The sequence below is a fragment of the Caldicellulosiruptor bescii DSM 6725 genome (assembly GCF_000022325.1).
Classification (GTDB): Bacteria; Bacillota; Thermoanaerobacteria; order Caldicellulosiruptorales; family Caldicellulosiruptoraceae; genus Caldicellulosiruptor; species Caldicellulosiruptor bescii.
This window is the reverse complement of the sequence record NC_012034.1, coordinates 452,501-567,843: the sequence shown is the minus strand read 5'-3', so window position 1 is coordinate 567,843 and position 115,343 is coordinate 452,501. Positions and strand designations below refer to the sequence as shown.

The 115,343-nt window shown below is 33.9% G+C and carries 93 protein-coding genes, 1 tRNA gene, 2 rRNA genes, 1 other RNA gene and 7 pseudogenes (2 of these 104 running past the window's edge); 37 read left to right on the top strand and 67 right to left on the bottom strand.

Annotated features, from left to right (window positions below):
- The 3 genes from ATHE_RS02465 to ATHE_RS02455 form a co-directional block, all read left to right on the top strand.
- On the top strand, window positions 1-1,291 hold the 3' portion of the coding sequence (locus ATHE_RS02465; protein ID WP_015907086.1) for a hypothetical protein. Its footprint begins 257 nt before the window's first position; 1,291 of the gene's 1,548 nt are visible here — the last part of the coding sequence; the start codon falls outside the window, past its left edge; its stop codon occupies window positions 1,289-1,291.
- A 110-nt stretch (window positions 1,292-1,401) separates the two neighbouring features.
- Entirely contained in the window at window positions 1,402-2,013 is a 612-nt protein-coding gene (locus tag ATHE_RS02460; RefSeq protein WP_013431064.1) for a hypothetical protein, read from the top strand.
- A 260-nt stretch (window positions 2,014-2,273) separates the two neighbouring features.
- Window positions 2,274-2,909, top strand: a complete 636-nt coding sequence (locus ATHE_RS02455; RefSeq protein ID WP_015907085.1) for a hypothetical protein — start codon at window positions 2,274-2,276, stop codon at window positions 2,907-2,909.
- A 221-nt stretch (window positions 2,910-3,130) separates the two neighbouring features.
- On the opposite strand, the pseudogene ATHE_RS02450 reads toward ATHE_RS02455, so the two are convergent.
- A pseudogene (locus tag ATHE_RS02450) lies at window positions 3,131-3,670 on the bottom strand (2-isopropylmalate synthase); the annotation flags it as partial.
- A gap of 175 nt (window positions 3,671-3,845) precedes the next feature.
- A pseudogene (locus ATHE_RS02445) lies at window positions 3,846-4,115 on the bottom strand (amidohydrolase family protein); the annotation flags it as partial.
- Window positions 4,116-4,569: 454 nt separating this feature from the next.
- On the opposite strand from ATHE_RS02445, the gene ATHE_RS14915 reads away from it, so the two are divergent.
- The 10 genes and pseudogenes from ATHE_RS14915 (at window position 4,570) to ATHE_RS14205 (ending at window position 12,117) form a co-directional block, all read left to right on the top strand.
- Window positions 4,570-5,556: a hypothetical protein gene (locus ATHE_RS14915; protein ID WP_231503249.1), complete on the top strand. Its 987-nt coding sequence runs from the start codon at window positions 4,570-4,572 to the stop codon at window positions 5,554-5,556.
- A gap of 20 nt (window positions 5,557-5,576) precedes the next feature.
- Complete coding sequence (locus ATHE_RS02430; protein WP_015907083.1) at window positions 5,577-6,296, top strand: hypothetical protein; 720 nt, start codon at window positions 5,577-5,579, stop codon at window positions 6,294-6,296.
- Window positions 6,297-6,563: 267 nt separating this feature from the next.
- Window positions 6,564-6,959, top strand: a complete 396-nt coding sequence (locus ATHE_RS14910) for a hypothetical protein (protein ID WP_232421999.1) — start codon at window positions 6,564-6,566, stop codon at window positions 6,957-6,959.
- A gap of 11 nt (window positions 6,960-6,970) precedes the next feature.
- Window positions 6,971-7,729, top strand: coding sequence for a hypothetical protein (locus ATHE_RS02420; protein WP_015907082.1), 759 nt, complete (start codon window positions 6,971-6,973; stop codon window positions 7,727-7,729).
- A gap of 272 nt (window positions 7,730-8,001) precedes the next feature.
- Entirely contained in the window at window positions 8,002-8,319 is a 318-nt protein-coding gene (locus tag ATHE_RS02415) for a hypothetical protein (protein WP_231503246.1), read from the top strand.
- A gap of 80 nt (window positions 8,320-8,399) precedes the next feature.
- Window positions 8,400-9,008 carry a hypothetical protein gene (locus ATHE_RS02410; protein WP_049760238.1) on the top strand — a complete coding sequence of 203 codons (609 nt, stop codon included), beginning with the start codon at window positions 8,400-8,402 and terminating at the stop codon, window positions 9,006-9,008.
- A gap of 25 nt (window positions 9,009-9,033) precedes the next feature.
- A complete protein-coding gene (locus ATHE_RS14905) occupies window positions 9,034-9,447 on the top strand; it encodes a hypothetical protein (RefSeq protein ID WP_232421998.1) in 414 nt (137 codons plus the stop codon).
- 495 nt (window positions 9,448-9,942) lie between these two features.
- Window positions 9,943-10,602 carry a hypothetical protein gene (locus ATHE_RS02400; protein WP_015907079.1) on the top strand — a complete coding sequence of 220 codons (660 nt, stop codon included), beginning with the start codon at window positions 9,943-9,945 and terminating at the stop codon, window positions 10,600-10,602.
- A gap of 11 nt (window positions 10,603-10,613) precedes the next feature.
- Window positions 10,614-10,766, top strand: coding sequence for a hypothetical protein (locus ATHE_RS14595; RefSeq protein WP_015907078.1), 153 nt, complete (start codon window positions 10,614-10,616; stop codon window positions 10,764-10,766).
- Between the two features lie 125 nt (window positions 10,767-10,891).
- A pseudogene (locus ATHE_RS14205) lies at window positions 10,892-12,117 on the top strand (IS256 family transposase).
- A 317-nt stretch (window positions 12,118-12,434) separates the two neighbouring features.
- On the opposite strand, the gene ATHE_RS02385 reads toward ATHE_RS14205, so the two are convergent.
- From ATHE_RS02385 to ATHE_RS02365, 5 genes and pseudogenes are all read right to left on the bottom strand, one after another.
- Window positions 12,435-13,109 carry a hypothetical protein gene (locus ATHE_RS02385; protein WP_015907077.1) on the bottom strand — a complete coding sequence of 225 codons (675 nt, stop codon included), beginning with the start codon at window positions 13,107-13,109 and terminating at the stop codon, window positions 12,435-12,437.
- Window positions 13,109-14,224 carry a hypothetical protein gene (locus tag ATHE_RS02380; RefSeq protein WP_015907076.1) on the bottom strand — a complete coding sequence of 372 codons (1,116 nt, stop codon included), beginning with the start codon at window positions 14,222-14,224 and terminating at the stop codon, window positions 13,109-13,111. Before ATHE_RS02380 ends, ATHE_RS02385 begins: the two co-directional genes overlap by 1 nt.
- 124 nt (window positions 14,225-14,348) lie before the next feature.
- Window positions 14,349-15,731 (bottom strand): hypothetical protein, encoded by a 1,383-nt coding sequence (locus tag ATHE_RS02375; protein WP_015907075.1) that lies wholly within the window; start codon window positions 15,729-15,731, stop codon window positions 14,349-14,351.
- Window positions 15,732-15,964: 233 nt separating this feature from the next.
- Window positions 15,965-16,886: pseudogene (locus tag ATHE_RS02370) on the bottom strand (transposase).
- On the bottom strand, window positions 16,855-17,961 hold the full coding sequence (locus ATHE_RS02365; protein ID WP_015907074.1) for an IS481-like element ISCbe2 family transposase: 1,107 nt from the start codon (window positions 17,959-17,961) through the stop codon (window positions 16,855-16,857). Before ATHE_RS02365 ends, ATHE_RS02370 begins: the two are co-directional and overlap by 32 nt.
- Before the next feature lie 397 nt (window positions 17,962-18,358).
- Here ATHE_RS02365 and ATHE_RS02360 point away from each other — a divergent pair, with 397 nt between their 5' ends.
- Both ATHE_RS02360 and ATHE_RS02355 read left to right on the top strand, forming a co-directional pair.
- Window positions 18,359-19,150 carry a hypothetical protein gene (locus tag ATHE_RS02360; protein WP_015907073.1) on the top strand — a complete coding sequence of 264 codons (792 nt, stop codon included), beginning with the start codon at window positions 18,359-18,361 and terminating at the stop codon, window positions 19,148-19,150.
- Between the two features lie 155 nt (window positions 19,151-19,305).
- Complete coding sequence (locus tag ATHE_RS02355; RefSeq protein WP_015907072.1) at window positions 19,306-19,800, top strand: ferritin family protein; 495 nt, start codon at window positions 19,306-19,308, stop codon at window positions 19,798-19,800.
- Window positions 19,801-19,896: 96 nt separating this feature from the next.
- Here the strand turns inward: ATHE_RS02355 and ATHE_RS02350 are convergent, their stop codons facing one another.
- Together ATHE_RS02350 and ATHE_RS15200 are read right to left on the bottom strand one after the other, a co-directional pair.
- Window positions 19,897-20,883, bottom strand: coding sequence for a hypothetical protein (locus ATHE_RS02350; RefSeq protein WP_015907071.1), 987 nt, complete (start codon window positions 20,881-20,883; stop codon window positions 19,897-19,899).
- A 285-nt stretch (window positions 20,884-21,168) separates the two neighbouring features.
- On the bottom strand, window positions 21,169-21,534 hold the full coding sequence (locus ATHE_RS15200) for a hypothetical protein (protein ID WP_015907070.1): 366 nt from the start codon (window positions 21,532-21,534) through the stop codon (window positions 21,169-21,171).
- Window positions 21,535-21,996: 462 nt separating this feature from the next.
- Here ATHE_RS15200 and ATHE_RS02340 point away from each other — a divergent pair, with 462 nt between their 5' ends.
- Window positions 21,997-23,382 (top strand): aspartate ammonia-lyase, encoded by a 1,386-nt coding sequence (locus ATHE_RS02340; protein ID WP_015907069.1) that lies wholly within the window; start codon window positions 21,997-21,999, stop codon window positions 23,380-23,382.
- Between the two features lie 27 nt (window positions 23,383-23,409).
- Window positions 23,410-24,621, top strand: a complete 1,212-nt coding sequence (gene hydF, locus ATHE_RS02335) for a [FeFe] hydrogenase H-cluster maturation GTPase HydF (RefSeq protein WP_015907068.1) — start codon at window positions 23,410-23,412, stop codon at window positions 24,619-24,621.
- 46 nt (window positions 24,622-24,667) lie between these two features.
- Here hydF and ATHE_RS02330 read toward each other — a convergent pair whose 3' ends face one another.
- From ATHE_RS02330 to ATHE_RS02310, 4 genes are all read right to left on the bottom strand, one after another.
- Window positions 24,668-25,402 carry an SIMPL domain-containing protein gene (locus ATHE_RS02330; RefSeq protein WP_015907067.1) on the bottom strand — a complete coding sequence of 245 codons (735 nt, stop codon included), beginning with the start codon at window positions 25,400-25,402 and terminating at the stop codon, window positions 24,668-24,670.
- Between the two features lie 588 nt (window positions 25,403-25,990).
- Window positions 25,991-26,560 (bottom strand): hypothetical protein, encoded by a 570-nt coding sequence (locus ATHE_RS02320; protein WP_015907065.1) that lies wholly within the window; start codon window positions 26,558-26,560, stop codon window positions 25,991-25,993.
- Between the two features lie 125 nt (window positions 26,561-26,685).
- On the bottom strand, window positions 26,686-27,504 hold the full coding sequence (locus ATHE_RS02315; protein ID WP_015907064.1) for a GNAT family N-acetyltransferase: 819 nt from the start codon (window positions 27,502-27,504) through the stop codon (window positions 26,686-26,688).
- A 48-nt stretch (window positions 27,505-27,552) separates the two neighbouring features.
- Window positions 27,553-29,742, bottom strand: a complete 2,190-nt coding sequence (locus ATHE_RS02310; RefSeq protein ID WP_015907063.1) for an alpha-galactosidase — start codon at window positions 29,740-29,742, stop codon at window positions 27,553-27,555.
- A 206-nt stretch (window positions 29,743-29,948) separates the two neighbouring features.
- On the opposite strand from ATHE_RS02310, the gene cas6 reads away from it, so the two are divergent.
- From cas6 to ssrA, 6 genes are all read left to right on the top strand, one after another.
- Entirely contained in the window at window positions 29,949-30,701 is a 753-nt protein-coding gene (gene cas6 / locus ATHE_RS02305) for a CRISPR-associated endoribonuclease Cas6 (protein ID WP_015907062.1), read from the top strand.
- 21 nt (window positions 30,702-30,722) lie between these two features.
- A complete protein-coding gene (locus ATHE_RS02300; protein WP_015907061.1) occupies window positions 30,723-32,489 on the top strand; it encodes an ABC transporter ATP-binding protein in 1,767 nt (588 codons plus the stop codon).
- Window positions 32,486-33,508, top strand: coding sequence for an aldo/keto reductase (locus ATHE_RS02295; RefSeq protein ID WP_015907060.1), 1,023 nt, complete (start codon window positions 32,486-32,488; stop codon window positions 33,506-33,508). Before ATHE_RS02300 ends, ATHE_RS02295 begins: the two co-directional genes overlap by 4 nt.
- Before the next feature lie 185 nt (window positions 33,509-33,693).
- Complete coding sequence (locus tag ATHE_RS02290; RefSeq protein WP_015907059.1) at window positions 33,694-37,113, top strand: SNF2-related protein; 3,420 nt, start codon at window positions 33,694-33,696, stop codon at window positions 37,111-37,113.
- Window positions 37,114-37,226: 113 nt separating this feature from the next.
- Window positions 37,227-37,703 (top strand): SsrA-binding protein SmpB, encoded by a 477-nt coding sequence (gene smpB / locus ATHE_RS02285; RefSeq protein ID WP_015907058.1) that lies wholly within the window; start codon window positions 37,227-37,229, stop codon window positions 37,701-37,703.
- Window positions 37,704-38,070, top strand: a transfer-messenger RNA (tmRNA) gene (gene ssrA / locus ATHE_RS14200).
- A gap of 230 nt (window positions 38,071-38,300) precedes the next feature.
- Here ssrA and ATHE_RS02280 read toward each other — a convergent pair.
- Both ATHE_RS02280 and ATHE_RS02275 read right to left on the bottom strand, forming a co-directional pair.
- Window positions 38,301-39,647 (bottom strand): sugar transferase, encoded by a 1,347-nt coding sequence (locus ATHE_RS02280; protein ID WP_015907057.1) that lies wholly within the window; start codon window positions 39,645-39,647, stop codon window positions 38,301-38,303.
- Between the two features lie 16 nt (window positions 39,648-39,663).
- On the bottom strand, window positions 39,664-40,887 hold the full coding sequence (locus ATHE_RS02275; protein ID WP_015907056.1) for a glycosyltransferase family 4 protein: 1,224 nt from the start codon (window positions 40,885-40,887) through the stop codon (window positions 39,664-39,666).
- A gap of 257 nt (window positions 40,888-41,144) precedes the next feature.
- Here ATHE_RS02275 and ATHE_RS02270 point away from each other — a divergent pair, with 257 nt between their 5' ends.
- The 3 genes from ATHE_RS02270 to ATHE_RS02260 all read left to right on the top strand — a co-directional run bounded on the left by ATHE_RS02270 (window position 41,145) and on the right by ATHE_RS02260 (window position 47,575).
- A complete protein-coding gene (locus ATHE_RS02270; RefSeq protein ID WP_015907055.1) occupies window positions 41,145-43,580 on the top strand; it encodes a GH36-type glycosyl hydrolase domain-containing protein in 2,436 nt (811 codons plus the stop codon).
- Window positions 43,581-43,605: 25 nt separating this feature from the next.
- Window positions 43,606-45,978: a GH36-type glycosyl hydrolase domain-containing protein gene (locus ATHE_RS02265; RefSeq protein ID WP_015907054.1), complete on the top strand. Its 2,373-nt coding sequence runs from the start codon at window positions 43,606-43,608 to the stop codon at window positions 45,976-45,978.
- Window positions 45,979-46,216: 238 nt separating this feature from the next.
- Window positions 46,217-47,575 (top strand): GH1 family beta-glucosidase, encoded by a 1,359-nt coding sequence (locus ATHE_RS02260; RefSeq protein WP_015907053.1) that lies wholly within the window; start codon window positions 46,217-46,219, stop codon window positions 47,573-47,575.
- A 31-nt stretch (window positions 47,576-47,606) separates the two neighbouring features.
- Here the strand turns inward: ATHE_RS02260 and ATHE_RS02255 are convergent, their stop codons facing one another.
- Genes ATHE_RS02255 through rlmD form a run of 3 tightly spaced genes read right to left on the bottom strand, consistent with a single transcriptional unit; the run spans window position 47,607 to window position 49,862 of the window.
- On the bottom strand, window positions 47,607-48,089 hold the full coding sequence (locus ATHE_RS02255) for a methylated-DNA--[protein]-cysteine S-methyltransferase (RefSeq protein WP_015907052.1): 483 nt from the start codon (window positions 48,087-48,089) through the stop codon (window positions 47,607-47,609).
- A 19-nt stretch (window positions 48,090-48,108) separates the two neighbouring features.
- Complete coding sequence (locus tag ATHE_RS02250; protein ID WP_015907051.1) at window positions 48,109-48,492, bottom strand: YkvA family protein; 384 nt, start codon at window positions 48,490-48,492, stop codon at window positions 48,109-48,111.
- 14 nt (window positions 48,493-48,506) lie between these two features.
- Complete coding sequence (rlmD, locus tag ATHE_RS02245) at window positions 48,507-49,862, bottom strand: 23S rRNA (uracil(1939)-C(5))-methyltransferase RlmD (RefSeq protein ID WP_015907050.1); 1,356 nt, start codon at window positions 49,860-49,862, stop codon at window positions 48,507-48,509.
- A 163-nt stretch (window positions 49,863-50,025) separates the two neighbouring features.
- Here rlmD and ATHE_RS02240 point away from each other — a divergent pair, with 163 nt between their 5' ends.
- Window positions 50,026-51,291: a hypothetical protein gene (locus ATHE_RS02240; RefSeq protein WP_015907049.1), complete on the top strand. Its 1,266-nt coding sequence runs from the start codon at window positions 50,026-50,028 to the stop codon at window positions 51,289-51,291.
- A gap of 61 nt (window positions 51,292-51,352) precedes the next feature.
- Here ATHE_RS02240 and ATHE_RS02235 read toward each other — a convergent pair whose 3' ends face one another.
- The 5 genes from ATHE_RS02235 to ATHE_RS02215 all read right to left on the bottom strand — a co-directional run bounded on the left by ATHE_RS02235 (window position 51,353) and on the right by ATHE_RS02215 (window position 55,428).
- The gene (locus ATHE_RS02235; protein WP_015907048.1) at window positions 51,353-51,769 is read right to left on the bottom strand and encodes a bacteriohemerythrin; all 417 of its coding nucleotides are present in this window, start codon (window positions 51,767-51,769) and stop codon (window positions 51,353-51,355) included.
- Window positions 51,770-51,838: 69 nt separating this feature from the next.
- Window positions 51,839-53,233, bottom strand: a complete 1,395-nt coding sequence (locus ATHE_RS02230; protein WP_015907047.1) for a glycosyltransferase family 2 protein — start codon at window positions 53,231-53,233, stop codon at window positions 51,839-51,841.
- Window positions 53,221-54,453 (bottom strand): HEAT repeat domain-containing protein, encoded by a 1,233-nt coding sequence (locus ATHE_RS02225; RefSeq protein ID WP_015907046.1) that lies wholly within the window; start codon window positions 54,451-54,453, stop codon window positions 53,221-53,223. Before ATHE_RS02225 ends, ATHE_RS02230 begins: the two co-directional genes overlap by 13 nt.
- Complete coding sequence (locus ATHE_RS02220) at window positions 54,443-55,204, bottom strand: response regulator (RefSeq protein WP_015907045.1); 762 nt, start codon at window positions 55,202-55,204, stop codon at window positions 54,443-54,445. The genes ATHE_RS02225 and ATHE_RS02220 overlap by 11 nt, the downstream gene beginning before the upstream one ends.
- A 136-nt stretch (window positions 55,205-55,340) precedes the next feature.
- Window positions 55,341-55,428: transfer RNA gene (locus ATHE_RS02215), tRNA-Leu, on the bottom strand.
- Window positions 55,429-55,655: 227 nt separating this feature from the next.
- Between ATHE_RS02215 and ATHE_RS02210 the strand changes: the two genes are divergently transcribed.
- The gene (locus ATHE_RS02210; RefSeq protein ID WP_015907044.1) at window positions 55,656-56,801 is read left to right on the top strand and encodes a DUF58 domain-containing protein; all 1,146 of its coding nucleotides are present in this window, start codon (window positions 55,656-55,658) and stop codon (window positions 56,799-56,801) included.
- 74 nt (window positions 56,802-56,875) lie between these two features.
- Here ATHE_RS02210 and pulA read toward each other — a convergent pair whose 3' ends face one another.
- Window positions 56,876-59,353 carry a type I pullulanase gene (pulA, locus tag ATHE_RS02205; RefSeq protein ID WP_015907043.1) on the bottom strand — a complete coding sequence of 826 codons (2,478 nt, stop codon included), beginning with the start codon at window positions 59,351-59,353 and terminating at the stop codon, window positions 56,876-56,878.
- A 187-nt stretch (window positions 59,354-59,540) separates the two neighbouring features.
- Between pulA and ATHE_RS02200 the strand changes: the two genes are divergently transcribed.
- Window positions 59,541-61,190, top strand: coding sequence for a putative bifunctional diguanylate cyclase/phosphodiesterase (locus ATHE_RS02200; RefSeq protein WP_015907042.1), 1,650 nt, complete (start codon window positions 59,541-59,543; stop codon window positions 61,188-61,190).
- Window positions 61,191-61,203: 13 nt separating this feature from the next.
- Here the strand turns inward: ATHE_RS02200 and rimI are convergent, their stop codons facing one another.
- The 14 genes from rimI to ATHE_RS02130 all read right to left on the bottom strand — a co-directional run bounded on the left by rimI (window position 61,204) and on the right by ATHE_RS02130 (window position 74,115).
- Window positions 61,204-61,647: a ribosomal protein S18-alanine N-acetyltransferase gene (rimI, locus tag ATHE_RS02195; RefSeq protein WP_015907041.1), complete on the bottom strand. Its 444-nt coding sequence runs from the start codon at window positions 61,645-61,647 to the stop codon at window positions 61,204-61,206.
- On the bottom strand, window positions 61,644-62,309 hold the full coding sequence (gene tsaB, locus ATHE_RS02190; protein WP_015907040.1) for a tRNA (adenosine(37)-N6)-threonylcarbamoyltransferase complex dimerization subunit type 1 TsaB: 666 nt from the start codon (window positions 62,307-62,309) through the stop codon (window positions 61,644-61,646). Before tsaB ends, rimI begins: the two co-directional genes overlap by 4 nt.
- Complete coding sequence (gene tsaE, locus ATHE_RS02185) at window positions 62,290-62,763, bottom strand: tRNA (adenosine(37)-N6)-threonylcarbamoyltransferase complex ATPase subunit type 1 TsaE (RefSeq protein WP_015907039.1); 474 nt, start codon at window positions 62,761-62,763, stop codon at window positions 62,290-62,292. The genes tsaB and tsaE overlap by 20 nt, the downstream gene beginning before the upstream one ends.
- Before the next feature lie 21 nt (window positions 62,764-62,784).
- Window positions 62,785-63,951, bottom strand: coding sequence for an amidohydrolase (locus ATHE_RS02180; protein WP_015907038.1), 1,167 nt, complete (start codon window positions 63,949-63,951; stop codon window positions 62,785-62,787).
- 35 nt (window positions 63,952-63,986) lie between these two features.
- Window positions 63,987-65,426: a TMEM106 family protein gene (locus ATHE_RS02175; protein ID WP_015907037.1), complete on the bottom strand. Its 1,440-nt coding sequence runs from the start codon at window positions 65,424-65,426 to the stop codon at window positions 63,987-63,989.
- Window positions 65,427-65,487: 61 nt separating this feature from the next.
- A complete protein-coding gene (gene folE2 / locus ATHE_RS02170; RefSeq protein ID WP_015907036.1) occupies window positions 65,488-66,258 on the bottom strand; it encodes a GTP cyclohydrolase FolE2 in 771 nt (256 codons plus the stop codon).
- Window positions 66,255-66,617: a 6-carboxytetrahydropterin synthase QueD gene (queD, locus tag ATHE_RS02165; RefSeq protein ID WP_015907035.1), complete on the bottom strand. Its 363-nt coding sequence runs from the start codon at window positions 66,615-66,617 to the stop codon at window positions 66,255-66,257. The genes folE2 and queD overlap by 4 nt, the downstream gene beginning before the upstream one ends.
- Before the next feature lie 86 nt (window positions 66,618-66,703).
- Window positions 66,704-66,958 carry a hypothetical protein gene (locus tag ATHE_RS02160; RefSeq protein WP_015907034.1) on the bottom strand — a complete coding sequence of 85 codons (255 nt, stop codon included), beginning with the start codon at window positions 66,956-66,958 and terminating at the stop codon, window positions 66,704-66,706.
- A gap of 90 nt (window positions 66,959-67,048) precedes the next feature.
- Window positions 67,049-70,522, bottom strand: a complete 3,474-nt coding sequence (locus ATHE_RS02155) for an Ig-like domain-containing protein (RefSeq protein ID WP_015907033.1) — start codon at window positions 70,520-70,522, stop codon at window positions 67,049-67,051.
- Between the two features lie 159 nt (window positions 70,523-70,681).
- Window positions 70,682-71,452 carry a SigB/SigF/SigG family RNA polymerase sigma factor gene (locus tag ATHE_RS02150; protein ID WP_015907032.1) on the bottom strand — a complete coding sequence of 257 codons (771 nt, stop codon included), beginning with the start codon at window positions 71,450-71,452 and terminating at the stop codon, window positions 70,682-70,684.
- A gap of 4 nt (window positions 71,453-71,456) precedes the next feature.
- Window positions 71,457-71,813: an ATP-binding protein gene (locus ATHE_RS02145; RefSeq protein WP_015907031.1), complete on the bottom strand. Its 357-nt coding sequence runs from the start codon at window positions 71,811-71,813 to the stop codon at window positions 71,457-71,459.
- A 17-nt stretch (window positions 71,814-71,830) separates the two neighbouring features.
- Window positions 71,831-72,139 (bottom strand): STAS domain-containing protein, encoded by a 309-nt coding sequence (locus ATHE_RS02140; protein WP_013431110.1) that lies wholly within the window; start codon window positions 72,137-72,139, stop codon window positions 71,831-71,833.
- 52 nt (window positions 72,140-72,191) lie between these two features.
- Window positions 72,192-73,586: a hypothetical protein gene (locus ATHE_RS02135; RefSeq protein WP_231503242.1), complete on the bottom strand. Its 1,395-nt coding sequence runs from the start codon at window positions 73,584-73,586 to the stop codon at window positions 72,192-72,194.
- On the bottom strand, window positions 73,573-74,115 hold the full coding sequence (locus ATHE_RS02130) for a sigma-70 family RNA polymerase sigma factor (protein ID WP_015907029.1): 543 nt from the start codon (window positions 74,113-74,115) through the stop codon (window positions 73,573-73,575). Before ATHE_RS02130 ends, ATHE_RS02135 begins: the two co-directional genes overlap by 14 nt.
- A 160-nt stretch (window positions 74,116-74,275) precedes the next feature.
- On the opposite strand from ATHE_RS02130, the gene ATHE_RS02125 reads away from it, so the two are divergent.
- Window positions 74,276-74,902: a manganese efflux pump gene (locus ATHE_RS02125; protein WP_015907028.1), complete on the top strand. Its 627-nt coding sequence runs from the start codon at window positions 74,276-74,278 to the stop codon at window positions 74,900-74,902.
- 61 nt (window positions 74,903-74,963) lie between these two features.
- Here ATHE_RS02125 and pepV read toward each other — a convergent pair whose 3' ends face one another.
- Genes pepV through zapA form a run of 8 tightly spaced genes read right to left on the bottom strand, consistent with a single transcriptional unit; the run spans window position 74,964 to window position 84,403 of the window.
- On the bottom strand, window positions 74,964-76,355 hold the full coding sequence (gene pepV, locus ATHE_RS02120) for a dipeptidase PepV (RefSeq protein ID WP_015907027.1): 1,392 nt from the start codon (window positions 76,353-76,355) through the stop codon (window positions 74,964-74,966).
- Complete coding sequence (locus ATHE_RS02115) at window positions 76,348-77,109, bottom strand: N-acetylmuramoyl-L-alanine amidase (protein WP_015907026.1); 762 nt, start codon at window positions 77,107-77,109, stop codon at window positions 76,348-76,350. The genes pepV and ATHE_RS02115 overlap by 8 nt, the downstream gene beginning before the upstream one ends.
- A gap of 14 nt (window positions 77,110-77,123) precedes the next feature.
- Window positions 77,124-77,813 (bottom strand): TVP38/TMEM64 family protein, encoded by a 690-nt coding sequence (locus tag ATHE_RS02110; RefSeq protein WP_015907025.1) that lies wholly within the window; start codon window positions 77,811-77,813, stop codon window positions 77,124-77,126.
- Window positions 77,806-79,623 (bottom strand): ASKHA domain-containing protein, encoded by a 1,818-nt coding sequence (locus ATHE_RS02105; protein WP_015907024.1) that lies wholly within the window; start codon window positions 79,621-79,623, stop codon window positions 77,806-77,808. The genes ATHE_RS02110 and ATHE_RS02105 overlap by 8 nt, the downstream gene beginning before the upstream one ends.
- Window positions 79,624-79,634: 11 nt before the next feature.
- Window positions 79,635-80,747, bottom strand: a complete 1,113-nt coding sequence (ytvI, locus tag ATHE_RS02100; RefSeq protein WP_041727319.1) for a sporulation integral membrane protein YtvI — start codon at window positions 80,745-80,747, stop codon at window positions 79,635-79,637.
- Complete coding sequence (locus ATHE_RS02095; RefSeq protein WP_015907022.1) at window positions 80,747-83,050, bottom strand: peptidase U32 family protein; 2,304 nt, start codon at window positions 83,048-83,050, stop codon at window positions 80,747-80,749. The genes ytvI and ATHE_RS02095 overlap by 1 nt, the downstream gene beginning before the upstream one ends.
- 23 nt (window positions 83,051-83,073) lie before the next feature.
- Entirely contained in the window at window positions 83,074-83,943 is an 870-nt protein-coding gene (locus tag ATHE_RS02090) for an alkaline phosphatase family protein (RefSeq protein WP_041727032.1), read from the bottom strand.
- Complete coding sequence (gene zapA / locus ATHE_RS02085) at window positions 83,930-84,403, bottom strand: cell division protein ZapA (protein WP_015907020.1); 474 nt, start codon at window positions 84,401-84,403, stop codon at window positions 83,930-83,932. The genes ATHE_RS02090 and zapA overlap by 14 nt, the downstream gene beginning before the upstream one ends.
- An 807-nt stretch (window positions 84,404-85,210) precedes the next feature.
- Here zapA and ATHE_RS02080 point away from each other — a divergent pair.
- Entirely contained in the window at window positions 85,211-86,437 is a 1,227-nt protein-coding gene (locus tag ATHE_RS02080) for a glycosyltransferase (protein ID WP_015907019.1), read from the top strand.
- Between the two features lie 155 nt (window positions 86,438-86,592).
- Window positions 86,593-87,579 (top strand): aldo/keto reductase, encoded by a 987-nt coding sequence (locus tag ATHE_RS02075; RefSeq protein ID WP_015907018.1) that lies wholly within the window; start codon window positions 86,593-86,595, stop codon window positions 87,577-87,579.
- A 128-nt stretch (window positions 87,580-87,707) separates the two neighbouring features.
- Here the strand turns inward: ATHE_RS02075 and ATHE_RS02070 are convergent, their stop codons facing one another.
- The 6 genes from ATHE_RS02070 to ATHE_RS02045 all read right to left on the bottom strand — a co-directional run bounded on the left by ATHE_RS02070 (window position 87,708) and on the right by ATHE_RS02045 (window position 90,670).
- Window positions 87,708-88,049 carry a hypothetical protein gene (locus tag ATHE_RS02070; protein WP_232421997.1) on the bottom strand — a complete coding sequence of 114 codons (342 nt, stop codon included), beginning with the start codon at window positions 88,047-88,049 and terminating at the stop codon, window positions 87,708-87,710.
- Window positions 88,050-88,114: 65 nt separating this feature from the next.
- A complete protein-coding gene (locus ATHE_RS02065) occupies window positions 88,115-88,366 on the bottom strand; it encodes a hypothetical protein (RefSeq protein WP_015907016.1) in 252 nt (83 codons plus the stop codon).
- A gap of 85 nt (window positions 88,367-88,451) precedes the next feature.
- Window positions 88,452-88,784 (bottom strand): hypothetical protein, encoded by a 333-nt coding sequence (locus ATHE_RS02060; RefSeq protein WP_015907015.1) that lies wholly within the window; start codon window positions 88,782-88,784, stop codon window positions 88,452-88,454.
- A 139-nt stretch (window positions 88,785-88,923) separates the two neighbouring features.
- On the bottom strand, window positions 88,924-89,478 hold the full coding sequence (locus tag ATHE_RS02055) for a rubrerythrin family protein (RefSeq protein WP_013431128.1): 555 nt from the start codon (window positions 89,476-89,478) through the stop codon (window positions 88,924-88,926).
- Window positions 89,479-89,505: 27 nt separating this feature from the next.
- On the bottom strand, window positions 89,506-90,324 hold the full coding sequence (locus tag ATHE_RS02050) for a family 1 encapsulin nanocompartment shell protein (RefSeq protein ID WP_231503240.1): 819 nt from the start codon (window positions 90,322-90,324) through the stop codon (window positions 89,506-89,508).
- The gene (locus ATHE_RS02045) at window positions 90,302-90,670 is read right to left on the bottom strand and encodes a ferritin family protein (RefSeq protein ID WP_015907013.1); all 369 of its coding nucleotides are present in this window, start codon (window positions 90,668-90,670) and stop codon (window positions 90,302-90,304) included. Before ATHE_RS02045 ends, ATHE_RS02050 begins: the two co-directional genes overlap by 23 nt.
- A 202-nt stretch (window positions 90,671-90,872) precedes the next feature.
- Between ATHE_RS02045 and ATHE_RS02040 the strand changes: the two genes are divergently transcribed.
- Both ATHE_RS02040 and ATHE_RS14195 read left to right on the top strand, forming a co-directional pair.
- Window positions 90,873-91,664 (top strand): glycoside hydrolase family 65 protein, encoded by a 792-nt coding sequence (locus ATHE_RS02040; RefSeq protein ID WP_015907012.1) that lies wholly within the window; start codon window positions 90,873-90,875, stop codon window positions 91,662-91,664.
- A gap of 143 nt (window positions 91,665-91,807) precedes the next feature.
- A pseudogene (locus tag ATHE_RS14195) lies at window positions 91,808-93,033 on the top strand (IS256 family transposase).
- A gap of 359 nt (window positions 93,034-93,392) precedes the next feature.
- Here ATHE_RS14195 and ATHE_RS02025 read toward each other — a convergent pair.
- The 3 genes from ATHE_RS02025 to ATHE_RS02015 form a co-directional block, all read right to left on the bottom strand.
- Complete coding sequence (locus ATHE_RS02025; protein ID WP_015907011.1) at window positions 93,393-94,067, bottom strand: hypothetical protein; 675 nt, start codon at window positions 94,065-94,067, stop codon at window positions 93,393-93,395.
- The gene (locus ATHE_RS02020) at window positions 94,067-95,182 is read right to left on the bottom strand and encodes a tetratricopeptide repeat protein (protein ID WP_015907010.1); all 1,116 of its coding nucleotides are present in this window, start codon (window positions 95,180-95,182) and stop codon (window positions 94,067-94,069) included. The genes ATHE_RS02025 and ATHE_RS02020 overlap by 1 nt, the downstream gene beginning before the upstream one ends.
- 124 nt (window positions 95,183-95,306) lie before the next feature.
- The gene (locus tag ATHE_RS02015; RefSeq protein ID WP_015907009.1) at window positions 95,307-96,689 is read right to left on the bottom strand and encodes a hypothetical protein; all 1,383 of its coding nucleotides are present in this window, start codon (window positions 96,687-96,689) and stop codon (window positions 95,307-95,309) included.
- 305 nt (window positions 96,690-96,994) lie between these two features.
- Here ATHE_RS02015 and ATHE_RS15430 point away from each other — a divergent pair.
- Window positions 96,995-97,157: pseudogene (locus tag ATHE_RS15430) on the top strand (ISNCY family transposase); the annotation flags it as partial.
- 267 nt (window positions 97,158-97,424) lie between these two features.
- Here the strand turns inward: ATHE_RS15430 and ATHE_RS02010 are convergent.
- The 4 genes from ATHE_RS02010 to ATHE_RS01995 form a co-directional block, all read right to left on the bottom strand.
- On the bottom strand, window positions 97,425-98,159 hold the full coding sequence (locus tag ATHE_RS02010) for a hypothetical protein (RefSeq protein WP_256861319.1): 735 nt from the start codon (window positions 98,157-98,159) through the stop codon (window positions 97,425-97,427).
- Between the two features lie 183 nt (window positions 98,160-98,342).
- Window positions 98,343-98,675, bottom strand: a complete 333-nt coding sequence (locus ATHE_RS14900) for a hypothetical protein (RefSeq protein ID WP_232421996.1) — start codon at window positions 98,673-98,675, stop codon at window positions 98,343-98,345.
- A 187-nt stretch (window positions 98,676-98,862) separates the two neighbouring features.
- Window positions 98,863-99,582: a hypothetical protein gene (locus ATHE_RS02000; RefSeq protein ID WP_015907005.1), complete on the bottom strand. Its 720-nt coding sequence runs from the start codon at window positions 99,580-99,582 to the stop codon at window positions 98,863-98,865.
- A 21-nt stretch (window positions 99,583-99,603) separates the two neighbouring features.
- On the bottom strand, window positions 99,604-100,482 hold the full coding sequence (locus ATHE_RS01995) for a nucleotidyltransferase domain-containing protein (RefSeq protein WP_231503239.1): 879 nt from the start codon (window positions 100,480-100,482) through the stop codon (window positions 99,604-99,606).
- Window positions 100,483-100,633: 151 nt separating this feature from the next.
- Between ATHE_RS01995 and ATHE_RS01990 the strand changes: the two are divergent.
- Window positions 100,634-101,865: pseudogene (locus tag ATHE_RS01990) on the top strand (IS256 family transposase).
- A gap of 603 nt (window positions 101,866-102,468) precedes the next feature.
- The gene (locus ATHE_RS01985; protein ID WP_015907002.1) at window positions 102,469-104,814 is read left to right on the top strand and encodes a glycoside hydrolase family 65 protein; all 2,346 of its coding nucleotides are present in this window, start codon (window positions 102,469-102,471) and stop codon (window positions 104,812-104,814) included.
- A 71-nt stretch (window positions 104,815-104,885) separates the two neighbouring features.
- On the opposite strand, the gene ATHE_RS01980 is transcribed toward ATHE_RS01985, so the two are convergent.
- From ATHE_RS01980 to ATHE_RS01945, 8 genes are all read right to left on the bottom strand, one after another.
- A complete protein-coding gene (locus ATHE_RS01980) occupies window positions 104,886-105,905 on the bottom strand; it encodes a LacI family DNA-binding transcriptional regulator (RefSeq protein WP_015907001.1) in 1,020 nt (339 codons plus the stop codon).
- A 90-nt stretch (window positions 105,906-105,995) separates the two neighbouring features.
- Window positions 105,996-106,829 carry a carbohydrate ABC transporter permease gene (locus tag ATHE_RS01975; protein ID WP_015907000.1) on the bottom strand — a complete coding sequence of 278 codons (834 nt, stop codon included), beginning with the start codon at window positions 106,827-106,829 and terminating at the stop codon, window positions 105,996-105,998.
- A 43-nt stretch (window positions 106,830-106,872) separates the two neighbouring features.
- Window positions 106,873-107,760, bottom strand: a complete 888-nt coding sequence (locus ATHE_RS01970; protein WP_015906999.1) for a carbohydrate ABC transporter permease — start codon at window positions 107,758-107,760, stop codon at window positions 106,873-106,875.
- A gap of 99 nt (window positions 107,761-107,859) precedes the next feature.
- Window positions 107,860-109,086, bottom strand: coding sequence for an ABC transporter substrate-binding protein (locus ATHE_RS01965; RefSeq protein ID WP_015906998.1), 1,227 nt, complete (start codon window positions 109,084-109,086; stop codon window positions 107,860-107,862).
- 233 nt (window positions 109,087-109,319) lie between these two features.
- Window positions 109,320-111,587, bottom strand: coding sequence for a glycoside hydrolase family 65 protein (locus ATHE_RS01960; protein ID WP_015906997.1), 2,268 nt, complete (start codon window positions 111,585-111,587; stop codon window positions 109,320-109,322).
- Window positions 111,588-111,600: 13 nt separating this feature from the next.
- Complete coding sequence (locus tag ATHE_RS01955) at window positions 111,601-112,272, bottom strand: HAD family hydrolase (protein ID WP_015906996.1); 672 nt, start codon at window positions 112,270-112,272, stop codon at window positions 111,601-111,603.
- Between the two features lie 434 nt (window positions 112,273-112,706).
- Window positions 112,707-112,823: ribosomal RNA gene (gene rrf / locus ATHE_RS01950) — 5S ribosomal RNA — on the bottom strand.
- A gap of 73 nt (window positions 112,824-112,896) precedes the next feature.
- Window positions 112,897-115,343, bottom strand: a 23S ribosomal RNA gene (locus ATHE_RS01945); it runs 524 nt beyond the window's last position.

Sequence of the window (115,343 nt, the reverse complement as noted above, 5' to 3'; positions counted from 1 at the left end):
AGAAAATAAAAATATGCAAAACTTAATTCAAGCAACTGGAAAAATATATTATTCTCAAAACATGATGTTGAAGAAAACAAGATCTCTAACAGTATTATTTAACAATGAAGGAGATTACAAAATATTATCATTTATACTTGAAAATAACGCCAATGAAGGACTTCTTCTTCCTGTAAATAGAAAACTTAAAAATAAAACTGTGGCTAAAATAGCAGTATTGTGCATAAACACAAATGATATTTTCTACTTTGAAGATGTTTTCCCCAGTATAAATAAATTATCAAGCTTATATACTGTTGCTAAAGAGCCAGCTGAAACTTATAATAAAGATGAAATTGATAAATCAGGTATAGAAATTGGCAAAACAAACATTGACGAAGCTGACAAAGTAGGTTTTTCTGAAAATTGGTTTATGCCTTTTATCGCAAACAGTAATACTTCCCAGCTTGAAGAAACCAAAGATGTTAGCCATAAGGAATCTCAAATTGTTAGTCTCACAACAACGTCTCCAGTACCTGGTGTTCCCGTGAGTGATTTTACTACTCTTGGCAAGAAGTTATTTACAGCTGATAACGCTTATGGTTACTACAAAAACACTGTAGAGTGGCCAGTAGGAAGCGGCAATAGACTTACAACTTTACTAAAATGGGGATATACAGTTAATCCACCTTCAGATACTAGAAACAACACAGCTGTAAATGGTGGTATTCAGTTAAGTATCGAAACCGAAGCCCAGTATATTTATCTTTCATATAACGGTTCAATTCAATTATTTGATAATAGTGCCAATTTAAGAGTAAGAAATGCATATATTCAAGTAGGTATTGGAACAGGAAATACCGATATAATGTATAGAATTAGTAGAGAGGAACAACTTTATGTTACTAATATAAATTTTGATATAGTTGCAGCAGTGGGATTATTACCTTTTGCTCAAAATTATACCAATGCAGTTGATTTTTTTAGATCAATCATATCACGAGATGAAGTATTAGCCCCTACTTACTTGTATCCTATGTCAGTAAAAGAGCAAGAAAAGCAAAAAGGAAATACTGTTAGGGCTTTCAAGCTTAGTGCACTATCAAACTCATATTTAAATACAGAAGGTCACCGCTTGCTTTTAATGTATGATGTTTGTGTGCCAACTGACAGAACAAAAGTTTTAGGGAGTCGTACACTTTATAATAAATTTTATTTTGAAATATATTCACGTCATCCTGTTTGGTTAACATATAGTGTATTGGAAGCAACTGTAGACAAAACAATTACAAAAAATTATTATATTCAATAATGCTAAAGCATAACCATCTAAATATGAATGCGCTGCATAAGCTTTGAATTATGCAGTGCATTAATATACTTTTTTTATTTATGGAGGTATATTGAGAGAGGAGGAAATTCATGAAGAGAAAAATCATTTATATCCATATTGTTTTCTTGGTTATAATAGCATTAATTTTATCTATTTTTTATAAAAATTACTCAGTAAAAAGAACATATTTTGTTAGAGCTTTGGAGAATATGAAATCGATAGTCTCTTCTGAAATACGAGAAACCACGTGGTTTACAAATAATATAATATATAATTTTGATAAATACGGTTTTTCTATGGAAAATGTATTGTTTTTAAAATCTAAAGTAGAATTTGTTTCTTATATTATAGAGGCACTTAAGTATATAGACATCGATTCTTTGGAGATACTTGATTATAATGCAAAATTAAATTCAATGTATTGGACATTTTTACAATATGGTAGATTTTTGAGTAAAGTTATTGAGTATATTAAAGATGGAGGCAAGCCTTTTAATTTATTTGACAACAATGATAACAAGTTTTTAATAAAAACTAAAAAAGATATATATAACGAGTTTTTATTATATCACGACCTTTTTTCAAAATTAGACTTACACGTAACAAAGTCTTCTACAGGTACTGAGTTATTTAATAAGATTATTAAAACCTGGGATATTGAAAAGGCAAACAAAATAGTATACCCTTCTGAAAGAAATTAAAAATAAATCTTAGCTTGTGATAGCTTATGAAAAAAAAAGATTAACTACATTAGGGTTGATATGTTTATGAAAATAACAGGCAGCAAAAGCTATTATATTAAATAAAACTAAAATATTTGCATTTGACTGTCTTAAAAGTTATTGGGACTGTCCCTTCATTACAATAAATATAAAGTTTTTAATTAGTATCACATAAATTTTTTAAAACTTTGTTTTTAAGACAACCCCAAGTACTTTTTATTTTTGGGGGGAAATCCTTAATGAATAAAAAACTTATTTACAAACTTGCTTTCTTATCAATTATTTTAGCCTTGATTTTGGCAGTAATTTGCTGGAATTACTTTAATATCAAAGAGAGATTTGCTAACTCAAGTAAAGCCGCTAAATATGAATTTTTCTGTTCAATAAAAGATACTTACTTTAATGCTTTATATTTCATGGAAAATTTGAAAAAAAATAAATTGACTTTTTCTCAGGAGTTTTTATATCTAAGAGATAGCTTGACCAGTAGCGCACGTCTTTTAGTAATATTACGTAACACAAATCCCAGATATAGAAAATATGAATCAAAGCTCCCATCTATTTTTTATACGGTTAATGATATTAACTTGTTAATAGGACAAATATATTTTAATCTCTCAGAAGGTAAACCTATTACTACAAATGATAGCAATAAACTTAAATTTTTAACAAACGAAGATATTTACAATATGCTATCAAATTATTGCAGCTTGATAAAAAACATAATATCTGAAAACGGAAAGATTATAGAAAGTGATAAAGCTTTATATGACCCCGACAAGTATTTTGATAAAATGCTCGAAAAGTGGGACATAAAAAAAGCAGAGTTGTTATTTCACAAAGGCTTAAAAGCTGATATAACTGATTGGCCTTGAATTAGTTCACCTTTAGTTTAATTTTTACCCCTCCTAAAAAGTAAATTTCATCGCATATCCCCTTTCATTTGATTGAGCTATTTGTCTTTGATAATAAATATAGATATTGTTTAATCGTCAAGACTAACCTGGTAGAAAAATGGAAACAGACAAGAAAGATACAAAAATAAAAAGCCAGTCCAACTTTTTAGGACTGGCTTTTTTCAAATGCTTGAGAAAAATTATTTTACTCTGCTTCCATGCATTTTGAAAAGCTCTGGCATGACTTCTCGGACAACCATTTCAAGCTCATCGTCACCAATAACAGTTGTTCTTCCATTTTCGTACTCCCTGTCAACCCACTCTTTAATTTTAGCAACTCTCGGGTCGCGCTTGTCAATCTTCTTGTCACCTTCAAGCCTAAAATATGTGTTAATCCATGCAGCGATACCTGCAAGCCCAGAGTATGCATCAACTGCAATGACAATTGACCTGTTTAAAATCTTCTTTGTATCAAAGATGTTGTAGATTTCCTCATCCTTTAAAATACAGTTAGCATGAATCCCTGCTCTTGTTGCATTAAACGCTCTGCCAACAAACGGCGTTCTTGGTGGAATCTCATAGTCAAGCTCTTTTTCAAAGTAATCTGCAATCTCAGTAATTACCTCAAGCCTCATATTCTTTGTTGTACCTCTAAGCTGAGCATATTCAATTACCATAGCCTCAAGCGGAGTATTACCAGTCCTCTCACCAATACCCAAGAGTGAACAGTCGAATGCAGAAGATGAAAATTTATTAAGATGAAAATTATTTATATCCATATTGTTTCTATGGTTATAGTAGACTTGATTTTATCTGTTTTCCACTAAAAAATTATTCAATAAAAAGACGCAATGATTTAACATATTATATTGTTAATTTTCAAGATCATTTTTGAATACAATCTATTTTCGTGCCAAACTCAGGATGAACTGTGCCAAAACAAATTATGTCCTTGTTTTCTTCCATTACCGACAAGGTCAATCTGTTAATTGTCTTTGTTTGCTGTGGTCTTGTTGCAATGGGCAGAACCACGCACATGTCAATTCCAGCTTTTTTAGCAGAGTCTTTCAGACCTGACAGACTGCCGTTGTGATAATATGGCATACCAGAATTTTGTGAGAGCTTTGACATTGCTCTTGGTGCAAGTTCATCTGGAAAACAGTGGGTGTGAAAGTCTATAATCATACTCTCCTACTCTCCTTTTTTCTTTTCTAAATTTTTCATTTGATTACTGTAAGTATTTTTCATTTTCAGGTGGCTGGAGCATAAAATTTTTTAAAACTTATCTCTTAGTTTTAATATTTTACCATAGTTTCCTTATTAGTTATTAACAAAATTTCTTTTTGCCTTCATCTAAAACTTTATTTAAAATGCTAATTGTTTTTTTTTTTTTTTTGCTAATATGAATGTAAATAATTAACTTGAGTGGTGACAACAGTTTGCACAGTATTAAAAATTTAATATGATCTTTTAATGTCATTATTATTTCATTTAATTGTTTTTTTGTATATAAAATTTTTCACTTATTATCACTTTTTGTTTAAAATCACTATTGTTTTTACCTGTATTTTTCAATATACTTTTGTATCATAATTCCATAATAAACAAAAAACAAATGAAAATAGGGGTTATGAGGAAAATGAAAAGTATTGTATTAACTTCTAATAATCTTAATTTGAATCTTAAAAATAGCTCTTGCCTTCAAAACCCGTCAGCCCAAAAAAGTACTGCAGAGCAAATTTCAAAAAGTTATCTCTCACCTTCAAAACAAAATACAGCCCAAAACAACTCTAAAATTTCGCCTGCCTATGTTTATGAAAAAGGTTTTCCTGCTGATGAGTTCTATGGTAAAATAGTTTACGAAAGACCTCAAAGCAAAATCCATGTATCTCAACAACAAGAAAATTCAATAAAAGCTCTGAGTAATAATGCGACAAATAGCACATCTAAAAAAATAATCGGAGCTTCAACTATTCCATCTGTTTTTAGAAAATTAGAAAATCTTACAAATGATATTAGGGAGAAAATTTCAGATTCATTGAAGAAAACTGAAATAAATGCTATAAGAACAGAACTGAAAGTAGGGTTAGAAGCTTTGAGGACAGTAAAAGGTAATGAGTTGAAATATGCAATAAACTTTTTAGAGCATGCTTTGCAAGATAAGCCTTCTGATATGATAATTACAAATGAAAAAAGTGAATTGTCTAAAAAAATAAAGAAGAACATAGATTATAAAAAAGCAAGTGAAAAGGTTATTTTAGTGGCTGGAGGATTACTTCCTACAATGAAAGTTGGGGAAGAATATGATAAAAACAAAAAAGAATTTTCCGTAACATTTTCTAAAGAACATGATTTGGACCTCTATTTAGCAATAAACAATGCAAATCTATACTTTAAAAAGGAGAATGAAGATACTATAAGCATATGGCTTCAAGATACATATAATTTTGACAATGCTACTTTGAAAGAGAATTCAATAGAGTTGATAGATGACTGGTTAAAGGGTAAATTAACCTTTGGTAAATGGCTTAATGAGTTTGGACAAGATTTAGAGAAAAATCATATTGTTAACGAGTATGAAATTAAAATTAAAATAGAAACAGTTAAGATATTAATACCTCAATAGAAAAAAGGTGGTATAATCTAATGGTAATTAAAATTTTTAAATTTATTTTAATAATTGTTATAGGAGTTATACTATTTTTTACTTTCTCAGTCGGTATATTGCTATTTTTACTTCACTTAAATCCCGATCCACCAAAGTATGTAAAAAACCGTGCTGAGTGGATTAGGTTGTATAAGATATTTGATACAGAGTTTCCTGAGCCGATAAAAGAAGAAAAAATCGTTAGATGTGAATTTCTGTTCTTTGACTTGCTAATTTTTGATGAAAAAGACAAACCCAAATTAGAAAAGCTAACAAAAAACTGGGTTTATGTTAAAGATAGCAAAATACCAGAAAACATATACAGTAAAATACAAAATGACCCGGACAATGTATCTGGTAAGGTAAAAGAAAATATTGAAACTATTATATGGTATGCTAAACTTTTTTCCTTAGGGAAACACAGACTCCCTGACGAGTGGAAACCACTTTTTTTTGATATTGATGGAAAACGTGTATATGAAAATAAAGGTGCAATCTTGAATGAAAAATTAGCTCAGAATATGCTCATAGAAATGAAAGAGGAATATAAGTTTTATAGATATTACAAAGCAACAAAGGCTGGAACAAAAGAACTTTCTCTTTATTTTATATATATTCCAAAAACCAATCATTTATATGTATTAAATGATGGTTACTACACTGAAAGGATAGACTATATTAAAGATAATTTACAAGAGTTACAAAATAAAAATAAATGAACTATGTTCTTTAAAGTTTGTTGAAAACAAAGAGTTAAAAGGATGTTAAAAAATAAGGAAAAAAATATCTGTGTTTCTATCAATTTTTGTTGTAATAACAATTATTGCAATGGGAATGTTTTTAATCTTTAAAGATGATCTTTTTGTTTTTAGAAATAACAAGCCTATTTATACAAAAGGTGAGCCAGTTTTGGTAGAATTAAAATTTGGATCTACAAAGGGAGAATTGATAAAAAAATTAGGAAATCCCAAAAAAGTTAAGAAAGAATGGTGGGTGCTTATGGTGATTATGGAGAATATTGTTACTATGATTGGGGAAACCTTTGGTTAGCACCAGGTGTTAAAAAGAATTCATTTTATATAATATACGCAGTGATTAACAAGAGAGGAATAAAAGGACCGAGAGGAATTGAAGTTGGAGATAGTTATAAAAGAGTGCTAAATAAATTTAGATATAGTCCAGAAAAAATTGGTGGCAAAAAATATCTATACTATATCAAGCCAAAAACAAAAGATGATATCACACAATTTGGTTGCATAACCTATAATGAAAAAGGTGAAATTGACAGCATTTATTACCAAGACAGTCCCTATTATGGAATTGAATTTAAAATATCAAAAGGTAGAGTAAAGCAAATTGTGGCATATTATCATGATAATTAGAGGTGAAATCTTTGAAAGCCAGAAAAAGAATTATTGTACTAATACCAATCATGATTTTAATTTTGCAAAGCACCCTTGTTTTAAGCAATGATAAAAATGAAAAAATTGAAAAAGGCTATTACGATTACAGCGGCAAAAAAGGAAGTAAAGATATAATAATGAGCATATATATTAACAACTCAAAAATTATAGGACTCTGCGCTTTTAAAGGAGTTAAAGAGCATATAAAAGTAGAAGGAAAATTGAAAAACGGAAAAATAACATTAATCGAATATAACAAAAAAGGCCAAATTGCAGGAACTTTTTATGGTGACTTGATAACAATAGATACAGTTGAAGGAACTTGGAGTAATGGCAAAATTAAAATGCCTTTTAAATTGAAGCTTGTTAACATAATTTATACGGATTATGGGAAAAGATATAACTTTGTTGGTTTCCCAGACGAAGAAGTAGTAAAATTCGCTACTAACATTCAAAAATATTTAATAAAAAACGACAAAGAAACACTTGCAAAACTGATAATATATCCTATAAATGTTAAAATTGATAGTAAAAAGAAAACCATAAGAAATGAAAAAGAGTTTATCAATAATTTTGACAAGATATTTAATGGCAATTTAAAAAAAGCAATTATCAATGCTGACCCTTTGTTTATGTTTGTAAATCAGTACGGAGCCATGTTGGGAGAAAATGGATATAATATCTGGTTTACAGGAGTACAAAAGAAGGACAAAAAGTACTACTTGTTGATTTATACTATTAATAACTGATTATATTTTAGATTTGGAATTGAGCTACATCAATTTTTATTAATTGAACTCCTTAAGATGTAGCTCTTTTTATTTGATTTATAAAACACCCGCAAGAATTAAAGTGCCTTCTCAAAAAACATATATTGTCTATTTTTTATATATACATTTTTAACTCATTGTTGCTTTTTTGTTTAAAATCACTATTGTTTTTACCTGTATTTTTCAATATACTTTTGCATTATAATTCCATGATAAACAAAAAGCAGATGAAAATAGGGGTTATGAGGAAAATGAAAAGTATTGTATTAACTTCTAATAATCTTAATTTGACTCTTAAAAATAGCTCTTGCCTTCAAAACCCGTCAGCCCAAAAAAGTACTGCAGAGCAAATTTCAAAAAGCTATCTCTCACCTTCAAAACAAAATACAGCCCAAAACAACTCTAAAATTTCGCCTGCCTATGTTTATGAAAAAGGTTTTCCTGCTGATGAGTTCTATGGTAAAATAGTTTACGAAAGACCTCAAAGCAAAATCCATGTACCTCAGCAACAAGAAAATTCAATAAAAGCTATGAGTAATAATGCGACAAATAGCACATCTAAAAAATAATCGGAGCTTCAACTATTCCATCTGTTTTTAGAAAATTAGAAAATCTTACAAATGATATTAGGGAGAAAATTTCAGATTCATTGAAGAAAACTGAAATAAATGCTATAAGAACAGAACTGAAAGTAGGGTTAGAAGCTTTGAGGACAGTAAAAGGTAATGAGTTGAAATATGCAATAAACTTTTTAGAGCATGCTTTGCAAGATAAGCCTTCTGATATAATAATTACAAATGAAAAAAGTGAATTGTCTAAAAAAATAAAGAAGAATGTAGATTATAAAACAGCCAGGAAGCATATTATTTCTGTAGCTGAAGAATTACTCCCTACAATGAAAGTCGGAGAGATAATAGGACTAAGTAAAAACGAAAAAAATAGAAATAAATATGAATTTCCTGTAACATTTCGTAAAAATCATGATTTAGACCTCTATTTAGCAATAAACAACGCTAACCTGTATTTTAAAAAAGAGAGTGAAAATATCATAAGTATATGGCTTCACGATACTTATAACTTTGATAACCATATTAAAAAACAAAGTTCAATAGAACAAATACCGGACTTAATAAAAGGAAAAATGAGCTTTGGGGAATGGTTAAATGAATTTGGAGAAGATTTGCAGAATATTGGGGTTGTCAAATCATATGAAATTTTTATCAAAATAGAAACAGTTAATGTCAACGTTCTTTTATAAATAAAGAAGGGAGTAATACCATGTGGTGGTAGGCAAAAAAATTTTGAGAGGATGCTTAATAATTGTTTTATTGGTCATAGTGTTTTTAGTTTTTATTATTGGTTCAACAGCATTTTTGATTTATGTTGTTCCTCACAAACCAATAAAGCGTGTGAAAAGCCGTGCTGAGTGGATTAGATTGTATAAGATATTTGATACAGAGTTTCCTGAACCAATAAAAGAAGAGAAAATAGTAAAATGTGAAGGCCAATTTCTTGACCTATTAATTTTTGACAAAAAAGCTAAACCTGAATTAGAAAAGCTAACTTCAAATTGGCTTTATGTAAAAGATAATAAAAAGCTATATGATTTAGATATAAAAAAGCGATACGAAATTGAAGCAGTTTTAGGTACTGTAGAAGAGTTATCTTTAGGAAAAAAAATCTTCCTGAAGAGTTAAAACCGTGGTTTTTCAGTGAAAATGGAGAAGAATATGATAGTTCAATTTTGAATGAGAAATTAGCTCAAAATATGCTTTCTGAAATGAAAGAAGGATATAAATTTTTTAGATACGAAAGATACAGGAAAGACGGAATAGGACGTGTACTCTCTCTTTATTTTTTTTATATACCAACGAAAAATCATTTATATGTATATAATGATGATTACTACTGGGAGCAAATTGAGTATATTGAAAGAGATAATAGAGAATGTGGAATTAAATGAGAATGGCGAATAAGAAATTTTTCATCTCTAAAATTGATACTATTAATAAGTGATTATATTTTTGATTTGGAAGCGAGCTACATCGATTTTTATTAATTAAACCCCTTTAAGATGCAGCTCGTTTAATTGATTTATAAAACAAATATCCGCAAATGAAAATAGAGGGCTGTGTAGAAGCAATTTAATAAATCAATGGATGTACTAAGATTAAAACCAAAGAGTGAAAAGGATGTTAAAAAATGGTGAAAAAATATCTGTTCTTTTAACAATTTTTGTTATAATAACAATTATTGCTATGGGAATGTTTTTAATCTTTAAAGATGATCTTTTTGTTTTTAGAAATAACAAACCTATTTATACAAGAAACGAACCGGTTTTGGCAGAATTAAAATTTGGATCTACAAAGGGAGAATTAATGAAAAAATTAGGAAATCCCAAAAAGGTTAAGAAAGAATGGTGGGGTGCTTATGGTGATTATGTAGAATTTTGTTACTATGATTGGGGTACTATTTGGTTAGCACCCGGTAATGAAAGTGATTTGAGTAAATATATAATATATGCAGAAATTAACAAAAAAGGAATAAAAGGACCCAGAGGAATTGAAGTTGGAGACAGTTATAAAAAAGTGTTGAATAAATTTAGGTATAGCCCAGAAAAAATTGGCGATAACAAATTTTTATACTGTGTCATTTCAAAAACAAAAGATAATGGTTTAAAAAAAATTCAGCCCACCAAGTTTGACGGTATAGAGCAATTTGGTGGCATTGTTTATAATAAGAAAGGAGAGGTTGAAAGCATTTATTATCAAGATACTCTTTATTACGGAATTGAATTTAAAATATCAAAAGGCAGAGTAAAGCAAATTGTGGCATATCATCATGACAATTAAAGGTGAAGTCTTTGAAAGCTGAAAAAATTATTGTTCTAATCTTAGGCATGTTTTTAATTTTGCCTAATACAATTGTTTTAAGCAATAATAAGATTGAAAAAGGCTATTACGATTACAGTGGCAAAAAAGGAAGTAAAGATATAACTTGGTTTACAGGAGTATAAACGATGGCTAAAAAGTCCTGCTTGTTGATTCAGAGACTATAAATAATTTTGTGTAAAGTATAAGAACCTCCTTCTTGGTAAGAATCAGAATATAACAAAAATATCCAAGAAGGAGGTTTTTTGTTATGGAGAATGTTTTAACAAAAGAGCAGCTCTTAGAGTTTATAAGAAAAAATAATATTCAGAGCGTAAGTGATATTTACGAAAGTTTAAAAGACCTGTTCAAAGATGTACTTCAAAACTTTTTAGAAGCAGAAATTGAAGAAACTCTGGGTTATGAAAAATATGATATTAAAAACAAACAAACTACTAACTCTCGAAACGGATATACTCAGAAAACCGTAAAAACAAAATTTGGAGAGATGGAAATTGATATTCCAAGAGACAGAGAAGGTGAATTTGAACCTAAGATAATTCCCAAATATAAAAGAGATATCTCTGAAATTGAAGATAAAATAATAGCTTTATATTCCAGAGGGATGACAACAAGAGATATTCATGAACAAATAAAAGATATCTATGGTATTGAAGTATCTGCTGAGATGGTAAGCAAAATTACAGAAAAAATAGTACCATAGAATAAGAGAATGGCAAAATAGACCATTGGAAAAGATATATCCGTTTATTTTCATGGACGCGATCCACTACAAGATAAAAGATGAGGGTAAAATTGTGAATAAAGCTACCTATGTTGTTTTAGGGATTAACATTGAGGGATATAAGGATGTTTTAGGAATATGGATAGGAGAAAGTGAAAGTTCTAAATTCTGGCAAGGTCGATTGAATGATTTAAAGACAAGAGGAGTAGAAGAAGTCCTGCTGTTTTGTGTTGATGGTCTTACTGGTTTGAAAGAAGCAATAGAAGCAGTGTTCCCAAAGAGTGATATTCAAAGATGTATAATCCACCAGTTGAGAAATTCATTTAAGTATGTTTCGTATAGACACATAAAAGAATTTTCAAAAGATTTCAAGAGAATATACCAGGCAACAAATGAAGAAGAGGCATTTGAGAATTTTTGTCAAATAAAAGAGAAATGGGGGAAACAATATCCTTATGCATTTAGAAGCTGGGAAAGCAACTGGGAAATGCTGACCTCGTTTTTTAAGTTTCCCCCAGAGATTAGAAGAATAAATTTATACAACAAACATTATAGAAGGTGTTCACAGACAGTTTAGGAAAGTTACAAAGTCAAAATCAGTATTTCCAAATGATATAGCTTTAGAAAAGATGCTTTATCTTGCAACAAAAAATGTTGTAAGAAAGTGGACACGAAGGTACAGAAATTGGGATGTAATATTAAATCAGCTTTTGATAATGTATCCTGAGCGTTTGAGAGAGTATATAAAGTAGATAGCAATCACCAGTTCGCATTTTAAACTGCTTCCATGGAAGCAGTTTAAAACAATAAATCAAAAACAGAGTATCATAACCCAGTATTAAATTTTGTCCACGATTTTAAAAATTTATGCATAAAAATTTTTAAAATGGTAATACTAAAAAATAGAAAGTAGACAAGTTTATCCTAAGATTATTTATAGACCCAAGTTAAGAATTTATGCATAATGTCATACACCACCACATAAAAGTTTGTAGTAATACCTTCTTAATTATTTCACTATTTGAACTATGTTGTCTGTAATACGTAAGGTAAAGACTACTTTTTAGCTTTATACGTTTGTTTTTAATATACCTGATTCTATGCCATATACACTTGGAGTTATCACAAAATAGTCTTCCAAGATGTACAATCCATCAATAAAAAACTTTACTTTCCACTTACCTGTAGGCATTTCATCGCTTATCTGTATGTAATGCCACTCAGTTATGTTGTCCATTCCCTCATCATCACTCCAAACAATACCACTGCTTTGAACAAAAAATTCCCCATTAGGCTTATACCAAAGTATACTGCTTTGATGAAAACCCAAAACATCTTTATACTCAATCCTCACACATACCTTCTCGTCTTTCCTTGAAAAAGCTCTTTTATAAATTAACTTCCCACTTTCAACTGTATCATTGCAAAAGCTAAAGTCTTTAACATATATACTTGATTCAAAATCATATGTTAAGATTTCTCCGTTGGCATTTATAGCTATGCAGGAAAATATCTGCCCGTCTTCTGTTGGCAGTGTAAACGGTGCTGCCCAGTCTATCAGCCTTATATTGTCGTCAATCACAAAAATGTATCTATAAATATCAGAAGGATTCAAATCCAGCTCACACACAAAACTATCATCTCCTCTTGTCATCGGAATGTATTTTTTTCCTGTCTTCTCTGATATGATTTCTAAATAAACTCTCTCTGCTTCTAAAAATGTGCATTCAAACCTGTACTTCATTATTTCCAACCCCTCTTTGCTATCTCTTTATCACTTCTAAGTACATTTGTAGTCATACACTTTTTTCTGTTTTCCTCAACCCATCTTTTCCACATAACCTCAAGTTCTTTTTTCTCTTTCTCACTTAGCTTAAACTCTTTTACCAACCTCTGAAAAAATGGAAATGGATAAAGTTGTATATTACTCTTCCCAAAACCTATCAACGCTTTCTTGCCTTTTTCAATATCTCCTACCTTTCGATAATAGTAAATCCCTAAATACTCTGGATCTTCTTTCTTCATAATCTCTTCTGCCTCTTTATATTTGCCATCAATTAGTTTGTTAAGAAATTCTAACATTTTTAATTGAAACTTATAATTTTTAAAATAATCTTTGTATTTTGGATAATTCTTTTTCCAGATGCTGTACACCTCTCTTAATTTATCCTTCATACCTAATTCATAATAACAGTCTCCTGAATATGATAATAGTTCAATATATCTTTTTAAAAATTTATTTTCATTATCTTCCTTATAAAGTCCCAAGAACTTTTCTATGTATTCAAGTGCTTTCTTGTAATTTCCATATGCTTCCAAATATATTTCTGCAAGACTATAGTATGCCATAGTATTAAAGTACCACGTGTCTCTTATATTCATAGAGTCATTTATCTTTAAGGATTTTTCTAACCAGTTGACGGATTCTTTCATTCTTTCTATTTCTCCAAGTTTCCAACTCCTCTGAGTAACAGCAATAGATTTTGCATAATATGCCATTTTTCTCATCAATCTCGATGTTCTATTATCTATACTTTTCAAAGCAAGGTCTGCATAATACTCCTCCATCATCGGATTATCAATCTGGTGAGCTATCTCCACAAGTCGATAATAACCGTTTATTTTTTCATCAGAAGTTTTAGCATTTTTAACAATCCATTTAGCAAGAGCTGCAGCGTTATTATACTCCCCTCTATCTTGCATGCTTGTTATTACATCATGTGTATCACTAATTGACAAAGTGTTCATTATAACTTTGTCATCTACAATGATATATCTGTTTGAAAAAAATTTAAAACCAAAATAAACCAGTATTAAACCTATCAATCCAATTATCAGCCACTTCCTGCTTTTCCTCATCCTTTTCAACTCTCATTCCCCTTCCTACTACAAACTCTTTTACCGGGTATATTTTATCAAAAAGCAATTACTCTCTTCAATACAAAGCACACAGAGCTCTTTGCAAAGCTCTGTGTGCAAAAACTTAATGACCAAAAGCTGGTTTTGCTACTTTTGTCGTAACATCAAATACTTTTTTAAGTTTTCCTAAATTATTAGATACTTTGGCTGCCTTCGCTAATTTATCTAATCCTTTGGTACCTGCTATACTAACCCCTACTTCAAACAGTGCTTCCCCTACCATTTCTCCTCTTTTGTAATCATCACCATTTACAAATTCTTCCTTTGCCTTAGCAATAGATTGCTCTACATATTTTAATGCTACCTGCGGATGTTTAATTAATTCTCTTGCTCCTTCTGCGATTTGCTTTGGATGAGTTACAACATCAACTAAACTCTTTACAGTATTTACAGCCCCTTTGATAACTCCAACAGCAACTCCTATCTTAAACTTTGTATCATTTGGTACTGCGAGCCATACACCCTGCATAGTGGTCTTTATCTTATTAAAAGTTTTCTCATCAATGCTTAACCCTATGCTTTGTTCGGAAGTTATCTTACCTGTTGATAAAGAATGAGTTACCTTAGCTAAATTTATTTCAGCTTTTCCATTGCTCTTTACTGCTCCCCCAACTGTTACATTAACTTCCTGATTATGTGTCTTCAAAAGCACCAGTTTTGTTCCACCTGCAATCTCAGCACCCCTTTTGTTAACTGTTACATTACTTACAATCTCAGTTTTATCATTAACTTTCATACTCGTGCTATTCTCAAAACTCTTGCTAATTTTTCTCTTCTCTAATTCCAAATTCAATTTACCAGAATTGCTGTGCTCAACAAAACCAGAAGCCTTCTCTGTATTTGCTTTGTACTGAGAAGATTTTTCAACTCCCACTTCTCCACTTACTGAAGATGTAAATTTTAGATACATTTTGTTGCCTGCTACATTCAAGGTTATTTTTTTCTCTTTTATAGTTTTATTCCCTACAACAGAAATACTATTTGTTGTTGTAACATCTACAGCTTTTTTCAAACCTTCTTTAATATCCTTTGCAACAGTCTCTAATTTTTCCCCAGTTGATTTTACTACTGAAGAAATTTTGTGCTCTACTGTTTTAACTGTGTTATTCAAATTTGAAACTGTAGATTTTACAAAATTGTTGACTTTGTTCTGAATACTTTTTGTAGTGTCACTAATATCTTTTTTGATATTTGAAAAAATACCCAAAATCCCTCCACTATTTCGTGTATTCGAACCATGAGTTTTACTGCTGGTAGAAGCTTTTTGCAAAGAAGTGTTTGAAAGTGTAACTTTGTATGCAGCAGTAGACTGCACAGAAGGTTTATCAGGCACAATCCAACCTGTTGAAAGCGTTTGTGCAGAAACACTATGATTGGAACTATTGACCTTAATATTGTTGTGAGTATTCTTAATCAGGTTATAATTCGTAATAATTTTATTACTCATACCCCTCACTCCTCGTTTCTTAATTTTTGTTTGATTATATCCCAAAAAAAAAAAAAAACAATATATAATATTGATGAATTTTTTCATATATTTGTTACTAAATTTGTTTAATATGTAAAATATAATCAATAAACTCTAATTTATAAAACATACCTGTAAGAATTAACTGGTCTTTATTTTATTCTTATAAGTTGTTGAATAAATAATTATACCATTAATGTTATTATATAGGATTACAAATTATTCCACGTGTATTTAAAAGAAAATTTACAGTTTTCAATTTTTTGAATATAGACCTCTATCAAATAAGTAATCATTATTCCCCTCTACATGCCTCTTATACGTTCTAAAACCTCTTAACCTTACTTGTTCTAAATTGTATTCTCCTTTTAATTTCCCAAATAATCTTTCAATTTTTGTCCTTTGCTTATACAACCTTTGCCCTTCTTCACTTCCTAAAAATTCTATATTCTTTATCCTCAAAATATTTTTTACATTACCGAAATCCTTACTATTTCTCTTATTTACCGCCGCTACAAACTTTATCTCAAGTTTATCTGCCACCTCAAACCACTTTACACAATCATAACCTGCATCCGCTAATATCACTTCAAGCCAAATATCTTAGATCAATACAAAAGTTCTACTACTCTACTGTCATGGACATTTGCACGTGTCAACCACCATACTATAGGTATAACCTCATCTCCAATTGTTGCTATTACATGTAATTTATACCCATTGAAAAAACCTAAACTAATACATACTCCTACTTCTGCCTCTTTGTCACCCCTCGAGCTTCTCAAAGGGGTAGAATCTATAGCACAAATTTTTGTCTGTGGATCTATTCTTCTTGCTAAAATTCTTGCTATTTCTTCTATATATTCTTCTTCAATTATCTTGGCCCATTTCGAAAAATATGAAATGTCAAAAGCTCTTCTCTATCCCTATAGCTTTTTTAAATTCTTCATCTTCGTTTATCTTGTATTCTAATTCCCTGAAGCTGTTTATCTTGTTTTTGACTTTGTAAACAAAACAAGCTATTATATGGCTTAACTTAAACTTCTTTGGTTTTTTACTTCTGCTGCTTTTTATCTTTAATCCCAGAGCTTTTATTACTTTCTCAATTGTCATAAGGGCACGTGGTGAAGACATATTTACCACCTAATTTATTACAGAATAGAGAATAAAAAGTTCCTACTTTCTTTAATAAGTCTTCAAGAAGTAAAGTAGGGAACTGAAACACATGGGAGGAGACCAGAGTTTTAGAATCTATGAATTTTTCAAATGGTGTCCTCCCATTCATACCTTTACCATTATGAGGTCTAAAAAAGTTCCACGTATCCTGCCACCTTTGAGCTCGTTGAATAAAGTCATCTTTGTTTTTACATCTTTCGGCATGAATCATTAAAAAATATTCGTCATCTGCTCTATGTGAATTTTCAATTACCCCCATAAGATGTTTTGCTCTTGGTGGAATAGGATTTAGTTCTACACCCAAAATAGAAAACATCTCATTCCACTCCTTTAGCTTTCTTTCACTTCCTCCGCAAAATTCTTCTCCATTGTCCAATCGGATTTTTATTGGGTTTCTTACATTATGCGTTCTTAGCCATAAAGCCACCAAGGATATAAACATAAAGCCAAAAGCAGATGAAAGTTCATAGGAGTAGGCTGTAAATCTTGCTCTTGTTGCAATGTCTATCATGTTCCACTCATAGCAAGGTAAATTGTGTTTTTTCATATGTTCATATACCTCTTCAGGAAGACTGTCTTTATCTAAAAGATGTTTTGTATCAAGTTGAAATTCAGAAAATGGAATGAGGGCTTCATAATCGTACAAACTTCTTTCACCCTTTTTTGTCTTTCTTGATTTTCTTGGTATAGCATTTCTTTTGAGAATAGACTTTATTGTATTTTCGCTTATTTTAATACCATATTTTCTGAGCAGGTAAAGAGACAAACGTCTGTATCTGAAGCCAGTTCTTTTAGATTCCTCGATAATGAGATTTTCAAGTTCAGTAGAAAGTTTTCTGGGGCAAGTTTTAGGTTTTCTTGATTTATCCTCAAGGGGACCATATATTGCTCTTCTGACAGTATGTCTTGATACACCTAATATTTTAGCAGTTCTTGATACGTTTTTGTTATTATTTTCAAACACTTTTCGGATTAATTCCCTTGCTTTTTCGGGAGATATTTTTCTCATTTCATGATATGATATAATATTCATAGTAGGCTGTCCTCCCATCCTGGTAGTTTTTTGATTTTTCTTTTGAATGGGAGATTACACTTTTTAATTATATCAAACAGGATGGAGGCAGCCTCAATTCTTTTTATGAGTTTCTCCTCACTATTTTCGCACATTCTTTCGCTGTGGTAAATATCTCTACACCTATTCGAGCTCAATTGTCATAAGTATCTTTAAAAATTTTTGATTTTGTGTTTTAATAAAATTAGTCATTGCCATCCTCCTTTGTTATGTGTTTTTTGTCTTCTCTTCCTATAATTTTACCTCAAGGAGGATGGCTTTTTATATATCTATTTATTATCTTTTATGTTAATTTCTTTTATTCAACAACCTAAATAAGTATTAATTAAAATTTGTTAATGTAGAAAGGATGATAGCAATGAATAGAAAAAACAAATTATTAATTTCTCTTTTCTTGATATTTTTTCTTTTGTTATCAGTAGTAGGCATAAAATTCTATTTTTTGAAAAATAATGCTTCTTTAACTAATTCAAATCTTGCATACGCAAATATTGAAACAAATAAAAATAGGAGTGAACAAACTCAAAATTTATTAGATAAAAACCTCAAAGAAAGTTTTGATATTCTTTTAAAAACAGAAAATGTCAGACTAAATTACAATATTCCTTCTGAAATTTCAACTCTTGATTATGAAAAATACTTCTCAGATGAAAAGGCCAAATATCTCTACAAGTTTATAAAGGATTACTTTTATAGTATTTATACAGATATGTACATCAAGCTTGATTTTGAAACAAAGCAAAAATTCAAAAAGGGTTATGAAGAATACTTAAAAGAAAATCAAAATAACATATTTAATATAGGAAAATATGCTCAATATAAAATTGATAAAGTTGCTATTTACTATTATGAAAAATTCCTTAAAGATTTAATTAAAAAACCTTATGATTGGCAAAATATTTGGAAAGAATTTCGAACAATAGCCATTGAACATAAAGCAAGAAAAGATATTTATAAGATTGATCCTGATTTTAAAAAGAGCTTTCTTTTATTAACTCCTGAAGGTAAGGAATTAGCAAAGCAAAATAATATAACAGAGGAGCAGATAGAAAAAGAAAGAGATGAATATCAAAAATTGTTAGAAGAAAAGAAGAAAGAAGTAGCAAAAGAAGTTGATGAATGGGCAAAACGAAATGGAATTATCGAATAATTTAAAAACGAACACAAAATACTTTTTTGGGGCTGCTATGTTTATGAAATAATAGGCAGCCCTATTTTTATGGACTTATTTTAAAGTTTTTAATACAAACCTTTTGGGTATAAATATTCCTGAGAACAAAATTTTATAAAAGGAGAGAACTTGTGATGAGTAAAAAGATTGAAAACATATTAAAATTTGGAATGAAGATGGAGAAAAATGCGCAAGACTTTTATTCTTTTTACGCAAATAGCCTGCAGGATGAAAATCTAAAGAAACTTTTTGAAGAGTTTGTAAAGATTGAGCAAGAACATTACAAGTATCTTGAGAATATTCTAAAAAGTCTGGGCAGCCAAGAACCACCAATTTCAATTTCATGGGTTGTAGATGACCAGAACAAAATGGTAGACCCGCATATACTTGCCGACAACTCAAAAATCTTGGAGACAGATTTTTCAGACCTTACAATATTGCGGCTTGCATATCTGATTGAGAGCGACTTTGCCGCATTTTACAAACACGCTGCTGAAAAGGTTGAAGATGGCAATGTAAAAGGTTTGCTTCTACATCTTGCCAAGTGGGAAGAGGAACATGAGAAATTCTTTAAAGATCAGTACCATAGCCTTATGAAAAAAGAGTGGGAAGAAATTGATTTGTTCTAAAAAAGACCTACAAAAAAGCAGTAAGGGAGCAGTCTTTATTCTATTTTTCAGACAGCTCCCTTTAAATATTTGTTTGAATTATTTTTGAACATAGTTTCATTTCTGTATATTTCTAACATGTTTGTAAAATAGATGCTGGTAAGAAAATTTCCACTTTGAGCATATAACAACAATAGCAGTTAGAATTAGCAAGTATATAGCAATCATAACATTCTGAGCTCTCTCTTTTTTGGCAGCAATAAAGTATAATGTTTTTGATGGGTCTTCACCACCTATCATTATCTTTTCAGGAGCTTCCCTCATCAATCTACTTCTTTCTTCTATAGCGTTTAAAATTTGAACTGGTATTTTATTTAATGCATCTTTTATTATGCCAAAATCCCATATATGATTTTCGTAACCTTTTGCACCAGCACACCACCAATTTCCATCACCTGATACTGCGTATAATGTCATTTCTTCAATATTGACAATTTTTACATCACTTTTCATGCCCCGTTGTACCAAATATTTTTCCAAATTATTTACTGCATTACCCAATGAATCATTCCCAAACACTCCAGTATTCACTATATAATTGTTCATTTTACTATCCCACTCGATAAGAAGATATCCAACAGGTATATTATCGTAATATACAATTCTTGCCCATCCATTGTCTACAAATTCAGTATTAAAAACATCTTTCCAAGAGTTAAATCTCAAATTTTTAACTTTTTCTTTTACCTCATCTCTTACAATATGATATGGGCGCCCATTTTCAGCTATCTTAACTTCAGTTGGAATATGAAATACCCTGTAATATTCATACTCTTTGCTCAACTTGAATTTTTCAATGTCATACGGTCCATTGATATTTGTTATTTCATTTAACGATTGCAGCGTAGGTGAGTCTTTTATATAATTTTTAATAAGAGTACTGATATAAAGCTTGAGCCATGACTCGGCTAAATACTGCCTTCTGAGTATATTAATTTCATCATTGTGTTCGATTGAATAGCCTGCTCCAGTAGCTGAAAATGTCGTAAAGAAAAGCAACAAAAAGGTCATTACAAAACCAATATATACCTTATTCTTTTTCATTCTATTTCACCCCCCTGTTATATCAATATGGTTTAAATACTCTTATCGCATCTATGTAATCCTGGTAATTGTCATTATCCCTCAACTCAGAATCAGGAATACTAACTATTCTACCCACAGCTGGATCCATAACCATAATATAATTTTGTAGATATCCATTTGCGTCAAAATATTGCCATATACCATTTAAAACAACAAAATGACTTTGACTTACTGTTGCTGTAATTTCTAATCCTATTGGACTTTTAAAATTTACAATTTGCTTTGCAATTTGCCTATATGAAATTATCCAGCCCTTACTGGTATCATGCGTGAAGAACCAACACCATAATAGCTCAGTGCTCTTTGTATATCATAAAGAGATGCAGGTTTATTTACATAGCTTCCATAAATATATTTCACTATATCCCACTGTGTTGCTTCTTCCCCAAAACCTAAATAGTTTTTGCAATAGTAAAGTATTGACTCGCTCCCTGCTGCCCAGCACCAATTTGAATATGTCTGACTTACCTTTTTAACTGGAAGTTCAACATACGTAACTGTATTTTCTGCAAACGCATCACTAAGGTTCAGTAAGAGTAATGTAAAAAACACAATAGCACTAATCACGATTCTTTTGTACCTTCCCTTTTTTAGTAATTTTTTGACCATATCTTCTCACCCTTTCGTTTTTTAATTCTATTTCATTTAAGAACCTTTAATTATAATTTATAACTGCTATTTTTAATTTCAATTCACAATATTGTTTTTTTTGCAATATTTTGCACTCAATCTTGCATTATTTTGTCTTGCCAAAGATGAAAATTTACCCTGGGCTGTTTTCTGTTTTTAAATTAAACCAATTACTATATTTTTTGCACTCTAATTACACACTAACAAAACAAACATAAATCCAAAGGGAAAAGTCACCTTAAATGACTATTGTAAACTGATTCAAAGTTACCATTATTGGACATAAAAACCTCTCGCAAAGCTTTAAAATTCCGCAATTAAAGAAAGTACTTTTAAAATCGTGTCTTTTTCACCTGAATTTTTATCGATATGATATAATATTTGATGTTGATTAATATAGGACAATTTTAAAATACATTTAATCAGGAGAGATATACAGCAATGTCAAGAATAGAAAAAGATTTCTTGGGCAGTATTGAGCTTTCTGACCTTGAGCTTTATGGAATTCACACAAAACGCGCTTTTGCTAATTTCAATGTTTCTGGAAAGAGCGTTGACAAAGATTTAATAAAATCGCTTGTCATGGTCAAAAAAGCGTGCGCAATTGCAAATTATGAAGTTGGTCTTTTGGATGAAAAAATTAAAGATGCTATTGTCTTTGCATGTGACGAAATTCTGGCAGGAAAATATGATGACCAGTTCATTGTAGACAGATTCCAGGGCGGTGCGGGAACATCTACAAATATGAATGTAAACGAAGTTATTGCAAACGTAGCCTTAATTCACATTGGAAGAAAACCGGGTGAGTATGACATAATTCATCCAATCAACCATGTTAATATGTCACAGTCAACAAACGATGTGTACCCTACAGCCTTGCGAATTGCCACTATATGGAATGTAAGAGAACTTTCAGAAGAATGTGCAGAGCTTCAAAAAAGCCTTCAGAAAAAAGAGCATGAATTTGAAGATGTAATCAAGGCAGGAAGAACACAGCTGCAGGATGCCCTGCCTGTAACACTTGGTCAGGAGTTTGGTGCATATGCCCAAGCTATCTCACGCGACAGATGGAGACTATACAAGGTTGAAGAGCGGCTAAGAGTGGTCAATCTTGGTGCAACTGCTGTTGGCACAGGAGTAAACGCACCTTTGAAATACATTTTTAAGGTGATAGAAATATTAAGAACTTTAACCAAAATCGGCTTGGCTCGTTCAGACTATCTTATGGACGCAACACAGAACGCAGACGTTTTTGTTGAATGCTCTGGGCTTTTGAAAGCATTAGCAGTAAATCTCTCAAAAATTGCAAATGATCTTCGTCTTCTTTCCTCTGGCCCAAACACGGGCTTTAATGAGATAAACCTGCCAGCTGTTCAGGCAGGTTCAAGTATTATGCCAGGAAAGGTAAATCCTGTTATACCAGAGCTTATAAACACAGTAGCTTTTCAGGTGATGGCAAATGACTTTGCGATAACTTTAGCAGCACAAGCTGGTCAGCTTGAGCTGAATGCTTTTTTACCTCTGATAGCAAACAATCTTCTTGAAAGTCTTAAAATTCTCAAAAACGGTATTAAAATTTTCAGGCAGCAGTGTATAGATGGTATAACAGCAAACAAAGAAAAATGTTTAGAGTATGCAAAAAAGACTCCTGCTATTGCAGCAAGCTTAATTGACAGGATTGGATATGACAAGGCAGCAGAAATTGCAAAAAAGGCTATTCTTGAGAACAAACAGATAATTGATGTTGTCAAAGAGCTAAATATTATGGATGAAAAAGAAGCACAAGAGCTTTTGAATCCTTTTGAGTTTATAAAGTTTAAAGAATGAAATCTTACAGAAAGGACTGACTTTAAGATGAACACGACACCGCGCAGTGAAAGGCTTCACATAGCTATATTTGGAAAGCGAAACGCTGGTAAGTCAAGCTTAATCAATGCCATCACAAACCAGCCAATTGCGATTGTGTCTGACATGCCAGGAACTACTACCGACCCTGTATACAAATCAATGGAAATCTTGCCGCTCGGGCCTGTTGTTTTGATTGACACAGCAGGAATTGACGATGAAGGCATACTTGGCAAGCTCAGGATTGAAAAGACACTGGAGGTTTTGAACAAAACAGATATTGCTATTTTAGTGGTATCTGACATTGATGATTTCACGTATGAAAAACAGCTTGTAAAACTATTTGATGAGAAAAAAGTGCCAAGAATTGGTGTTTTGAATAAAATTGACAAAGACCCAAATTACAAAGAAAAACTTTCTTTTTTGCAGTCAAGTTTGGGAATGCCATTTTTAGCTGTGTCATGTGCCACTTTAAAAGGCATTGATGAGCTAAAAAATGCACTTTCAAAGCTTGTTCCAGATGTTGGTGAGGATTTGCGAATAGTAGGAGATTTGATAAACCCAGGCGACTTTGCAGTTTTAGTTGTGCCAATTGACAAAGCTGCCCCAAAAGGAAGATTGATTTTGCCTCAGCAGCAGACAATAAGAGATATTCTGGATTCTGATGCAATTGCAATTGTGACAAAGGAATACGAGCTTAAAGAAACTATCGAAAATCTTGGTAAAAAACCTGCAATTGTAATCACAGACTCACAAGCTTTTTTAAAGGTTGACGCAGACACCCCACCTGATATTCCTCTTACTTCATTTTCAATTTTGTTTGCAAGATACAAAGGGGATTTGGTGGAGTTTGTTGAGGGAGTCAGGAAAATTAAAGATTTAAAACCTGGAGATACAGTTTTGATTGCCGAGGCATGTACACACCACAGGCAATCAGATGATATTGGAACTGTTAAAATTCCAAGGTGGCTCCGCCAGATAGCTGGATTTGATATAAACTTTGAGTGGGTATCAGGCTACAATTATCCAAAAGACCTCACAAAGTATAAGCTTATAATCCACTGTGGTGGGTGTATGATAACACGAAGAGAGATGCTATTTAGAGTAGAACTTGCTAAAAAACAGGGTGTGCCAATAACAAACTATGGTCTAATGATTGCATATGTCCATGGAATCTTGCCAAGAGCATTAAAACCGTTTGGGATTGAGTTTGAATATTAAAACCCCTTCCAACTTTCTTAGGAAACTGGAAGGGGCTTTTTGCCACTTATTTTATTATAAACTCACAGTTCACAACAGCAGTTATTTCTTTATCTATTGATGTTGTATCATTTATTCCATAGTCACTAACTTCAGTTGAATAAAGCGGAGTTATCTGAAAAACACCCATAGAAGCAGATTTTAATCTTTCAACGCTACTTCCTGTGCTCTTTGCAATCTGTTTTGCTCTTCTTACAGCATCTTCTGTCGCTAAAGAAAGCATTTGAATTTTCAAATCTGCAAGCTTTGTGTAATAATACTGAGGTGGCATAGACTCAAACTGAACACCGGAGTTTATAAGCTCTGTTGACTTTCGAGAAAGATCTGTAATCTTGTCTACATCTTTTGATGTAATTTGAATGCTTTGCGAAAGCTTGTAGCTATCAACTTTTGTTGAATATATTCCATTTGGAAGCATCTCGTATATTGTTTGAGTTGAAATTGAAGAAAATATTAAATCTTTTTCTGATAAACCTTTTGAAAGGAAATAGGTTTTCACTTTCTTTTGACTTTCTTCAAGAAGTCTGTAAGCTTCTTTTAAATCTTTTGCCACAACAGTGTACATCCCTGTCCACTTGACAAGGTCAGAGCGAAGCTGTTTTTTTGCAGAGCCTGTTACTGTAATGACCTTTCTTTCTGCCCTTAAATTTATAAGCCCGTTTGATAAAAAGTAAGAAGAGATTGTAAAAGAAATCCCTATAATTAAAGCAACCAGAACATAGGTAACATTTTTATTATTCAAAATTTTAACCTCCATTTTTTTACTTTATTACATTATATCATTAAATTCCTGAGGCTACAATCAAAATTTTATAAAAATAAAAGTAACTATCTGCTCGATTATTTTTTTTCTGCTTCAAAATAACCAATTAGTGTAACAATAATGCCTATAAATTTAAATGTTTTTACTATAAATCGCAAAAATTCTGCTGGGCTATAACCAATTAACGTTACTTCGTAAGCAATTCCAAATAGAATAATTGCAATTCCTAACAGCATAATTCCTATAATCTTTCATTTTTAACCTCCATTAAAACAAAAATTTGAGCTTATATTTGGCAACTCCAATGTAAAAATAAAATTTTTCAATTGTAGCAGCAGATTTTATAGCTAAGTCAATATAAATTTTTTGTAAAGAGGTTATTGAAGAAAATATTACCAACGATACATAAAACAAAAAAGTTGTTTATTCCATTTATAAGCAAAAGATAAATCATGTTTTACAAACTTGACCGAGAAGTTGCTCAAATGAAATGTAATTAATATCCAACCAGTTTTTTGCTCTGAAAACCTTTTACATATTGTTTCTTTTTTTATATAAAAAAGTTTTTCAAGTATTAACATGGAGCATATAAAGTATCCCTTTTTTTGTATCGTAGATTGCCAAATAAAAATCATATGAATTAAGGTTGATAAGAGTTTTAGTATCGAGGTTTTCATAATCTATAAACCTTGCTGTGATAACCGACTTGTCACCAATTGCTTTCCAAAATCCCTCAGAAATTTTAGGAAGACCAACTTCTTTTACAAAGCCTCCAAATCCTGTAACATTGCCAGAAAAATCTTTAACTTCTCCGCCATATATTAGTGCTTGATATGCTTGACTTAAAGGGAGTTTTTTCCAGCTTTTTTGTTTTTTGATGTATGAAACAAAACTTTTCATACCTTTGGGAGTAAAAACAAATTTGTAAAGTTTCATACCATCATTGTGAAAACCACCATAATCGTCATATATTTTTTCTGAAACTGTACCTCTTGGAAGTCTTATGTTAAAATTTTCTTCGAATTCTTTTACACCGCTGTCTTGTGAAAATAAAAGACTAAACAAAAAAATTGTAAATAAGATAGGCGCTAAGATTAAGCTTAAAAAAACTACTGAAAAGAGAACAAATTTTTTCATGGTTTGCTCACCATTTTTATTTTGCTATATTATATCACTAAATCCATACAACTACAACCAAAAATTTAAAAAATAAGAACCACCTGCCTATTCCCAGGTGGTTAAGATTGACTAAAACAAATACTTTACAATCCCAATGTTACCCACGTGCCAATCTGCTGAAAACCAATTTTTCTGTATATATTGGCAGCTTTTGGATTGTCACAAAACAAGCAAAGCGATTTTCCTTCTTTTATCAAATCACTGCAAAGTCTTTTCATGCACATAGTAGCATATCCTCTTGAACGATACTCGTGCATTGTGCAAACACTTAAAACCATTGCCATGTCTGCAATTTCTGCACCTGTTCGTGCTGATGATACAACCATTCCATCTTCTTCAATATAATATATTCTACTTCTTTCCATCAAAACATCCTGTCTTAGCTGTTCAAACGTTGAGGGATTTAAAAATTCTTCTATAGACTGATATAGGTATACTATCAGTTCAAGCTTGTCAAGGTTTTCTTCTAAATTGTCCTTATTTATTACCCTGACCTTTTCAAATTCTTCCTGAGAAAGTTCTAATTTATTCTTATCTACACTGCTGTCAAGCTTCATAAAAAGCTGCTCTCTTTTATTAAGCACATTCAGTGCTTTCAAAAACGGCATAATAACATCCTTTTTACCAGAAAAAACTTTGCACTTTGTTGTAAGTATTATGTTGCAAAATGAGTCAATGTCCCAGCTGTCAGAATTTGAATAGAAGATCAAATCTCTGCGATAGCGAAGAAGAACTGCTTTTAAATTCCCAGAGATAACGTCAAATTCTCCCCAAACCTCAACAACTGGTGAGTCAAAACCAAAACTTAAAATATCGCCGATTATAAAAATATTCCACTCTTTTTCCTTTCGGACAAAATCCATAAGGGTTTTAAAATCAGCATTTGAAAGTTTCCTTATCATAGAACCACACTTTCCTGCTTTTTTACAATTATACTACCAAATCTAAATCTAATCAACTGCTTTTAAAATCCACATATGAGAATTAAAATCACCCCACATCTGAGGAATCATAAGCCCTATGTTCATAAGCTCATCGCCAAACCTTGTTTTTTGCTCACCTTCAATTAAATAGCTCTTGCTGGGGTCAAGACCATCTAATTTTAACCTTTTGATTGGTGGGTTTGGCTGCCTTAAAATTTCAACATAGAATACAACTGCCTCTTTCTTATCCTCTGTCACATACATCCATGCAGCGCTATTTCCCTCAAATGGAGAAATTAATCTGTACAAATCTCCTTCAAATACTATATGCCATATTCTCTTATAAAGCTCAATTTGTCTCTTAATCTCTTCTTTGTCCTCTTGAGATAGCTTTGTTAAATCAAGTTCATATCCAAAACAGCCTGAAAGCGCTACAACCCCTCTTGTCTTCATTGGTGTTATCCTGCCAACCTGATGGTTTGGCACAATTGATACATGCGCACCCATAGTTGATGCAGGATAAACTATGCTTGTTCCAAACTGGATTTTAAGCCTTTCGATTGCGTCTGTGTCATCACTCGTCCAAATTTGAGGCATGTAATACAAAATTCCCGGATCAAACCTTCCACCACCGCCAGAACATCCTTCAAACAAAATATGTGGAAACTCCATTGTCAGCTCTTCCATCATTTGATAAAGTCCCAGAACATATCTGTGGAAGACCTCTTTTTGTCTCTCTGGTGGGAGCTCAAGCGAACCTATCTCTGTTAAGGGCCTGTTCATGTCCCACTTGATATATTCAATTGGAGCTGCTTTTAGAATCTCTTTCATCATCCTTAAAATTTCTTTTCTAACATCTTCTCTTGTGATGTCCAAAACGTACTGGTTTCTGCATTGTGTCAACGTTCTTCCTCGTACCTGTATGCACCAATCAGGATGCTTTCTGTAAAGTTCGCTATCAGGCGAAACCATCTCAGGCTCAAACCACAGTCCAAATTTGAGCCCCATTTCATTTAACTTTTTCCCAAGCCCGTCCAAACCGTTTGGAAGCTTTCTTCTGTCAACAAACCAGTCTCCAAGTGAGCTTGTATCATCGTCTCTTTTACCAAACCAACCATCATCTAAAACAAACAGCTCAATCCCAAGATCTTTTGCCTCTTTTGCCAAAGAAAGAAGTTTTTCTTCATTGAAATTGAAATATGTAGCCTCCCAGTTGTTAATCAGAATTGGTCTTCTTTTATCCCGATATGCTCCTCTGCAAAGTCTTTTTCTGTAAAGCTTGTGGTATGTGCGAGACATTCCTCCTAAGCCCTCATTAGAGTAAACCATCACAACCTCTGGTGTCTGAAAACTGCTTTGCGGCTCTAAAACCCATGTAAACTCAAATGGATTTATTCCCATAGTGACTCTTACAAGATTGTACTGGTCTTTTTCCACAATTGCAGCAAAGTTTCCACTATAGACAAGAGAAAAGCCATACACATCGCCATGTTTTTCGGTTGCATCCTTTGACAAAAGTGCTATAAATGGGTTGTGCTGATGTGAGCTTTCGCCTCTTGCACTTTCAATTACCTGGGTTCCGTGAATAAGTGGAGTTCTCTCGATGTATCTTTCTCTTGCCCATGAACCCCAAAGATGCAAAAGTTCAAAATCCCCTTCTGGAAAGTCAACACACGCGCTCATTGCACGAAGGATTTTGAGAGTTTGTTTTCCTAAGTTCTCAAACCTTACGCTTCTTGTTATTGCATCATAATCTTTGTAGGCTGTATAAATCAATGTGACTTTCAAATCAATCAAATCATCATAAAGCTCTATCTCCAGTGTCTGGGCTTCATCAGGTGACTCAACATATGTTGTTGGAAGACCTTCAAGTTTGGGCTTTCCATCATAGATTCTGTGAGTTTTGTAAACTAAGTTTGTAATGCGAGAGCCGTCTTCCTGTTCTATCTGATATGCAGGGTGTCTGAAATCTGAATTTCCATATGCAGGGTATTCTAAAAGCATTGTATCAAATGAGTATGTTTTGTCATTTGGGTCAGGTGTTGCACCAAATGCTCTTCCTCCTGTCACATCAAAATCTGTCCACTCAAATTCTTTAATTTTTTTCCCCCAATAAACATGGGACAAAAACTTTCCTTTGAAAAGCTTTATCACATAGCTTGTGTTCTTTGCTTCTATGAAAAACATATTTGTTTGTGGGTTAAAGGTTATTGGCATCTTTTAAGCCTCCTTCTTTTTAAGCTGGTTCTTTTAAAATTTATAATATCATCAAGAGAGATGTTTTGCTATATTCACTTAAAAAAATTAAATAAACACTAAAATTTTGATATGTCTTTTCAAAAGCTGCCGTGCAAATTCTTGATTTTCCTGATAAAATATTTTTATGGAAAACAAAACTTCATTTTAAGGAAAGGGAGCGAAATATGAGAATAAAAGTAGACTTTGAATCCCAAAAGCCAATAGAACTTCCTATTCATTACAACTACTTTGTCCAGTCCATGATATACAATACTATTGATGATAAAATCTATGCAACATTTTTACATGATAAGGGATATGAGGTTGATTTGAAAAACTTTAAATTGTTTTCATTTTCTCGCTTAGAAGGACCATTTAAAATTGTGGGAAATGATTCAAACAAAAAGATAATTTTTGACAAAAAAGTTTCACTTATAATCTCTTCACCTGTTGAGGATTTTATAACAAAGTTTTCAACTGGGCTTTTAAAAAAAGACCAAATTTATCTAAAAGATAATATACTATATGTGACATCTGCAAACATGCTTAAAAGACCAAAATTTTCAAGTTTCCATAAAATAAAAATGTTATCTCCTATGTGCGCATACAAAACAATCAGAAACGAAAATTCAGAATACAAGCACTTTTTTACTCCTTTTGATGATGAGTTTTATAACCTCATTTCTCAAAACCTGATGAAAAAATGCAAGCTTTTAATAAAAGACTTTGACGAAAAAAGCTTTAGATTTGATTTAAAACCACTGAAGGTTGAAGAAAAATCACACTTTAAACCCATGCTTTTTAAAAAGACGCCCATAAAAGGCTGGCTTGGTTTTTATACAATTGAAACTGACCCAATAATAATGGAGGTAGCATATTACTGCGGACTTGGTTCAAAAAATTCTCAGGGATTTGGACTTTTCGAAATCATTGAGTAAGTTTTTTAAGGAGATGATTGTATGGGGTATTTGATAAAGCTTGTGAAGATGGCAAGACCATACTGGAAATATCTTGTTGTCTCTGGTATATCCATGCTTGCAATCACAGCACTAAACCTTCTTGGTCCGTGGCTTGTGAGGGATTTGACAGGAATAATTACAAATATTAGCAAGTATCCAAATGCAAAAAGAATGATAATCAACATCTCTCTTATATTGATTTTATCTTACATTTTAAGGATTGTATTTCAGTTTTTAAATAGTTATCTCTCACATTATGCAGCATGGCACTTTGTAGCAGATATCAGAACTATGGTATATGACAAACTTCAACAGCTTTCCTTCAAATATTTTGTTGATAAGCAGACAGGTCAGCTTATGTCAAGAGTTGTAAACGATACTGCAAACTTCGAAGTTTTGATTGCACATGCTGTTCCAGACCTATTAACAAATGGTCTTATAATCCTTGGTGTTGCGTGTATCCTTTTTATCATAAACCCTGTTCTTGCTGCGCTATCTTTAATTCCTATACCATTTTTGATCTTGAGCGGCACAGTCTTTGCCAAAAAGATTTTGCCAAATTTCAGAGAAGCTCAAAAAGCCTTAGCAGATTTAAATGCTGACTTGCAAGACAATCTCTCAGGTATCCGTGAAATACAGATTTTTAACAAGCAGGAAAAAGAGCTTTTAAAAATAAAAGAAAAAATTTACAGGCACATTAACGCACTTTTGAGTGCGCTCAAACTCTCAGCAGTATTTCGTCCAACTGTAAGTTTTCTAAGCTCTGTTGGAACAGTGATAGTAGTTTCTGTTGGTGGACTTATGGCTTTGAGAGGAAAAGTGCCCATCCAAGATATTGTGGGATTCATTTTGTATCTTAGCATGTTCTATCAACCAGTAACTGCGCTATCACAGGTTATTGAAAATGTTCAGCAGGCTTTAGCAGGTGCTGAAAGGGTATTTGAAATTCTTGAAACAGAGTCACAAATCAAAGAAAAAGAAAATGCCATTGAACTTAAAAATGTTAAAGGAAAAATCACATTTGAAAATGTATCATTTTCATATAATCCTGACATTCAAGTTCTGAAGAATATCTCATTTGAAATTCTACCAGGACAAATGGTTGCATTTGTTGGCCCAACAGGTGTTGGAAAGACAACAATTATGTATCTTTTAAATCGCTTTTATGACCCAGATTCAGGTACAATCAAGATTGATGATATTGATATAAAGGATGTTACATTGAAATCTCTGCATGATAATATCAGTATGGTAATGCAGGATGTGTTTTTGTTCAATGGAACAGTTGCTCAAAATATTGGATATGGAAAAGAAAATGCTACCATGGATGAAATAATTCAAGCAGCAAAAATTGCCTGTGCTCACGACTTTATCCAAAATCTGCCCCAGGGTTACGACACAGTAATCGGTGAAAGAGGGGTAAAGCTTTCTGGAGGTCAGAAGCAGCGCTTGGCAATTGCAAGAGCTGTTTTGAAAAATGCACCGATATTAATCTTAGATGAAGCAACTTCTTCTGTTGATACAGAAACAGAAAAAGAAATTCAAGAAGCCATAAACAACTTAGCAGGTACAAGGACAATTCTAATCATTGCCCACCGGTTATCTACTGTAAAAAAGGCAGATAAGATTATAGTTTTGAAAGATGGCGAAATTGTGGAAATAGGCACACATGAAGAACTTTTTGCTAAAAAAGGACTTTATTATCATTTGTGTTCTGTGCAGTTAATTGATGAAAACAATAGCTTGATAAGGGGGAATATATTATGAAGTACAGGAGACTTGGAAGAACAAATATTGAAATATTTCCAATAGCATTTGGTGGCATTCCTATTCAAAGAATTGACGAGGAGTCTGCTATCAAGGTAATTCGACGAGCTATAGAGCTTGGAATTAATTTAATTGACACTGCAAGAGCTTATACAGATAGTGAAATAAAAATCGGAAAAGCTCTAAAAGGAATTACCAAAAAAATTTATTTAGCATCTAAATCACAAAATAGAACAAAAGAAGGAATTTTGAAGGATATTGAAATAAGCCTTAAAAATCTTGGTGTTGAACAAATTGATATTTATCAGCTACATGGTGTTAATGATATAGATACATTCAATAGGGTTTTTGCTGAAGATGGAGCTTACTGGGGACTGGTTGAGGCAAAGGAAAAAGGACTTATTAGATTTATCGGCGCTTCAAGCCACAGTACAGAAATTCTTGAAAAGTTAATAAATACAGATAAATTTGATGTGATCCAACTTTGCTATAATATAATAGAAACAGATGTAGAAGACAAAGTTTTCCCATTAGCACTCCAAAAAGATATTGGAATAATTGCAATGAAGCCAGTTGGTGGTGGTGTTATCCCAAATGCTGCACTATCTTTAAAATACGTCTTGCAAAAAGAATTTGTTGTACCCGACCCTGGAATAGAAACTATTGAGGAATTAGAACAAAACGTAAATGTAGCAATGAACCTTAGCCCTTTGACTGATGATGAAATGAAAAAAATAGAAAGGATACGAAAAGAGCTCGGCAAAGAATTTTGCAGAAGATGCAATTATTGTCAGCCATGTCCTCAGCAAATTCCTATTTGGGTAATACTCCATGCAGATTCAGCAATGAAAAGGCTGCCTTTTAATACTCTAAAGTCTGGCTGGTTTTATGATGCATATCAAAAAGCAAAAAATTGCATTAAATGTGGAGTTTGCGTAACAAGATGCCCCTATAATTTACCAATACCTGATATGATTGAGAAAAAGCTTGAGATTATTCGAGTAACAATTGGCGATTAATCTAATCTTCAAGCCTCTTCTCTTTAAAATTTAAGAGATGATACTCTTTGTCTTAGATTAAATAGCTAAAAATTTATAGAAAATTTTTGCTTATTGAATGTTCTTCATTTTTTGATAAAATCAATATGAATGAAAATTCCTGCATAAAATTTACTTACTAAAAGGGATAAAGGATGTGAAATACAATGTCAATAGAGCTTAATTATCAAACAATTGTAAAGTTTTTAGCAGATAGTCAACTTGCTCAACTTGCAAAAAATAGAAAAGCTTTTGAAAAGGGAATATCTCTTGCTCGAAAAATACAAAAAGAAGACATTCAATATGATCAAGAAGAAAATGCAATATTCGGCAAAGTAGAAGATGGTAAAAATGAATATTGGGTTTTTGTTGATTTTGATTTGCCTTCATATATGACTCAGGACTTTTTTGGTAATATCAAAATTGAAAATATAATCATAAGTGCTGCATGTACATGTAGTTTGGAAAATATTGATTTAGAATCTGAAGAAGATATTGATATAGAAGATTTAGTTCTGTTCGATGATTTTTGTCGGCATATAATTGCTGTGTTAAAAAGTTTTGCCGATGGTAAATATATTCTCAATAGCCTAAATAAAATGCAAGAAACTTTGCTTCAAATGTTAGAACAAAAATTAAATGAGGCTATTGAGAAGGAAAGAAAACAAAATTCCCGGATTTATCAATTTTTTGCAAGCAATTTTGAAGAAAATTATATAAAGTTTTCACTTGATAATTTATCTATAAAATCTCCTAACATATTTTTAGAAAAATACTTCGGATATTCTACTAATGATTTAGTAACTTTAAAATTAAAAGTAAAAACTTTAGATTTAAAAAGAGACTATGTGGTTTCAAATATACCAGAATTTTTAAAAGCATACGAACAAAAACAACCATTTCAGTTTGGTAAGAATTTTGTGTACAATCCTACTTATCATTTTTTTGGTGAAAAAGACAAAAAATTTTTGAATGCGCTATTGAAATATTTGAACTTTTTAGATTTAGAAACAGAAAAAAATACTATTTACCTACCTGTAAAGATAGCAAATGAAATAATCGAAATCCTTGACAATGAAGAAATTTTTATATCTTTTGATTATTTTGTGGCAAATTATTATGATGCTCAAAAAGTAAAAGTTGATCTTTGCACTAAAGTAAAACCAAAGATTTTATTTAAACTTGAAGACAATCAGGTAAGACTTTATAGTGATTTAATAGACACTGCCAACAAAAAATTTTTATATAGCGATGGTAGTTATTTTGTCTCAGGTGACACTTTATATAAGCTTTCGCCAGAGCAAAAGATATTTTCTTCAATTATCAAAAAAATGGCTGAAGCAAATAGAGTATTTAACTTTTTCAAAGTTGAATACGTTAAATTTTTTACCCTCAATAAAGAAGACTTTTGTGAGTTCATGAACAAATATTATTTATTTTTAAATGAGCACTTTGAATTAGAAATTGACCCAGACCTCAAAAAATTAATATTAGAAGATTATATTATTAAACCCAAACTATACTTAGAATTTGAAAATGAAAGGTTTGTCGCAAGAATCAGTGGAATGAATGAAATATTTGATATAATATCAAAAACAAAGAAAGTTCCATTGTTTGATTATTTTGGTTTGTTTGAGATACAAAGTATTTTATTTGCTTATGGGTTTAATGAGATAGAGTCTGACCAAGAATTCTGTTATGAATGTGTTGACCCTGATTTGTTTATGGAATTTTTAGCAGAAGGTATTCCACAAATCCAAAATATAACCGATGTTTATTATTCAGAAGATTTTAAGAAGCTTAAAATAAAGAAAGATGTAAAAATTATTCCCTGCTTAAAATATTCAAAACACTCAATTGACTTCTGGCTTGAAAGTGATGATCTTGATAGCTCAGAGCTTAAAAATATTCTTGATGCAATCAAGAAAAAGAAAAAGTATTACAAACTCAAAGATGGCTCAATTTTAATTTTAGAAAGTCCAAATATAAAAAGATTTGTTTCATTTATAGAATCTGCATCCGATATTGGCCAGGTTGTAAAAGAAAAAGCTGAGCTTTCTTTACAAGAAGCAGTGGCTGTAACAAAACTTTTAGAAGAAAGCGAAATTCAGGCAAATGGAGTTGAAAGTATAAAAAATATTGTTGAAAAGATAGAAAATATTAGGGAAATTGATATTGAAATTCCAGTTGAGCTTCAAGATGTGTTAAGAGATTATCAGAAACTTGGAATAAAATGGTTATCTTCTCTATTTGAAAATGAACTTGGTGGAATTTTAGCTGATGATATGGGGCTTGGAAAAACTCTGCAGGTACTTGGCTTTATTCTTGCAAATAAACAAAAAATTAAAAAGCCAGTATTAGCCATTGTACCAACATCACTTATTTATAACTGGAAACAAGAGATTGAAAAATTTGCGCCAGGTCTGAAAACTTTAATTATTGACTCAACACCTGCAAAGCGCAAAAAAGCTATAGAAAAAATACCAGAGTATGATATTGTAATTACATCATATGCACTTTTGAGAAAAGATATAGAACTTTATAAGGATATCAATTTTAGTGTTTGTATCTTAGATGAAGCACAGTACATAAAAAATCCTCATTCGCAAATAAAGCTGGCTGTAAAAGAAATCTGGGCAGACACTAAATTTGCATTGACTGGTACACCAATTGAAAATAATCTCATTGAACTGTGGTCAATCTTTGATTTTATACTTCCTGGATATTTAGGTGGAGCTGAGAAATTTGTTGAGCGTTTTGCAATGCCAATTTATAGCGGAAACAATGATGTGTTGGAAAAATTGAAAAAGCTGATAAAACCGTTTGTTTTAAGAAGAGTAAAACAAGATGTATTAAATGAACTTCCTGAGCTAATAGAAACAAATATCCAAGTTGCAATGAGCCCTGAACAGGAAAAAATTTATAAGCAATTTTTGGTCTCAGCCAAAAAGGAGATTGAAAAAGAGATAGATTCAGTTGGGTTTGAAAAAAGCCAAATAAAAATATTTTCCCTATTAACAAGGCTAAGACAAATTTGCTGTCATCCAAAGCTTGTATTTGAAGATTACAAAGGAAGCTCTGGTAAGATGGAAGCACTGAAAGAAATTTTACAAGACAGCTTAGAAAGTGGGCACAGAGTAATTATATATTCTCAGTGGACTTCAATGTTATCTATTATCAAAAAAATGCTTGACAAGGAAAAAATTTTATACTTTTATTTAGACGGTGCAACAAAAGCTGAAGACAGAGTTGAAATGGTGAACAGGTTCAACAGTGGAGAGAGAAATGTCTTCTTACTTTCTCTAAAAGCTGGTGGATTTGGGCTCAATATTACTGGTGCAGACGTTGTTATTCACTTTGATGCATGGTGGAACCCTGCAGTTGAAAACCAGGCAACAGCAAGAGCACACAGGCTGGGTCAGAAAAATGTTGTTCAGTCATTTAAGATTATAGCCAAAAATTCAATAGAAGAAAAAATACTTGCTTTGCAGCAAAAAAAGAAAGACTTATTCGATAGCTTAATCGAAGCAAGTGAATATTTTATATCAAAACTCACAAAAGACGAAATAATGGATCTTTTGGAATGATGAGATGTAGAACAAATGTAAAGCATATTGGGGATTGACAAAAATTTGTTTCTATTATATAATAAAAGTTTGCAGAGAATAATTGTTTGGAATCAATTGCAGGAGTTGATTAGATGTCTGAAAAGAATAAACAGAATGACATAAAAGTCATAGCAACAAACCGCAAAGCTTATCATGACTACTTCATCGAAGAGACAATCGAAGCAGGAATTGAGCTAAAAGGCACAGAAGTAAAGTCGGTGCGCCTTGGTCATGTTAATCTCAAAGACAGTTTTGCCAGGGTTGAAAATGGAGAGGTCTTTCTCTACAACATGCATATAAGTCCATATGAAAAAGGCAACATCTTTAACGTTGACCCAATGAGAGATAGAAAATTACTCTTGCACAAACATGAAATCAACAGGCTTGCGGGTTATGTTCAGCAAAAAGGTTACACTTTAATCCCATTGAAGATTTACATCAAAAGAGGTAAAATAAAAGTAGAGCTTGCAGTTGCAAAGGGTAAAAAACTGTACGACAAGCGTGAGGCAATAGCAAAAAGAGACGCTGAGCTTGAGATAAGAAAGAAGATGAAAGAGTATTTAAGATGAGGGGGCGTGTTTTGGAATTCGACGGGGGCAGTCGGATTCCAAATAGCGGGTAGTGGTTTTCTCGGAACCACTATAAAAAACCGAGAAGAAAAATAACTGCAGACAAAGCAGAACTCGCTTTAGCTGCGTAAATAAGCAGCTAACGTCCGCCGGAGGTACCCACGGCCTCCGAGCCGGGCGCCAACCCACGTGGGGCACCGAAAGTAAGGTCGCCTGAGCCTTACTTTTGGGACCAATCTCAGGCTGGGGAAGAAAAAGCCTGTCAGTGGGCGTTTTCTTCCCGAGAGCTTAAGTACACTGACTGCACCCGGAGAAGTTTGGGGTTCGATGCCTTCGGACGGGGGTTCAAATCCCCCCGCCTCCACCAAAATAAGACAATTAGAAAATTACTATAAGAGAGGCAGATAATGAATAAAAATCTTAGTTGTTGACATACTAAATTAAAATAAGAACACGATAGATTATAAGATTATAAAGAAAAGCCAGAGCAGTCGGCAGTGCATTACCCAATTGGTAGTGCCAAATATGCCGATTGCTCATTTTTATTGGGATTTTTCCATAAAGCAGAAAGCTGTCTCACAAAATCGAAAAGCAGCCCTATCCTTTTTGGTTTTTTACCCCCTCAGCTGCCTCTTTGGTAAAAATTGTTTTTAAGGTCAACAGTAAAATTTTGATGTCTAAAAATACAGAGTAATTCTTTATATATATCAAATCAAGCCTGAGCTTGTCTTCAGGGCTTGTTGCATATTTGCCATAAACCTGGGCAAGTCCTGTGAGCCCTGCCTTTACATTATGACGAAGCGAATACTCAGGATAGAGTTTTTTAAACTGCTCAACAAAATAAGGACGCTCTGGTCTTGGTCCTATAAAACTCATTTCACCTTTTAAAATATTTATCAGCTGCGGAAGCTCATCAAGCCTTGTTGCGCGCAAAAACCTTCCAACCCTTGTTATTCTGGGGTCGTTTTCGGTTGCCAGAACAGGACCTGTCATCTTTTCTGCATCTTTTACCATTGTTCTGAACTTTAAAACATAAAACTCTCTCTCTCCTTCTGTGACCCTTTTTTGCTTGTAAATTACTGGCCCCTCTGAGTCAATTTTTATGGCAATTGCAATCAAGATCATTATAGGAAAAGAAATAACCAGCGCAACTGATGCAAGAAGAATGTCACAAAATCTTTTTATAAGCTTTTGCTCGGAAGTAAGTTCTGGCTGTTCAATTGAAAGTGTTGCAACATCATCAAACTGAATCACCCTCGCACGTGATACCAATATATCTCTAAAATCTGGTGCTATGAAAATATGTTTTTTGAATTCTATCGCCTTTCTTACAATCTCACTTTTTAAGTTTTCATCCATTTTTGAATAAATATAAATTGTATCAACAAGTTTTATATATAGTATCAATTCTTCTATAGCTTTTGGCTCAAGAACATACTTTACATCTATCCAACCTTTCGAAATATTTTGAAGCTTTTGAGCAAACTCCTGCGCCTTTGACATCTCTCCAATCACAAGTACATGCTTGACACCTTGAACTCTTTTGAAAACATATAGGACAAGTCCTCTCCATCCCAAAAGCAATAAAAACTGTACAAAAAAGGCAATTATAAATATACTGCGTGGGAAAGCAAAGTGTCTGTAGAAAAATGTTGATACAACTGTTAAAAATTGTAGAAGCATTAGAGCCAGACCCAGCGAAAATGCTATTTCGCTAATGGTTTTCATGGTAATAGTATAAAGTCCATAAATATTTAAAAGAACAAGAGCAAAAAGAGTTATTTGAGGAATTAATGTATAATAAGGCATGAAATTTTTCTCTGGAAATGTAAAGTTGAATTTTATAATATAGGCAATTATATAACCTGCATGTACAAGTAAAATGTCCATAAGAACAACAAAAAATTTGCTCAGCTTGTGATAGCTTTTAATATATGATTTCATCTCCTACCATCTCCGCTTATAATATTTTTTCTAATCTGTCTGCAAGCACCTTTATATCATGGTACTTTTGAACATATTCTCTTCCCTTTTGCCCAATTCTCTCTCTTTCTTCTTTGGACATAGCATACAAGCTCAATATTGCCTCAGCAAATGCTTTGCTGTCATAACTTTTGCAGGAAATTCCTGCACCTGACTCTTTGACAATATCGTTTGCTACATTTCCCGCAAAAACAATCGGCTTTGCAGCACACAAATAGTCAAAAAGCTTATTAAGTGATATTCCAAACCTGTAAACTTTTAGATTGTGCATAGAAACAAGTGTTATGTCAATGAATTCAAGTAAGCTTGGCACAGAAAGCTTTGAGATAGGAGAATAAAAAAATACATTTTTAAGTCCAAGCTCCTTTGCCATATTCTCAAGCTTTTCTTTTTCTGGACCGTCACCAATTATCAAAAAATGAATTCTATCACCTACATTTTCCTGGACAATTTTTGCTGCCTCTATTATGGTCTCCATTGCATTTGCCTGTCCAAGCGCACCAAGATAACAAGCTTTGAAATATCCTTTATGTTCATCTAAAATCCTTTTCGTTTCCTCTGAGAGAATATTTTTAAGACTATTAAACCTTTCTATATCACATCCGTTAGGAATATGAACAATCTTCTTTTTATCAATACCCAAACTTTCTATGTACTGGTCTGCCTTTGGCAATACCGTTACAACATAGTCTGCTTTTGTGTAAATAAACTTTTCAAGACTTCTTAAAAGCTTTACAATTACACTTCCTTCCTTCAAAGCACCAAGGTCAATACCACTTTGCGGCCAAAGGTCTCGGACCTCTGCAATGAATTTACATTTAAATTTTTTTGACAGCAAATACCCCACAATCCAGGCAAGAGGATGAAATGAAGATGCCAATATTACATCAGGTCTTTCAAACTTTCTGGCAATGAAATAAAGGTTTTTGGCATATGAAAATATGTTAAAAAGTCTTTTTATATCATTCTTTTTATAAGGAAACGTCTTTATCCACACGAATTTTACTTTCTCATATTCCTCTATTTTAAATTTCTTGCCTTTTTCTAACATCTCAACCCTCTGTTTGTGGTCAAAACTTGAAGCAAAGATGGTAACGCTATAGCCTCTTTCTGCAAGCTGCTTAGCAAAATCAAAATGCCTTGTAATTCCCCCAACTTTTGGCGGGATTGCATAGTGATTTAATATCCAAACCTTCTTCAATCTTCTTCTCCCTTTCCAAAAAACTACAACAGATATTCTTGATTATTTGAGAATCAGCAAAATTTTGTCCATATTGAGTATATCATAATTTGGGCTGATTATTAATATCTAAAATCAAAGCTTTGGGTAGACTGTTTCATGACAAAATAGTGCAAAATAAAAGCAAAATAATTAAAGTTGGCAGTTTGGCAAAAAAGGTATAATTAAGATAGGCATATTATCTTATTGAATATGTTTCGAGAAAGGGGTTTTCAAAAATGAAGTTTGGCTATTTTGACGATGCTAAAAGAGAATATGTAATCACAACACCGCTTACTCCATATCCTTGGATAAACTATCTTGGAATGAAAGATTTTCTATCTCTGATTTCAAACCACGCTGGAGGCTACTGTTTTTATAAAGATGCAAGGCTTCGAAGAATAACAAGATTTCGTTATAACAACGTTCCGCTTGATATGGGTGGAAGATATTTTTACATAAAAGATGGGGATGATGTCTGGTCACCCTCATGGATGCCAACAAGAAAAGACCTTGAATTTTACCAGTGCAGGCATGGTCTTGGTTATACAATTATCACGGGCAGAAGAAATGGTATTGAGGTTGAACAAAGGTTTTTTGTTCCTGTTGATGAAAACTGTGAGATACATCATTTGAGAATTACTAACAAGACAAATACTAAAAAAGAAATTAAACTTTTCTCTTTAATCGAATTTTGTCTGTGGAACGCACTTGACGATATGACAAACTTCCAGAGAAACTTTTCAACAGGTGAGGTTGAAATTGAAGGTTCTGTAATCTACCATAAGACTGAATACAGAGAAAGAAGAAATCATTTTTCTTTTTACTCAGTAAATGTTCCTATTTCTGGGTTTGATACAGACAGAGATACTTTTCTTGGGCTTTACAGAGGATTTGAAAACCCTGCAGCTGTTGAATTAGGAAAAAGTTTTAATTCAGAAGCTCATGGCTGGTCACCAATTGCATCTCACATGATTGAAATTAGCCTTTTGCCAGAAGAAACAAAAGAGCTTGTATTTGTTCTTGGCTATGTTGAAAATGAACCTGAAAAGAAGTGGTTTAAAAAAGGCGTTATAAATAAAGAAAAGGCGTATAAGATGATTGAAAAGTTCTCAAAACCAGAAGATGTAAATGCTGCATTTGAAAAATTGAAAGAATTCTGGGATGGGCTTTTGGACAAGTTCAATGTATCAACAGGAATTGACAAAGTAGATAGAATGGTAAATATATGGAATCAATATCAATGCATGGTTACATTTAACCTCTCCAGAAGTGCATCATATTTTGAATCCGGAATTGGTAGAGGAATGGGATTTAGAGATTCAAACCAGGATATTCTTGGTTTTGTTCACCAGATCCCAGAGCGTGCAAGAGAAAGAATCTTAGACTTAGCTGCAACCCAGTTAGAAGATGGTGGGGCATACCACCAATATCAGCCACTTACAAAGAGAGGGAACAATGAAATTGGTGGAAACTTCAATGATGACCCTTTGTGGCTGATACTTTCAACAGTTCACTATATAAAAGAAACTGGAGACTGGTCAATCCTTGACGAAGTAGTACCATTTGAAAATAACCCTGAAAAAGTGGGAACACTGTTTGAACATCTGAAAAGAGCATTTTATCATGTAGTCAACAACTTAGGCCCACATGGACTTCCTCTTATCGGCAGGGCTGACTGGAATGACTGTTTGAACCTCAATGCTTTTTCGACAAACCCTGATGAATCGTTCCAGACATGTGACAACAAAGATGGCAAAACTGCTGAATCGGTTATGATTGCAGGGATGTTTGTATATGTTGGAAAGGAATTTGTAAAGATTTGTGAAAGGTTGGGTAAAGAAGATATTGCAAAAGATGCACAATACCACATTGAAAAGATGAAAGAGGCAATTTTAAATTATGGTTACGATGGCGAGTGGTTTTTAAGAGCATATGACTACTTTGGAAACAAAGTTGGAAGCAAAGAAAATGATGAGGGTAAGATATTTATCGAAACACAAGGTTTTTGTGTTATGGCACAAATAGGACTTGATGATGGAAAAGCTATCTCTGCACTTGATTCTGTTAAAAAATATCTTGACACAGAACATGGAATTGTACTTGTTCAGCCGGCATTTACTGAGTATAAAATTCATTTAGGAGAGATTACAAGCTATCCACCCGGCTATAAGGAAAATGCAGCAGTTTTTTGTCACAACAACCCATGGATTATGATTGCAGAATGTATAGTTGGAAGAGGAGACAGAGCATTTGAATACTGGTCAAAGATTGCTCCATCGTACAGAGAAGATATAAGTGAAATTCATAAGCTTGAACCATATGTATACTGCCAGATGATTGCTGGAAAAGATGCATACAAACCGGGAGAGGCAAAAAATTCATGGCTGACAGGTTCTGCCGCATGGAATTTTGTTGCAATGACACAGTGGATTTTAGGAATAAGACCTGACTTTGATGGACTTTTAATAGATCCTTGTATACCAAAAGAATGGAATGGATTTACTGTAAAGAGAGTGTTCAGAAATGCAGTTTACAATATAAAAGTAAAAAACCCTGATGGTGTTTCAAAAGGTATAAAAAAAGTTGTGGTTGATGGTAAAGAAATGTCTTCTAATTTAATACCAGCTTTCTCAGATGGCAAAGAGCATTTTGTTGAAGTGATAATGGGATAGAAAAATTTTAAGGAGGGTATTTTTTATGAATTATGGATATTTTGATTCTCAAAACAGAGAGTATGTTATAACAAACCCCAAAACACCAACTTCATGGGTAAATTATTTAGGAACAAGTGATTATTGCCTTATAATCTCCAACAATGCCTCTGGTTATTCGTTTTATAAATCTCCAAAACTTGGAAGAGTTACTCGTTTTAGATTCAATAGTATTCCAATGGACAGACCTGGCAGGTACGTATATATAAAAGATGAAAAAACCAAAGATTTTTGGTCAATAAGCTGGCAACCTGTTGGAAAGCCTCTTGAGAAGTTCCTGAGCATCTGTCGACATGGTCTTGGATATTCAATATTTGAAAGTAAATATAGCAATATAACCTCATCTTTAAAAATCTTTGTCCCAGTAGACAAACCAATTGAAATCTGGGAAGTTAAAATCAAGAATGAGTCAGATGAGAAAAAAGAACTATCGATATTTACTTATACAGAGTTCTGTCTATGGAATTCTATGCTTGACATGATGGATTTTCAGTATATTCTTTATACCTGCAGAATGGGTTACAACAAAGAAGATGAAATTGTAGATTATTCTATCAAACTCTGGAGTCCTTATGAACCAAAAGCATTTTTCACATGCACAAATAAAAAGATTGAAAGTTTTGATACAGATAGAGATGTATTTATTGGTCCATATAACAGCGAGGCTAATCCAGAAGCAATTCAAAACGGCAGGTGTTTTGGCTCAATTGCAATAGGTGGAAATCCATGTGCTGCAACACAGGTAAAAATTGAACTTCAGCCCGGTCAAGAAGAATACTTAGTGTTTGTACTGGGAATAGGAGATGCATACAAGGAAGGAAAAGAATATAAAAAACTATTTGCATCAAAAGAAAATATTCAAAAAGAATTTGAAAAAGTACAAAAGTATTGGAATGAACGACTTAGCAAGTTTAAGTTCTCAACGCCAAGCGAAAAGATGAATTTGATGTTAAATATATGGAATCAATATCAGTGCCATACAACATTCAACTGGTCAAGGTCTGCATCGTTCATTGAAGCTGGTGGAAGAGACGGGCTTGGCTTTAGAGATTCTTCACAGGACATTCTGGGCGTTGCACATTCAATCCCCCAAGAGGTAAGAAAAAGACTTATTGAACTTTTGAGGGCTCAGCTGTCTGAAGGATATGCAATGCATCATTTCCAGCCTCTTACATGGACTCAGGGAGAACATAATATACCACCACGTGAGAGAATTTATTCAGACGACCACTTATGGCTTTTGATTGCTGTGCCACACTATATAAAAGAAACAGGAGACTTTTCCATCTTAGATGAAGTTGTTGAATATGCGGACAAGTCAAGTGCTTCTGTTTATGAGCATTTAAAACAAGCTTTGGAGTTTTCATGGAATCACAGAGGAAAACATGGACTTTTGCTTGGTCTTGCTGCTGACTGGAATGACTGTATCAACCTCAAAAACGGTGGCGAGAGTACATGGTCAACCCAGCTTTATTACAAAGCTTTATCTGAGTTTATAGAACTTGCTGAGTATATTGGTAAGACTGATGATGCTGAAAAGTATAAAGCTTATAGAAATGAAATCAAAAAGGCAATGGAAGAGTATACATGGGATGGCGAATGGTTTGTAAGAGGGTATTTGGCAAGTGGTAAAAAACTTGGTTCAAAAGAAAGTGAGCAAACCAAGATATTCTTAAATTCACAGTCTTGGGCAGTGTTTTCTGGGGCTTTTATTGATGAAAAAGGCAAAATGGCAATGGATAGTGTTAAAAAGTATCTTGCAACAGAGCATGGTTGTGTTAAGAACTGGCCAGCTTATGTTGATTATATCATAGAGGTTGGGGCTGTAACTTCTTTCCCACCAGGATTAAAAGAAAATGCTGCTATTTTCTGTCATGCTAATACATGGGTAATTATTGCAGAGGCTGTACTTGGAAGAGGCGATTATGCATTTGAATACTATATGTCGTTCCTACCTGCAAACAAAAATGATATTGCTGAAATCTATACCACAGAACCTTATGTTTATTCCCAGTTTATCACCGGAAAAGAACATCCATATTATTTTGGCCGTGCGCGAAATCCATGGTTGACAGGTACTGCAACATGGGCATTTGTTGCAGCAACACAGTATATCCTAGGGGTTCGCCCACACTACAAAGGTCTTATTATTGACCCATGTATACCAAATCAGTGGGACAGTTTTGAAGTTGAGAGAGTTTTCAGAGGAAGAAAACTTTCTATTAAGGTTTCAAATCCAGACCATATTTCAAAAGGTGTTAAAAAGATATTGGTAAATGGAAAAGAAATTGTGGGTAATCTGATTCCAGTAGAATTGCTTGATGAGGAAAATGTAGTTGAAGTTGTGATGGGAAAATAATATTCAAGACAAGAAAATAAAACTGCAAAAAGAGGAGGCACACCATTGCATATTTAAAGTGGTGTGTCTCTTTTTTGTTTCTTTTCTAAAACATCTACTGGTTAAAAACATCTAAAAATTTTGCTATATTCACTTAAAATTTTTATTTGCAAACTCAAATTTTATATGGCAATATAATTTGATATGAGTGTAATTGATTTCAAAAGAAACAAAAGCTTTAAGTCAAGGAGGTCACAACATGAGTTTACCAAAAGGATTTCTGTGGGGTGCTGCAACTGCATCATATCAGATTGAGGGTGCTTGGAATGAAGATGGAAAAGGTGAATCTATATGGGACAGGTTTACACATCAAAAAGGAAATATTTTATATGGTCATAATGGCGACGTTGCCTGTGACCACTATCATAGGTTCGAAGAAGATGTCTCTCTTATGAAAGAACTTGGACTAAAAGCCTACAGGTTTTCTATTGCATGGGCGAGAATTTTTCCAGATGGTTTCGGTACTGTGAATCAAAAAGGTCTTGAGTTTTATGATAGACTCATCAACAAGCTTGTTGAAAACGGTATTGAACCGGTTGTCACCATTTATCACTGGGATCTTCCTCAAAAGCTACAAGACATTGGCGGTTGGGCAAACCCAGAAATTGTAAATTATTATTTTGAATATGCAATGCTTATCGTAAACCGTTATAAAGACAAAGTAAAAAAATGGATAACATTTAATGAACCTTATTGTATTGCCTTTTTGGGACACTTTTATGGAGTTCATGCACCAGGAATAAAAGACTTTAAAGTTGCAATGGATGTTGTGCACAACATTATGCTTTCTCATTTTAAGGTTGTAAAAGCTGTAAAGGAAAACAATATTGATGTTGAGGTAGGAATTACACTAAATTTAACTCCAGTTTACTTTCAAACAGAGCGTCTTGGATATAAGGTAAGCGAAATTGAAAGAGAAATGGTAAACCTCAGCAGCCAGCTTGACAATGAACTTTTCCTTGATCCAGTACTCAAAGGAAGCTATCCACAAAAGCTGTTTGATTACCTTGTTCAAAAAGATTTGTTGGAAACTCAAAAAGTATTGAGTATGCAGCAGGAAGTAAAAGAAAATTTCGTTTTTCCTGATTTTCTTGGTATCAACTACTATACACGTGCTGTCAGGCTTTACGATGAAAATTCTAACTGGATATTTCCAATAAGATGGGAACATCCTGCAGGAGAGTACACCGAGATGGGCTGGGAAGTGTTCCCACAAGGACTTTATGATCTTTTGATTTGGATTAAAGAAAGTTACCCACAAATTCCAATTTATATAACAGAAAACGGTGCTGCTTATAACGACAAGGTAGAAGATGGAAGAGTTCATGACCAAAAGAGAGTGGAGTATTTAAAACAGCACTTTGAAGCAGCAAGAAAGGCAATTGAAAATGGAGTGGATTTGCGAGGTTATTTTGTGTGGTCTTTGTTGGACAATCTTGAATGGGCAATGGGTTATACAAAAAGGTTTGGAGTTATATATGTGGACTATGAAACCCAAAAAAGGATTAAAAAAGACAGCTTCTATTTTTATCAGCAGTATATAAAGGAAAACTCATAAATATAAATCAAAAGCGGGCTTTTGGAAAAAATCACTTTCTCAAAAGCCCGTTTTCTATTTTCCACCCCTCATGTGAAAGTAGCCAAATCTTTTTTTCAAGCCCACCACTAAAACCGCCCAAGGACAAATCTGACTTGACCACCCTGTGGCACGGAACAATTATCACAGCTGTATTTTTGCCAACGGCATTTCCAACAGCTCTTGAACCCTGGGGTTTTCCAACTTTTTTCGCAAGCTCTCTGTAAGAAATTACACTTCCAAAGGGAACCTTCATAAGTTCATTCCAAACTCTCTTTTGAAACTCTGTCCCTTGCAGCTGAAGTTTTAGATCAAAAGTGGTTCTTTTGCTTTCAAAATACTCTTCAAGTTGCAAAATAGCTTCCCTAACAACAGGGCTTATCAGCTCTTTTTCATCTTTGTGTGTAACAAACTCCACTGATAATATGCTATCGTCTTGTCCTACAATCTTTATCAGTCCAATTGGAGATATTAAATAACCAACAGATTTTTTCAATTTAAATCACCTGCTCTTTTTAACTAATACTTTTCACAACTTTGTAAATAATCAATCCAATAATCAACATCCAAAAAATAATAATGGGAATAGCATAATACCATTTATTTGGTTTTCCATCTTGCCAAATATTTTCTGTCTCTTTCTGGCATTCATTTAAAATGGAATCTGGTATAAGCTTTATTGTTATTGTAACCAAAAATGGAAGAATTATTATATCATCAAGATAACCTAAAATTGGTATAAAATCTGGTACAAAGTCGATTGGCGACAAGGCATATACAATGGTAATTAAAGCAAATATCTTAGCTAAAAGAGGTGTATCTCGTCTTTTCATTGCTAAAAAAATAGCCGGAATTTGTTTTTTTAATAATTTTGCCTTTTCTCTTATATTTTTACTCAATGAATCCACCTCTTTTAACTGTAGCCTTTTTTAAACAAAGCTACGCACTCTACATGAAATGTCTGCGGAAACATATCAACAGGCTGAACTTCCACAACTTCATAGCCATTTGAACAAAGAATGCTGCTATCCCTTGCAAGTGTTGAAGGATTGCAGGATACATAAATTATGTTTGGTATCTTGTGCTCTATCAAGCTTTCTAAGAGCTCTTTTTCACATCCACTTCGCGGAGGGTCAAGTATCACAGCCTGGGGTACAATTCCACTTTTTAATAACTTTGGAATTTCAATCTCAGCACTACCGCATATAAATTCAATGTTAGAAATATTATTATTCTTGCTGTTTTTTTTAGCATCTTCAACTGCATCTCTAACTAACTCTATGGCGTAAACCTTTTTGCAAAACGGTGCTATAAACATGGAAATGGTACCTATTCCAGAGTATACATCAAACACAATTTCTGCATCAATATTCCTTAGATATTTTACTACCTGACTGTAGAGCACCTCTGTTTGCATAGAATTTACCTGAAAAAATGACTTTGGGGAAATCTCAAATGTTAAATTCCCTATCTTGTCTTTTATTGTGCTACTGCCCCAGATCAATATATCTTCCTCACCAAGTATTACATTTGTCCTTTTAGGATTCAAGTTGACGAAGAAGGATGCAATTTTTGGAAACCTATCTAAAATGTCTTTTTTGATAGCCTCTAAATTCTCAGGTACTTTTGTGCAAACAAGAATGAGCATCATCTCATCAAATGCAAATGAATTTCTAACAACAATGTGCCTCAAAACTCCCTTATGCTTTTTTTCGTCATAAACCTCTATCTTGTGCTTTCGGATTAGATCTTTCATACCTTTTATCACATTATCGCAAAACTCATGCTGAATAAGACAGTAATCTATATCAACAATATCATGTGTCATCTTTTTATAAAATCCTATTTGGGGTTTTTTATAATCTCCACCTACTGGAAGTGCAGTTTTGTTTCTGTATCTAAATGGGTTTTCCATTCCAATAACATCATTTATTTTGGGAGTAAGCTTTCCTATTCGCCTAAAAGCATCCTCAACAAGAAGCTTTTTTAGGCTTCGCTGATGCTGGTATTTTGCATGCATCAAATGACAACCGCCACAAAAGTCATAATAAGGGCATTCTGGGTCTTTTCTATATGGGCTTTTTTCTAAAAATTCGACCAGTTTTGCTTTGGCATATTCCTTTTTTACCTCTTCGATTTTGATTTTTACAACCTCATCAATTAAAGTATTGTCAACAAACACTACAAATCCATCAATTCTTGCAATACCCTGTGCCTGGTGATTTAGTGTATCAATCTTTACAATATATTCTTGCGATTTTTTTACCACATCTTTTCCTCCTGATATTTCTTTGTTTTTTTCGCTTTAATATTTTACACCATTTTTTAATAGCAAGAAAATAATAATTTCATAAAGTCTTTGAGAAAATATATATTGAAAATCCAAAAGCTACTGTTCATTCGACATTTAATCTAAAGGAGGTCTGAAAAAATTGTTCAACCCATTTGAAGAAAAGCCAAAGCCGATTGAAAATTTTCTCATGGACTGGAAAACAATATATCCCAAGTCATACTGCAAAAATGAAGTTGACCCTTATACAAAAACAAGAATAATCCTCATGAACGGGATTGAAGCTGAAGCCTCGATGTTTTCCCATCAGTTCCATCGTCACTGCACAGACAACGACGTAAGACGCGATTTAGCAATGATGAGAAGAATTGAGCAGATGCAACAAAAACACATTAATTGGTTAAAGCCAATCGACGAGACACCTCTTGAAACTACAATAGGATATGAGCATGTAGCAGTAGACCTTACCGCTTGGCTTGCTCAAAACGAGCCTGACCCTTATGTTAAACAAACTCTTGATTTTATTTTGCTTGAAGATTTTGACCATCTTTACCGCTATGCAAACCTTCTTGACATGGACTCGAATATCCCAGCAAACAATCTGGTAAAAAACTATGTTGAAATCATCCCTGGTCGGCCGACAATTGCCCATCACAGACACCCTTATGATACTGTCAGCAGACACATTGATTTTAAAAAAGCAGATATTAGAACAAAGTTAAACATCTTCATCATAACAGCCGGTGAGCAGCAGACAATGAATTTTTATAACAACATTGGCAACACTTATTACAACAACCTTGGAAGACAGCTCTACTTAGAAATAGCCTTGGTGGAAGAAGAACATGTAACCCAGTATGGTTCGTTGATTGACCCGAGACTCACATGGTTTGAAAGTCTTCTTTTGCATGAATACACAGAATGCTATCTGTATTACTCATTCTATGAATCTGAGGTTGACTCAAATGTAAAATCTATATGGGAGATGCATCTTGATGCTGAAATTGCCCATCTTCACAAAGCTGCAGAACTTTTGCAAAAACATGAGAATAAATCTTGGTGCGAGGTCATCCCTGGTGGACAGTTCCCAAATCTTTTGCTGTTCCATGACACGCGTGAATATGTACGCAAAGTTCTTTCACAGATGGTTGAAATTACAGCTGACAAAGAAGATTTAAAAAATGTAAATGATCTACCAGAAAATCATACGTTTTTCTGGTTCCAGAATAAAGTGAACCATGATATAAATTCCGTTGCAAGCCATGTGGTGATTGATAAGCACAACACTTTAAAAGGCGAAGATTACAGAGTTGAATTGGCGCCACACCCAGTTGAAAGCTTGAGAAATAGAAAAGAAGATAATACTTCAATTGGCAGGTCAAAACAGAAAAAAGTTGTTAGTATATAAACAAAAAAAGCTGTCTACCCTTCCGGTGGACAGCTTTTTGCAATTTTTGAAATCTATTCATCTACTTTGATTGCATCTTTTCTTTCAAAAACGCTCCAAGTTTTCTATCTGTTCCAAGGATATGATTTTTGAGCCAGTCGACAACAAGTCTGTTTGTCTTTATAACTGCTGCAACTCCTGCTCCTTCCTTCTCTATCTCCTCTCGAAATTTTTTGTAGTTTTCAACAAAGTTGTCATGTTCTTTTTTATGATATAGATACTCTGGGTACAGATACTCTTTCATGTATTTTTCCTCAGTTGAAAAATGAAAAACAACATAATCACCTAAAAAGTCTAAAACTTCTGGCAATACCTGCTTCCCTTCACCCTTAGCACAAGCATCCAAAAGTCTATTTATTCTTTCAAAAAGCTCTTTGTGCTGATTGTCTATTGACTCAACTCCAACAGAGTACTGGTCAAGCCACTCTATTTGCGGCATTATCTCACTCCTTTCAAATTGAAGTTATATTCAAATATTATATACCCCAATTAATTAAAAAGTAACACATTATAACTTCTTTCTCTCAGGCTTTGCCCAACCTTTCTTTCTAAGTATAGCTTCAAATGTACCAACAATTCTGAATAACATTGTCATCTGTCTGTAGCCAAAATTTTCTAATATCGCAAACAATACAAGTATACCGAACTCTCTCCACCCTTCATATTTTCTATCAGAAAATTCTCCAAGAAGAACTGCTAAAATCGAAATAACTATTCCGTACATTATCTCAACTGCAAAGAAAAATAAGGCCACTTCTAAATTGATTATGTGAGCAAAATACGATATAGGTATAAAAATATAACCCAACATCTCCACAAACGGCCCCAATAGTTCAAACATAAGCTGATATGGCATAGCAAAAAGACCTAATATGCCATACTTAGGATTAAATAGAATATCTTTGTGCATGAAAATAACTTGGCAAAGACCTCTTTGCCATCTTCTTCTTTGTTTTGAAAGGTCTTTTAAAGTCTCTGGACATTGAGTCCATACAATCGGGTCTGGTACAAATTCAACTCTTCCCAGTGCGCCTTCTTTATAAGAGTTTTTTCTGAGCTTTACAACAATCTCCATATCCTCGCCAACAGTTCTATCAGAAAACCCTCCAACCTTTATAATAGCATTTTTATTAAATGCTGCAAATGCTCCAGATGCAATAACAAGACTTCCTATCATAGAAAGACCTTTTCTCGCACCCAAAAAAGCTCTCAAGTATTCTATTATCTGAAATCTTGCAAGACTTGAACTTGGTAGCTTTAATTTTTTTATATTGCCAAAGGAATCCAATTCGGTTCCATTTACAATCCTAACAATACCCGTTGTGGCTACAACTTCATAAGGGTTATCAAAAAATGGTTGCATAACCTTGGCTATTGAATCTCTTTCTAAAATTGAATCGGCATCAAGTGAACAAACATATGGGTATGTACATACGTTTATCCCTGCATTGAGAGCATCAGCTTTTCCCCCATTTTCTTTATCCACTACGATTAAATTTGAATACTTTTTGGAATAGTATATGACCTTTATCTCTTTTGTTGACAAAATCTTTCTAAATTTCCTATCTACAATGTAAAGGTCAAATTCGTTTTTTAATACATCCAATGTCCCATCTTTTGACCCATCATTAATTACTACTACTTCATATTCTGGATATTCAATCTGCAAAAAAGATTTTACAGATTTTGCTATTGTTTCTTCTTCATTGTATGCCGGCACCAGCAGTGATACAGGGAGTGCAAAGTCTGATGAGACAACCTCCACAATCCTTCCTTTTATCTTATTTCTCCAGTAACTAACAATACCAAAAAGAGATATTAAAATTAAAATGGCATAAACAGTATTCAAAACTAAAACATAATAAGATACAAACCATGAAAACCAGTTTATTATATGTCGCATTCGTTATTCACTACCTCTTTCTCGGTTATAAGATATTCAAATCCTTCATCTTTCATTCTTTGATAAAAACAGTGGGGGTTAGACGATTTAAGTATTTTAATTATTTCTAAAGCTAAATCTTTCTCCTGTTCAGTTCTATAATTCAAAGCACTCTTGATAATATAATCAAAATTCACTGGACTATAAAAAACCTCTCTTATTTTGTCCCTTGCAAATTTATCATTTGTTGTATAGTAAAATTTTAGAAGATCATTTAAAATAACTGGTCCAAACTCAGATAGCATCTTTCTTGCAAAGTCTCTCATGTAGAACCAGTCATCTTCAAGGGAGGCAAGTAAATATTTTAAAGAACCCTTAGATGAAACATTGCTCAACGCCCTTAAGGCTCGTAACTTCACAAAATTTATATTTTCGTTTTTTATCAGAGTTTCAAGTTTTTCTTTGCAGTTTCTACATCCTATTTTTTCAATCACTCTGCAGAAAGCTGATCTGACTTCTGGTGATGGATGATTTATAAGAAAATCAATGTGTTCTAAATCTTCTAATGCCGCAATCTCTGAAAATATATTCAAACATGATATCAGAACTTTATCCGACGGGTTTTCTTTTATCACGTATAAAATTATATCTTTTATTTTTTCGCCACCATAAACTGTAAAAAATTCTATTCTTTTTCTAACCGAATCTGGATATTTATCAATGTTTAGAAAAATAGTCTTTAAATAAGGTTTAAAAACACTTAAATTCTGTATCTCATCTATGTTTTTGAAAATGGCTTCAGCAGTTGTATCTATCAGATACGGCTCTTTAATGCTTATTTTTAAAAGCGTTTTTAGCTCATCTTCTTCGCCCACTATACTAATAACTTTTGCAAACCTAAGTTTTCGAACTTTGTTCCCTTTTTGAACCATCTTGATAGCAATGTCAAAAAAATTCAATTTCTTCAAAGCTATATATAGCCGTTTTTTTTCTTCTCCATGTACCCATGAATAATATATATTTATAACATCACTCAGAATGTAAATGTTTGAAGAATCAATAACATTTTTCTTTCCTGTTATCACATCATAGACATTTTTACTGTAATTTTTAAAAATCTGCTTTATTTTTTCTTGACGGATACTATTTATAACTTTGTATAAAAAAACAACTCCCGAAGTTATAACTAAAAGAATAACAATAATAATACACAAGATAACAAAATTTATATTATCTATCATTTAATTCACTCCAAAGTTCTAAAACTTTCTTTAGAAGAATTAATATTTTATTATCATTCAGAATTTTGAATATAAAGTAATAAGTTTCTTCCTTATTGTTAAGTTTTATAATCGAATAACAGCTTGAATTTATTCTGTTCTCATCATTTAAATAGCCAATAACCTTTTTAATTTCATATTCATCAAAACCTCTGTTATAAATCACCTCTTTTGTAGTATCTTTTAAAGCCAACAAGTGATATGAAACAAAATATTCTGATAAAAATTCATCTATAATTTTGGGAACTACAATGATATGTTCATTTGCCATTTCATTCAAAAAAGAAATAAGATGTACAACTTCATTAATATGTAAATATTCATCTTGAGTGTACAAAAGTGACCTTACCATATTGTAAACTTCTAAAGTTGAAAAAGGCTTTGGAATAACTCCAATAGCTCCAAGCTCGTATGCCTTTGCTCTTGTTGCACGATGAATATTGCTACTGAGCAAAATTACTGGAATGTAAGCTTTAACAGAACTTTTTTTGATAGTTCTCAAAACTTCAAATCCACTAATTTTAGGCAAGTTTGTATCAATTATTGCAACATGAATACTGTTCTCACCAATTTTGTTCAAAGCTTCTTCACCATCAGCAGCCTCAAAAAATACAAAGTGATGTACTGAATCAAAAGAATTTTCAAACTTTTCAATTATTGCTTTTCTTATGTATTCATTTTCATCTGCAATCAACACATTTTTAACTATCATATATTGTTCTCCCATGTTTAGAACCATCTTAATTCTTTATTACCCCTTATTTTTTATTTAAAAACAGCAAAAATAAAAACCCCTTTTTTAAAACCATTAAAAGGTCTAAAAAGGGGTTTTTTACTTTTTTCTCTTCTGGTGCCGAAGGCGGGAGTCGAACCCGCACGGCCTCAGCGGCCACCGGATTTTGAGTCCGGCGCGTCTGCCAGTTCCACCACTTCGGCACATTTTCTTTTTGAATTTTAAGCAAGATTGATTATATCATAAATTTTTGAGATTGTCAAAGCCGAAGATTTTGATAAAATTCTGCCGGTAGACTGAATTACTAACTTCATTTTATCTTCTTTCAAGGTAAAAAGTCAAGGGTCTAAAAGTGAAAATTTCTAATTTTAATATTCAAATGGTTAGGTTATAATAGAAATAAATTCAAAAAAAGCGTGAGGTTATTTGTATGGAAACCTTTTGGCTGTTTATAATATGCTCTTTATTATTTGCTCTAAATTTTTTCGTTACTAAAAAATTTGGACTAAAAAACGTTGAGTATGAAATCTACTTTGAAGAAAATAAAAAAACTGAAGGTGATGAGATTCATATTGTTGAAAGAATTTACAACGGTAAAGCTCTGCCACTTCCATGGGTAAAATCCGAATTTGAAGTATCAGCATCATTTTTCATGGAAAATGCAAAAAATTATGTAGTAGGAAATAAGCTAAGGTACATCAGCATTTTCTTTCTTCTACCTTACCAGCAAATAGTAAGGCGGCACAGATTTGTTGCAACAAAAAGAGGATTTTATAAACTTGATAAAATATATCTTGTCACTGGTGACCTTTTCGGTCTTTCAATGGATGACAGGTGTTACTATGTAAATTCCAATATTACCATTTACCCAGCATTTTTGGACCTGAAAAAACACCTTCTGCCCCGTTCAAGCCTCTCAGGCGAAGTTGTGATAAAAAGACATTATTATGAAGATATATTTCACTTTGCAGGAATAAGAGAGTATCAGTCTTTTGATTCTTTCAATAGAATAAACTGGAACGCAACTGCAAAGTATAATACTTTGATGGTAAACAAGTACGAATACACCTCATCAGGTGATGCTTTAATACTTTTGAATGTCCAAAGTTCAGAGTATGAAAGAAAAGAGGTTTTTAACAAAAACGCAATCGAACTTGGAATAAAGATTGCAGCAAGCCTGACAAAAGAATGCTTAGATAATCACATTCCAGTTGGTTTTGTTTGCAATGGCATAGACGAAGAAACTCTTGAGCCGCTTGAAATCTTGCTGCCATCACAAGATTCAAATCAGCTTTTAAAAATTCTCGAAACACTTGCACACATTAAAATTCAGGTAAACGAATACTTTGAAGCTTTGCTTTATCAAGTTTTAAGAAGTTACAACTTTCGTGAGCTTTTTATAATAACTTCTTTTGTTAACAAGGAGATGGAAGACTCTATCCTTCTTTATTCCTCACTCGGAGTTAAGTTTACTATTATTCTTCTTGAATATGATGAAAAACCTTTCAAATTAGAATCAGAAAATGTAAGAATTTTTCTGGCAAAACAGCATCTTTTAGAAAACGTTAGAACTTGAATAATAGCCGCAGGCAGGTTCTTCTTTTTTATTGTACCTGCGGCTTGAATTCTTTGAGTAAGTTCAAAAAGATTTTATTTCTGATATGCTATAAAAAGACTGACAGGTGAAATTTCAAAACTGCCTATTGCTTCCAGTTCATTTTCTTCTGAAAATATTATACCATCATTTGCTTTTATCTTCCATACTCCTTCAGGAAGTGTAATTACCTTCTTTTCTTTAAAAGGATTATATGCAACAATTATTTTTTTCCATGCATCATAGGGATACGAAATCAAAAAAGCCACAATGCCATCAGGTGCTGGCAAGAATTTTAAATATTTTCTTATTTCACCTGATGAACGCATTCTAAACGCCACATGTTCTTTTCGCAGTTTTATAAGGTCGCAATAAAATTTAAAAGTGTCATAAAACTTCTCTTTTAAACTCCAGTCAATCTTGTTTATATTATCCCCTGCGTTGTATGTGTTCGGATGTCCTCCTTTGCTCCTATTGAACTCAACTCCACCATGCAAAAACGGAATGCCCTGAGATGTTAAAATGATTGCATTCGCTAAGCGGCATACCCGGTCAATCCAGAATATATCTTCGCCAACCATTGTCTTTTGTGCCTTGTCAAAAAGAGTTAAATTATCATGGCATGAAACATAATTAACACATTCATCTGGTTCCTTTGCAAAATCGTCAATGGCTGCCCTTATACCCTGTTTTAATCTTTCAATATCAGAAAGATTTCCATGCATATATCCTGTTTTAAATCCGTCAAGGTCACCTCTTATACTATCTCTTATTCTATCGTTAAAAAGTCCAATGGAATATCCATGGTGCGCTGTTGACTCAATTGTTGCCCTCTCTTCTAAAAGGCACATACTATCTCCCATCACCCATCCTTCACCATAAATAAGGGCATACGGATTTCGCTTGCGCACTTCTTTCGCAATCATTCTCATGGTAAGTGTATCAATAAGCCCCATTAAGTCAAATCTAAATCCATCTATGTGAAAATCTTCTGTCCAGTATATAATTGTATCAAGTATAAACTTTCGGACCATTGGCTTTTCTGTCGCAATCTCATTACCACAGCCTGTTGCGTTTGAATAGTCGCCATAGTCATCTATCCTGTAAAAATAGCCGGGAACAATTTTGTCAAAAATAGAAAACTTTCCACCCTTTGTGTGGTATGTGTGGTTGAAAACAACATCCATCACAACACCTATGCCGTTTTGGTGCAAAGTTTTAATCATGGTCTTAAGCTCTTTTAAAGCTTCAATTCCACCACTTTTTGTTGAATACCAGTACTCAGGACATTGATACAAAACAGGGTCATATCCCCAGTTGTATTTTTTATCAGGATTTTTATCATCAACACTCCCAAAATCAGAAATAGGAAGAAGATGAATGTGTGTAATTCCAAGCTCTTTTAAATGTAAAAGCCCTGTTGAGAACTTTTCTTTGTAAAAACTCTTCTGACAAAGACCTAAAAACTTTCCTCTAAACTTTTCATCTACACCTGAATTTTTATCAATTGTAAAGTCTCGCACATGCATCTCGTAAATGATAGCATCTTGTTGTTTTTCTATCGTTTTCACAAACTCATCCTGTTGCCAGCCTTCAATAAGAGTATCTGCCGGGTCAAATATGAAAGATTTTTGAGAGTTTGAGGAAGAAGCTTTCGAGTAAGGGTCAGGAACCTCATACACAATAAACCCTTCGTCTTCATCATAATTGTAATGCCAAACCTCATAAAGATAGTAGTGGTTTTTCAAGTCTCCTGTAAGATATATGTTCCATGTACCATTCTCAGAACGTGCCATCTCTTTTTCGAACCTGAAATTTTCACTCTCATCAAATACCTTAACCTTTACTTTGTATGCTGTAGGTGCCCACAGTTTAAAGTAAGTGCCGTATGGCTCATACTTTATTCCAAGCTCACCCGGATAAAAAAACTCAGGCCTTGTTAGAATTTCTCTTGGTCTTGCCCAAATATGCTCTGATTTATAGACAACCTTGTATTTTAAATTTGGCAATAATCTATTTGAGGGAATAATTCTTATCATATTTGTAAAAGCCGTTTCTCTGTCAAAGTATTCAGTTATAACAATATCGTTACCAAATCCTGGTGGATACCAAAGTTTTTGGCTCGCACCTTCTGCAAATTTAAATTTTTGCCCTATCTTTATTTCTTTTAAATCCTTTATAAGCTCATATCTGCCTCTCAATTTAGAGTATGTCATCTCCCACTCAGGTGAAATTTGCCAGTCGTTCATTTCACCAATTACAAAAACTGGTTTTTTGTATGGTTTTCTATGATAATCAAAATGTCCTTCTTTTAAAACAAACCTTATCTTCCCCTTTTGTTCGCATATTTCATAACCTCTTGTTTCTGCTTCAGCTGGATTGTCAGAGTGAGGAATTATCTTGTCTATTTTTTCTATGTCTATTTCTTCTTCATTCAGAAATACTTTAAAATCTTCTTTCTTTACAGAGTGAACCATTTGGGAAAGTACTACAACTATTTCGTTAAAATCATCTATATATGCTCTCACTAACATTAAAACCACCTATCTTTTTCTAAAGAATAGGATATGCAATATTTTGAAATTATATATCATTTATACCCTTTTTTAAAGTAAAAAAATTGTAGCTTAAGAATATATATGTAAAAGATGTTTTTAGTATATTTTTTCTGGGTATATATATGAGAAGAAAATCTTCTACATATTCAGTGGTGATTAAAAAATGTCTGAAAAAAATAAAGACTTAAACTGTAAAGCAAATAATTATGCAGCTAAAATATCAATAATATATGCAGTTGTGAGCGCAATTTGGATTTTAATCTCTGATGTGCTAACAACAATTTTCTTTGCTAAAAAAGAGCTTGTTACTTTCATTTCAGTATTTAAAGGCTGGCTCTTTGTGTTTATCACTGCAAGCCTTTTGTATTTGTTGATTCGCAAAAAAATCTATTCGCTTTACCTTTCTGAAAATAAGCTTCAAAATGCTATCGAGGAACTTCAAAAGACAAATGATGAGCTTTCCAAAACACAGGAAAAGCTTGTTGTCCAGTACAAAAAACTTGCAAAAAACCAGGAAAAGATAAAAGAACTTGCTTACTTTGACCAGCTAACTAATCTGCCAAATAGAAATCATTTTATGTTAGCTCTCGAAAAGGCTATCAGGGATGCTCATTTCAAAGGGCAGCAACTTGCTCTGATGTGTATCGATATTGATAATTTCAGTAAAATTAATAATACTCTTGGTCATGCGACTGGTGACGTTGTTTTAAAAGAAATTGCGCAAAGGCTTAAAGAAGCGGTGGGTAATAACGGGTTTGTTGCAAGACTAACAGGAGATGAGTTTGGAATAATAATTTATAATTTTCTTGATTTTAACGTCTTGAATTACTTCATCTACAAAATTTTTAATTTATTTTCAACATCATGGGAAATAATGGAATATAATTTTAATATTACACCAAGTATGGGGATTGCTATATATCCTTCAGATGGGCAGGATAGTATATCCCTTTTGAAGAATGCCGATAAGGCCTTGAATCTTGCCAAGGAAAAAGGCAAAAATACTTTCTGCTTTTACAATCTGGAAATGGACAATATACTTCAGCAGAGGCTTGAATTCGAATCAGACTTGAGAAAGGCGATTGAAAAAGACCAGTTCGTTTTGTATTATCAGCCTATTGTAGACCTTGAAAAAATGCAGCTGTGCGGAGCAGAAGGGCTTATTCGCTGGATACATCCACAAAAGGGGCTTATATCGCCCATGTCTTTCATCCCAATTGCTGAGCAGACAGGACTCATATCACAAATTGGTCAATGGGTATTGACAAAGGTCATTACGGATTTGAAGAGCATCAGAGAAGTAACAAACCACAACTTTTATATTTCTTTCAATGCGTCCTTAAGAGAGTTTTCAAGCGCAAATTTTGTTGATAACGTACTTTATACAATTGAAGCCTTAAAAGGTGACCCAACTTCTTTGGGAATAGAGATTACAGAATCGGTTGCAATGGCAGACCCTCAAAATACCATAAAGTCGCTGAACACCTTCAAAGAAAAAGGCATTAAAGTTTTTCTTGACGACTTTGGCACAGGTTATTCTTCCTTGAACTATCTAAAACAGCTTCCCATTGATGTTGTTAAAATCGACAGAAGTTTCATAGCCAATATGAGCACTGACATTAAAGAACAAAAAATAGCCAAAAGCCTGATTAACCTTTCTCACATCTTAGATTTAAAAGTTGTGGCAGAGGGTATTGAAAATAGTCAGCAGGCTGAGATATTAAAATCTTTTGAGTGTGATTTTGGACAGGGATATTTGTTTGGAAAACCTCTTCCAAAAGACCAATTTATAGAGTTTGCAAAGAGGTTTTGAATAGTATTAAATTCTAAAGCCACAGCCACATAATTATGGCATCATCCGGGGGGTTGGAATAGTAATTTTTTCTTATACCTTCCTGAACAAATCCAAAGCTCTTGTAAAGCGAAATAGCAACATGGTTTTTGCTTCTCACCTCAAGTGTAAGACCAACCAAACCATTTTCTTTTGCATATGAAATGAGGGCAGAAAGAAGAAGTTTTCCTATTCCCTGCCCTCTTTTTTGAGGATGTACAGCAATATTTGTAATATGACCTTCATCCACAATATGGTGCATTCCTGCAAAACCCCATACTCTGTCATCTTCTTCATATACATAATATATAGCAAACTCATTTTTAAGCTCATACTCAAAGCTTTCTCTGCTCCATGGCATAGAAAACGATAAAATTTCTATCTCATGCACCATATCTATATCCTCTTTTGTCATCCTTCTTATTAGGCCTTTTCTCATGTGTCATGGTCCCTTTCTGCATACGATTTTTTAAGGTAAACTGGTATAAGGTCAAAATGAGAACAAATCTTGCCTTCCTGGGCAAGTGTGAGAGCCAAAATTCCAACATTTGATGCTTTTTGATACTGCAAAAACTTGGGAGATATTCTAAACTCAGAGAAATCATAAATATCCAAACCCTCACCAAGCAAAACAGGATCATATTTTTTTGCAAGCTCTTTTGCTTCTTCGATATCAAGTATCGAAGTTGGATGATATGTTTTGAGTTTGCCCTTCTCGAATCTGAAAATTCCAGTAAATACCTTTTGCGACTTTGCATCTAAAATGGGCATTAAAAAATCTGAACAAGCCCAGAAGTTATAGCAAAGAGCCATCAAAGTATCAACACCTATACATGGCTTTGAAGTAGCATAGCAAAAACCTTTTATTGTTGAAACACCAATTCTAAGTCCGGTAAAAGAACCAGGTCCTATTGATGCTGCAAATAGGTCAACATCTTCTATTTTACTCGAGGCATTTCTTAATACCTGGTCAATTAAATCGATTAACATCACAGAGTGAACAAGTTTTGTGTTAAGAACTATCTCAGAAATCACCTTGTAATCTTCCAGCAAGGCAGTGCTTGCCACCTTGCCAGACGTCTCAATCGCCAATATCTTCATCTTTTTCTATCACATCCTCAATCTTTTTGTACTTCTCACCAACACCTGTTATCAATATTTTTCGAACATGTTCATCTACTTTTTTAATCTCAACTTTTAAATATTCTTTAGGATAAAGTCTTTTTAACTTATCCGCCCACTCAATTATAACAATTCCATCACTATAAAAATACTCCTCATACCCTATATCCTCAAGCTCTGCCTCTTCAATCCTGTAAATATCAAAATGATAAACCAAAATACCATCTTTGCCTTCATATACATGAAATATTGTAAATGTCGGACTTGAAATATCTTCTATCCCGAAGGCACTTGCAATACCCCTTGTTAGAGCAGTCTTACCGCTTCCAAGTTCTCCTTCTAAGGCAACAATTGCACCTTTGAAAAGATTTCTTCCAATTTTATAGCCAATCGATACTGTCTCATCATACGAATAAGACATTATCTCCTTCATATTTCATAGTTTCCCCTTTTTTTATTTGCGATGATATACAACTCTACCATCAATCAAGACATATTCAACCTCAGAAAATATGTCAAAAGGATGACCCTTGTATATTACAATATCAGCATCTTTACCTTCCTTTATACTCCCAACTCTGTTATCAATTCCTAAAATCTTTGCAGGGTTTATAGTAATTGCTTTTAGAGCCTCTATCTCATCCATTCCGCTCTTGCACGCAAGCGCGCTACATAGCACAAGATATTTTTGCGGAATGACAGGATGGTCAGTCATAATAGCAACAAGAATGCCTTCTTTAGAAAGTATACCTGGATTTTTAAAATCAAGGTTTTTAAGCTCAACCTTTGATCTATCAGTAAGGTTTGGTCCAACAATGCATGGGATATTTTCTTGTTTTAGCTCATCCACAATCAAATATCCGTCTGTCACATGATCAAGAGTAATATTTACATCAAATTCTTTGGCAATCCTTATTGCCGTGAATATGTCATCTGCTCTGTGAGCATGTGCTTTCAGCGGAATCTCTTTTGTTAAAACCTTTATAAGGCTTTCACTTTTCATATCAAACTCTGGCATATCTTTTTCCTCATCCTGCTGAGCCTCAAGCTTTTTATTTAAGTACTCTCTTGCCTTAAAAAGTGCCTCTCTCAAGATTGCAGCAGTTGCCATGCGTGTTTGAGGCATCTGGTGTTTTTCGTGATAAACGCTTTTGGGATTTTCACCGAAAGCAACCTTCATTGCAGCAGGTTCTTTCACAACCATCTTGTCAACTCTCTTGCCAAACGTCTTGATGACACAAAACTGCCCGCCTATCACGTTAGCGCTTCCCGGTCCTGTTGCAACACATGTAACGCCACCTTCAATTGCCTCTTCAAAACTTCTGTCAAATGGATTTATAGCATCAATTGCTCTTAAGTGTGGCGTGACAGGGTCTGAGTCTTCGTTCCCATCGGCACCTTCAAACCCGACAGAGTCTTCCCACATCCCTATGTGTGAGTGTGCATCTATAAAGCCTGGAAAGACAAGCCTGCCTGTTGCATCTATTACCATGCTACTATCTTCATTTATGTTTTGGTCTATCTTGGCTATCTTGCCATCCTTGATAAGTATATCGCCTTTTTCAATAATTCCTTTTTCATCCATTGTGTAAATTTTTGCATTTTTTATTATGATGTCCATATTCTTGATTTTCCTCCTTTAAATGTATTACAAGATTATTTGGTTGCATGCATAAGATATGTCATATCAAATTTGGGTTTTAGCGCTAAGTGCGCCTCAACAGGTTTCTGGTAAAGATATACTTTCCCATATTCTTTTGTTAAGACATAAACCTCTTCAAATCCACTTGATTTTATGAGATTTATATACTCGGATGGACTTTTTAGAGTTTTCACCTTTTCCATAAACTCTGGTCTTATGCCTAAATCAAAATCAAGTTTTAAGACCTCGCCAGAAAGTTTATCAAATGTAATTTCAAGTTTTCCATTCATTATGTAGGCATTTCCTATATAGAGTTTATAACTTATAGTGTGTTGATTGTCATTTTCAAATATATAAGATTTAGCTACAACGTATTTGCCAACAAGCACCTGCATAATCTGTTCGGCTCTATCGTTTAAGACCTTAGAGTCAACCTTTTTTATTTCACCAGATGATTTTAAATCTGCCATGGCTTTTAATATGTTCCCGTACTTGTCGGCAGTTATCTTTACAGTGCCAAGAAAACTTTTCTTAGTGTATGAGTATTCTCCACCTGAAGATACACTAAATTCAGAAGCAGAAAAAGAAATACGTCTTGCCTGAGAAGAAAGCAGATTCAAAATTTTTCCAAATTTCAACTTTACATATTCAACTTGTGCTTTTTTTTGAGCATACTCAACATAGCTATTGTAATCCCGAATATTTAAAGTGTTTGTAGGTAGATTAATCTGTGGATACACCTTACCATCAACAAAGTCATAGTAGACATCCTTTAATCCAAGTATATTGTTCATTGTTGTATATTTTAAAAAAGAATCACTACTCAAAACAGGTACAACCTTTATGCTACTTAAAATTTTGCTCTCTTCATTTCCTTTTTTGGCTGTACTTTTGAAGTTAATATCTTTATACCAGTTTATATTAAATTCTAAAAGTTCACCATTATCTCTGTTAAGTACAACTGTTGCCCAGTTTCCTAAAACCCTTTTGTCTCCTTCGTATCGATTAAAAACACAAACATAAGCGTTTGGCATTGATGCTACTTCAAGCTCAACATTCCCTTTTGTATACGGCGCAAATTTATACAAAAGCTTGAAAGCTTTTGCTTTTACATCACTTATCGAAAATCTGTTAACTGTATCTGAGGGAGTCAATTTCTTAAAAAAAACTATTGACTGGTCTTCTTTTATATATATTTCATATTTTGATTTTGTGTCTTCAAAAAGATATTTGAACATAAAGGTATCATCCGGTAACTTTTCAATGACAATATTGTCCTCAACAAGATTTGCATTCTTCAGTTCAAACATATTTTTTATATAGGTTATGTTGTCATTTTGGGATGGTGTATTTTTGACCGTAAAATTTCTGATTAAAAGGATTATAAACAAAATTCCAAATATAAACGCTGCAATGCTTATTCCAAGTCTTTTTGTATAGATCTTAATTTTCATAACAATCGGTTTTTTAAAACCTTCCCTCGCTTTTTCAAAGCAGATTGTTACTTTAATTGTATCATTTTGTTATTTCACCTTCAATATACGCAAAGGCATTGTGGTTGTGAATGCTCTCAATTGACTCAACAAAAACCTTATACCATTTTATTCGCCCATCTTCCTTCATTTTCAAAACAACCTCTCTCAAAAGGTCTTCAACAAAGCGAGGGTTCTGGTAAGCTCTCTCTGTCACCCATTTCTCGTCAGGTCTTTTTAAGATAGAATAAAGAGGGCATGATGCAGAAGCTTCTGCAATCTCAACAAGTTCCTCAATCCACATAAATTTCTTCATCCTCACTTCTATCGTCACATAAGCTCTCTGGTTGTGAGCTCCATACTCCGAAATTTCTTTTGAGCATGGACACAGAGTGTGAACAGGGACAATCACACCAACCTTGAGATCAAATTTCTGGTCTTTCTCAGCTTCAAAATAACAGTCAACTTTAAGCGGAGAAAGCGTTGCTGTCACAGGTGTTCTTTTGTTGATAAAGTAAGGAAAATCAAACCTTATATAGGCTTTTTCTGAATTAAGCTTTTCTTTTATTCTATCCAAAAGCTTTTCTATCTCCTTAGGTCCCACAACTTTCAGCTCATCTATAGCTTCGATGAACCTGGACATGTGCGTGCCTCTGATATCACCTTTTAGCTCTGCTGCAGCAATGATTTTTGCAATCGTTGTCTGAGTTTTGTTTTCTCTATCCATTACAACAATTGGCCAGTTCAAGTCTTTTATCCCTACTTTCTGGATGGAAATTCCTCTCTGGTCTTTCTGGCTCTGAACATCAATCATTCATCTTCACCCCTGTATATGACGCTACTGTCCTCTGTCTCCCACACTTCAATTTCATAAAGCTTGACGCCTTGTTCTTCTATTTTTTTGCTAAGTTTTTTCCATATCCACTTTGCAATGTTCTCAGCAGTAGGATTTTCTATAATATCGTTTATATATGCATGGTCTAAGATGTCAATCACTTCATCCTGTACAATCTTCTTTAAAAGCACAAAGTCTATCACCATGTCCTGGTTATCGAGTTTTCCTTCCACTGTTACAGCAAGCTTGTATGTGTGCCCGTGAAGGTTTTCACATTTTCCATTATACTTTGTGAGATTATGCGCTGCATCAAATTTGAAGATTTTTTTGAGAAGCATGATTAAATCCTCCCTTTTTTGAAAGCTAACGAAAAAATTTAAGAGGCTGTTCTTCAAGACCCAAAATACAGCCTCTTTTAAAGTTCTTAAGCAGAAAAGATGTGAATGAACTCTTTTGGAGTAATTATTTTTATATCAACACTTTGTATGCCTTCATCACGGGTAACAAAATAATCCGCATGTACTCTCTTTGAACAAAATATTTGCAGGGCATCTTCCAAGTCTTTATACCCGCTCTTTAATGATTTTATTATATCACTTTTTAAAACACTCACAATATCAATTTTTTTAAACATTATGAGTAACAATTTTCTAACTTTCTCTTCTATATTTATCCACATCAGGAATTATCTTATCCGCATCTATTATCATCACAAATCACCCCATATATATCAATTACTTTCAAAATTTATTATTCCACATTCTTTATACTATTTTCTCACAGCCTGAACTGACACCGAATTTCCAGCCAAGTCCTTGACATTCGGTGATATATTCACAATGCTTCCTGCCGGGAGTGGGTTTGTGAATGTGATCTCAATAACTCTGTTATCAGAAGATTTTACAAAACTTATGATATTACCGCCTGCAACGCATGAGAAGTTTTGAGCAATTAGTGTAGAAGCATCCATAGGTTCAGAAAATGTGAGCTTGACTTTTCTTGTATCAGTCGAAGAAAACTCTGCTGTGACATCAGGGGAAGTCCTTTCTGTCACATGCTCAACAGTTTGAGCTTTCAAGACAATAGAAGGATTTCCATTGCTATCTACTATTAAATCTGGTCTTTTTATCTCCAAGCTTACCTTGCTATCCACAATCCCCGACTTTTTGACTTTCACATAAACTATACCGTTTTGGACGTAAGCTGTGTAATCAACATCTGGAATTAAAGTAGTACCACTAACCTTTAGCTCAATTCCTGCAGCCAGAACTGTACTATTTATACCTGGCAAGGCAAAAACTGGCTCATCAAATGTAATAGCTATTGTGTCTGATTGATTTCCACTTCCAACAGAAACCCCTGTCTGCTGTGGAGAAATTTTGTCTTTGAGTAATATCGACGGATAAAAGTTAATATCAAATGTTGGCAGAATTACAAGGTTCTGTTCAAACTGGTCTTTTATATTCGAATTTACTGTAAATATTTTCAGCTGTTCAGCATCTTGACCGGAATCATTTGTATCAGCCATAGCGCTTGAGGTCAAAGAAATTGATGTTTTTAAAGTAATGGTCTTTTTATCTTGAGAAATTGTATAACTTACAATTCCAAGGCTAACCACTTTATCGTTGTCAGGATTTCCATTTAAACTTGAAGTCGAATATGCGTTTCTGAACATTATCGCTGCAGGGTCAAACGATGCAAAGATGTATCCATTCAAGCTTCTTATTTCAATTGTATTTTTGTCCACTGCAACAACCTCAATGTCTTGCGCAGATATTCCTCTAAAGTTTGCCGACACAGAAAGTGGCATTGCTATTGTAGCATTTGCTATAAAATTGCCTGCCTTGTCAGTGAGTGTAGGAGCTGCCAATTTGTCAACTACAGCTCCAGATTGACTCCATCTGCCAGGCGTTGAATCGTCTGCCCCTGGAATTAAAAGGGTGATTCTGTCGCCGTTTGGTGAAATATAATCAATTTTTGCTCCTTTTACGCTCGAAAGTGGAATTGTTGCACTTGATGCCCCTACAAAATAACTGCTCAAATTTTTTAATTTTTCAACATCCATAGGTTCTGAGAAAAATATGTCTATTTTGTCTACATCCGAAGAAGAATCATACTTCGCAATTGCAGCTGTGATAGTTGGTGCAAGAGTGTCTTTAGCATCTATCGCAAATGAAACAGTATCCATAACATTTTCTCTCACAGATGTATCGCAGATGCCTAAAATCTTCAAAGTATATCTTCCACCATTTATTGCTGCAAGTGTCGAAAACTCAACAGCAAATGTTGAATTATCTTCCTCCTTAAGCGGTTTTACGCTTTTTGCATAAGCTTCCACTATTTGTGTGCCATCTCCTGAAAGAAGGGAAAAGCTTTGAACCTTATCAGTAGCATTTACATTTTTAGTAAATGTTACCTTAATTATATTCCCATCCAAAACCTCAACACTTTTGACTGCCGGTTTTGTAGTATCATCCTGAGCTTTGGATGTTACTGATACCCAATCTGATACCTTGTTGCCAAGAAGGTCTTCAACGTATCGGAACCTCACTTCAAATGAAACAAGTGCCCTGCTATCAAGCTTCAATTGTGGATTTAACTGAATGTCAATTGTTTTTTCATCTGAAAGAAGTGTTATTTTTGCGCCAATTGCATGGTTGGTACTGTCCTGTGCTTGATAAACCTCATACTCGCCTGTTGGAATTAAACCATCTAAGCTTCTTATCTCTTCATCAAACACAAGCCTTATTTGATTATTTGAAACAAGGTCTAAGGACACAAGCTTTGGCGGATTTTTTTCAAGCACTGTTGTAAATGTAGCTTTAAAGTCAGGGGCTTTGTATCCTGCAAAGTCTTTCGCTTCTGTTATTTCAACTGTGTGATTCCCATCAGCAAGAGGATATAAAAGTTCAACGTCAATAGCATTCTCTTGATGTTTTGGTGTGAGCTTGGCATATGCATAATTTGAATCAATTCTAATGTTTGCCCCAACCGAAGACAAATCGCATACCTTGTAAGTACTTGTCGAATCAATGTTCATAGGCTCAGAAAAAATAATCTTAAACCTTTTGCTATTGACCACCTTAAAATCCACAACCTTTGGCTGGGTTGCATCAATAACTGTTAGTTCCTTTGTAAGAGTCAAGCTCTGACCTGTTTCTGAAAGAAGGTTTGAAATCTCAACCATCAATTTGTCAGTTTGATTTAGTTTGTTTGGGAAGATTATACTCACAGTTTTATAATCGCTTGAAATAAACTTTTTCACATCTGTAACTTCTTTGCCATTGACATAAATTTTTATCGGCAGGTTATCCTGCTGGCTCTTTGAAATCGGCTTTGTAAACTTTAAATCCACTTTCTTTAAACTCTCTATTTTGATATCCTCTGCAAAAGAAAAAGGCATTGTCTTTGCCACAAACTTTAAAGTTGTAGTTTGCCCTTTGTAAAAAAGCGTGTACTCTTTCCCTTCTTGCTGCAAAGATGTTTTTATCTCAACAGCCTTTTTGCTTGAGTCTGCAAACTTTGCGTCCAAAACAGAAAGCCCACCATCAAACGAAAAGTCAGATTTAACAATTGAAGAAAGCTCCTTATCAAATGTTACCTTTAAAGTTTGCAGGTCAATTATTTCAAGCCCGACAGGTTTTGCAGCTTTCAGACTTTCATTCAAAAACGCATTGTAAAGTATAGCTGCCGTCTGCCCTCTTGTGACAAGCTTTCCTATATCAATTTCGGATTCTATTCCATAAAAAATATTCATCGAATATGCTTTCTGGATATAATTTAGTGGCCACTTGCCTTTGAGCTCAGACTCCTTTACACCAAGTGCTCTTACAACTATAGCAGTCAACTCTTCAACTTTTAAGTACTGTTCTGGCTTGAAAGTACCATCTGTATACCCTGAAATCAATCCTATTGCTTTTGCTGCTTCTATGTAGCCAAGTCCCCAGTAATTTGTCTTAACATCTTTAAAAGAAGATTTTTTTTGATTTGCATAAAAATCAGCTAAAGGCTTTTTGCCAAGCAGCATGATAATCATTTTGGAAATCTCTGAACGTTTGAGAGGTTTGTCAAGATTCAAATTTCCTTTTGTGTCACCTGTCATTATTCCTTTTTCCTTTAAAACCTGTGCTGCTTGCTGATAGTATGAAAGGTTTTGAGAAAATGAAGTATTTACCAAAAAGCTTAATAATAAACTCAGTAAGCTCAATAAAGCAAAAAGTTTCTTACCCCAACTTTTATTCATTGCTATTCTCTCCTTTGATCAATATTTGCATTTCTTCACAGCATTTATATAAGGTATTATATCATGTTTTTTGGAAAATGTTTAGAAAAAGGATGATAAAAAAGACTGCCGCGCAGAAAAAATTGGTTTTTGCCTACAACGGCAGTCTTGTATGTTTTCTTATTCCTCTTTTTTCTCTTCAATGAAATCCTTTAATTTTTTTAGCACCTTTTTCTCAAGGCGTGAGATGTACATCTGCGAAACGTTCATCTCCTCAGCAATTTCCTTTTGAGTCTTCTCTTCAAAAAACCGCTTTTGAACAAACTCTCTCTCAAAAGGCGAAAGCCTTTCAATCGCCTTTTTTACAGCTTCAACATTTTCCACCTGCAAGATGTTTTCATCACTCTTGCCAAGAACATCTCCAAGCGTCATCTCTTCATCCTCATACATTGTCTGGTCCAAAGACTGGGGAAGATAGTTGTTAGATGCTTCCATTACCTCTAAAACTTCTTCAGCACTCATGTTAAGATGCTGAGCAATCTCTTCTACCTTCGGTGGTCTTTTCAATTTTGTAGAAAGCACTTCTGTTGCAAGTTTTATCTTGGCAGAGGTTTCGTAGATTCTTCTTGGAAGTCTGATGATTGAAGCTCTATCTCTAAAATACCTTTTTATCTCTCCCATTATGGTCGGGGTTGCAAAACTTGTGAATTTATAGCCCTTGTTGGGTTCAAATCTCTCAACAGCGTTTATTAGTGCAATACATGCAACCTGATAAAGGTCTTCATAGTCTATTCCTCTTCCTACAAACTTTTTTGCTATAATCTCGGCTATATAAAGGTACTTGTTTACAAGTTCATTTCTAAGTTCAATAGACTTTGTTTTTTGATATTCTTCGAAGAGTCTATCAATTTTTTCATCATCAATCTCTAATGTCCTTTTTTCATCAACCATCAAATCAGACCCCTCGATGATATTTTTTGAGTTTTACTCTATGACCATCCCCAGTTTTTTCAAATTCTGCATCATCTGTTAAAGTTTGAAGGATCATCTTTGCAAGCTCGTTGTCTCTCAGCTCACCATTAGGCACATCAATTCTTATGTCCAAAAACTCACTTGCAATGTTAAACTCCACAGATATTTTCCCTTTTAGCTTTTCTATTTCAAATAGGTTGAAAACCTCTGATATGGCCATTTTCAAATCCTCTATTGTTTCAAAATCAAAGCCTGCTCGCGCAGCTATCCCAGATAGTGTTAATCTTACTACCATAATATATTCAGCTTTGGGCGGAATTGTTAACATAATTTGGTCCATATTCGACTTTTGCCCCCTCATTCAATTCTGAACACCTTGTCAAGCCCAGTGATAGTGAAAACCTTCTTCACATTGGGTTTTAAGTTCTTAAGAACGATATTTGTACCTTTTTGCTTTGATTTTTTCAAAGCACCTACAAATACACCAAGCCCGGTTGAGTCTATATAGCTTACATCGTTCATATCAATAATAACGTCACTTGATGATGTATCAATCAATGAATAGAGCTTGTCTTTCAAAGTTGGTGAAGAAAATATGTCAAGCTCACCTTTAAGCTCTATCACAACACCATTTTCAGAAATTTTCTCTTTTAAATCAAGGTTCATAACAAAAACCTCCGTAAATATTTTTGTATATCTTATTATACCATTTTAAAATCTACTTTTCCAACCAGTATATTTTGTTTTCATAAATGTAAATATATACTGGAATAAAAAGTTCTCCTGTTTTCCTATATACAATATCAATATCAGATGGTTCTACATCTTTAAGGTTATACCTTTTTTCAAATTCTTTTACAGCCGTTTTTGCATCTATTATTTTTATACTTTTAAATTTTGAAAAGTTTTTAAGATAAATCCTACCACCAATAACATCTGCATTGTTTGAATAATCTATAAAACTGTCCACATCAAATATCCTGTATCCGTTAAAATAAATGACAATCTCCGCCCTGTAGCCCTCCTCTTTGGGAAAGACAGATATTTTGTAATCCTTTATACCAAGTTTTTGTAAAATAAGGCTGGTCTTATCATAAACGCTCTTGAAAACATCCTCTTGTGCCTGGTTTTCTGAAAATCGGTAAATTGAAACCTGTATATCTCTTTTGGCTACCACAAAATTTAAATAACCATCATAAACATCAGCTTGAACAATATTTTGGGGAGTAAAATACACTTTTTCATACACACCAGATGACACAATGGTTGATAAAATATCCAAAACATGTTCTTTGTCTATTTTAAGTTCATCCTCTTTTAAAACATAAACACTTTCCAACACATTCTCTTCCTGCACTTTTACTATCATATCTTGCTTTTCTTTTTCAACTTCTTTATTCTGTTTTGTAACAATTACGGATGTATCTGAGCTTTCGTTTTTAGAATTTGAATCAAAATCTTTCTCTATACTCTGCTTTGTTTTACTTTCAAAATCACTTTTAACAATTTTGGGGTTTACAGCATTTTGCAAAGATACACTTGAATTTGGAACTTTTTTGTCTATATTATTTTTGTTTTCATTTATAGTAGAGCTTGTTTTTTTTGTGACTTCAGAAGATTTTTCAGAACCTGATTTTGTGGAAAATGATGTTACAAATGTCCCTTTACTGTCACTGCTCATCCTTTTATCATCATTTGAAGTTTGCTTTTGCCCTGTGCTCTGAGTCTGACTTTTCACAAGATCATCACTTTTTTGCAAAGTTTTTTGCTTGGTAAAAAGATTGCTATTTTTGCTATTGTTATCATTCTGTTCTGTCTCTTGTCTTGTACTTGTATCCTGCTGCTGGAATACTTTTTCCATCTCTGTCTTTACAAATGAAGTGTCCTGCACATTCAATCTCATCAAATCAAGTTTTAAAGCCCCAAAAGCAACAATAGCTAAAACTATACATGCTGCAACAACTGTTGATATCCTAAAGAAAAATCTTCCTTTTTTTCTCTTATCATATTCTTTTAACAACAAATCTTTCAGCTCTTGTTTAAATTCTTTTCGATATTCAACTTTAAAAGCCTCTTCAAAAATTTTGTCAAGTTTTTCATCATTCACTTTCATGCACCTCTTTTAAAAGCATTTCTTTGAGCGAATGTATTGCTCTGAAAAATAGGGCTCTTACAGCTACATCGGATTTGTTTTTTATTTTTGCAATCTCATGAAATTTCATATTCGCACCGTACCGCAGAATCACAACTTCCTGCTGGTCCTTTGTAAGCTTTTTAAGTGCACTTTTAATTATATCTTTCTCAACTTTATCTAAAAGCTCATCCTCTGGATTTTTCATCCACGGACTGTCTGAAATTTTCTCAATATCAACAAATTCTTTTTTGTTCCTGTAATAGTCATTTACAACATTCTGAGCAATACGGAATATCCATGCTGAAAAAGAACCATTTTCTTTCCATTCAAACCTGTCAAGTGACCTCAGCACTTTTATAAAGGTTTCGCTTGTCAGGTCTTCTGTAATAAGATGGTTGAACGTTCTATAGTATATGTAAGAGTAAATCTTGTCGAAATACATCTCATATAACTTTTCAAAGTATTTCTTGTCTTTCTTTGCTTTTTCTACCAATTCTCTTTCATCCATTGTCTACTTTTATTCCCCTCTTGTTTATTTTTTATCACACACCTAAAATTTTACTATATTTATTATAACGCGAAAAGCAAAAATTTTGTTTCGTTACCAAAATAACTTGTTGTTCGTATAATAATAAAGACTAAAAGGTGGCAGGTGCACATATTTTAGAATGAATATATACCAGTTCTTCGTGGTAATTTTGTCGCTTAACCTTGACGCACTCTTCTTTGGAGTTGCATTTGGTGCAAAAGGAATTAAAATTCTTACAAAGTCAAAGTTAATCATCTTTTTTACGTCAATGAGTATCACCATAATTTCATTTTTCATGGGAAAAGGCTGTGGTAAATTTCTTGAACCTCAACTTTCTTCACACTTGGGCGCTATTTTTATGATAATAATCGGCATAGTATTTGTAATTAGAACACTTATTGAAAAGAACAACAGCCCTTTACCCAAGACACTTGTTAACCTCTCTTTAAAATCGATCGGACTTACTATAAAAATCATAAAAGAACCTGGACTATCCGACATTGATAGTTCAGGGTCAATTGAACCTGCAGAAGCTCTCTTAGTCGCTCTTGCACTTTCGTTTGATAGCCTTTCTGCTTCATTCTCATTGGGTCTTTCAAACCTTGCAAATATATATCAAATACTTCTTATACCAGTATTTCAATTTATAGCTATCTCTGCAGGAAATGTCTTTGCCTACTTTTTTAAACTCTTCAAAAAATCAATTATTGCCAATTACATCCCCGGAATTGTTTTAATTATTCTTGGAATTTACAACCTATTTTAAAAAAGACAAAGAGGCTGAAAAGTCCTGTTCAAAAACAAGACCACGGCCTCTTTGCTTTTTACTATTCTTTTGCAAGCCTGTAAATAGCATTTGCATAGATTTTGCTACAAAGGATTAGCCTATCTATAAGGATATATTCATCTTTCTGATGGGCAACTTCTTCATCACCCGGCATATTTGGACCAAAAGCAACCACATTTTTTGCCCACCTTGCGTATGTTCCACCGCCAATCACAAGCGGCTGTGTATCGTCGTTTGTAAATTCTCTGTAAACCTCAAGCAAGGTCCTGATTAAAAAGTGGTCAGCTTCAAAATAAAGAGGGGGAACGTTTGTCACCAAACGATATTCAATATTATAATCCTGCAGCACTTCCTTTACTTTATTTTCTATCTCCTCATATGAGGTGTCAACTGGATAGCGAACATTTATTGTAAGGACAAGTCTGCCTTTTTCTTTACGTATCATCCCGACATTTGACACAAGCTTGCCTGACTTTTCATCTTCAAACCCTATTGAAAGTTTTTCTCCAAACACATCAAATCCAATATGATTATTATAAAAATCAATAAATCTTCTAAACTCATCCTCTTTTGTCCAAAGATCATTTAAAATATCAAACATATACGATATTGCATTTTCACCTTTGAAAGGCAGACTCCCATGAGCAGAAACTCCCTTTGTAATTATACATGTCTTACCAGCTTCTTCAAAAACTTCTGCCTTATCATTCAGCCCTTTTATACTAATAATTTCTTTAGCTTTTTGGACATCAAAACTGCCTTCGAACCTGCACTTGTCAGGCACCATGTTAGGTCGCTGTCCACCCTCAATTTCAAAGGTATCTTCCACATCTTTTGTAAGCTCAAACACCAGAAAACCTTTTTCACCTTGAATGACAGGAAAATCAGCATCTGGAGTAAACCCAACAGTTGGATATTTTGCTCTTTCAAAATAATACTGAAGACACTTAGAGCCACCCTCTTCGTTTGTCCCAAAAACAAACCTTAGCTTTCTTTTAAGAGAAATCTTCCCTTCCTGGGTAAGCTTTTTAACCACATACATGCCATAAAGAGCCGCAACAGTCGGACCTTTGTCATCAATCGCGCCACGTCCAAAAATTTTACCGTCCTTTACAACCCCTTCATAAGGTGGCACACTCCATCCTTCCCCTTCGGGCACAACATCTAAATGACCTATAACACACACATCCTCATCCTGATTCCCATAGACCGCCTCAAGCGCATATCCATCATAGTTTTTTGTTTCAAATCCCAAGCTTTTGCATAGATTTTCACACACAAGCAGGGCATCATTAATTCCCTTGCCAAACGGCATATTTGGTGCAGGTGTATCCTCAACACTCCTGATTTTTATAAGCTTTAAAGTAGTATTCACTATTTCATCTTTTAAATTTTCAATTTCTTTATTTATCATAACTTTTACATCATTCACTTTTTATCATCTCCTTTTTTTGGTCTAAATAGCTTAAAACTCCTTTCAATATTGAGTATGAAAGCCAGTCTTGGTATTGATGGTTCTGGAGCAAAGACAGTTCCATTTTGTTTGACATAAAACCGCATTCTATCAATATAGCAGGAATTTTGAGGTTTTTCAGGATATATACATCTATTGGTTTTGGCTGTCGTCTATTTACAAGTCCATTTGGCATATATCTCAGTTCATTTTGGACAAACAAAGCAAGTTTTTTCGCCTCCTCATTTGATTTGTCATAAAACACCTGCGCACCAAAGTACTTACTCACCGGAAAGCTGTTTAAATGAATAGAGATAAAAACCTGAGGATTATTTTCTAAAACAATCTCTTTCCTCTTTTTTAAGTCATGGGCCTTTTTATTATATTCGCTCAAATCATCTTCTGTTGAACGTGTAAGAAGAACTTTAAAACCAAACATCTCAAAATATTCCTTCAATTTTCTTGCAATCTGAAGGTTTATCACAGATTCTTTTATATCACCACTCACTGCCCCCGGGTCAAACCCACCGTGCCCCGGGTCAACAACAACAAGATTTTTTGCTTGACAATTATTTTCACTAAATATCTCAACAACTTTTAATATATTGGTATTTACGAACAAAAAAGCTGTTAAAGCTATAAAAGCTAAAAACGCTGTGCAAACTGAAAATAGCTTTAATTTTTTATTTTTCAATCTTTTTATTCCTTCCCTTATCTCTATTTCCCATTTCATAATTAAATTTTATGCTAATTCTCTTCTTCTTTATCATCCTGCAAAAATTCTTTTATTGTCTTTGCAAAAAGAATAGGTGTGAGGGATATAACAATTACTAAACACAAGCTTAAATAAAATCCTTTAGAAAACGGTCTTAAGATATTTTCACCAAGATAAGCGTACAAAAAACATGCAGGTACTGTTCCAATAAAGGTGGCAAGTATAAAGTCTCTGTACCTTATCTTTGAAAGACCACATATATAGTTTATAGCATCGTAAGGGAGGATTGGCACAAGCCTCAAAAGTAATATGATTAAAAAACCTTTTTCAGCTATCTTCTTGCCTACATTAGAAAACTTTGTGTTTTTAAGCTTTTTTTGCACATAGTCTTTACCAAAATACCTTGCAAACACAAAACCAATGGTAGAAGAAAGAAGAGTACCTACAATTAAAATAAGTGCCCCAAATAATGTGCCAAATGAAAGTCCTGCAGCAAGCATAAATACTCCTGCCGGAATGAAAATTATAAAAGATTTTACTGAGTAGAGTATTAAAAATGCAACTGGTGCCCAAACACCAAAATGGGTGATATACTGTTTTATAAACTTGGGGTTTAGCTGATGTTGTTTTTCGGCATATACAAGAGCAAATATGGAAAGTACCATGATAAAAATGAATATCCAAAGTTTTATTTTATCTTTCACTCTTATCTCTTCAACCATCTTGTTTCTGCTCACCTTCTTGACTGAGGTTCTCAAATATCATACTTTCAACAAAAAACTGATTAAATTCCTGAGAATTTGAAAGTTCTATATAATCTACCTTCTTTACTATCTCCTGAGCTTCAAACTCCATTTTCTTGCTCAAAAGTGCAAGCAAAGCTCCCGCACCAGCACTGTTCCCAACAGAAACTATTTTATCTTTCAGTTTCCTTGGAATAATACCAATTCCAACAGCAGATTTCGGATTTATGTAATTCCCAAAACCGCCAGCTAAATATACATTTTCTATATCATCTTCTGTAATTTTAGCATGTTTTATCATTGTCTTTATTCCAGCTGAGATTGCTGCCTTTGCAAGTTGAATCTCTCTTATATCTTTCTGAGTTATATAGATAGAGTCGGTGATGAAAAAGGCTTGTTGATTGTTAACTTCTTTCATGTATGATTTATATGTATCATTTTGAATACAAAACCTGCCAGTTTCATCTATGATACCTTCTTTAAGCATATAAAAAACAGCATCAACTATCCCTGAACCACAAATGCCGAGTGGCGGTTTTTGCCCTACTGTTGTAAAATGTATCCTACCTTCTTCTATTTTTACACTATCAACTGCTCCCTCAACAGCGCTAATTCCGCATGAAATATTAACACCTTCAAATGCAGGACCTGCAGCGGTTGAACATGCAATCAAAAATTGATTATTTCCAAGTACCATCTCGCCGTTTGTTCCAAGGTCCAAAAGAAGCGAAACCTTAGGACTTTTATGCATTCTAATTGAAAGTATCCCAGCAACAATATCAGCACCAACATATGCTGAAATGCTATTTAAAATCTTGACAGCACCTTCTGAATTTATTTCGAGTCCCAATTCATTCGGCTTTGCAATAATATTTTCGGTAAAAATTGGCACAAATGGAGAAACTGCAATTGTTTGAGGGTCAACCCCCAGAAGAAGATGTAACATTGTTGTATTGCCTACAAATACTGTAACATATATATCATCTTGAGATATAAGGTTTTTCTGTGTAAGAATTTTTAATGCTCTGTTTAGTGAATTTAAAATTTCTTTTTGAAGAATAAAAAGCCCTTCTTCTTTTTCTCTTGCAAAATCTATTCGTGAAATAACATCAGCACCAAATTTCTTCTGAGGATTTACAAAAGAGTAAAAATCCACTACTCTTTTTTTAATCATATCAACAAGATAACATACAACAGTAGTTGTTCCAATATCCACAGCAAGACCAAATGCAAGGGAAGAGTTTTTCACATCCACAATCTCATCTGAATAAATAACTGCATAAAAATCCTGGTCCTTTAGTCTTGCAAGCTTTTGCAAGGTTCTTGGCAAAACTTTTAAATTGCTATTACCAATTACTTCTTTTAGCCTCAGTTCAAAACTTTTTTGGTCGTCTAAAGAAGGTTTCTGTAAAACCACCTTTTTTACAATTATATTTTCTTCATACTCAAAATCATTCAAGGTAAAATGTGAAAGTACATTTGCTTTTTCAGAAAATTTTTCTAAAAAAACATCTAAATCTTCGCAAACCTCTACCTTACATGCAAGCCGAACACCTCTTGATATCTCATCTTCTCTCAGGTGTCTTCTTTCTTCCGGTGTAAGATTTTCTAAATAAGGTTTTTGACCTTTTTTGACTCTCACCTTGCACTTTCCACACACACCTCTGCCGCCACAACTTGCTTCAATGTCAAATGAACTTCTTTGAAGGACATCCAAAAGATTTGAGCTTTTTTCTGCTTCTATTTCTATCGCAGATTTATTTTCAGTATATATTCTTAAAACAGGCATTTTGTATATTTTCACTCCTTTTTTGTCAAAAAGAGATTTTCTCTTATCTTTTTAATTGCACCTGTCTCATACACTGCTTTCAAAAACACAACCAAAAGCGGACCTATCACAAACCCCCACGCTCCAAACACTTCAACACCTGCATAGATAGAAACAAGTGTTGTAAAGGTCGAAATCCCCACCTGGTTCGCAACAATCTTGATAGAGGCAAATTCACGAATGCCTAAAATTATAAGATATACAATCAAAAGTTTTATTCCAAAATTAGTGTCCCCAGCTATAAAACTGCCTGCAATCCACGGAAGCAATATTATGCCTGAACCTATGATTGGAATTATGCTCATAAGCCCCAGAAGAAGACTTACCACCAAAAAGTAAGGCGCCTTTATTATAGAAAGCCCTACAAGCCCTGAGAGAAACATTAAAATTGCCAGAATTATCTGAGACTTTGCATAGTCTACAACAGAGTCTATAACTTTAAAAGCAATTGATGAAAGTTCTTTGTAAATCTGGACTGAAAAGTTTTGAATTAGCCATGACCTCATTTTGTGTCTGTCGCGCATAAAGAAAAAGGCTGACAGAACAGAAAAAAACCACACCGTGACACCTTTTAAGGTTGCTGGTATAACCTTTATTACCTTTAAACTCATTGTGGCAATTTGGTTAAGTACATTTGTAAGTTCGTCAACACCTGATTGAATAAAATTTACAATAGGCCCCGGCAATCCTGAGTATATATTTTTTACATTTGAAAAGAGCTTGTCTAAAGCCTGATAAATTTTATCATAATCAATATTTTGAAGACTCGCAACTAATCTCATGCACTCATTCACAAGTATATATATGCCCTCTGCAAGCATAAAACCAAGTATTATGTTGAGGACAATAAGTATAAGTATTGCAGAGATTGTCCTGTTTACTTTATTCTTTTCCATATATTTTAAAAGCGGTTCAAACACAACTGCAATAAAGAGTCCTATTATAACTGGAATGAATGCTTTTATCATAAATCTCACAAAAAGGTCAAATGTCTTGATTAAATATGCACATGAAAAGATAAAAGCGCTAATTATGATAACATAAATCATAGCAACCACAAACCGGTTTTTTGTAAACTCCCTCATCATGACAAATAATACCCCTTTGTAATTTTTAGACCAATCCCCTTGTTATCAAAATAACCTTCCAAAGCTTTTTCCATTTCTTTTTCATTTATGCCTGTGAAATCAAATCTCAGCACATCAGATGGCACATCTTTATCGTCTATATACAAAAATGCAGGGTTTAAAACTTCATTTTTCCCTCTTTGGGTTTTTATAAGTTTCAAAAGCTCACCGTTCCTGTCTTGCAAATATTCTCCCTTTTCGAAAAATTTAAGCCTGTTTATCATCAGAGGAATTCTACCAAAGACAATTACTTCTATCTCACTTTCTTGTGCGTTTTTGTAAATTTCTATAATTCTTGTTTTAGATAGCTCAACCGAAAGACAGATTCTTTTACCACCAAGTAGTTCTAAAAATTTTAATGAAACAGAATTTGTAGTGTTTAAGCTAAAATCAAAATAAATTTCAAAGTTGTGCTTGAAAATCTCATACTGCCCAAGGTTTCTTACCAAAACTTTTTTTATACCCTTTTCTTTTATTTTTTCAACATCAACCTTTTTTAAATCTTCATCGTGTGTTATCCTGTCAAGATAAGCAACCATATTGTCATCTGTCTTTATATCAAAAATTACATTGTAAGGAATGTAGATTTCATAGTTAGAAAGATTGCGTGCCTCACACCACTTTTTAAGCTTTTCAAGTTGCCAGAGTGAATCTATCATGAAAGAAAACCGGTGACTTCTATTAAATGACCTTGCACAACCATCTTCTAAATACCTTGAAATTTCAACATCTTGTTTTAGACTTCTCTTATAAAAGCTAATTATCTTTTGAGAAAGCTTTTCAATCAATACCTTTCTCAGCCTGTTTAGTTCTGAGACCTTCACAAAACAGCCATCTTCAATATGCGCATCAAAATTTCCCATCTCAAAAATTGTTCCACCCAGTTTTGAAAAGCTGCTGATTACAGCAGCAGATGTAACTTTTTTCTCTTTTGCCTGCTGAACAACTTCCCCCTCTTCCACTACCTCAAATCTATCACATGCTGCTAAAGCTTTTATTTTTTTTTCTTTCTCTATCCATACTTTAAAATCAACCTTCCTAAATTTTTTCTCCTTATTCATTTCTTTTTCTATTCTAATTTCATGTTCTTTATTTCTTACAATAAACACCTGACCCTGAGAAAATTCTTTCAATCTCTTTTTCCTTTCAAAATCAACTTTCACCTCAAATCTTTTGTCATCTTTCTTAATAATATTGTTATTTATTTCAAGAAGAATCTCTTCAAAATTTTTGTTTCTAAAAGAAATCACATCACCGTTTGAAAGGTTATATGAAGTCTGCAAAAAAAGGGTTTCGTTCTCAAAATAAAATTTCCCAATAAAAAGACCTGTATTGTTAGGTGCTTTCTTAAAGATTATTCTATCTATATCAGTATTTTCTAAGTATCCAGTACTGAAGTTTCCTCTGTTGAAAACAAGTAGAAGTTTTTGCTTATCAGCGCTGTCGATTGTTATTTCGCCTTTCTCGTAATACATATCAATATATTTTCTATAGATTGAGCTCACAGTGTACACATAATAATGGTCCTTTAATCTTCCCTCTATCTTGAAAGAGTCAACCCCTGCTTCGATTAGTTTATCTATGTTTTCTAAAAGACAAATATCCTTTGGTGAAAGAAGATATCCTCTATCAATTACTTTTTTTTCCTTATCTAATAGCTTATAATAAAGCCTGCAAGGCTGGGCACACTGCCCTCTGTTGCCACTTCTTTTAAAAATTATGCTTGAAAAAAGACACTGACCAGAATATGAAACACACAAAGCTCCATGCACAAAAACCTCAAGTTCAATACTACTTTGCTGTCTTATGTTCTTTATCTCATCTATTGAGAGCTCTCTTGAGAGTATAACTCTCTTTACTCCTAAGCCTTCCAAAAACTTTACCTGAGCCAAGTTATGAACTGTCATCTGTGTGCTTGCATAAATAGGTAGGTCGGGAAATTCATTTATCATAATGAAAAGAAGACCTATATCCTGCACAATAACAGCATCAATTCCTTCTTTATATGCAAACTCTAAAAGCTTCAAAGCTTTGCGCATCTCATCATTGTAAATCAGGGTGTTTATTGCAAGATATATCTTTTTTCCTCTCTCATGACAAAAATCTATGGCTTTTTTAAGCTCATCTTCTGAAAAGTTCTTTGCATACGCTCTTGCTGAGAACTCTTTTGCACCAACATACACGCTGTCAGCCCCAGCTTTTATGGCTGCAATGAGCTCTTCAAACCCACCTGCTGGTGCCAGTAACTCTACCTTTTTCATTCTTCTGTGTCATCCCTTTGCGTTTATATTTCAAAGTATTTTAATATACTACTATAAATCTGTTCAATTGACTCAATAGCAAAAATTTCTTTTTTATTTCCATATGCTAAAAAAGGTACTTTATTTTTTGTATGTGTCTTTGTTGACAAATCTTCTATGTTACCATGGTCAGATGTAACAACAAGGCAAGCATCCTTTGGAAGATCTTCAATTAAGCTGATTATAAACTCATCTAAAAGTTTTATAAGCTCTAAAGCTTTTTCCATATCACATGAATGTCCTATGATGTCTGTTTTAAAATGTTCAAACAAAACAAAATCATTTTTGTTTAGCACATTCAAAAGATTTTCAGCTGCCTTCTCAGGTGAAAAAACTGGTACCTCATATCCACTTTCAATCAAAACGTGATTTGTAATATCAAAATAAACTCCCTCAGATTTCAAGAGGTCTTCCACTGTTTTGAACCTTATGCCTGCCGTCAAAACCATATAACTTGTCACAGACATTTTAAAATTCTTGTCATTTAATAGCTTTTGCAAATACTCGTTTCTGTAAACATTTGCAAAGTCTACTTTCAAACCGTGCCGGGAAAGAGTAGTGAATATATTTTGTTTGTCAATTATTTTCTTGAGGCTTGGTGTAATCTGTCCGTTGATATGAAACCCTACCTCTTTTGCTGCGTTTATGCCTGAATAAATTGTAACCTGGCCTGTGGCACTTTGCGGCAGACCTTCAATGCCAAGCGTGGCATCCAAAAACAGGACATTCCCGTCTTTTAAAAAAATGTCATATGCTTTTGGATGATAATAAAAAAAGGGGTTGTATTCATTTTTCTCCCCTTTTCCAACACCGTCCAAAAATACAAAAAGCATTTTCATTTTATCTATCACCATCAAATGCGTTTATGAAATCATCAAGTTCTTTTTTAGTCTTTTCAAGTTCCTGCTTTGTTTTTTCAAGTTCTTGGTTAAGATTTTGAATAATTTCATTTAACTTTTCAATCTCTTGATTTTGCTGCAAGAGCTTTTCCTCTGCCTTTTTTAATTTCTCTTTATACTCCTCAACCTCTTTTTGATATTTCTCGCTTTCAACACCTATCTTTGAAAGCTTCTCATCACATTCTAAAAGGTGTTTAAAATACTCGTCTGCCACCAAAAAGGCTGTGAGCATTGCCGAAAGAGATGTAGAAAGCTGCGGCTCGTTTGCCACAACCTCAGACATCTTCTTGTTTATATAATTTGCAATCTTCATTATGTATTCTTCATCTTCGTCAGTCTTTAATACATAATTCATACCCGCAATCTTTACTTCAATTCTCTTCAAATTATCTTCTCTCCTGATATTTTCATCCATCGGTTCACAATCCTTCAAAAAGCTTTGAAAGTGTTGTTATCTATATTATAGTTTTTTTTAGTATTCTTTGCAATTGAGAATTTAGAGAGGATAGCATCAAGAGGTCGGACATAGTTTTTTTCTGAGGCCTATCTAATCAGATTAATAGCCTATATTCTTTTCTGCTCTATCATCTAAAAGCAGCTTTAAATTATTTATAAAAAATACACTAAATTGAAAAACAAAATTTGGTTATAACAAATATTGCTTCTTTTCTTTTTTTTTGTTATTATAATTGCAATTTCATAATATCCATAGAAAGGAGTAGATAACGTCATTGGTTTTTGATTATATATTAAGTTAGTTTATCTGTTTATTATTTAAAATGAAGACTGATGAAATACATAGAAAATATTACTAAGTCTAAATTTGGTTTGTTTTTCAATACCAATATTAATCCTTTCGAATAGTTTTAGAGGTGCTTTGGCAGCAGAGAATATTTGATTACTTTCTAAATTTTTACTATACAAGCTTATGTTGTAGGGAAAATTCAAATTTGTAAAAACAACTGATCCTAAGATAGTGCTTGGTAATAATATTGATAAAATTTGTTGACGTAAGATTTTTAAATTTATCACAAAACTTCATTTCAAATTCTTACTTTTAAAACAGAAATTACACAATATAATGGGTTCAAATAAAAAATAAAGTTTATATTAAAAACTACTTTTATGCCATGTTTTAGTAAAATAAAAACTGACTCCTCAAGATTTGATCTATCTCAATTTAAGAATGAAATTGAAAAGTTTTACAAGGAGGTACAACTTAATGAAAAAAGTATTCTTACAATTTGGTTCTGGGTTAGGTCCCATGTCTCGATCCCTTCCAATCGCAGAAGGGTTACAAAGAGAAGGATATATCGTAAAGTATTTTGGATTTGAAAATGCAAAACCATATATGAATAAAATAGGAATTGAAGAGTTATCAGAAAATTTTAATATCAAGGATATTAAAAAAGGAGTGCAAACTCCTAATTGGTATTGTGCAGAGCAATTTTGGGAAATAATAGGATATGGTAATATGGAATGGGTAGAAAAAAAAGTTGAAGAATTAATAGAATATTTAAAAGATTTTTCTCCTGATTTTATAATATCAGACCTTGGTATATTAAGTTGTATTGCTGCAAGAATAATGGACATACCTTTGATAGCTATAACTCAAAGTTGTTATCATCCTAACATTGCTTTTGGAAGAATAAGATGGTGGGAAGAAGAACAAAATTTAAAGTTTACATTAACTGAGAAATTAAATAATTATTTTAAGAAAAAAGGTGTTTCACAATTAAATTCTTTTGAAGAAATTTTTACTGGTAGTTTAACCATAATTCCCAGTTTTCCTGAATTTGATCCAATAAATAATCCTTCAGAATTTAACACATATTATGTTGGTCCCATATTATGGGATCCATTAGACATGGCTAAAGAAGAGTATATAAAATTGTTTAACAGAGATAAAAATAAGCCTACAATTTTTTGCTATACAGCAAGATTTTACGACAATGTGGGTGAAAGTGGAATTATTATTTTTAAAACATTACTTTCAGCATTAAAAAAATTTGATGCTAACATTATTTTTTCTACAGGGAGTGATTCGGACAGGAAAATAGCAAAAGAGATTTTAAACTCTTACGGAATTGATGAAGAGAAATTTAGCATTATTGATTGGGTTCCAATGGGAATTGCTTATGGAAACTCTGATGTTGTTATCCATCATGGAGGCCATGGAAGTTGTTTAGGTCAATTTTTGTATGAGGTACCTTCATTAATTATACCTACTCATACTGAACGAGAGTATAATGCAAGAATTTGCACCAATATGGGAGTTTCTAAATTTATAAAAAGAGAAGACATTGAAAAAGCAGATATATTAGCTGAAATTGTTGAGATTTTAACTAACTCAAGTTTTAAAGAAAGATTACACTTTTGGCATACTAAACTAAATGAATATAATTTTACAGGTGTAAATAAAGTTTTAGAATTGATTCAAAAATTATAAAAAGGTGAATGATAAATGATGATAGAGGTACTACAAGAAGGTTTAAATATTGTTTTTTTAATCATTTAGTGATAATAAAAAACATTCTATTGAAATATATCCCTTCAGGGGTTAAAATCAAATTATTAAAATCTTCAAAAGGAGTTTGAAAACTCATGTATATTGCTGATCCAAACAGATACAATAATATGCTATACCTACGCTGTGGGAAAAGTGGCTTAAAACTTCCTGCTATCTCACTTGGGTTTTGGCACAATTTTGGAGATGGTGACCCATTTGACAACATGCGAAAAATTGTTCAAAGAGCTTTTGATCTTGGAATAACATACTTTGACCTTGCAAACAACTACGGACCACCACCGGGTGCTGCTGAGGAAAATTTTGGCAGAATATTTAAGCTTGATTTAAACCCTTACAGAGATGAAATAATTGTTGCAACAAAAGCAGGATACAAGATGTGGGAAGGTCCTTACGGTGATTGGGGCTCAAAAAAGTATCTTCTTGCAAGCTTAGACCAAAGCCTAAAAAGAATGAACCTTGACTATGTTGATATCTTCTACTCTCACAGACCAGACCCAGAAACACCAATTGAAGAGACAATGGAGGCTTTGTATCAGGCAGTGCACAGCGGAAAAGCTTTGTATGCTGGTATATCTAATTACAATCCTGAACAAACTAAAATAGCGTATTCAGCTGCAAAACAAATTGGACTAAAGCTTATAGTAAATCAAGTTCGATACAATATGTTTGCAAGAGATGTTGAAAATGGTCTTTTTGATACATTAAATGAGCTTGGTATGGGAGCTGTGATATATTCTCCTCTTGCTCAAGGACTTCTGACAGATCGTTATTTAGATGGAATTCCTGAAGATTCAAGAGTAAGAAAATCGGGCGTATTCTTAAAAGAAAGTGATATAACTCCTGAGAGAATTGAAAAGGTTAAAAAACTCTCTGAGATTGCAAAAAGGCGTGGTCAGACAGTTTCACAGCTTGCACTTTCGTGGATTTTGCGCAACAAAGTTGTAGCATCAGTAATTGTCGGTGCAAGCAAAGTGTCTCAGATTGAAGATAATGTGGGTTGTATTAATAATCTTGAGTTTTCAGAAGAAGAATTGAAAGAAATTGAGGAGATTTTGAAATAATCTTTATTTTTCTTTTAAAAGGAAATGGGCTGCTTTTCTTCAATTGGAATAGGCAGCCCCTGATTTTTTAGTTTTTATTATGCGTTTCTTAAATAATCAATTTTCTCTTACTATATTAATATAAAATTTCAAATTATTTCATCAAACACTCCACTAATTGTTTTGCCTTCTTTAAATAAGCTATAACTCTTTAAATCTTTTATTACAAATTCATATTCAATGTCAAAAGGTTTTACCTTTACTTTCCATATACCAAACACCTTACCTTTGATTGTATTTATAAAATTATACCTCATAACACTCCAAAAATATCTATAAAGATGTTCTTTGTTTGTAGGTTTTATATCAATGTTTATTGTAAACACAAGTTTTTCCTCGGGATTATACCATTCCATTGACACTTGGCTTTCCTTTTTAATATTTTTAGCTTGACACCACACAATTATAAATTCATCTAATTCACTAAACACTTTTTTTTACATTCACTGGTTGATAATTCTCGTCTAAGCCATTACAAGAACAAATTGCAACAATTTCAATCTTGCTTCCCTTCCTTCCTTGGTTTTCTGTTATTTATTCTCTTTGACACGAATTTGTAAACATAATAACCCAGCAACCCAAAAGCAGCTACTGACCAAAGCCATTCAATTTTTAAGGCTTTTAGTGCTACATTTATTAAACCTCCTAAAATAGGTATGACAATTAGTCCTGCCACAATAGTTATGAAAATAATAAATACTATGTATACCCGAAAAAGAATATCCTTTGCTTTGAATCTTCTACTCATGACATTTTTTCCTTCCCTATTTATCTATATTTAATTATATTTAATACGCTCCCCCACCAATAAGTTTGTGCAATCCATGCTCTACTCAAGTAATGGCATTATCAATTGCTTTACCCACTTTGGTATTATCAAACCACCTTTCTACACTCGCTATTTTATTAGTAACACTCGCAATAACACTTACTGTGCCTTTTCCGAAAATATATCCTTCACCCATACCTTTCAATACTCCACTTACTGTTTTACTTGCAACCTTTCTCTCAAGCATTGTAAAACCACTTGTGGCAGCTCTGTACGCTTTCACTCCTCCACCTATTCCACCTGCTGCAATTGATACTATGTTTGTCAATGTATTTTCACGCAAATCATTGGCAATAGAACTTACAATGTGATGAGCTACTTTTTGAATACTATTCATATTAACCCCTCATCCTCCTTTTAAAGTGTAAATGTATAAAATTTTCTGTAATAAGTTTAAAAAAAAACAAAATGTCAATACTAATTTACTGTTATAAAAATGGACTATCCAGAATGGATAGTCCATAAAAAAGTTTTTTTTAAAACATCTTATACATTTCCTTCTTTGTCCCACATATCGGACAAAACTCAGGAGCCTCATCTAAAACTGTATGTCCGCAAACAGGGCAGATATAAACATTTTTAATCTCTATATCCTTTCCTTCTTTTGCGCTATCTTGAGCCATTTTAAAAAGCTGAGCATGAATCTTTTCTGCCTCAATTGCAAAATGAAAGCTCCTTTCTGCATCTTTTTCGTTTTGATATCTTGCCGCATTTAAGTAAACATCATACATCTGGTTTACCTCAAAAAGCTCACCGTCAATTGCACCTTGAAGATTTTCCACTGTTGTGCCAACTCCAAACACTGCATCAGATGCAACCATATGCCCACCTTTAATGTCACCAAGTACTTTAAAATGATTGTTTGCATGGACCTGCTCAGCATATGAGATTGCTCTAAAAAGTCTTGCAATGTTCGGAAAACCTTCTTTTTCAGCAATGTCACCCCAAAGCAGATACCTCATGTGAGCCATGCTCTCCCCACCATATGCAGACCTTAAAAATCCTATTGTCATATCATTCTTTACGCTCATCTTTATCCCTCCTTTTATTTTTAAATTTTATTCAAATATTACAATAGAATCCTTGTTTTTAATACGAAGTACAATTGTTTCTATAATTCTAAACTCATGGTCAAGTTTGTCATTTCCCATATATGTTACAATCATATCTTGCCCTATCGTTAAATCGATGTTAGAAAACTCCGCACAAACTAAGACTGCTTTTCCTTCACCAAGTACTGGTGTTTTAAAAATGTTATTATCTACCAGTTTTGAGATTCTTTCAAGTTCCAGCACTCCAGCCATTGGGTTTATTCTTGAAAGCTGAACATAAATGTCTGGACTTAATATAAGAACAAGTTTACCTATATATCCTTTTCTTAGTAGCAATTCTATTCCTTTTACTATCTCAGAATATGCAGTCTCTCCCTCGTTCCAATTTCCTTTTTTAAGTCTATTTGTGCCAGTTGCAGTTAAAATTCCTTCCAGCCCAAGTTCTTTACAACCCCAGAATATAAATTCGTCTTCTTTTTTTGCACATTCCAAAGTAGCTCTTGCAACTTGAGAAAAATCATAAGGTCCTGTCCCAGAGAGAATATATTCTAAATCATTCCAGCTAAGTTTAAAGTCTTCGTAAATTTGTTTTAAAGGGTAATATCTTCTTACAGCTTTTTTGCTTTCTGCTTCTTCAACAACATCGGCAAAGATAGTATGTGTTTGTGGACCTAAAGGACCAAAAAGATGCAAAAATCGTCGACCAACTAACACTTTTTTTGCAGTATTAATTACAATCTCATCTATTACTTTCCAATGTTCACTTTTCAACGGTGATTGGTCTCGCCCCATGAAATACATCTTAATCTTTCTCCTTTCCTTCATCAACTAAACTTCCAATTGTAAACCCACCCTGCTTTGCTTCAGTTTCAATTCCAAGTTCTCTGAGCATATTTTTCACTTCTTCTTCACCTTCTAAAAAGTGTTCAGCTTCCTCAGGGTCAAGAATTCTCAGGAGTGTCATTAGCTCTCCCACATGTGCTTTTTCTTCATCTCTGATATTTGCAATTACTCTTTTTGCTACTTGGTCATCTGTTGCCTGCACATGAGCGTCATAGATAAAAATAGCTTCAAGCTCTGATGCAATGTCAAGGCGAATTGCCTGAATTAACTCTTGTTTTGTCATTTTCCTGTTCACATTTCCCTGAAAAGGGTTTGCAAAACTTGGCATCTCGTATTTACCTCCATAAAATTGATTTTTACTTCTTTTATTTTTTACCCATCAAATTTATAATTAAACAAAAAAATATACCGAAAATATTTCGGTAACATTCCCAAAACATATTTATAAAGTAACTTCCAGCCATTGACTGTAAAATTATATTAAGGTATGATTACGTAAAAAAGATTTTGCTGCGAAAGGAGAATACAGCTTGAGAAAGCTTCCCAAAAAGGAATCTATATTTTTGCCAGATGAATGGAACATAATAGAAGATGGATTTCATCCTGAAAATAATTTTATGCTTGAGACCATTTTTACAGTTGCAAATGGATATTTAGGCCTGAGGGGAAACTTGGATGAAGATTTTCCTGACAAAAGCCAGAGCTTTAAAGCAACATATATCAACGGCTTTTATGAAGAGTATGATATAACCTATCCAGAGGGTGGATATGGATTTGCAAAGCGTGGCGAGGCAATGGTAAATGTAGCTGATGTGAAGACATTTGAAATAATGATTGAGGGTGAAAACTTCAATTTATTCAGTGGAAAAATTTATAAACATATTAGAAAACTTGACATGAAGAGCGGAACGGTAGTACGTGAAATACTCTGGGAATCCGAACGTGGCAGAAAAATTTTTATATCTTTTGAGCGGCTTGCATGTTTTAAAAGGCAGCATTTAGGAGCAATTAATATTAGAATTAAACCTCTCAATTTTTCTGGTAGAATAAAAATTGTAAGTAAAATAGATGGAAACTCTTCAAATCTGCTTGAGACAGAAGATGTGAGGATTGGTTCTGGAATAGAAAAATTTCCTTTTGAGACAATTAAAGCTTACAGTGATAAACTTAATGGTTTTTTGATGCAGAAAACTAAAAAGAGTAGACTCTCGTATGGCTGTATGGTAGATCACGTTTTGAGCATCAAAGAATTTTTCTGCAAATCTTTTGCTGACAAAGAGAAAAATCTTGTTATATTTGAAATTGAATTTGATGCTAAATAAGATATGGAATATAGCTAAAAACAAAAAGGTCATCTTTAAAGATTAAAAACGAGACTATAAATAATTTTGTGTAAAGTATAAGAACCTCCTTCTTGGTAAGAATCAGAATATAACAAAAATATCCAAGAAGGAGGTTTTTTGTTATGGAGAATGTTTTAACAAAAGAGCAGCTCTTAGAGTTTATAAGAAAAAATAATATTCAGAGTGTAAGTGATATTTACGAAAGTTTAAAAGACCTGTTCAAAGATGTACTTTAAAGCTTTTTAGAAGCAGAAATTGAAGAAACTCTGGGTTATGAAAAATATGATATTAAAAACAAACAAACTACTAACTCTCGAAACGGATATACTCAGAAAACCGTAAAAACAAAATTTGGAGAGATGGAAATTGATATTCCAAGAGACAGAGAAGGTGAATTTGAACCCAAGATAATTCCCAAATATAAAAGAGATATCTCTGAAATTGAAGATAAAATAATAGCTTTATATTCCAGAGGGATGACAACAAGAGATATTCATGAACAAATAAAAGATATCTATGGTATTGAAGTATCTGCTGAGATGGTAAGCAAAATTACAGAAAAAATAGTACCATAGAATAAGAGAATGGCAAAATAGACCATTGGAAAAGATATATCCGTTTATTTTCATGGACGCGATCCACTACAAGATAAAAGATGAGGGTAAAATTGTGAATAAAGCTACCTATGTTGTTTTAGGGATTAACATTGAGGGATATAAGGATGTTTTAGGAATATGGATAGGAGAAAGTGAAAGTTCTAAATTCTGGCAAGGTCGATTGAATGATTTAAAGACAAGAGGAGTAGAAGAAGTCCTGCTGTTTTGTGTTGATGGTCTTACTGGTTTGAAAGAAGCAATAGAAGCAGTGTTCCCAAAGAGTGATATTCAAAGATGTATAATCCACCAGTTGAGAAATTCATTTAAGTATGTTTCGTATAGACACATAAAAGAATTTTCAAAAGATTTCAAGAGAATATACCAGGCAACAAATGAAGAAGAGGCATTTGAGAATTTTTGTCAAATAAAAGAGAAATGGGGGAAACAATATCCTTATGCATTTAGAAGCTGGGAAAGCAACTGGGAAATGCTGACCTCGTTTTTTAAGTTTCCCCCAGAGATTAGAAGAATAAATTTATACAACAAACATTATAGAAGGTGTTCACAGACAGTTTAGGAAAGTTACAAAGTCAAAATCAGTATTTCCAAATGATATAGCTTTAGAAAAGATGCTTTATCTTGCAACAAAAAATGTTGTAAGAAAGTGGACACGAAGGTACAGAAATTGGGATGTAATATTAAATCAGCTTTTGATAATGTATCCTGAGCGTTTGAGAGAGTATATAAAGTAGATAGCAATCACCAGTTCGCATTTTAAACTGCTTCCATGGAAGCAGTTTAAAACAATAAATCAAAAACAGAGTATCATAACCCAGTATTAAATTTTGTCCACGATTTTAAAAATTTATGCATAAAAATTTTTAAAATGGTAATACTAAAAAATAGAAAGTAGACAAGTTTATCCTGAATGATCTCTTACCAAGAAGGTTGGTCTAATTTAAATACACAAGATTATTTATAGACCCAAGTTAAGAATTTATGCATAATGTCATATACCACCACATAAAAGTTTGTAGTAATACCTTCTTAATTATTTCACTATTTGAACTATGTTGTCTGTAATACGTAAGGTAAAGACTACTTTTTAGCTTTATACGTTTGTTTTTAATATACCTGATTCTATGCCATATACACTTGGAGTTATCACAAAATAGTCTTCCAAGATGTACAATCCATCAATAAAAAACTTTACTTTCCACTTACCTGTAGGCATTTCATCGCTTATCTGTATGTAATGCCACTCAGTTATGTTGTCCATTCCCTCATCATCACTCCAAACAATACCACTGCTTTGAACAAAAAATTCCCCATTAGGCTTATACCAAAGTATACTGCTTTGATGAAAACCCAAAACATCTTTATACTCAATCCTCACACATACCTTCTCGTCTTTCCTTGAAAAAGCTCTTTTATAAATTAACTTCCCACTTTCAACTGTATCATTGCAAAAGCTAAAGTCTTTAACATATATACTTGGTTCAAAATCATATGTTAAGATTTCTCCGTTGGCATTTATAGCTATGCAGGAAAATATCTGCCCGTCTTCTGTTGGCAGTGTAAACGGTGCTGCCCAGTCTATCAGCCTTATATTGTCGTCAATCACAAAAATGTATCTATAAATATCAGAAGGATTCAAATCCAGCTCACACACAAAACTATCATCTCCTCTTGTCATCGGAATGTATTTTTTTCCTGTCTTCTCTGATATGATTTCTAAATAAACTCTCTCTGCTTCTAAAAATGTGCATTCAAACCTGTACTTCATTATTTCCAACCCCTCTTTGCTATCTCTTTATCACTTCTAAGTACATTTGTAGTCATACACTTTTTTCTGTTTTCCTCAACCCATCTTTTCCACATAACCTCAAGTTCTTTTTTCTCTTTCTCACTTAGCTTAAACTCTTTTACCAACCTCTGAAAAAATGGAAATGGATAAAGTTGTATATTACTCTTCCCAAAACCTATCAACGCTTTCTTGCCTTTTTCAATATCTCCTACCTTTCGATAATAGTAAATCCCTAAATACTCTGGATCTTCTTTCTTCATAATCTCTTCTGCCTCTTTATATTTGTTATCAATTAGTTTGTTAAGAAATTCTAACTTTTTCAATTGGAACTTATAATTCTTAAAATAATCCTTGTACTTGGAATAATTCTTTTTCCAGATATCATACACTTCTCTTAATTTATCCTTCATACCCAATTCATAATAGCAATTCCCTGAATATGATAATAGTTCAATATACTCTTTTAAAAATTCATTCTCTTTATCCTCCTTAACAAGTTGTAAAAACTTTTCTATGTATTCAAGTGCTTTCTTGTAATTTCCATATGCTTCTATATATATTACTCCAAGTGAATAATATGCTCGTCCATTAAAATCCCAGGTTGTTTTAGGCTCATCCAAGTCATTAATATTTAAAGATCTTTTTATCCAGTAAACAGCTTCACTCATTCTTTTTATCTCACCAAGTTCCTGACTTCTCTTCCCAACTGCTACACCTTTATAAAAATAAGCAACCTTTTTAACCCACAATGAGGTATCACTGTTTAACTGCTTCAAAGCAAGGTCTGCATAATACTCCTCCATCATCGGATTACCTATCAGATTGGCTATTTCACACATTTTGAAGCAACCACTAATTTTACCATCAGAAGTTTTAGCATTTTTAACAATCCATTTAGCAAGAGCTGCAGCGTTATTATACTCCCCTCTATCTATCATCCCATTTATCACACTAAGTGTATCATCTATTGACAAAGTGTTCATTATAACTTTGTCATCTACAATGATATATCTGTTTGAAAAAAATTTAAAACCAAAATAAACCAGTATTAAACCTATCAATCCAATTATCAGCCACTTCCTGCTTTTCCTCATCCTTTTCAACTCTCATTCCCCTTCCTACTACAAACTCTTTTGCCGGGTATATTTTATCAAAAAGCAATTACTCTCTTCAATACAAAGCACACAGAGCTCTTTGCAAAGCTCTGTGTGCAAAAACTTAATGACCAAAAGCTGGTTTTGCTACTTTTGTCGTAACATCAAATACTTTTTTAAGTTTTCCTAAATTATTAGATACTTTGGCTGCCTTCGCTAATTTATCTAATCCTTTGGTACCTGCTATACTAACCCCTACTTCAAACAGTGCTTCCCCTACCATTTCTCCTCTTTTATAATCATCACCATTTACAAATTCTTCCTTTGCCTTAGCAATAGATTGCTCTACATATTTTAATGCTACCTGCGGATGTTTAATTAATTCTCTTGCTCCTTCTGCGATTTGCTTTGGATGAGTTACAACATCAACTAAACTCTTTACAGTATTTACAGCCCCTTTGATAACTCCAACAGCAACTCCTATCTTAAACTTTGTATCATTTGGTACTGCGAGCCATACACCCTGCATAGTGGTCTTTATCTTATTAAAAGTTTTCTCATCAATGCTTAACCCTATGCTTTGTTCGGAAGTTATCTTACTTGTTGATAAAGAATGAGTTACCTTAGCTAAATTTATTTCAGCTTTTCTATTGCTCTTTACTTCTCCCCCAACTGTTACATTAACTTCCTGATTATGTGTCTTCAAAAGCACCAGTTTTGTTCCACCTGCAATCTCAGCACCCCTTTTGTTAACTGTTACATTACTTACAATCTCAGTTTTATCATTAACTTTCATACTCGTGCTATTCTCAAAACTCTTGCTAATTTTTCTCTTCTCTAATTCCAAATTCAATTTACCAGAATTGCTGTGCTCAACAAAACCAGAAGCCTTCTCTGTATTTGCTTTGTACTGAGAAGATTTTTCAACTCCCACTTCTCCACTTACTGAAGATGTAAATTTTAGATACATTTTGTTGCCTGCTACATTCAAGGTTATTTTTTTCTCTTTTATAGTTTTATTCCCTACAACAGAAATACTATTTGTTGTTGTAACATCTACAGCTTTTTTCAAACCTTCTTTAATATCCTTTGCAACAGTCTCTAATTTTTCCCCAGTTGATTTTACTACTGAAGAAATTTTGTGCTCTACTGTTTTAACTGTGTTATTCAAATTTGAAACTGTAGATTTTACAAAATTGTTGACTTTATTCTGAATACTTTTTGTAGTGTCACTAATATCTTTTTTGATATTTGAAAAAATACCCAAAATCCCTCCACTATTTCGTGTATTCGAACCATGAGTTTTACTGCTGGTAGAAGCTTTTTGCAAAGAAGTGTTTGAAAGTGTAACTTTGTATGCAGCAGTAGACTGCACAGAAGGTTTATCAGGCACAATCCAACCTGTTGAAAGCGTTTGTGCAGAAACACTATGATTGGAACTATTGACCTTAATATTGTTGTGAGTATTCTTAATCAGGTTATAATTCGTAATAATTTTATTACTCATACCCCTCACTCCTCGTTTCTTAATTTTTGTTTGATTATATCCCAAAAAAAAAAAAAAAAAAACAATATATAATATTGATGAATTTTTTCATATATTTGTTACTAAATTTGTTTAATATGCAAAATATAAACGGAAGTTAAGGCGAAAACTAATTAAATGGTTTGTAATGTTTTAAAATTACTGATGAGGTTGTTGAATAACAGAAATAGCCATATAGAGTAAACATAGTAACAAAAAAGTTTTTAAAAATATACTCATGAGCATTAAAGCACAAAATAAAAATTTTTAAGCTAATTATTTTGAAAAAATTACATTTTTTGTGTACAGCCAAAGAAGAAGTGATACCGCTTTTTTGGATTTTAACAGAGGCAAATGAACATGACTTGAAAACAAGAAGAGCTTTTGTATAGGGCATGGGGCTTTGGCTGTGAGATGGTATTAACAGATGGAGGATACGATTGTAGCAGATTACATGTATAATTGTTAATATTTTTTATTCAACAACCTAAAATAAATAAAACAACCTCCATCTCTGATACTTTTGTTCATATTCTGATTCTTGACAAGATGGAGGACTTCATATTTTCAAAAAATTATTTATTACTCTCATATAACAAACTATCTTTTGGTATGTATAATTTAAGACAAAACGACTCTTTTAATTTCAATGAATAATCAGTTGTTAATAGTATGAATTAACCAATACACATTACCATTCCTTACTACATCTGTAAACTAAACGTTATATCCACCTTCTCCTAACATAGCTTCATATTGATTCGCAGGCATAATCAAAGGCTCAGCATTTATTATCGCTTTTTTCAAATTGGCATCAAATATCTTATCAAAATTGTTGATAAACTCTTTTTCATTTCTTATTGTTTTCTTTTTACCGTCAATTTTGACCTTAATTGGATATGCTATCAGTTTTCCAAGTGCTTTCTTGTCGTTTTTTATCAAATATTCTTGAATGTTAGTAGCAAATTTCAGTACTTCATCATCCGGAAAACCAACAAAGCTGAATTTTTCACCATAAGGCATATATATTTCGTGCTCATTTATCAGTTTAAAAGGCATTTTTATTTTGCCATCACTCCAAGTCCCTTCAATTATATCTACTGGTCTTATTAGACGACCATCACTCTTTTTAATCACTTTATCTTTTATAATGCCATTGAATGTTCCAACTACTTTACCTTTTGAGTCAAGCTCATTTAACTTTATTTTACCACCTTTTATTATTCCTTCTACCTTTATATACTTTCTTACACCTTTGTAAGCATATAGACCTGTAACCTTTGAATTGTTGATGTATATGCTCATCACTATATTCTTTTTCCCTTTTTTACCAGTGTAATCATAATAATCTTTTTCATCTTTATCGTTGCTTAAAACAAAAGTGCTTTTCAAAATTAAAATCATGATTGACAACAGTACAATAATTCTTTTTCTGGCCTTCAAAAACTTCACCTTCTCAAGTATCATGATAATGTACCACAATTTGCTTTACTCTGCCTTTTGATATTTTAAATTCAATTTTATTAATAGGAACTGTCTTGGTAATAAATGCTGTCAATTTCACCTTTTTCGTTATAGATTATACTACCATATTGCTCGATATCATTAGTAGAATCAAATTTTAAACCATAGGTGTTATCGTTGTTGCTTGTTTTTGGTTTGATACAGTATAGATATTCTACGCCACCAATTTTGGGGACTATATCTAAATTTATTTATCACTCTTTTATAACTATCTCCTACTTCAATTCCTCTCGGTCCCTTTATTCCTCTCTTGTTAATCTCTGCGTCTATTACATAATATGAATTCTTTTTAACACCTGGTGCTAATATAATGCTACCCCAATCATAGTAACAATATTCTACATAATCACCATAAGCACCCCACCATTCTTTCTTAACCTTTTTGGGTTTTCCTACTTTTTTTATCAATTCTTCCTTTATAAATTCATATTTTAATTCTACCAAAACTGGCTCACCTTTTGCATAAATAGGCTTGTTATTTCTAAAAAACAAAAAGGTCATCTTTAAAGATTAAAAACATTCCCACAGCAATAATTGTTATTTCGACAAAAATTGATAGAAGCACAGATGCTCTTTTTCTCATTTTTTAACATCCTTATTCACCTTTTTATACAAACTTCAATGATATAGTTTATTTGCTCGTATTTTGTAACTCCTGTAATTCATCTTTAATATAGTCTATCCTTTCAGTGTAGTAAGTATTATTAAATACATATAGATGATTGGTTTTTGGAATATATACAAAATAAAGAGAAAGTTCTGTTGTTCCATCCTTTGTTGCTTTGTAATATCTATAAAACTTATATTCTTCTTTCATTTCCATAAGCATATTCTGAGCTAATTTTTCATTCAAGATTGCACCCTTATTTTCATATACACGTTTTCCTTCAATATCAAAAAAAAGTGGTTTCAAATCGTCAGGGAGTTTGTGTTTCCCTAAGGAAAAAATTTCTACATGATTTAAAACTGTTTCAATATAATCTTTTACCGTTCCAGATATAGTATAAGGATCATCTTGTATTTTACTATATAGGTTTTCTGGAATTTTGCTATTTTTAATATAAATCCAGTTTGATGTTAACTTTTCTAATTTTGGTTTGTCTTTTTCGCTAAAAATTAATAGGTCAAGAAAGTAAGTCTCACATTTTACAATCTTTTCTTCTTTTATCGGCTCAGGAAATTCTGTATCAAATATCTTATACAACCTAATCCATTCAGCACGATTTTTTACATATTTTGGTGGCTCGGAAGTTAAGTGAAGTAAAAATAGCAATGTGCCAAATGATAAAATAAAGAACAGATTAACTCCTATAACAATTATTAAGATAAACTTAAAAATCTTAATTACCATTAGATTATATCACCTTTTTCTCTACTGAAGTATTGAGATTTTAACAGTTTCTATTTTTATTTTAATTTCATACTTGTTAACAATATGATTATTCTCTAAATCTTGCCCAAACTCATTAAGCCATTTACCAAAGGCTAATTTATCCTTTAACAAGTCATCTATCAACTCTATTGAATTTTCTTTCAAAGTAGCATTGTCAAAATTATATGTATCCTTAAGCCATATGCTTATCGTATCTTCACTCTCTTTTTTAAAGTATAGATCTGCATTGTTTATTGCTAAATAGAGGTCCAAATTATGTTCTTTAGAAAATGTTGCAGAAAATTCTTTTTTGTTTTTATCAATTTTTCTTTCTTCCCCAGCTTTCATTGTGGGGAGTAATTCCTTAGCTACAGAAATAATATACTTCCTAACTTTCTTATAGTCTTCATTCTCCCTTATTTTTTTAGACAATTCACTCTTTTCATTTGTAATTATTATTTCAGAAGGATTATCTTGCAAAGCATGTTCTAAAAAATTTATGGAATATTTCAAACTATTACTGCTGGCATGTCTTAACGCCTCTAAAAAATTTTTTAATATTCCTCTTAATAAATCTTTCTTAGTTTTAGATGAAAAATCCTCAACTTTTCGTACAATGCCCTCTAAAAAATCCCTGAATTTATCCGTTATTGAAAGAGAACCTGACGGCTTTGGTGTTGAAGAAGCTCCTCCGTTTATCTTAGGAGTATAACATCCACCTGTCCTCACTGGCGAGACACTTGCTGATATTCCACCTGAATAACCTCTATCACCCCATACAAAACTGTCTGAATACCCCGGTGTTATACTCGCACTGCTACTCTCTTTCCTGCTTGCCTCACTATTACCTTTTAAAGTTATTGAACCTCCACTTGCCACCTTCGGTGTATAATACCCATTCCAACTTATATCACTCCTGTATAACGTCACACAACCACTTGGCAAACTCCCACTCCCATTGGGAGTTAAAATAAAATTGTGTCCACTGTATAATGAGTATTGAAATAATCACCAAAGGGGGTTCACGATTATGGAGAAAAATGAAATTTTTGAGACCGCTAAAAATATGGCTATCGAACAAGTGCTAAATATGTATTGCTTCCTGTGATGATCCTACTCGCCCAGCTCTAAAACAGCTTTTAGAAAACTTGCTCGATTGCTTTATGTTATCAGAAAGAACTGTTTACCTTGCTAAAAACGAAAACGACAAAGGCAATGGCTTCTATGAAAGAAAACTTGCAACACCTGTTGGCAGTCTTGAAATTTCTGTCCCTCGTACACGTTCTGGTAACTTTCGACCTTCTATTCTCCCTGACCGCTACAAAAGAGTTGATAGTTCATACACTGACCTGCTTATGTCTTTAGTCGTCAATGGTTACTCAGAAAGTTCTCTTGTCCAAACTCTTAAAAGCATGAATTTGCCTTATTCTGAAGACGAAATCGAAAAAATCAAAAACGATCTAAAAAACGAGCTTCAACTCTTTAAACAAAGAGAACTTCCTGAAAGTACTTTTGCTCTCATCATTGACGGTTACCATTGCGAAATTAAAGATAACTCAAAAGTTAAACAAGCTACTTGCTATGTTGTCCTCGGTATTGATTTAGAAGGCAAAAAAGATATCTTCGTATTCTGCCCTTTCTTCGGCAAAGAAAACAAAGCCGATTGGATGAGAGTCTTTGACGACTTAATTACAAGAGGTCTTAAAAAAGTCTTAATAGTCGTAAGCGATGATTTCCCAGGTATAATCGATGCTGTCAGACTCGCTTATCCCCTTGCCGACCATCAACTATGTTTTGTTCACCTTCAACGTAACGTTAGAAAACATATGGCTAAAGATGATGCTTCTGTTTTCAACAAAGAACTTGATAAATTAAGAACTTCCTCTTCTGACTTCGATGAAGCAGTTTTAAAGTTTAAAGAACTTTGTAATCAATATTCCTCAAAATATCCCAGATTCATAAAGGGTGTTTGCGAAAAAGCCGAATTTTATCTTGCACATATGAAGTATCCTGAAGATTTAAGAAAGCATATCTATACTACCAATGCAGTAGAAAGTGTTAACAGTATAATTGAAAAAATAAGAATAAACTCAGGCGGTTATTTTCAATCTGTAGAAATTTTAGAAATAAACATTTACTTACAAAGAGAAAACTTGCGCCGAGGCAAGTGGAAAAACGGAATACCTATTCTTAAAAAATGCAGTTACAATATATTACAGCTCTACAATATGCACTATTGATGTGGAAACACAAAATTCTTGACAAGTCTCCCGCACTCTTTAAAATCTCATTCGTAACCACTAACTTCTTGCCTCCAATTTCTATTTCCTTGCCACGCATCTTAATATCTCTCCATTACCCTTCCATGTAATATTTCATCATTTCGTCCATCAATTTATTCATTAGTATTTTAATTGAGTTACCATCTTTTTTATAAAATTTTGTACTAAAACTTTTCTTTTTGTTAACCTATACACTGGAATTTATGTGTAAATCTTATCTCACGCATCTTTATACTGTCAATACTTTTTTTACTAATTTCTTGACATAAAACTTAATTTTTCAATATAAAATCCTTCTTTCTCCAAATATCTCGAAATTTCTTCAATTTTCTCTCGCTTTCATAATTAAACATAAGCAACCCTCGGTGGCTACCAAGTAAACCTTGTATTATTTCCCATGTCAAATATAGTAGCTTACAAGCAAGAATATTTTTTCTGTGCTTTATTTGAACATAATTTTACCGAAAATATTTCGGTAACATTCCCAAAACATATTTAAAAAGTAACTTCCAGCCATTGACTGTAAAATTATATTAAGGTATGATTACGTAAAAAAGATTTTGCTGCGAAAGGAGAATACAGCTTGAGAAAGCTTCCCAAAAAGGAATCTATATTTTTGCCAGATGAATGGAACATAATAGAAGATGGATTTCATCCTGAAAATAATTTTATGCTTGAGACCATTTTTACAGTTGCAAATGGATATTTAGGCCTGAGGGGAAACTTGGATGAAGATTTTCCTGACAAAAGCCAGAGCTTTAAAGCAACATATATCAACGGCTTTTATGAAGAGTATGATATAACCTATCCAGAGGGTGGATATGGATTTGCAAAGCGTGGCGAGGCAATGGTAAATGTTGCTGATGTGAAGACATTTGAAATAATGATTGAGGGTGAAAACTTCAATTTATTCAGTGGAAAAATTTATAAACATATTAGAAAACTTGACATGAAGAGCGGAACGGTAGTACGCGAAATACTCTGGGAATCCGAACGTGGCAGAAAAATTTTTATATCTTTTGAGCGGCTTGCATGTTTTAAAAGGCAGCATTTAGGAGCAATTAATATTAGAATTAAACCTCTCAATTTTTCTGGCAGAATAAAAATTGTAAGTAAAATAGATGAAAACTCTTCAAATCTGCTTGAGACAGAAGATGTGAGGGTTGGTTCTGGAATAGAAAAATTTCCTTTTGAGACAATTAAAGCTTACAGTGATAAACTTAATGGTTTTTTGATGCAGAAAACTAAAAAGAGCAGGCTCTCATATGGCTGTATGGTAGATCACGTTTTGAGCATCAAAGAATTTTTCTGCAAATCTTTTGCTGACAAAGAAAAAAATCTTGTTATATTTAAAATTGAATTTGATGCTAAACAAGATATGGAATATAGCTTGACAAAATATTTTTCATATTTTACACAAAGAGATGTTGAAGAAGATTTGATTGAAGAGCGCTGCGCTGCTGAAATACTTGAGGCAAAAAAGATTGGATTTGAAAACCTTTTGAAAGAGCAAAGAGAATTTTTGGAAACCTTTTGGGAAAACGCTGATGTTGTGGTAAAAGGGGATCCTAAGATTCAGCAAGCTATAAGATTTAGTCTATTTTCGCTGCTTCAATCAACAGGTAGAAACGGTATTTCAAATATTGCCGCAAAGGGTCTTACAGGTGAAGGTTACGGCGGACATTATTTCTGGGACTCTGAAATTTATATAATGCCGTTTTTCATATATACCCAGCCAGAAATTGCAAAAATGTTACTTTTGTACAGATACAACACTTTAGATGCAGCAAGAAAGCGAGCAAGAGAGCTTCACCACAGAGGGGCACTATATCCCTGGCGAACAATTGCAGGAAAAGAGTGTTCCGCATACTTCCCCGCAGGGACAGCTCAATACCACATAAACGCTGATATTGTGTATGCTATAAAAAAGTATTTTGAGGCAACAGATGATTTAGAATTTATAAAAAACTATGGTGCAGAGATTGTATTTGAAGTTGCAAGATTCTATGCAGAACTTGGCCATTTCAGTGAAGCAAAGGGCGGAAAGTTCTGCATATTCTGTGTCACCGGCCCTGATGAGTATACTGCACTTGTTGACAACAATGCTTATACAAACTACATGGTAAAGATGACCCTTGAGTTTGCTACAAATCTTTATACTCTCTTGAAAGAAAAAGACAGCGATGCTTTTGAAAAGCTTTGCAGAAAAATTGAGCTCTCACAGAATGAAGTCTTGCTGTGGAAAAACATTGCTGATAACATGTATTTGCCGTACAATCCAGAGCTGAAAATTATTCCTCAGGACGATTCATTCATCTATAAAAAGAGGCTTGATTTGTCAAAAATCCCAGAGAATCAGTTTCCTCTTCTTTTGAACTGGCATTATTTAGACATTTATAGATATCAAGTTTGCAAACAGCCAGATGTTCTTTTGCTCATTTACCTTTTGAGAGAAAACTTTACATTTGAGGATTTAAAAAATAACTATGAATACTATGAGCCAATTACAACACATGACTCATCACTCTCACCAGCAATTTTTAGCATCCTTGCAGCAGAGCTTGGGTACTTAGACAAAGCATACGAATACTTTGTATATACAGCAAGAATGGACATTGATGATTTAAATCACAACACAAAAGATGGAATTCACGCTGCTTGTATGGGCGGTGCTTGGCAAGCTTTGGTATTCGGTTTTGGTGGAATGAGAACAAACAAAGGTATACTTTCCTTTGCTCCAAAGCTTCCTGAAAGACTTGAATATTTATCGTTCAAAGTAAGATATAAAGGAAAAATTTTGAAAGTGGAAATAACAAAAAGCATAGCTTCCTATACACTTTTGGAAGGTGAAAGTATTCAGCTTTCACACTATGGTAGCAGTTTTGAATTGAAAAGAGGACAGACTAAAGAATTTATCCTTGTCAATTAAAATTTTAAAGGCTGTGAGAAGATTTGTGTTTTCTCCTCACAGCCGTTTTTGTTGAGCTTACAAAAAGATATTTAGCGCAGCCTTGCTGTTGATTCTCTTTTTACAAGCTCTGGCTCTAAAATAATGTGGTTTATTGGCTGCTTTGAAATCAGGTTCAAAAGCAAGTAAAAGGCTGATTTGCCCATCTCACTCTTGTTCTGTCTTATTGTTGTAAGAGTGGGGGTGATGTAACGTGCCAAGGATATATCGTCAAATCCCACAACCGAAACTTTTTTAGGCACATCCACACCAAGTTCCTTTAATCTTTTTATAAGACCGATTGCCATCATGTCTGATGCAGCAAAAACTGCTGTGACACCTTTCTGGACAAAATAGTCTGCTGCCTTAAACCCGCTTGCCTCTGTAAAATCACCTTCATAAATAAGTTCACTGTCAACCTGAAGTCCGTTTTTGCTCAGTGCCAATATATAACCGTTTAATCTTTCTTGGCTGACATATGCTTTTTTGTGACCATTCAAAAACCCTATTTTTTTGTGTCCAAGGTTAATCAAGTGTTCTGTTGCAAGCTGTGCACCTTTTAGATTGTTTGTTGTCACATAACCTACATTTGAGTTTTTTATTGGAATGTCAAGCAAAACAACAGGATAGGTACTTTTTTGTATTTCATTCAGATACTCATCATCCATTTTGAGTCCCATGATAAATGCACCTTCAAGTCCTTTTTCCTGCATAACCGCATCAAAAGAGATTCTTTTTTGTTCCTCTGAAGATGTTGAGAGCAAAACAACCTCATAACCATTGTCCATTGCAGCTTTCCTGAAACTTATAAGTATCTCATAATAAAAAACACCGTATATGCCTTCCCTCTCCATGTCTTCAATGAACAGTCCGACTCTTTTTGTCTTGTTTGTGACAAGGCTTTTTGCAAAGATGTTTGGTGTGTAGTTTAGTTTTTTGGCCATCTCTATTACCTTATCTCTTGTCTCCGGGCTTATATCTGAGTAATTATTGAGCGCCCTTGAAACAGTGCTTGGCGACAGTCCCAAAGCTTTTGCAATATCTTTTATGGTCACATTCTTGTTCTTCCTCATTTTTCGTGTCTCCCTCTTATTTTTGAAATGTTTCACTAAAACCTTGAAAATAATTATACACTTTCTTTGCCATCTGTTTCAACATTTTTATTACTCTTTAAGCCCTGTTGTAACTATTCCCCTGACGAAATATTTCTGAAATGCTACGAAAACTATTATGGTTGGTAAAGAAAGAAGAATTGCTCCTGCTAAAACCTGGTTCCAAAATTGATAATACTGACCGTAAAACGAGTTAAGGCCTACCGGCAGGGTATACAGCTCTTCAGACGAAGCTATTATGCTTGGCCACATGAAACTGTTCCAGTTGCCTACAAATATGAATATAGCCTGAGTTGCCAAAGCCGGCAATGATAGTGGCAAAAATATCTTGAAGAATATACCAAACCGCGACAGTCCATCAATCAATGCAGCTTCTTCTAAATCCTTAGGAATTGTCAAAAAGTACTGGCGCATGAAAAATATATAGAATGCACTCACAAGCCATGGAATGATTAGTCCTTTGTATGAATCAATCCAGCCAAGTTTGTTTAGAATAAGGTAAATAGGAATCAAGAGTACCTGCCCAGGTATCATCATTGTACCTATGATAATGTAAAAAACAACCTTCTTAAATGGGAAACTTAGCCTTGCAAGAGCATATGCTGCCATGGAATTGAAAAGCAGATTACCAGCTGTCACAGCCACTGCAACCACAAAGCTGTTAAAAAGCCATCTCATAAACGGAAACTCTGTCGTGATGTATTTATAGCTACTAAAGCTCAGCTTTCCAAAGTCAACCGAGAATTTTGTCACATCTTCTACAGGTTTTAAAGAAGTTATAACAGCAATAAGGTATGGTACCAAGGTTATCAGCGCCCATAAAATGCAGATCGTATATAGCACTATTTTGACTCCAATCCCATAGGTATTTTCCTTCTTCCACACCTTTTTCTCATCTCCTTTTTTGATAATCCAGAAAAATTATTACTTAATATGACATTTCCTCGCCAAAAAATTTTCGCTGAATTAATGTCAATACAAAGATAATCCCAAACACAACAAACGCCATTGCTGAAGCAACACCCATGTTGAACTCTTTAAAAGCTGTTCTGTATATCATCACAACCATTGTCATTGCTTTTCCCATGGGACCACCATCAGAACCGCCTATAATGTATGACAAATCAAACATCTGGAGAGTGCTAATAAAAGATACAACTGTGTTGAAAAATATCATCGGTTTTAAAAGAGGTATTGTGATTTTAATAAGCTTAATAAATTCTCCTGCACCTTCAACTTCTGCTGCTTCATAAAGCTGGTCTGGAATTGTTGAAAGTCCAGACAAAAATGTAACCATATAAAACCCTACAGACCCCCAAACAGCAACACTCACAATTGCGGGCATCACAAAAGAAGGTTCATTGAACCAATTTCGAGGAGTAATCCCAATATGACTTAAAATCTGATTCACAAGCCCATCTGTTTTGTACAAAAACAGAAATATAATCGATACTGCTACAGGTGATGTAACCGTGGGAAGATAATATGTTGTTCTGAAAAACTCCTTGAATTTCACCTTGTCATTTACTATCACAGCTAAAATGAGAGCAATAATAAGCTGAGTAGGAACAACTAATACCGAATAATAAAGTGTGTTAAGAATAGAATCTAAAAACATCTTGTTTGTCAGCGCCTCTTTATAGTTAGCAAGGCCTACAAATTTAGGTGGAGCATCTCCTAAGAATGAAAAGTTCTGAAAACTTATCATAAAAGCCTTTATAAGCGGGTAAGCAAAAAATACACAAAAAGACAGTATATAAGGAAGCAGCATGACAAAAGCTGTTAAGTATTCTTGCGTTTTTGTTCTGTTTCTCATTTTTTATTCACATCCCCCTATAACTTACAGTTATATTCTTATAAATCAAGGCAGGCTTTTTTACCTGCCTTGATTATTTTCCAGGTAGTATCTTCTATTTTACTTCATGATTTGCTTTACTCTTTCCTCAATGTTCTTCTTAAGGTCATACTTTTTGCCAATTACATAGTCTTCAAATGCTTTGTTGAAGACATCCACAACTTTTGTGCCATCCAGACCATAGAAGTAGACCTGTGCATATTTTGCACCATCAACAAGCGCTTTTCTCTCTGGATAAGTTTTAGCAAAGTTTACACCTGCGCTCTTTAATGAAGGAAGTGCTAAGCCTGCTTCAACCACATACTTTTGTCCGCCTTCTCCAGTTAAGAATCTTATAAGTTTGAACGCTTCAGGTTTGTGCTTAGAATTTTTACTCATTACATATGCAACGGTGAATGCCATTGTTGACTTACCAGCAGGTCCTGCAGGAAGTTCTGCAATTCCATATTGATCTTTTGGTATCTTTCTGTCGTTTAAGAATGGAATCATCCAGCCGCCTTCAATTGTCATAGCAGCTTTCTTGTCAGCAAATGCATCCCCAACCCAGCCAGCACCTAAATCTTTTGGTGTTTTGCATATTCCTTCTTTGAAAAGGTCAAGTGCAAATTTTAAGCCTTCCAAGGCTTTCGGGTCGGTAAAGACTGGCTTACTACCGTCAAATACTTTACCACCGTTTTGGTATGCAAAAGGTTGAATTCTTGCAAGCTCAAGGTTCATTGTAAGACCTACAACCTTGTCTGTTGTAAGTTTCTTAGCATACTCTTTCAACTCCTGCCATGTCTTTGGTGGCTGCGTAAGACCTGCTTGTTTGAACATCTCTTTGTTGTAGAACAAAACTAATGTATTGTAGTCTTTTGGAAGTCCATACACTTTTCCTTTGTATATGAATGGCTGGAGAAGTGATGACTCATAACCAATTGTTTTGACATTGTACTTTTTCATCCAGCTGTCAAACGGCTCTAAGACATTCTTTGCAATGTACTGCCAAGCTGGCATTGAATCCATGTAAAAGATATCTGGTTCTGTTTTAGATGCCATGAGAAGCTGCATTTTTTGATTATAATCACCGACAATTTCAACTAATTTAATATCGACATTGGGATAGAGCTTTTTGAAGGCTGCGATTTGGTTTTGAACAATCTTCTTCTCAGCAGGAGAAGATGCCCACGCACCCAGCTTTAAAGTTATCTTGGAAGTGGCAAAAACATCTTTTTGCGCAGCACCCATTCCTGCAACCAAGGAAAGTAGGAAAATTAACGTTAATAAAATTGTTAGAAATTTTTTCATCAAACAAACCTCCTTTTTGAATTAAATATTTCGGAAATGTTTTCGATGATTTTATTATACAACAAGTTAGTAATTTTGTCTATAGGTTTTTTAATTAATTTTTAGATTTTGTTTATTAAGTATAAGTAATGCTGTCTTATATATTTCAAGCTTTCAAACTTTTTTCGAAATGTTTTCGTAAAATCAAACTCCCTGTGAAAATTTTTTCCCACAGGGAGTTCCAAGTCAAAAGGCTATAAGACCATTTCTTTATCTTTTATCATGATTTTCACTTTGCTCTTGTTCACTCTTTTTCTGATTTCAACATTTTCCTGGGTTATGACAAAATCCAGCAAGTTTCCTTTCCACCAGATGCTAAATTTCAAAGCTTCCCATTTTTCAGGAAGCCACGGATTGACAGATAGAACATCATCTTTTTCCACTTTTAAACCTCCAAAACCAAATATCAAAGCTTGCCATGTGCCGCCCAAAGACGCAGCGTGTATCCCCAAAGCTGTGTTGCCTTGATTGTCTTCAATGTCTGTCAAAGCGGTACGCATAAAATTTATATATGCTCTTTTTGTCTCACCCACTCTTACTCCCATCAAAGCATAGATACTCGGGCTCAAAGACGATTTGTGCATTGTCCTTTTTTCATAGTAATCATAGTTTATTTTCATAACCTCTTCATCAAACTGGTCGCCAAGCAAATACAAAAGCATCACAACGTCTGCCTGTTTAATGAGCTGATAGCTATTTAGCTTGTCAAGCTCAACACCTTCTGGCCAGACTGGCATATTGTTGCTGTCGTATTCTTTAATAACAAAATCTTTAAGACTAAAATATCCTTCAAACTGTTCAATTAGCTTTGTTTCAGGATGGTATGGAATATAAATCTTTGATGCAACTTTTAGCCAGTTCAAAGGTTCATCTTCTGATAAGTTTATTTTTTTTACTAACCTTTCAAAATGGCTGGGGTAATTTTCCTCTAAGCGTGTGAAAAGTTCAAAGGCCTTCTCCAAGTTCCACTTTGCAAGATAATTGGTGTAAGCATTGTTGTTGCAATGTTCATGGAACTCATCCGGACCTATCACATCATTTATTTCATATCTATCCTTTTCTTCATTGTATTTACAAATAGAAGCCCAAAACCTTGCTGTTTCAATCACAATTTCCACACCATAGTTTAAAAGAAACTCTATATCATCTGTTGCACGCACATACTCTAAAACTGCAAAGGCTATATCTGATGAGATATGATATTCTATATCCCCTGTCCATATCCGAACAGGTTTGCCAAGATAATCATACCCCCACTTTGGCGTCTCCTCTTGACCGGTGTCTGCAGACTCCCAGGGGAACTGCGCACCTTTGTATCCATTTTTCTTTGCGTTCTCCCTTGCAGCGTCCAAAAGATTGTACCTGTACATCAGCATTGACCTTGCAGCTTTTGGATTTGTGTAAATGTAAAACGGGAGCATAAATATCTCTGTATCCCAAAAAACATGTCCTTTGTAGCCTTCACCATGAAGGCCTTTTGCACCAAGGCTCACATGTTCATCTTCTGGATTTGCCATACTAAGTAGATGGAAAACATTAAATTTAAGACTTCTATCTGCAACCTCATCACCAATTACCTCAACCTTGGCAGCATCCCAAAGCTTGTCATACTCTTCTATATGCTCAGAAAGCAGCCTCTCAACACCTAATTCTTTTGCTCTTTCAAGCTTGCTTATAGAACTTTTAAAAATATCCTCAACGTTTTCTCTCGAGGACACCAATACACTCAGCTTTACAATCTCATAACTTTTTCCTTCTTTCGCCTCAACCTCAAGGTTTTCGGTAATAACGCTTCCTAAATCTTTTACAAATCTATTAAAATAACATTTCTGGCTATCTAATAAAACCTCTGTAGAACTTGCTATTCCCACTTTGTATCTTTTATCCTTTGTTGTAATACTAAGGAATATACAGCTTTTGCAATCCTTTTTATCTTCTACTTCATAATGTTTTACTCTATCGTTTGGAATATCCTTGGAGTTCATGGTATTGGCATCGATAAAACTTTCTACATTTAAAACCGCTGAGTAGTTTTCGCAAACCACATTGTACTTTTGAACAATAAGATTTTTATTTTTCATGCTGACAAATCGGAATCCTTCTATTGATGTAACTCTACCCTTTTCATCTTTTAGTCTCAATTTTCGGAAAAGCAGTCCCTGTTTTAAGTCTAAAATTCTTCTAAACTCAAGCACTTCACATTTTAAAGGATTTAGAAATTCTCTATTTATATATATCCTAAGACCTATTGGATTTGGCAAATTCACAAGTTCTGTAACCTGAGCTGTGTCTTTGTCAAATACACCTGCTATGAAAGTTCCTGGTATCTCATCACAAAAAACCTCTTCATTGATTCCCCTTATTCCTATATACCCATTTGTAAGAGCAAAACAGGTTTCATGTTTATGTGAAACTCCAAAACTTTCCTGTTCAATCAGCCAGTTTTTTTCTGAAAGTTTCATTATCAAAAACCTCCTAAACTTTTTTGAAAAGTTTTTCATGAAGATTTTCAAGAAGTTCTAAACTAATCTTATCTAATCTATCAACCACGTAATGAGCTTCTTTGAGCCTATCAAATTGACCATCTCTACAGACACCAATTGTAAGCATCCCCGCACGAATACCTGCCTTAACACCATCTATGGCATCTTCAAACACAACGCACTCTTTGGGATTTACGTTTAGTCTTTGTGCAGCAGTTAGAAATATTTCAGGGTCAGGTTTTCCTTTTTTGAAATCATACCCTGTTACAATTGTATCAAACATATTGTAAATTCCTATTTTGGTCAAAATTTTAGTGGTATTTTTGCTCGAAGAAGCAACTGCAAGTTTTATATCGTTTTGCTTCAAATGATTTAAAAGCCATATACTATCTTCAAAAGCTTCTAAATTTTCTTGTTCAACAAATTCCAAAAAAATCTTCTGTTTTTCCTCTGCCATTTCTATTAACTTATCTTCTGGCATATCATATGCAATACTTCTTATTCCATCTATTCTTGGTTTTCCGTCAACCTTCCATTTGTAATCTTCATATTCAAATTTATAACCGTGGCTTTCAAACATCTTCTTCCATGCTTTGAAATGTAACTTTACAGTATCTGTTAAAACACCATCCATGTCAAAAATAGCTGCTTTGATTTTTCCCATGAAAAGTAAACCCCTTTGCTGTGATTGTTGTATAAGATTATTATAAAAGTTTTTCGAATTGTTTTCAATATCGTTTTCGATTATTTTCGTTTTTCTAAGAAGACTACTTGAACTGTAATGAGAAACTTTTTAGCTGGAAGTTTTAAGAAACAATTGATTCCATGAAAATTATAGAGAGGGCATAATTCTTATTAAAAAATATACAGTCAATAACACAAAGCCGTCAGACGTGATAAATGAAATCCTTGAAAAGGTAGCAGTACCAAGTGAGAATTTTACTTTTTAAAATACACAACAAGTTAAGATAGACCAAACACATTTAAGCTCAGTTCTTTTTAAAAACCTCTTGCAATTTGTAAGACCTGCCATTTGGTAAGCCCAAACTTTTTTACGTGCATTGTTAAACATTTAACACATATACACAAAAATAAAAAATCCGGCAGCCACCTACTTTCCCGTGCCGTCTCCAGCACAGTATCATCGGCGTTGCGAGGCTTAACTTCCGTGTTCGGAATGGGAACGGGTGTTTCCCTCGCTCTTTCGCCACCGGATTTGTCAGCTTATTCATTTTCTTCAGCAGCTTTTTAAGCAGCCTCGCAAGTGAATAGGGAGAAAGCTAATCTTTCGGTCAAGCTCCTCGGGCCATTAGTACCGCCTTGCTCAACGCCTCACAGCGCTTACACATGCGGCCTATCTACCTGGTAGTCTTCCAGGACCCTTACCACCTTTGTGGTGTGGGGTATCTCATCTTGGGGTGGGCTTCACGCTTAGATGCTTTCAGCGTTTATCCCATCCGGACTTGGCTTCCCAGCCGTGCCCCTGGCGGAACAACTGGTAAACCAGCGGTCCGTCCAACCCGGTCCTCTCGTACTAGGGTCAGCTCCCCTCAAATACCCTGCGCCCGCGGCGGATAAGGACCGAACTGTCTCACGACGTTCTGAACCCAGCTCACGTACCGCTTTAATGGGCGAACAGCCCAACCCTTGGGACCTACTTCAGCCCCAGGATGCGATGAGCCGACATCGAGGTGCCAAACCTCCCCGTCGATGTGGACTCTCGGGGGAGATCAGCCTGTTATCCCCGGGGTAACTTTTATCCGTTGAGCGACGGCTCTCCCACTCGAAAACCGCCGGATCACTAAGCCCGACTTTCGTCCCTGCTCGAGATGTCTCTCTCACAGTCAAGCCACCTTACCGCCTTTGCACTCCTACCGCACGATTTCCATCCGTGCTGAGGTGACCTTTGGGCGCCTCCGTTACCTTTTAGGAGGCGACCGCCCCAGTCAAACTGCCCACCTGACAGTGTCCCATCACTCGGTTCAGAGTGTCTGGTTAGTGCCCCAGTGCACCCAGAGTGGTATCCCACCGCCGGCTCCATGGAGGCTGGCGCCCCCACTTCTCTGCCTCCCACCTATCCTGTACAGGACACACCAGAACACAGTGCCAGGCTGCAGTAAAGCTCCACGGGGTCTTTCTGTCCAACCGCGGGTAACCAGCGTCTTCACTGGTACCACAATTTCGCCGGGCACACCGCCAAGACAGCGCCCAAGTCGTTACGCCATTCGTGCGGGTCGGAACTTACCCGACAAGGAATTTCGCTACCTTAGGACCGTTATAGTTACGGCCGCCGTTCACTGGGGCTTCGGTTCGGAGCTTCGCCCTCTTCAGGCTAACCCCTCCCCTTAACCTTCCAGCACCGGGCAGGCGTCAGCCCCTATACCTCGCCTTTCGGCTTGGCAGAGACCTGTGTTTTTGATAAACAGTCGCTTGGGCCTATTCCCTGCGACCCTGAGCTCTTCACCCAGGGCACCCCTTCTCCCGAAGTTACGGGGTCAGTTTGCCGAGTTCCTTAGCGGTGCTTCACCCGTCCGTCTGTGGATTCTCTCCTCGCCCACCTGTGTCGGTTTCCAGTACGGGCACCTGCCTTCGCCTACGCGACGCTTTTCTTGGCAGTGTGAAGCTCAGCACTTCGCCTACTTTTTCTTCGGCTCCCCATCACGGCTCACGGTTGCCGAGTGAGCGGATTTGCCTACCCACTCCCGCTCGCCGCTTGGCCGGGGTCTACCAACTCCCCGGTTGCCTGCTCCTCCTGCGTCCCGCCTCGTAGGTTAACCTCCGGCAGGTGGCTCAGGATTATCAACCTGATACCCATCAGCTACGCCTTTCGGCCTCGCCTTAGGCCCCGGCTAACTCTGGGCGGATTCGCCTTCCCCAGAAACCCTTGGGCTTCCGACGGGCAGGCTTCCCACCTGCCTCGCGCTACTTATTCCGGCATTCTCACTTCTGCCTCGTCCACCCTGGCTTTCGCCTTGGGCTTCGCCCTAACGCAGAACGCTCCCCTACCGCTATAGCCACTTCCTTTTGTGGCTATAACCCGATGCTTCGGTGTGTGGCTTCAGCCCCGAGTATTTTCGGCGCCCAGCCGCTCGACCAGTGAGCTGTTACGCACTCTTTAAAGGAATGGCTGCTTCTAAGCCAACCTCCTGGTTGTCTTCGCGGCTGAACATCCTTTGCACACTTAGCCACATCTTCGGGACCTTAGCAGTCGGTCTGGGCTGTTCCCCTCTCGACCACGGACCTTATCGCTCGTGGTCTGACTCCCAAGCTTAACACCGCCAGCATTCGGAGTTTGATAGGGTTCGGTAACGTTTTTGCGCCCCTAGCCCAATCAGTGCTCTACCTCCAGCGGCTACAAGCTTGAGGCTAGCCCTAAAGCTATTTCGGGGAGAACCAGCTATCTCCGGGTTCGATTGGAATTTCTCCACTACCCTCAGCTCATCCGACGCCTTTTCAACGACGACCGGTTCGGGCCTCCATGTGGTCTCACCCACACTTCACCCTGGCCAAGGGTAGATCACCCGGTTTCGGGTCTACTTACGCATACTATCGCCCTCTTCAGACTCGGTTTCCCTGCGGCTCCAGCGCTCTCTCGCGCCTTAGCCTCGCATGCGTAAGTAACTCGCCGGACCGTTCTTCAATAAGTACGACGTCAGGACTTCTCAGCCCCTCCGTCTGCTTGTAGGCACAGGGTTTCAGGCTCTATTTCACTCCCCTCCCGGGGTTCTTTTCACC

Excerpts from the sequence above, each read along its gene's own strand:
- ATHE_RS02460 (WP_013431064.1), top strand. The coding sequence starts at position 1,402 with ATGAAGAGAAAAATCATTTATATCCATATTGTTTTCTTGGTTATAATA.
- ATHE_RS02455 (WP_015907085.1), top strand. The coding sequence starts at position 2,274 with ATGAATAAAAAACTTATTTACAAACTTGCTTTCTTATCAATTATTTTA.
- ATHE_RS14915 (WP_231503249.1), top strand. The coding sequence starts at position 4,570 with ATGAAAAGTATTGTATTAACTTCTAATAATCTTAATTTGAATCTTAAA.
- ATHE_RS02430 (WP_015907083.1), top strand. The coding sequence starts at position 5,577 with ATGGTAATTAAAATTTTTAAATTTATTTTAATAATTGTTATAGGAGTT.
- ATHE_RS14910 (WP_232421999.1), top strand. The coding sequence starts at position 6,564 with ATGGTGGGTGCTTATGGTGATTATGGAGAATATTGTTACTATGATTGG.
- ATHE_RS02415 (WP_231503246.1), top strand. The coding sequence starts at position 8,002 with ATGAAAAGTATTGTATTAACTTCTAATAATCTTAATTTGACTCTTAAA.
- ATHE_RS02400 (WP_015907079.1), top strand. The coding sequence starts at position 9,943 with ATGTTAAAAAATGGTGAAAAAATATCTGTTCTTTTAACAATTTTTGTT.
- ATHE_RS02385 (WP_015907077.1), bottom strand. The coding sequence starts at position 13,109 with ATGAAGTACAGGTTTGAATGCACATTTTTAGAAGCAGAGAGAGTTTAT.
- ATHE_RS02380 (WP_015907076.1), bottom strand. The coding sequence starts at position 14,224 with ATGAGGAAAAGCAGGAAGTGGCTGATAATTGGATTGATAGGTTTAATA.
- ATHE_RS02375 (WP_015907075.1), bottom strand. The coding sequence starts at position 15,731 with ATGAGTAATAAAATTATTACGAATTATAACCTGATTAAGAATACTCAC.
- ATHE_RS02365 (WP_015907074.1), bottom strand. The coding sequence starts at position 17,961 with ATGAATATTATATCATATCATGAAATGAGAAAAATATCTCCCGAAAAA.
- ATHE_RS02360 (WP_015907073.1), top strand. The coding sequence starts at position 18,359 with ATGAATAGAAAAAACAAATTATTAATTTCTCTTTTCTTGATATTTTTT.
- ATHE_RS02355 (WP_015907072.1), top strand. The coding sequence starts at position 19,306 with ATGAGTAAAAAGATTGAAAACATATTAAAATTTGGAATGAAGATGGAG.
- ATHE_RS02350 (WP_015907071.1), bottom strand. The coding sequence starts at position 20,883 with ATGAAAAAGAATAAGGTATATATTGGTTTTGTAATGACCTTTTTGTTG.
- ATHE_RS15200 (WP_015907070.1), bottom strand. The coding sequence starts at position 21,534 with ATGGTCAAAAAATTACTAAAAAAGGGAAGGTACAAAAGAATCGTGATT.
- ATHE_RS02340 (WP_015907069.1), top strand. The coding sequence starts at position 21,997 with ATGTCAAGAATAGAAAAAGATTTCTTGGGCAGTATTGAGCTTTCTGAC.
- hydF (WP_015907068.1), top strand. The coding sequence starts at position 23,410 with ATGAACACGACACCGCGCAGTGAAAGGCTTCACATAGCTATATTTGGA.
- ATHE_RS02320 (WP_015907065.1), bottom strand. The coding sequence starts at position 26,560 with ATGAAAAAATTTGTTCTCTTTTCAGTAGTTTTTTTAAGCTTAATCTTA.
- ATHE_RS02315 (WP_015907064.1), bottom strand. The coding sequence starts at position 27,504 with ATGATAAGGAAACTTTCAAATGCTGATTTTAAAACCCTTATGGATTTT.
- ATHE_RS02310 (WP_015907063.1), bottom strand. The coding sequence starts at position 29,742 with ATGCCAATAACCTTTAACCCACAAACAAATATGTTTTTCATAGAAGCA.
- cas6 (WP_015907062.1), top strand. The coding sequence starts at position 29,949 with ATGAGAATAAAAGTAGACTTTGAATCCCAAAAGCCAATAGAACTTCCT.
- ATHE_RS02300 (WP_015907061.1), top strand. The coding sequence starts at position 30,723 with ATGGGGTATTTGATAAAGCTTGTGAAGATGGCAAGACCATACTGGAAA.
- ATHE_RS02295 (WP_015907060.1), top strand. The coding sequence starts at position 32,486 with ATGAAGTACAGGAGACTTGGAAGAACAAATATTGAAATATTTCCAATA.
- ATHE_RS02290 (WP_015907059.1), top strand. The coding sequence starts at position 33,694 with ATGTCAATAGAGCTTAATTATCAAACAATTGTAAAGTTTTTAGCAGAT.
- smpB (WP_015907058.1), top strand. The coding sequence starts at position 37,227 with ATGTCTGAAAAGAATAAACAGAATGACATAAAAGTCATAGCAACAAAC.
- ATHE_RS02280 (WP_015907057.1), bottom strand. The coding sequence starts at position 39,647 with ATGAAATCATATATTAAAAGCTATCACAAGCTGAGCAAATTTTTTGTT.
- ATHE_RS02270 (WP_015907055.1), top strand. The coding sequence starts at position 41,145 with ATGAAGTTTGGCTATTTTGACGATGCTAAAAGAGAATATGTAATCACA.
- ATHE_RS02265 (WP_015907054.1), top strand. The coding sequence starts at position 43,606 with ATGAATTATGGATATTTTGATTCTCAAAACAGAGAGTATGTTATAACA.
- ATHE_RS02260 (WP_015907053.1), top strand. The coding sequence starts at position 46,217 with ATGAGTTTACCAAAAGGATTTCTGTGGGGTGCTGCAACTGCATCATAT.
- ATHE_RS02235 (WP_015907048.1), bottom strand. The coding sequence starts at position 51,769 with ATGCCGCAAATAGAGTGGCTTGACCAGTACTCTGTTGGAGTTGAGTCA.
- ATHE_RS02230 (WP_015907047.1), bottom strand. The coding sequence starts at position 53,233 with ATGCGACATATAATAAACTGGTTTTCATGGTTTGTATCTTATTATGTT.
- ATHE_RS02225 (WP_015907046.1), bottom strand. The coding sequence starts at position 54,453 with ATGATAGATAATATAAATTTTGTTATCTTGTGTATTATTATTGTTATT.
- ATHE_RS02220 (WP_015907045.1), bottom strand. The coding sequence starts at position 55,204 with ATGATAGTTAAAAATGTGTTGATTGCAGATGAAAATGAATACATAAGA.
- ATHE_RS02210 (WP_015907044.1), top strand. The coding sequence starts at position 55,656 with ATGGAAACCTTTTGGCTGTTTATAATATGCTCTTTATTATTTGCTCTA.
- pulA (WP_015907043.1), bottom strand. The coding sequence starts at position 59,353 with ATGTTAGTGAGAGCATATATAGATGATTTTAACGAAATAGTTGTAGTA.
- ATHE_RS02200 (WP_015907042.1), top strand. The coding sequence starts at position 59,541 with ATGTCTGAAAAAAATAAAGACTTAAACTGTAAAGCAAATAATTATGCA.
- rimI (WP_015907041.1), bottom strand. The coding sequence starts at position 61,647 with ATGAGAAAAGGCCTAATAAGAAGGATGACAAAAGAGGATATAGATATG.
- tsaB (WP_015907040.1), bottom strand. The coding sequence starts at position 62,309 with ATGAAGATATTGGCGATTGAGACGTCTGGCAAGGTGGCAAGCACTGCC.
- tsaE (WP_015907039.1), bottom strand. The coding sequence starts at position 62,763 with ATGAAGGAGATAATGTCTTATTCGTATGATGAGACAGTATCGATTGGC.
- ATHE_RS02180 (WP_015907038.1), bottom strand. The coding sequence starts at position 63,951 with ATGGACATCATAATAAAAAATGCAAAAATTTACACAATGGATGAAAAA.
- ATHE_RS02175 (WP_015907037.1), bottom strand. The coding sequence starts at position 65,426 with ATGAAAATTAAGATCTATACAAAAAGACTTGGAATAAGCATTGCAGCG.
- folE2 (WP_015907036.1), bottom strand. The coding sequence starts at position 66,258 with ATGATTGATGTTCAGAGCCAGAAAGACCAGAGAGGAATTTCCATCCAG.
- queD (WP_015907035.1), bottom strand. The coding sequence starts at position 66,617 with ATGCTTCTCAAAAAAATCTTCAAATTTGATGCAGCGCATAATCTCACA.
- ATHE_RS02160 (WP_015907034.1), bottom strand. The coding sequence starts at position 66,958 with ATGTGGATAAATATAGAAGAGAAAGTTAGAAAATTGTTACTCATAATG.
- ATHE_RS02155 (WP_015907033.1), bottom strand. The coding sequence starts at position 70,522 with ATGAATAAAAGTTGGGGTAAGAAACTTTTTGCTTTATTGAGCTTACTG.
- ATHE_RS02150 (WP_015907032.1), bottom strand. The coding sequence starts at position 71,452 with ATGGTTGATGAAAAAAGGACATTAGAGATTGATGATGAAAAAATTGAT.
- ATHE_RS02145 (WP_015907031.1), bottom strand. The coding sequence starts at position 71,813 with ATGGACCAAATTATGTTAACAATTCCGCCCAAAGCTGAATATATTATG.
- ATHE_RS02140 (WP_013431110.1), bottom strand. The coding sequence starts at position 72,139 with ATGAACCTTGATTTAAAAGAGAAAATTTCTGAAAATGGTGTTGTGATA.
- ATHE_RS02135 (WP_231503242.1), bottom strand. The coding sequence starts at position 73,586 with ATGAAAGTGAATGATGAAAAACTTGACAAAATTTTTGAAGAGGCTTTT.
- ATHE_RS02130 (WP_015907029.1), bottom strand. The coding sequence starts at position 74,115 with ATGGATGAAAGAGAATTGGTAGAAAAAGCAAAGAAAGACAAGAAATAC.
- ATHE_RS02125 (WP_015907028.1), top strand. The coding sequence starts at position 74,276 with ATGAATATATACCAGTTCTTCGTGGTAATTTTGTCGCTTAACCTTGAC.
- ATHE_RS02115 (WP_015907026.1), bottom strand. The coding sequence starts at position 77,109 with ATGAAATGGGAAATAGAGATAAGGGAAGGAATAAAAAGATTGAAAAAT.
- ATHE_RS02110 (WP_015907025.1), bottom strand. The coding sequence starts at position 77,813 with ATGGTTGAAGAGATAAGAGTGAAAGATAAAATAAAACTTTGGATATTC.
- ATHE_RS02105 (WP_015907024.1), bottom strand. The coding sequence starts at position 79,623 with ATGCCTGTTTTAAGAATATATACTGAAAATAAATCTGCGATAGAAATA.
- ytvI (WP_041727319.1), bottom strand. The coding sequence starts at position 80,747 with ATGAGGGAGTTTACAAAAAACCGGTTTGTGGTTGCTATGATTTATGTT.
- ATHE_RS02095 (WP_015907022.1), bottom strand. The coding sequence starts at position 83,050 with ATGAAAAAGGTAGAGTTACTGGCACCAGCAGGTGGGTTTGAAGAGCTC.
- ATHE_RS02090 (WP_041727032.1), bottom strand. The coding sequence starts at position 83,943 with ATGGTGATAGATAAAATGAAAATGCTTTTTGTATTTTTGGACGGTGTT.
- zapA (WP_015907020.1), bottom strand. The coding sequence starts at position 84,403 with ATGGATGAAAATATCAGGAGAGAAGATAATTTGAAGAGAATTGAAGTA.
- ATHE_RS02080 (WP_015907019.1), top strand. The coding sequence starts at position 85,211 with ATGAAAAAAGTATTCTTACAATTTGGTTCTGGGTTAGGTCCCATGTCT.
- ATHE_RS02075 (WP_015907018.1), top strand. The coding sequence starts at position 86,593 with ATGTATATTGCTGATCCAAACAGATACAATAATATGCTATACCTACGC.
- ATHE_RS02065 (WP_015907016.1), bottom strand. The coding sequence starts at position 88,366 with ATGAGTAGAAGATTCAAAGCAAAGGATATTCTTTTTCGGGTATACATA.
- ATHE_RS02060 (WP_015907015.1), bottom strand. The coding sequence starts at position 88,784 with ATGAATAGTATTCAAAAAGTAGCTCATCACATTGTAAGTTCTATTGCC.
- ATHE_RS02055 (WP_013431128.1), bottom strand. The coding sequence starts at position 89,478 with ATGAGCGTAAAGAATGATATGACAATAGGATTTTTAAGGTCTGCATAT.
- ATHE_RS02050 (WP_231503240.1), bottom strand. The coding sequence starts at position 90,324 with ATGAAGGAAAGGAGAAAGATTAAGATGTATTTCATGGGGCGAGACCAA.
- ATHE_RS02045 (WP_015907013.1), bottom strand. The coding sequence starts at position 90,670 with ATGCCAAGTTTTGCAAACCCTTTTCAGGGAAATGTGAACAGGAAAATG.
- ATHE_RS02025 (WP_015907011.1), bottom strand. The coding sequence starts at position 94,067 with ATGAAGTACAGGTTTGAATGCACATTTTTAGAAGCAGAGAGAGTTTAT.
- ATHE_RS02020 (WP_015907010.1), bottom strand. The coding sequence starts at position 95,182 with ATGAGGAAAAGCAGGAAGTGGCTGATAATTGGATTGATAGGTTTAATA.
- ATHE_RS02015 (WP_015907009.1), bottom strand. The coding sequence starts at position 96,689 with ATGAGTAATAAAATTATTACGAATTATAACCTGATTAAGAATACTCAC.
- ATHE_RS02000 (WP_015907005.1), bottom strand. The coding sequence starts at position 99,582 with ATGGTAATTAAGATTTTTAAGTTTATCTTAATAATTGTTATAGGAGTT.
- ATHE_RS01980 (WP_015907001.1), bottom strand. The coding sequence starts at position 105,905 with ATGAGGAAGAACAAGAATGTGACCATAAAAGATATTGCAAAAGCTTTG.
- ATHE_RS01970 (WP_015906999.1), bottom strand. The coding sequence starts at position 107,760 with ATGAGAAACAGAACAAAAACGCAAGAATACTTAACAGCTTTTGTCATG.
- ATHE_RS01965 (WP_015906998.1), bottom strand. The coding sequence starts at position 109,086 with ATGAAAAAATTTCTAACAATTTTATTAACGTTAATTTTCCTACTTTCC.
- ATHE_RS01960 (WP_015906997.1), bottom strand. The coding sequence starts at position 111,587 with ATGAAACTTTCAGAAAAAAACTGGCTGATTGAACAGGAAAGTTTTGGA.
- ATHE_RS01955 (WP_015906996.1), bottom strand. The coding sequence starts at position 112,272 with ATGGGAAAAATCAAAGCAGCTATTTTTGACATGGATGGTGTTTTAACA.